116 protein-coding genes, 1 other RNA gene and 1 riboswitch (1 of these 118 only partly in view) are annotated in these 114,273 nt (G+C 53.1%); of the genes, 60 read left to right on the top strand and 57 right to left on the bottom strand.

The window, feature by feature from the left end:
• The 4 genes in view from coaBC to argB are tightly spaced (at most 15 nt apart) and all read left to right on the top strand, a layout consistent with a single transcriptional unit that may run on beyond the window.
• On the top strand, nt 1–351 hold the 3' end of the coding sequence (gene coaBC / locus CWO84_RS17660) for a bifunctional phosphopantothenoylcysteine decarboxylase/phosphopantothenate--cysteine ligase CoaBC (protein ID WP_101054235.1). The gene continues 861 nt to the left of window position 1, outside the view; the window shows 351 of its 1,212 coding nt (coding positions 862–1,212); the start codon falls outside the window, past its left edge; it ends in the stop codon at nt 349–351.
• Nucleotides 323–778 (top strand): dUTP diphosphatase, encoded by a 456-nt coding sequence (gene dut, locus CWO84_RS17655; protein WP_101054232.1) that lies wholly within the window; start codon nt 323–325, stop codon nt 776–778. The genes coaBC and dut overlap by 29 nt, the downstream gene beginning before the upstream one ends.
• 15 nt (nt 779–793) lie before the next feature.
• Entirely contained in the window at nt 794–3,331 is a 2,538-nt protein-coding gene (locus CWO84_RS25025) for a phosphomannomutase/phosphoglucomutase (RefSeq protein ID WP_101054229.1), read from the top strand.
• A gap of 12 nt (nt 3,332–3,343) precedes the next feature.
• Complete coding sequence (gene argB, locus CWO84_RS17645) at nt 3,344–4,237, top strand: acetylglutamate kinase (protein WP_033159176.1); 894 nt, start codon at nt 3,344–3,346, stop codon at nt 4,235–4,237.
• On the opposite strand, the gene CWO84_RS17640 is transcribed toward argB, so the two are convergent.
• From CWO84_RS17640 to murJ, 4 genes are all read right to left on the bottom strand, one after another.
• Complete coding sequence (locus CWO84_RS17640) at nt 4,220–5,224, bottom strand: DUF4124 domain-containing protein (protein ID WP_225892918.1); 1,005 nt, start codon at nt 5,222–5,224, stop codon at nt 4,220–4,222. The two genes, argB and CWO84_RS17640, sit on opposite strands and share 18 nt — an antisense overlap.
• A gap of 19 nt (nt 5,225–5,243) precedes the next feature.
• Nucleotides 5,244–5,819 carry a YggT family protein gene (locus CWO84_RS17635; protein WP_033159143.1) on the bottom strand — a complete coding sequence of 192 codons (576 nt, stop codon included), beginning with the start codon at nt 5,817–5,819 and terminating at the stop codon, nt 5,244–5,246.
• Nucleotides 5,819–6,646 carry a pyrroline-5-carboxylate reductase gene (proC, locus tag CWO84_RS17630; protein WP_033159144.1) on the bottom strand — a complete coding sequence of 276 codons (828 nt, stop codon included), beginning with the start codon at nt 6,644–6,646 and terminating at the stop codon, nt 5,819–5,821. Before proC ends, CWO84_RS17635 begins: the two co-directional genes overlap by 1 nt.
• A gap of 85 nt (nt 6,647–6,731) precedes the next feature.
• On the bottom strand, nt 6,732–8,279 hold the full coding sequence (murJ, locus tag CWO84_RS17625; protein ID WP_101054226.1) for a murein biosynthesis integral membrane protein MurJ: 1,548 nt from the start codon (nt 8,277–8,279) through the stop codon (nt 6,732–6,734).
• Nucleotides 8,280–8,381: 102 nt separating this feature from the next.
• Between murJ and rpsT the strand changes: the two genes are divergently transcribed.
• The 3 genes from rpsT (at nt 8,382) to CWO84_RS17610 (ending at nt 10,401) form a co-directional block, all read left to right on the top strand.
• On the top strand, nt 8,382–8,645 hold the full coding sequence (rpsT, locus tag CWO84_RS17620; RefSeq protein WP_020483383.1) for a 30S ribosomal protein S20: 264 nt from the start codon (nt 8,382–8,384) through the stop codon (nt 8,643–8,645).
• Between the two features lie 229 nt (nt 8,646–8,874).
• Nucleotides 8,875–9,891: a Gfo/Idh/MocA family oxidoreductase gene (locus CWO84_RS17615; RefSeq protein WP_101054224.1), complete on the top strand. Its 1,017-nt coding sequence runs from the start codon at nt 8,875–8,877 to the stop codon at nt 9,889–9,891.
• A 114-nt stretch (nt 9,892–10,005) separates the two neighbouring features.
• On the top strand, nt 10,006–10,401 hold the full coding sequence (locus CWO84_RS17610; RefSeq protein WP_117433623.1) for an ankyrin repeat domain-containing protein: 396 nt from the start codon (nt 10,006–10,008) through the stop codon (nt 10,399–10,401).
• A 107-nt stretch (nt 10,402–10,508) separates the two neighbouring features.
• On the opposite strand, the gene CWO84_RS17605 is transcribed toward CWO84_RS17610, so the two are convergent.
• Entirely contained in the window at nt 10,509–11,405 is an 897-nt protein-coding gene (locus CWO84_RS17605; protein ID WP_165786370.1) for a choice-of-anchor A family protein, read from the bottom strand.
• Between the two features lie 355 nt (nt 11,406–11,760).
• A complete protein-coding gene (clpB, locus tag CWO84_RS17600) occupies nt 11,761–14,334 on the bottom strand; it encodes an ATP-dependent chaperone ClpB (RefSeq protein WP_033159148.1) in 2,574 nt (857 codons plus the stop codon).
• 292 nt (nt 14,335–14,626) lie between these two features.
• Here clpB and CWO84_RS17595 point away from each other — a divergent pair, with 292 nt between their 5' ends.
• From CWO84_RS17595 to CWO84_RS17585, 3 genes are all read left to right on the top strand, one after another.
• Nucleotides 14,627–14,830 carry a cold-shock protein gene (locus tag CWO84_RS17595; protein WP_020483379.1) on the top strand — a complete coding sequence of 68 codons (204 nt, stop codon included), beginning with the start codon at nt 14,627–14,629 and terminating at the stop codon, nt 14,828–14,830.
• Nucleotides 14,831–14,966: 136 nt separating this feature from the next.
• Nucleotides 14,967–15,890 (top strand): hypothetical protein, encoded by a 924-nt coding sequence (locus CWO84_RS17590; protein ID WP_101054218.1) that lies wholly within the window; start codon nt 14,967–14,969, stop codon nt 15,888–15,890.
• 112 nt (nt 15,891–16,002) lie between these two features.
• Complete coding sequence (locus CWO84_RS17585; protein WP_101054215.1) at nt 16,003–16,257, top strand: hypothetical protein; 255 nt, start codon at nt 16,003–16,005, stop codon at nt 16,255–16,257.
• Here the strand turns inward: CWO84_RS17585 and CWO84_RS17580 are convergent.
• From CWO84_RS17580 to CWO84_RS17530, 11 genes are all read right to left on the bottom strand, one after another.
• The gene (locus tag CWO84_RS17580) at nt 16,254–17,147 is read right to left on the bottom strand and encodes a radical SAM protein (protein ID WP_346426971.1); all 894 of its coding nucleotides are present in this window, start codon (nt 17,145–17,147) and stop codon (nt 16,254–16,256) included. The genes CWO84_RS17585 and CWO84_RS17580 overlap by 4 nt on opposite strands.
• 3 nt (nt 17,148–17,150) lie before the next feature.
• Nucleotides 17,151–17,963 carry a formylmethanofuran dehydrogenase subunit C gene (locus CWO84_RS17575; RefSeq protein ID WP_101054212.1) on the bottom strand — a complete coding sequence of 271 codons (813 nt, stop codon included), beginning with the start codon at nt 17,961–17,963 and terminating at the stop codon, nt 17,151–17,153.
• A complete protein-coding gene (gene fhcD, locus CWO84_RS17570; protein WP_033159152.1) occupies nt 17,960–18,856 on the bottom strand; it encodes a formylmethanofuran--tetrahydromethanopterin N-formyltransferase in 897 nt (298 codons plus the stop codon). The genes CWO84_RS17575 and fhcD overlap by 4 nt, the downstream gene beginning before the upstream one ends.
• Nucleotides 18,853–20,517: a formylmethanofuran dehydrogenase subunit A gene (locus CWO84_RS17565; RefSeq protein ID WP_101054209.1), complete on the bottom strand. Its 1,665-nt coding sequence runs from the start codon at nt 20,515–20,517 to the stop codon at nt 18,853–18,855. The genes fhcD and CWO84_RS17565 overlap by 4 nt, the downstream gene beginning before the upstream one ends.
• Nucleotides 20,518–20,527: 10 nt before the next feature.
• Nucleotides 20,528–21,787: a formylmethanofuran dehydrogenase subunit B gene (locus CWO84_RS17560; RefSeq protein ID WP_101054206.1), complete on the bottom strand. Its 1,260-nt coding sequence runs from the start codon at nt 21,785–21,787 to the stop codon at nt 20,528–20,530.
• Nucleotides 21,788–21,796: 9 nt separating this feature from the next.
• The gene (locus CWO84_RS17555) at nt 21,797–22,174 is read right to left on the bottom strand and encodes a 4a-hydroxytetrahydrobiopterin dehydratase (protein ID WP_033159155.1); all 378 of its coding nucleotides are present in this window, start codon (nt 22,172–22,174) and stop codon (nt 21,797–21,799) included.
• Nucleotides 22,175–22,366: 192 nt separating this feature from the next.
• A complete protein-coding gene (locus CWO84_RS17550) occupies nt 22,367–22,750 on the bottom strand; it encodes a ClpXP protease specificity-enhancing factor (protein WP_033159156.1) in 384 nt (127 codons plus the stop codon).
• Nucleotides 22,747–23,355 (bottom strand): glutathione S-transferase N-terminal domain-containing protein, encoded by a 609-nt coding sequence (locus CWO84_RS17545; RefSeq protein ID WP_211555157.1) that lies wholly within the window; start codon nt 23,353–23,355, stop codon nt 22,747–22,749. The genes CWO84_RS17550 and CWO84_RS17545 overlap by 4 nt, the downstream gene beginning before the upstream one ends.
• A gap of 174 nt (nt 23,356–23,529) precedes the next feature.
• The gene (locus CWO84_RS17540) at nt 23,530–24,171 is read right to left on the bottom strand and encodes a DUF47 family protein (RefSeq protein ID WP_033159158.1); all 642 of its coding nucleotides are present in this window, start codon (nt 24,169–24,171) and stop codon (nt 23,530–23,532) included.
• 14 nt (nt 24,172–24,185) lie between these two features.
• Nucleotides 24,186–25,220, bottom strand: a complete 1,035-nt coding sequence (locus tag CWO84_RS17535) for an inorganic phosphate transporter (RefSeq protein ID WP_101054204.1) — start codon at nt 25,218–25,220, stop codon at nt 24,186–24,188.
• Between the two features lie 22 nt (nt 25,221–25,242).
• Nucleotides 25,243–25,635 (bottom strand): glycine zipper family protein, encoded by a 393-nt coding sequence (locus tag CWO84_RS17530; RefSeq protein WP_033159160.1) that lies wholly within the window; start codon nt 25,633–25,635, stop codon nt 25,243–25,245.
• Nucleotides 25,636–25,796: 161 nt separating this feature from the next.
• Between CWO84_RS17530 and rpmH the strand changes: the two genes are divergently transcribed.
• From rpmH to mnmE, 5 genes are read left to right on the top strand one after another with little or no spacing between them, the layout of a single operon-like run.
• Nucleotides 25,797–25,931, top strand: coding sequence for a 50S ribosomal protein L34 (rpmH, locus tag CWO84_RS17525; RefSeq protein ID WP_020483365.1), 135 nt, complete (start codon nt 25,797–25,799; stop codon nt 25,929–25,931).
• Complete coding sequence (gene rnpA, locus CWO84_RS17520) at nt 25,932–26,300, top strand: ribonuclease P protein component (RefSeq protein WP_101054201.1); 369 nt, start codon at nt 25,932–25,934, stop codon at nt 26,298–26,300.
• Nucleotides 26,282–26,506, top strand: coding sequence for a membrane protein insertion efficiency factor YidD (yidD, locus tag CWO84_RS17515; RefSeq protein ID WP_082769240.1), 225 nt, complete (start codon nt 26,282–26,284; stop codon nt 26,504–26,506). Before rnpA ends, yidD begins: the two co-directional genes overlap by 19 nt.
• Before the next feature lie 2 nt (nt 26,507–26,508).
• Nucleotides 26,509–28,239: a membrane protein insertase YidC gene (gene yidC / locus CWO84_RS17510; RefSeq protein WP_033159162.1), complete on the top strand. Its 1,731-nt coding sequence runs from the start codon at nt 26,509–26,511 to the stop codon at nt 28,237–28,239.
• Nucleotides 28,239–29,579 carry a tRNA uridine-5-carboxymethylaminomethyl(34) synthesis GTPase MnmE gene (gene mnmE, locus CWO84_RS17505; RefSeq protein WP_033159163.1) on the top strand — a complete coding sequence of 447 codons (1,341 nt, stop codon included), beginning with the start codon at nt 28,239–28,241 and terminating at the stop codon, nt 29,577–29,579. Before yidC ends, mnmE begins: the two co-directional genes overlap by 1 nt.
• Before the next feature lie 18 nt (nt 29,580–29,597).
• On the opposite strand, the gene CWO84_RS17500 is transcribed toward mnmE, so the two are convergent.
• Nucleotides 29,598–29,993 carry a hypothetical protein gene (locus tag CWO84_RS17500; protein WP_033159164.1) on the bottom strand — a complete coding sequence of 132 codons (396 nt, stop codon included), beginning with the start codon at nt 29,991–29,993 and terminating at the stop codon, nt 29,598–29,600.
• 110 nt (nt 29,994–30,103) lie between these two features.
• A complete protein-coding gene (locus CWO84_RS17495; RefSeq protein WP_101054198.1) occupies nt 30,104–31,711 on the bottom strand; it encodes a SagB/ThcOx family dehydrogenase in 1,608 nt (535 codons plus the stop codon).
• Between the two features lie 313 nt (nt 31,712–32,024).
• Between CWO84_RS17495 and CWO84_RS17490 the strand changes: the two genes are divergently transcribed.
• On the top strand, nt 32,025–33,263 hold the full coding sequence (locus tag CWO84_RS17490) for a PepSY-associated TM helix domain-containing protein (RefSeq protein WP_101054195.1): 1,239 nt from the start codon (nt 32,025–32,027) through the stop codon (nt 33,261–33,263).
• A 115-nt stretch (nt 33,264–33,378) separates the two neighbouring features.
• Nucleotides 33,379–35,460 carry a TonB-dependent receptor gene (locus CWO84_RS17485; RefSeq protein ID WP_101054192.1) on the top strand — a complete coding sequence of 694 codons (2,082 nt, stop codon included), beginning with the start codon at nt 33,379–33,381 and terminating at the stop codon, nt 35,458–35,460.
• Between the two features lie 53 nt (nt 35,461–35,513).
• On the opposite strand, the gene CWO84_RS17480 is transcribed toward CWO84_RS17485, so the two are convergent.
• Complete coding sequence (locus CWO84_RS17480; RefSeq protein WP_033159168.1) at nt 35,514–35,783, bottom strand: nitrogen fixation protein NifZ; 270 nt, start codon at nt 35,781–35,783, stop codon at nt 35,514–35,516.
• A gap of 195 nt (nt 35,784–35,978) precedes the next feature.
• Between CWO84_RS17480 and CWO84_RS17475 the strand changes: the two genes are divergently transcribed.
• The 4 genes from CWO84_RS17475 to CWO84_RS17460 all read left to right on the top strand — a co-directional run bounded on the left by CWO84_RS17475 (nt 35,979) and on the right by CWO84_RS17460 (nt 38,860).
• Nucleotides 35,979–36,335, top strand: coding sequence for an iron-sulfur cluster assembly accessory protein (locus tag CWO84_RS17475; RefSeq protein WP_033159169.1), 357 nt, complete (start codon nt 35,979–35,981; stop codon nt 36,333–36,335).
• 18 nt (nt 36,336–36,353) lie between these two features.
• Nucleotides 36,354–37,265 carry a Fe-S cluster assembly protein NifU gene (gene nifU, locus CWO84_RS17470; RefSeq protein ID WP_020483356.1) on the top strand — a complete coding sequence of 304 codons (912 nt, stop codon included), beginning with the start codon at nt 36,354–36,356 and terminating at the stop codon, nt 37,263–37,265.
• Nucleotides 37,258–38,472, top strand: a complete 1,215-nt coding sequence (gene nifS, locus CWO84_RS17465; protein WP_033159170.1) for a cysteine desulfurase NifS — start codon at nt 37,258–37,260, stop codon at nt 38,470–38,472. The genes nifU and nifS overlap by 8 nt, the downstream gene beginning before the upstream one ends.
• Before the next feature lie 127 nt (nt 38,473–38,599).
• Nucleotides 38,600–38,860, top strand: coding sequence for a hypothetical protein (locus tag CWO84_RS17460; RefSeq protein WP_033159171.1), 261 nt, complete (start codon nt 38,600–38,602; stop codon nt 38,858–38,860).
• A 183-nt stretch (nt 38,861–39,043) separates the two neighbouring features.
• Here CWO84_RS17460 and CWO84_RS17455 read toward each other — a convergent pair whose 3' ends face one another.
• The 3 genes from CWO84_RS17455 to CWO84_RS17445 form a co-directional block, all read right to left on the bottom strand.
• Nucleotides 39,044–39,670, bottom strand: coding sequence for a PEP-CTERM sorting domain-containing protein (locus tag CWO84_RS17455; protein WP_101054189.1), 627 nt, complete (start codon nt 39,668–39,670; stop codon nt 39,044–39,046).
• Nucleotides 39,671–39,934: 264 nt separating this feature from the next.
• Entirely contained in the window at nt 39,935–40,231 is a 297-nt protein-coding gene (locus CWO84_RS17450; RefSeq protein ID WP_133120716.1) for a hypothetical protein, read from the bottom strand.
• A gap of 24 nt (nt 40,232–40,255) precedes the next feature.
• Nucleotides 40,256–41,233, bottom strand: coding sequence for an SGNH/GDSL hydrolase family protein (locus CWO84_RS17445; RefSeq protein WP_101054184.1), 978 nt, complete (start codon nt 41,231–41,233; stop codon nt 40,256–40,258).
• On the opposite strand from CWO84_RS17445, the gene CWO84_RS17440 reads away from it, so the two are divergent.
• The 13 genes from CWO84_RS17440 (at nt 41,232) to CWO84_RS17390 (ending at nt 49,549) form a co-directional block, all read left to right on the top strand.
• The gene (locus CWO84_RS17440; protein WP_101054180.1) at nt 41,232–41,489 is read left to right on the top strand and encodes a hypothetical protein; all 258 of its coding nucleotides are present in this window, start codon (nt 41,232–41,234) and stop codon (nt 41,487–41,489) included. The genes CWO84_RS17445 and CWO84_RS17440 overlap by 2 nt on opposite strands.
• A gap of 206 nt (nt 41,490–41,695) precedes the next feature.
• Nucleotides 41,696–42,817 (top strand): homocitrate synthase, encoded by a 1,122-nt coding sequence (gene nifV, locus CWO84_RS17435; RefSeq protein WP_101054177.1) that lies wholly within the window; start codon nt 41,696–41,698, stop codon nt 42,815–42,817.
• Between the two features lie 11 nt (nt 42,818–42,828).
• On the top strand, nt 42,829–42,996 hold the full coding sequence (locus CWO84_RS24495) for a hypothetical protein (RefSeq protein WP_165385990.1): 168 nt from the start codon (nt 42,829–42,831) through the stop codon (nt 42,994–42,996).
• Nucleotides 42,993–43,769 (top strand): serine O-acetyltransferase, encoded by a 777-nt coding sequence (cysE, locus tag CWO84_RS17430; protein WP_033159093.1) that lies wholly within the window; start codon nt 42,993–42,995, stop codon nt 43,767–43,769. Before CWO84_RS24495 ends, cysE begins: the two co-directional genes overlap by 4 nt.
• Complete coding sequence (locus CWO84_RS17425; RefSeq protein ID WP_084153507.1) at nt 43,769–44,308, top strand: hypothetical protein; 540 nt, start codon at nt 43,769–43,771, stop codon at nt 44,306–44,308. Before cysE ends, CWO84_RS17425 begins: the two co-directional genes overlap by 1 nt.
• 74 nt (nt 44,309–44,382) lie before the next feature.
• Entirely contained in the window at nt 44,383–44,505 is a 123-nt protein-coding gene (locus tag CWO84_RS25190) for a hypothetical protein (RefSeq protein WP_256438917.1), read from the top strand.
• A 5-nt stretch (nt 44,506–44,510) separates the two neighbouring features.
• Complete coding sequence (locus CWO84_RS17420) at nt 44,511–44,825, top strand: nitrogenase-stabilizing/protective protein NifW (protein WP_033159105.1); 315 nt, start codon at nt 44,511–44,513, stop codon at nt 44,823–44,825.
• Nucleotides 44,822–45,298, top strand: coding sequence for a nitrogen fixation protein NifZ (locus tag CWO84_RS17415; protein ID WP_033159092.1), 477 nt, complete (start codon nt 44,822–44,824; stop codon nt 45,296–45,298). Before CWO84_RS17420 ends, CWO84_RS17415 begins: the two co-directional genes overlap by 4 nt.
• A gap of 2 nt (nt 45,299–45,300) precedes the next feature.
• Entirely contained in the window at nt 45,301–46,152 is an 852-nt protein-coding gene (nifM, locus tag CWO84_RS17410; RefSeq protein WP_346426970.1) for a nitrogen fixation protein NifM, read from the top strand.
• Nucleotide 46,153: 1 nt separating this feature from the next.
• The gene (clpX, locus tag CWO84_RS17405; RefSeq protein ID WP_101054171.1) at nt 46,154–47,455 is read left to right on the top strand and encodes an ATP-dependent Clp protease ATP-binding subunit ClpX; all 1,302 of its coding nucleotides are present in this window, start codon (nt 46,154–46,156) and stop codon (nt 47,453–47,455) included.
• Between the two features lie 470 nt (nt 47,456–47,925).
• Nucleotides 47,926–48,543, top strand: coding sequence for a Grx4 family monothiol glutaredoxin (gene grxD / locus CWO84_RS17400; RefSeq protein ID WP_033159089.1), 618 nt, complete (start codon nt 47,926–47,928; stop codon nt 48,541–48,543).
• 24 nt (nt 48,544–48,567) lie between these two features.
• Nucleotides 48,568–49,098 (top strand): flavodoxin, encoded by a 531-nt coding sequence (locus tag CWO84_RS17395; RefSeq protein ID WP_020483339.1) that lies wholly within the window; start codon nt 48,568–48,570, stop codon nt 49,096–49,098.
• Between the two features lie 10 nt (nt 49,099–49,108).
• Nucleotides 49,109–49,549, top strand: a complete 441-nt coding sequence (locus tag CWO84_RS17390) for a SoxR reducing system RseC family protein (protein WP_101054168.1) — start codon at nt 49,109–49,111, stop codon at nt 49,547–49,549.
• 57 nt (nt 49,550–49,606) lie between these two features.
• Here the strand turns inward: CWO84_RS17390 and CWO84_RS17385 are convergent, their stop codons facing one another.
• From CWO84_RS17385 to CWO84_RS17370, 4 genes are all read right to left on the bottom strand, one after another.
• Nucleotides 49,607–50,536 (bottom strand): 2OG-Fe(II) oxygenase, encoded by a 930-nt coding sequence (locus CWO84_RS17385; RefSeq protein ID WP_240618090.1) that lies wholly within the window; start codon nt 50,534–50,536, stop codon nt 49,607–49,609.
• A 126-nt stretch (nt 50,537–50,662) separates the two neighbouring features.
• A complete protein-coding gene (locus tag CWO84_RS17380; RefSeq protein WP_101054165.1) occupies nt 50,663–51,973 on the bottom strand; it encodes a hemolysin family protein in 1,311 nt (436 codons plus the stop codon).
• A gap of 89 nt (nt 51,974–52,062) precedes the next feature.
• A complete protein-coding gene (locus tag CWO84_RS17375; protein ID WP_101054162.1) occupies nt 52,063–52,860 on the bottom strand; it encodes a transglutaminase family protein in 798 nt (265 codons plus the stop codon).
• Nucleotides 52,861–52,959: 99 nt separating this feature from the next.
• A complete protein-coding gene (locus CWO84_RS17370) occupies nt 52,960–54,660 on the bottom strand; it encodes an exo-beta-1,3-glucanase (RefSeq protein ID WP_101054159.1) in 1,701 nt (566 codons plus the stop codon).
• Between the two features lie 332 nt (nt 54,661–54,992).
• On the opposite strand from CWO84_RS17370, the gene CWO84_RS17360 reads away from it, so the two are divergent.
• The 11 genes from CWO84_RS17360 (at nt 54,993) to CWO84_RS17310 (ending at nt 66,046) form a co-directional block, all read left to right on the top strand.
• Nucleotides 54,993–55,511, top strand: a complete 519-nt coding sequence (locus CWO84_RS17360) for a sigma-70 family RNA polymerase sigma factor (protein ID WP_033159083.1) — start codon at nt 54,993–54,995, stop codon at nt 55,509–55,511.
• Nucleotides 55,512–55,648: 137 nt separating this feature from the next.
• Nucleotides 55,649–56,809, top strand: coding sequence for a FecR domain-containing protein (locus CWO84_RS17355; protein WP_165786369.1), 1,161 nt, complete (start codon nt 55,649–55,651; stop codon nt 56,807–56,809).
• A 302-nt stretch (nt 56,810–57,111) separates the two neighbouring features.
• Nucleotides 57,112–59,646 carry a TonB-dependent receptor gene (locus CWO84_RS17350; protein ID WP_240618089.1) on the top strand — a complete coding sequence of 845 codons (2,535 nt, stop codon included), beginning with the start codon at nt 57,112–57,114 and terminating at the stop codon, nt 59,644–59,646.
• Nucleotides 59,647–59,724: 78 nt separating this feature from the next.
• Nucleotides 59,725–59,803, top strand: a riboswitch (cyclic di-GMP riboswitch).
• 72 nt (nt 59,804–59,875) lie between these two features.
• Entirely contained in the window at nt 59,876–60,664 is a 789-nt protein-coding gene (locus CWO84_RS17345) for a hypothetical protein (protein ID WP_101054151.1), read from the top strand.
• Between the two features lie 155 nt (nt 60,665–60,819).
• On the top strand, nt 60,820–61,653 hold the full coding sequence (locus tag CWO84_RS17340) for a hypothetical protein (RefSeq protein WP_101054148.1): 834 nt from the start codon (nt 60,820–60,822) through the stop codon (nt 61,651–61,653).
• Nucleotides 61,650–62,510 carry a hypothetical protein gene (locus tag CWO84_RS17335; protein WP_101054145.1) on the top strand — a complete coding sequence of 287 codons (861 nt, stop codon included), beginning with the start codon at nt 61,650–61,652 and terminating at the stop codon, nt 62,508–62,510. The genes CWO84_RS17340 and CWO84_RS17335 overlap by 4 nt, the downstream gene beginning before the upstream one ends.
• Entirely contained in the window at nt 62,510–64,300 is a 1,791-nt protein-coding gene (locus CWO84_RS17330; protein ID WP_101054142.1) for a hypothetical protein, read from the top strand. The genes CWO84_RS17335 and CWO84_RS17330 overlap by 1 nt, the downstream gene beginning before the upstream one ends.
• Nucleotides 64,301–64,418: 118 nt before the next feature.
• Nucleotides 64,419–65,009 (top strand): cohesin domain-containing protein, encoded by a 591-nt coding sequence (locus CWO84_RS17325; RefSeq protein ID WP_133120714.1) that lies wholly within the window; start codon nt 64,419–64,421, stop codon nt 65,007–65,009.
• Nucleotides 65,010–65,274: 265 nt separating this feature from the next.
• Entirely contained in the window at nt 65,275–65,511 is a 237-nt protein-coding gene (locus CWO84_RS17320) for a hypothetical protein (RefSeq protein ID WP_101054136.1), read from the top strand.
• Nucleotides 65,508–65,714 carry a DUF2283 domain-containing protein gene (locus CWO84_RS17315; protein ID WP_101054134.1) on the top strand — a complete coding sequence of 69 codons (207 nt, stop codon included), beginning with the start codon at nt 65,508–65,510 and terminating at the stop codon, nt 65,712–65,714. The genes CWO84_RS17320 and CWO84_RS17315 overlap by 4 nt, the downstream gene beginning before the upstream one ends.
• A gap of 11 nt (nt 65,715–65,725) precedes the next feature.
• Nucleotides 65,726–66,046, top strand: coding sequence for a hypothetical protein (locus CWO84_RS17310; RefSeq protein WP_165786368.1), 321 nt, complete (start codon nt 65,726–65,728; stop codon nt 66,044–66,046).
• 395 nt (nt 66,047–66,441) lie between these two features.
• Here CWO84_RS17310 and ubiH read toward each other — a convergent pair whose 3' ends face one another.
• Genes ubiH through CWO84_RS17285 form a run of 5 tightly spaced genes read right to left on the bottom strand, consistent with a single transcriptional unit; the run spans nt 66,442 to nt 70,054 of the window.
• Nucleotides 66,442–67,656: a 2-octaprenyl-6-methoxyphenyl hydroxylase gene (gene ubiH / locus CWO84_RS17305; RefSeq protein WP_101054128.1), complete on the bottom strand. Its 1,215-nt coding sequence runs from the start codon at nt 67,654–67,656 to the stop codon at nt 66,442–66,444.
• A gap of 5 nt (nt 67,657–67,661) precedes the next feature.
• Nucleotides 67,662–67,898 (bottom strand): DUF2442 domain-containing protein, encoded by a 237-nt coding sequence (locus CWO84_RS17300; RefSeq protein WP_101054125.1) that lies wholly within the window; start codon nt 67,896–67,898, stop codon nt 67,662–67,664.
• A gap of 12 nt (nt 67,899–67,910) precedes the next feature.
• Complete coding sequence (locus CWO84_RS17295) at nt 67,911–68,180, bottom strand: DUF4160 domain-containing protein (protein ID WP_101054520.1); 270 nt, start codon at nt 68,178–68,180, stop codon at nt 67,911–67,913.
• A gap of 19 nt (nt 68,181–68,199) precedes the next feature.
• Nucleotides 68,200–69,510: a Xaa-Pro aminopeptidase gene (gene pepP / locus CWO84_RS17290; RefSeq protein ID WP_101054122.1), complete on the bottom strand. Its 1,311-nt coding sequence runs from the start codon at nt 69,508–69,510 to the stop codon at nt 68,200–68,202.
• A 16-nt stretch (nt 69,511–69,526) separates the two neighbouring features.
• On the bottom strand, nt 69,527–70,054 hold the full coding sequence (locus CWO84_RS17285; protein ID WP_101054119.1) for a UPF0149 family protein: 528 nt from the start codon (nt 70,052–70,054) through the stop codon (nt 69,527–69,529).
• Nucleotides 70,055–70,157: 103 nt separating this feature from the next.
• Between CWO84_RS17285 and CWO84_RS17280 the strand changes: the two genes are divergently transcribed.
• The 7 genes from CWO84_RS17280 to CWO84_RS17250 all read left to right on the top strand — a co-directional run bounded on the left by CWO84_RS17280 (nt 70,158) and on the right by CWO84_RS17250 (nt 76,978).
• Complete coding sequence (locus tag CWO84_RS17280; protein ID WP_033159102.1) at nt 70,158–70,385, top strand: TIGR02449 family protein; 228 nt, start codon at nt 70,158–70,160, stop codon at nt 70,383–70,385.
• The gene (locus CWO84_RS17275; protein WP_101054117.1) at nt 70,382–70,681 is read left to right on the top strand and encodes a cell division protein ZapA; all 300 of its coding nucleotides are present in this window, start codon (nt 70,382–70,384) and stop codon (nt 70,679–70,681) included. The genes CWO84_RS17280 and CWO84_RS17275 overlap by 4 nt, the downstream gene beginning before the upstream one ends.
• A 23-nt stretch (nt 70,682–70,704) precedes the next feature.
• A non-coding RNA gene (gene ssrS / locus CWO84_RS17270) (6S RNA) lies at nt 70,705–70,884 on the top strand.
• Nucleotides 70,885–71,110: 226 nt separating this feature from the next.
• Nucleotides 71,111–73,009 carry a GspE/PulE family protein gene (locus CWO84_RS17265; RefSeq protein WP_101054114.1) on the top strand — a complete coding sequence of 633 codons (1,899 nt, stop codon included), beginning with the start codon at nt 71,111–71,113 and terminating at the stop codon, nt 73,007–73,009.
• 22 nt (nt 73,010–73,031) lie between these two features.
• The gene (locus tag CWO84_RS17260; protein ID WP_101054111.1) at nt 73,032–73,868 is read left to right on the top strand and encodes an HDOD domain-containing protein; all 837 of its coding nucleotides are present in this window, start codon (nt 73,032–73,034) and stop codon (nt 73,866–73,868) included.
• Between the two features lie 162 nt (nt 73,869–74,030).
• Nucleotides 74,031–75,560, top strand: coding sequence for a hypothetical protein (locus CWO84_RS17255; protein ID WP_101054108.1), 1,530 nt, complete (start codon nt 74,031–74,033; stop codon nt 75,558–75,560).
• Nucleotides 75,561–76,036: 476 nt separating this feature from the next.
• Entirely contained in the window at nt 76,037–76,978 is a 942-nt protein-coding gene (locus CWO84_RS17250) for a DUF1152 domain-containing protein (protein WP_101054105.1), read from the top strand.
• 385 nt (nt 76,979–77,363) lie between these two features.
• Here the strand turns inward: CWO84_RS17250 and CWO84_RS17240 are convergent, their stop codons facing one another.
• The 9 genes from CWO84_RS17240 to nifH all read right to left on the bottom strand — a co-directional run bounded on the left by CWO84_RS17240 (nt 77,364) and on the right by nifH (nt 84,780).
• Nucleotides 77,364–78,326: a hypothetical protein gene (locus CWO84_RS17240; protein ID WP_033159066.1), complete on the bottom strand. Its 963-nt coding sequence runs from the start codon at nt 78,324–78,326 to the stop codon at nt 77,364–77,366.
• Complete coding sequence (locus CWO84_RS17235) at nt 78,319–79,083, bottom strand: 4Fe4S-binding leucine-rich repeat protein (protein ID WP_033159065.1); 765 nt, start codon at nt 79,081–79,083, stop codon at nt 78,319–78,321. The genes CWO84_RS17240 and CWO84_RS17235 overlap by 8 nt, the downstream gene beginning before the upstream one ends.
• Nucleotides 79,084–79,092: 9 nt before the next feature.
• Nucleotides 79,093–79,359 carry a DUF6129 family protein gene (locus CWO84_RS17230; protein WP_026603355.1) on the bottom strand — a complete coding sequence of 89 codons (267 nt, stop codon included), beginning with the start codon at nt 79,357–79,359 and terminating at the stop codon, nt 79,093–79,095.
• A gap of 2 nt (nt 79,360–79,361) precedes the next feature.
• Nucleotides 79,362–80,054, bottom strand: a complete 693-nt coding sequence (nifX, locus tag CWO84_RS17225) for a nitrogen fixation protein NifX (protein ID WP_101054102.1) — start codon at nt 80,052–80,054, stop codon at nt 79,362–79,364.
• Nucleotides 80,055–80,058: 4 nt separating this feature from the next.
• Nucleotides 80,059–80,259, bottom strand: coding sequence for a 4Fe-4S binding protein (locus CWO84_RS17220; RefSeq protein WP_020483289.1), 201 nt, complete (start codon nt 80,257–80,259; stop codon nt 80,059–80,061).
• A 4-nt stretch (nt 80,260–80,263) separates the two neighbouring features.
• Nucleotides 80,264–80,485 (bottom strand): putative nitrogen fixation protein NifT, encoded by a 222-nt coding sequence (gene nifT / locus CWO84_RS17215; RefSeq protein WP_033159063.1) that lies wholly within the window; start codon nt 80,483–80,485, stop codon nt 80,264–80,266.
• Between the two features lie 98 nt (nt 80,486–80,583).
• On the bottom strand, nt 80,584–82,167 hold the full coding sequence (gene nifK / locus CWO84_RS17210) for a nitrogenase molybdenum-iron protein subunit beta (protein ID WP_033159062.1): 1,584 nt from the start codon (nt 82,165–82,167) through the stop codon (nt 80,584–80,586).
• Nucleotides 82,168–82,316: 149 nt separating this feature from the next.
• Nucleotides 82,317–83,798 (bottom strand): nitrogenase molybdenum-iron protein alpha chain, encoded by a 1,482-nt coding sequence (gene nifD / locus CWO84_RS17205; protein ID WP_033159061.1) that lies wholly within the window; start codon nt 83,796–83,798, stop codon nt 82,317–82,319.
• A gap of 103 nt (nt 83,799–83,901) precedes the next feature.
• On the bottom strand, nt 83,902–84,780 hold the full coding sequence (gene nifH / locus CWO84_RS17200) for a nitrogenase iron protein (protein WP_033159060.1): 879 nt from the start codon (nt 84,778–84,780) through the stop codon (nt 83,902–83,904).
• Nucleotides 84,781–85,258: 478 nt separating this feature from the next.
• On the opposite strand from nifH, the gene CWO84_RS17195 reads away from it, so the two are divergent.
• The 3 genes from CWO84_RS17195 to CWO84_RS17185 all read left to right on the top strand — a co-directional run bounded on the left by CWO84_RS17195 (nt 85,259) and on the right by CWO84_RS17185 (nt 90,112).
• Complete coding sequence (locus tag CWO84_RS17195; protein WP_101054099.1) at nt 85,259–86,584, top strand: HD-GYP domain-containing protein; 1,326 nt, start codon at nt 85,259–85,261, stop codon at nt 86,582–86,584.
• Between the two features lie 156 nt (nt 86,585–86,740).
• Nucleotides 86,741–87,217 carry a prepilin-type N-terminal cleavage/methylation domain-containing protein gene (locus CWO84_RS17190; protein ID WP_033159058.1) on the top strand — a complete coding sequence of 159 codons (477 nt, stop codon included), beginning with the start codon at nt 86,741–86,743 and terminating at the stop codon, nt 87,215–87,217.
• Between the two features lie 15 nt (nt 87,218–87,232).
• Entirely contained in the window at nt 87,233–90,112 is a 2,880-nt protein-coding gene (locus CWO84_RS17185) for an EAL domain-containing protein (RefSeq protein WP_101054097.1), read from the top strand.
• On the opposite strand, the gene CWO84_RS17180 is transcribed toward CWO84_RS17185, so the two are convergent.
• The 5 genes from CWO84_RS17180 to CWO84_RS17160 all read right to left on the bottom strand — a co-directional run bounded on the left by CWO84_RS17180 (nt 90,099) and on the right by CWO84_RS17160 (nt 99,422).
• Entirely contained in the window at nt 90,099–93,173 is a 3,075-nt protein-coding gene (locus CWO84_RS17180) for a multidrug efflux RND transporter permease subunit (protein ID WP_101054094.1), read from the bottom strand. The genes CWO84_RS17185 and CWO84_RS17180 overlap by 14 nt on opposite strands.
• Entirely contained in the window at nt 93,170–96,292 is a 3,123-nt protein-coding gene (locus CWO84_RS17175; protein WP_101054092.1) for an MdtB/MuxB family multidrug efflux RND transporter permease subunit, read from the bottom strand. The genes CWO84_RS17180 and CWO84_RS17175 overlap by 4 nt, the downstream gene beginning before the upstream one ends.
• A gap of 2 nt (nt 96,293–96,294) precedes the next feature.
• On the bottom strand, nt 96,295–97,497 hold the full coding sequence (locus CWO84_RS17170; RefSeq protein WP_033159055.1) for an MdtA/MuxA family multidrug efflux RND transporter periplasmic adaptor subunit: 1,203 nt from the start codon (nt 97,495–97,497) through the stop codon (nt 96,295–96,297).
• A gap of 120 nt (nt 97,498–97,617) precedes the next feature.
• Nucleotides 97,618–97,893 (bottom strand): cupin domain-containing protein, encoded by a 276-nt coding sequence (locus tag CWO84_RS17165; protein WP_033159054.1) that lies wholly within the window; start codon nt 97,891–97,893, stop codon nt 97,618–97,620.
• A gap of 62 nt (nt 97,894–97,955) precedes the next feature.
• Entirely contained in the window at nt 97,956–99,422 is a 1,467-nt protein-coding gene (locus CWO84_RS17160) for a hypothetical protein (protein WP_133120712.1), read from the bottom strand.
• A 636-nt stretch (nt 99,423–100,058) separates the two neighbouring features.
• Between CWO84_RS17160 and CWO84_RS17155 the strand changes: the two genes are divergently transcribed.
• The 3 genes from CWO84_RS17155 to CWO84_RS17145 are packed head-to-tail and all read left to right on the top strand — an operon-like array spanning nt 100,059 to nt 101,900.
• The gene (locus CWO84_RS17155; RefSeq protein ID WP_101054086.1) at nt 100,059–100,619 is read left to right on the top strand and encodes a DUF3391 domain-containing protein; all 561 of its coding nucleotides are present in this window, start codon (nt 100,059–100,061) and stop codon (nt 100,617–100,619) included.
• Nucleotides 100,620–100,628: 9 nt separating this feature from the next.
• Nucleotides 100,629–101,336 (top strand): HD domain-containing phosphohydrolase, encoded by a 708-nt coding sequence (locus tag CWO84_RS17150; protein ID WP_101054083.1) that lies wholly within the window; start codon nt 100,629–100,631, stop codon nt 101,334–101,336.
• A 45-nt stretch (nt 101,337–101,381) separates the two neighbouring features.
• Nucleotides 101,382–101,900: a DUF3391 domain-containing protein gene (locus CWO84_RS17145; protein ID WP_133120711.1), complete on the top strand. Its 519-nt coding sequence runs from the start codon at nt 101,382–101,384 to the stop codon at nt 101,898–101,900.
• A gap of 12 nt (nt 101,901–101,912) precedes the next feature.
• Here the strand turns inward: CWO84_RS17145 and waaC are convergent, their stop codons facing one another.
• Genes waaC through CWO84_RS17130 form a run of 3 tightly spaced genes read right to left on the bottom strand, consistent with a single transcriptional unit; the run spans nt 101,913 to nt 104,933 of the window.
• Nucleotides 101,913–102,923, bottom strand: coding sequence for a lipopolysaccharide heptosyltransferase I (gene waaC, locus CWO84_RS17140; RefSeq protein WP_101054078.1), 1,011 nt, complete (start codon nt 102,921–102,923; stop codon nt 101,913–101,915).
• Between the two features lie 3 nt (nt 102,924–102,926).
• Nucleotides 102,927–104,006 carry a lipopolysaccharide heptosyltransferase II gene (gene waaF, locus CWO84_RS17135; protein ID WP_101054075.1) on the bottom strand — a complete coding sequence of 360 codons (1,080 nt, stop codon included), beginning with the start codon at nt 104,004–104,006 and terminating at the stop codon, nt 102,927–102,929.
• Complete coding sequence (locus tag CWO84_RS17130) at nt 104,007–104,933, bottom strand: branched-chain amino acid transaminase (RefSeq protein WP_020483273.1); 927 nt, start codon at nt 104,931–104,933, stop codon at nt 104,007–104,009.
• Nucleotides 104,934–105,293: 360 nt separating this feature from the next.
• Here CWO84_RS17130 and CWO84_RS17125 point away from each other — a divergent pair, with 360 nt between their 5' ends.
• Nucleotides 105,294–105,503, top strand: coding sequence for a hypothetical protein (locus CWO84_RS17125; protein WP_033159049.1), 210 nt, complete (start codon nt 105,294–105,296; stop codon nt 105,501–105,503).
• Between the two features lie 62 nt (nt 105,504–105,565).
• Here the strand turns inward: CWO84_RS17125 and CWO84_RS17120 are convergent, their stop codons facing one another.
• From CWO84_RS17120 to CWO84_RS17105, 4 genes are all read right to left on the bottom strand, one after another.
• The gene (locus tag CWO84_RS17120) at nt 105,566–106,951 is read right to left on the bottom strand and encodes a DUF3526 domain-containing protein (protein WP_033159048.1); all 1,386 of its coding nucleotides are present in this window, start codon (nt 106,949–106,951) and stop codon (nt 105,566–105,568) included.
• Nucleotides 106,948–108,360: a DUF3526 domain-containing protein gene (locus CWO84_RS17115; RefSeq protein WP_033159047.1), complete on the bottom strand. Its 1,413-nt coding sequence runs from the start codon at nt 108,358–108,360 to the stop codon at nt 106,948–106,950. Before CWO84_RS17115 ends, CWO84_RS17120 begins: the two co-directional genes overlap by 4 nt.
• On the bottom strand, nt 108,357–109,082 hold the full coding sequence (locus tag CWO84_RS17110) for an ABC transporter ATP-binding protein (RefSeq protein ID WP_033159098.1): 726 nt from the start codon (nt 109,080–109,082) through the stop codon (nt 108,357–108,359). The genes CWO84_RS17115 and CWO84_RS17110 overlap by 4 nt, the downstream gene beginning before the upstream one ends.
• Before the next feature lie 71 nt (nt 109,083–109,153).
• Nucleotides 109,154–109,357: a hypothetical protein gene (locus CWO84_RS17105; RefSeq protein WP_033159046.1), complete on the bottom strand. Its 204-nt coding sequence runs from the start codon at nt 109,355–109,357 to the stop codon at nt 109,154–109,156.
• Nucleotides 109,358–109,525: 168 nt separating this feature from the next.
• Between CWO84_RS17105 and CWO84_RS17100 the strand changes: the two genes are divergently transcribed.
• A complete protein-coding gene (locus CWO84_RS17100) occupies nt 109,526–110,218 on the top strand; it encodes a hypothetical protein (RefSeq protein WP_033159045.1) in 693 nt (230 codons plus the stop codon).
• Nucleotides 110,219–110,296: 78 nt separating this feature from the next.
• Here the strand turns inward: CWO84_RS17100 and CWO84_RS17095 are convergent, their stop codons facing one another.
• The 4 genes from CWO84_RS17095 to CWO84_RS17075 all read right to left on the bottom strand — a co-directional run.
• Nucleotides 110,297–111,265 carry a peptidoglycan-binding protein gene (locus CWO84_RS17095; protein WP_051670449.1) on the bottom strand — a complete coding sequence of 323 codons (969 nt, stop codon included), beginning with the start codon at nt 111,263–111,265 and terminating at the stop codon, nt 110,297–110,299.
• Nucleotides 111,266–111,267: 2 nt separating this feature from the next.
• Nucleotides 111,268–111,951, bottom strand: coding sequence for a hypothetical protein (locus CWO84_RS17090; RefSeq protein WP_033159044.1), 684 nt, complete (start codon nt 111,949–111,951; stop codon nt 111,268–111,270).
• Entirely contained in the window at nt 111,951–113,525 is a 1,575-nt protein-coding gene (locus CWO84_RS17085; RefSeq protein WP_033159043.1) for a hypothetical protein, read from the bottom strand. The genes CWO84_RS17090 and CWO84_RS17085 overlap by 1 nt, the downstream gene beginning before the upstream one ends.
• A 369-nt stretch (nt 113,526–113,894) precedes the next feature.
• A partial coding sequence (locus CWO84_RS17075; RefSeq protein ID WP_205800413.1) for a DDE-type integrase/transposase/recombinase occupies nt 113,895–114,273 on the bottom strand: 379 nt, incomplete at its 5' end.

The following is a 114,273-nucleotide window of genomic DNA, read 5'->3' as shown; positions in this document are numbered from 1 at the left end:
ATAAAAAAGGCTGGCGACACCAGCAATATAGCCTTGGTAAAAAATCCGGACATCATTGCCGCGGTGGCTGAATTACAACCAAAACCTTTGGTTGTGGGATTTGCCGCGGAAACCGACGATCTGGAAAATTACGCCAAACACAAGCTGCAAAGCAAACACCTGGACCTGATCGCCGCGAATTGGGTCGGACAAACCGAAGGTGGTTTCGAGAGTGATCGCAACGCCTTGCATGTATTTTGGTCGGGTGGTCAACAAATCCTGCCGATGACCGATAAACATACCTTAGCCGCACAGCTGCTTAAACTGATAGCCGAGAAATTGCATGAAAAAAATCCAGTTAAAAATTCTTGATCCGCGTCTGGGCCGGGAGATTGCTTTGCCCGCCTACGCTACCCAAGGCTCTGCGGGGCTGGATTTGCGCGCCTGTCTGGATCAGGCCTTGACCTTGCAGCCGGGCGAAACGGCCCTGATACCTACCGGCCTAGCCATTCATATCGACGATCCGCATTTTGCGGCGGTATTGCTGCCGCGCTCGGGCCTGGGGCACAAGCACGGCATCGTGCTGGGTAATTTGGTGGGTTTGATCGATTCTGATTACCAGGGGCAGGTGTTTATCTCCTGCTGGAATCGTGGCAATAGCGCATTTACCGTCGAGATAGGTGAACGCATCGCGCAAATGGTGTTTGTGCCGGTGGTGCAGGCCGAGTTTGAGTGCGTCGCCGATTTCGACGAAAGCCATCGCGGCAGCGGCGGTTTTGGACACAGCGGCCGGCACTAAGCGGAGTCGCGACGGATGGGACGCATATTTAGCATAGTAGCGGGCATCGCGGCGCTGATGGTGTTATTGGCCGGTGGCGGCGCCTATTGGTTTTCCGCGGCCCAGGTCAGGGAAACCCAGCAAACCAGTACCACTGCAATCGCCAGCGGCATGACAGTCAGCATTGTCAGCCAGATTGAGACCTTGCAGCGGGTCATCGACGGTCTGGCGCAGGCGCCGGATGTGGTGGCGGCACTTGCCAGCGATAGCCATAATCCAGCGACCTTGGATAATGTCGCTGCCAGGCTACAGAATACGATTCCACAAGCGCTGCGTGTGCGCTTGTTGCCGGCGACGGTCAGCGAGCCGGATCTTAGCCAAGTGCCGAATATGGGCTTTGCCGATTTGGAAATGGTGCGCGCCACGCTGACCGCCAAGCAAAAGCCCTTCGTGCAAGGCGAGGGCGAGCATCGGCATTTGGCAATGACGGCTGCGGTCAGTCAAAACCAGCAGGTAATCGGCGTGATTTTGGTTAGTTTAAAGCCGGATTTATTGCAACAGCTGATTAGCAAGACTACTGTCGGCAACGGTTATGTGGAGATCAAGCAAGAGCAGGCGGTATTGGCTAGTGTCGGCATGCAGGAATTGAAGGCGGAGGAGCCGCAAGTGATGCCGCTGACTAACAGCCGCTGGTCGTTGGAGCTTTCCATAGGTGGCGGCACCAGTACCGACGACATCATTTTATTTTCCTGCATTATCTTGATCCCCGCTTTGTTGGGTTGTTTGGCGTTTTTTATCGGTTATCGTAAATTGGCCGATTATCTGCATCATGACCAAAGCAGTATTTTAAAGGCCGCCAAGGACATGATGACCGGCAAGCAAGTTGGCCACTATCCGGTGCAACTCGATGAAATGCGGCCGATTATTTCGACTTTGGCGCAGTTTAAACGCATCCTGGAGCAAGAAAAAAGCCCGAGTAAAGTCCCTGACGAATTGGGCGAGTACGATTTTTTCGACGAGTCGTTCGATATTGATTTTATCGAAGAGTCGCCTAAAACCGCCGAACACTATGCCAGTGTGCCGGTCAGCTTGGGCACGGCGCCTATCAGCGTGGCCGAGCAGGCGCCGCTGAGTGCGGTTGCTCCCGCCGAGAAATCGGCACCCGTGGCGATGCCAAACGTTGCGCCGACGGCAGGCGAGTCTTTTGCCGATATTTTCCGTACTTATGATATTCGCGGCATTGTCGGGCGCGGCTTGACGCCGGAAACGGTGCACAAGATCGGCCGGGCTTTGGGCAGCGAAGCCAGGCAGCTAAATATCAAGACTATTGTGATGGGCAGGGACGGCCGGCTATCCAGCCCCGGCTTGGCGGATGCGTTGGCAAAAGGCATTACCGAAGCAGGTTGCGATGTATTAAACATTGGCTTGGTACCGACGCCGCTGCTGTATTTTGTCACCCAGCACAGCGAAGGCCGTAGCGGTGTGATGATCACCGGTAGCCACAATCCGGCTGACTATAACGGCCTGAAACTGGTTTTGAACGGTGAAACTTTATCCGGCGACAAGATTCAACAATTAAAAAAACGCATTGAGGCCGGTGATTTCAGCGAAGGCACGCCGGGTTCCATCGAGCTGAATAGTCTATTCAGCAACGAATATATCGGCATGATTTCTGACGATGTGCATTTGGTTAGACCGATGAAAGTGGCTGTCGATTGCGGCAACGGTGCGGCCGGACAACTGGCACCGATTCTGTTGCGCACGATGGGTTGCGAAGTGATCGAGTTGTATTGCGAGATTGACGGCAATTTTCCCAATCATCATCCCGATCCCAGCAAGCCGGAAAATCTGGGCGATCTGATTAAGGCTGTGAAGCATTACGAGGCCGATATAGGCGTAGCGTTCGACGGCGACGGCGACCGAATTGGCGTGGTCGATTCCGGCGGCAAAATTATTTGGCCGGATCGGCAAATGATGCTGTATGCCCGCGATGTCTTGGCCAATAAACCGGGTGCGGAAATTATTTACGACGTGAAATGCTCCCGGCATTTGCACGATCAAATCGTCAAACGCGGCGGTCGGCCGTTGATGTGGAAAAGTGGCCATTCGCTGATGAAAGCCAAACTCAAGGAAACCACGGCGGCGCTGGCCGGTGAGATGAGTGGACATATTTTCTTTAACGACCGTTGGTTTGGTTTCGACGACGCCTTATATGCGGCGGCGCGGCTGATTGAAATTCTGTCTGCTGATATGCGTAGCAGTAGCGACGTATTTGCCGAACTGCCGGATAGTATCAATACACCGGAGCTGCATGTGCCTCTGGCTGAAGGCGAAGGCGTCCGCTTCGTGGAACAGCTATTCAGCCAGGCCAAGTTTAAAGACGGCAAGATCATCAATATCGACGGCATGCGCGTCGAATTTGCTGACGGCTGGGGCCTGGTCAGAGCCTCTAATACCACACCGGTTCTAACTCTGCGTTTTGAAGCGGATAGCCAGGATGCGATGCAACGTATTCAAGCTCAATTCAGGCAGCTGATGCTGCAAATCAAACCCGATATCAAACTACCTTTTTAATTGTTAGTGATTATGAAAGAAAAAACCGCGCACCAGATTGCCCACGTTCTTATCGAAGCCTTGCCGTATATTCAAAAATTCAAGGGCAAAACCGTTGTCATTAAATTCGGCGGCAACGCGATGGTCGATGATGCGTTGAAACACAGCTTCGCCCGCGACATCGTGTTGATGAAGCTGGTAGGTATTAATCCTATCGTCGTGCATGGCGGCGGGCCGCAAATCGGCGACTTGTTAAAACGCCTGGGTAAAACCTCCGAGTTTATCGACGGTATGCGCGTGACCGACAGCGAAACCATGGATGTGGTGGAAATGGTGCTGGGCGGCTTGGTGAATAAAGAGATCGTGAATATGATCAATATGCAGGGCGGCAAGGCGGTAGGTCTGACCGGTAAGGACGGCAATTTCATCCACGCCCGCAAAATCAACATGACCAAGGCCGGCGCGACGCTGGACGACGCACCGGAGATCATTGATCTGGGCCATGTCGGCGAAGTCAGCAGTATCGATCCGGCGGTGGTGGAAATGTTGGGTAACAGTGATTTTATTCCGGTGATCGCGCCGATTGGCGTGGGTAAGGACGGACATTCCTATAATATCAATGCGGATTTGGTGGCTGGCAAAGTAGCCGAAGTGTTAAAAGCCGAAAAGCTGATGCTATTGACCAACATCCCCGGCATTATGGACAGACAGGGCAATTTGCTGACCGGCCTGACCTTGACTGATATTGATAATCTGATTGCCGATGGCACGATTTCCGGGGGGATGATTCCGAAAACCCGCTGCGGCACTGATGCGTTGAAGGGCGGTGTGACCAGTGTGCATATCATCGACGGGCGGGTCGAGCACGCGGTGTTGCTGGAGCTGTTCACCGATCAGGGTGTCGGTACCTTATTGTTGCGCCGCTAAGCTGGATTGAATAAAAGGCGCAAAGGCTTGGCGAATGCTCTGAGCCTTGGCGCCTGAGCATAATTCGTTGCCGATACTGGATTGGCGGCAGCGGATGTCCAGAAATATCTGCAAAGTATTGTTGCGCTCCAGCAGTGATACCGACAAGCTTAAATCGTCGTCTTTCTGCGGGGCTGCGCGCATGATCAGTTTCTCGCTTTCCACGTCTTGGCCGGTGGTGGAGTGAGTCGCGACAAACTCGCCGGCGACTTTCCAGGCTTTTTCGCATTGCCCGGCGTCCTGGCAAACAAACAGGCCTAACTCGTTGCTAGCGTTACTGGCCGCTAAACTATCGCCGTTGACCGGTTTTCCGTCGTTGTTGTTGGCTTGGGTGAGGAATTGAAAGCGGGCTATGTCGGCTTTGAATTCTTTTTCGCTGTTTTGTCTGTCTTGTTGGTGACGCAAAAGCTCTTGTTTGCCCGCTTCTATCTGTTGTTTGCTGGCGGCAATATCCGCCAGTAATTTCGGCGGTATCTTGCTGCCGCCGCGCTCAAGATTGGCGGCTTGTTGCTGTTGCTGCTGCAATTGCAGTTGAATGCGTTCGATATTGCCTTCAATCACTTTTTGCCCGGCATCGAAGGATGCCATTTTATTGCTCAAGGCTTTATTCATATCATCAATGTTACGAAAAGTGCTCAGCAGGACTTTGTCGTTGGCGTTTTGCCTGGCAATGATCTTTTCCTGTTCCTTGCGTAGCGCATCCAGCCGCTTTTGCTGGGCTATTTGTTCGGCGGTTTTGGCTTTTTCAAGCACATCGAGCACGCGGGCTTTCTCGCTTAATGTTTCCCGTTTGTGCTTTACCTGATCCGGCGGTACTTGGTCGGAGAAATAGACGTTACCGTTTTCATCCACCCAACGATACATTTTTTTGGCATATGCCGGCTGACCCAATGCACATAGCAAAGCTAGAGCGACAAATGAGGTTCGTTTGAAGGGGGCATGTCGCATGGCAATACTGGCTAGAGGCCTAGCCCAGTAGGCTGACCAATTGATGCAAGGGCGGCAAAATCATCATTTTTGCCAGTTGCAACAATACCAGCGCCACCAGCGGCGATAAATCTATCCCGCCCAGGTCGGGTAAAACCTTGCGACACACGTTCAGCAGCGGATCAGTCAAACTGTACAAAATCGATGAGGCTGAGCCGTAGCTGCCGGGGGCGAACCAACTGAGGATGGCGCCGGCAAAAATGGCGTAAACGAAAATATCGATCAGCATTTTCAGCAAGTCGGTAAACGACAATAACGTCAATGCCACAAAACTCACGGACAAGCCTTTAATAGCCAGTATCGAGAAGTTGGCTACTATTTGCAGCAACAAGGCCAATACCAGAGAAGAGCTATCGATGCGGCCGATAGACGGGATGAAACGGCGCATGATCCTTAGCGGCGGATGGGTGATTTTCACCAGAAATTGCGATACCGGGTTGTAAAAATCGGCCTGGGTCCACTGCAATAAGAAGCGCAATGCCACCGCTAAAATGTATAAAGAAAACAGGGTGTCTATCAGGAACACTATCGGGTCGGTCATGTAATTGCTGCCCATTAGTCGGCTCCTAGTTGTTTTGACATTTCAATGGAACGGTCATTGGCGGCATGCAAGGCTTTGGCAACCAGTTCGACAAAACCGTTTTGCATAAATGTCTCTATGGCTTGCTGAGTGGTGCCGCCCGGCGAGGTAACTCTGGCGCGCAATTGTGCGGGCGATTCGGCCGATTCCAAAGCAATTTTGGCGGCGCCCAGCGCGGTTTGTTGTATCAGCAGTCTGGCGGAACGTTCGTCCAGGCCCAATTCCAGGGCGGCTTTTTCCATCGCTTCCATCAGCAGGAAGAAATAGGCTGGTCCGCTGCCGGAGACGGCGGTTACCGCGTCAAGTTGGTTTTCGTCGTTGACCCACAGGGCCAAACCGACAGCGCGTAAAATATTTTCGGCCAGATCTTTTTGTTCGTCATCAACATTGGCGTTGGCGTGCAATGCGGTTGCACCGGTTTGCACCAGTGCCGGTGTGTTTGGCATGCAGCGCACGATAGCGGCCTCGCTACCTAGCCACTTAGACAGGCTTTGTTGGGAAATGCCGGCGGCAATCGATACGACCAGCACATTCTTTTGTTTCAGGCTGGGAGCGATTTGCAAAGCAACATCGCGCAATATTTGCGGTTTAACTGCCAGCACCACGACTTCGACTTCGTTAATGACTGTCTCGTTGTTGGCGGTAGTATTGACATGAAGTTGATCGGTGTGAGCCTGCAACGTGGCGGGCGCGGTATCCGACACCCAGATCTGCTGCGGTGAATGGCCGCTGGCAATCAAGCCGCTGATTAGACTGGTCGCCATATTACCGCCACCAATAAAACCGATTGTTTTTGTTTTCATAGCTTACTGATTAGTCTGTTGAATTGTTACGGAAACCGCTTTTCGCGATGCATTCTACATGACAATGGTGGCGTCGCAGAGAATCTCAAGTCGTTACGGATTTTTGCAAGCCGATATGCCGGGGGCGGATACCTAACAGTATCAGCGCCGAACTATAAATCAAGATTGCCGAGCCGATTGTTATCCCCAGGTGCAGGCCTCGTTGCGACGCGCTCCAATCGAGCCAAAGCGTCACGTCGACAAAATAATATAAAAACGCCGACATCACTGCGTTGGCCACCACAACCCGCATTATGAATATTAGCCATTGCTCGCAAGGCTGGTAAATTCGGGTTTTTAACAACGTCAACAAAAGAAGGAGCGCGTTTAGGTATGCAGACAAGGTAGTTGCCAGGGCGATGCCAAGATGAGCGAAGGGAAATGCCAGCAGCACACTCAATATGATATTCGCGACGATGGAATGCATACCAAAACGCATTGGCGTTTGTGTATCCTGGCGGGAAGTGAAGCCTGGAACCAATATCTTGATCAACATAAAGGCCAGTAAGCCTAGCGCATAAGCCATCAGGCTCTTGCCTGCCATCCGCACATCGTCGCTGCCGAATTCATTATATTGAAACAGCGTTGATAACAAGGGCTCAGCCAGCAGTGTTAAACCCAGGGTAGCAGGCAGGCCGATCAGTAACACCAGTTTCAAGCCCCAGTCCAACGCTTTGGAAAAGGCCAGGGCATCTTCAGCGGCATGGTTCTCGGACAATCTCGGCAAAATGACTGTCGCCAGCGCCACACCCAAAATTCCGAGCGGAAACTCCACCAGTCTATCGGAGTAGTAAAGCCAAGAAACGCTGCCCGAAGTTAAAAATGAGGCTACCAGAGTGCCGAACAGCAAATTGACTTGCACCACGGAGACCCCAAAAATGGCGGGGAGCATCTGCTTGAGCATACGTTGCACCGCTGGGTCTTGGTAGCCCCAGCGCGGCCTGGGCAGCAAGCCGAGCCTTATCAGTGCAGGGATTTGAAATAACAGTTGCACTACGCCGGCGCCAAATACGCCCCACGCTAAAGCCATAATCGGTTCGGCCATTAACGGCGAAATCCAGATTGCAGCGCCTATCATGCAAATATTCAGAAATACTGGAGTCAGTGCCGGAATGGCGAATTTGCCGCGTGCGTTCAAAATCGCACCGGCGAAGGCAACCAACGTAACGAAGAACAGATACGGGAAGGTGATGCGCAGCATCTGCACAGCCAGTTCGTACTGGCCGCCTTCCCACAGAAAGCCGGGTGCAAAAAGCAGGATCAGCAACGGCGCTGCAATGACGCCTGCCACTGTGAATAACATCAACAAGACAGCCAAGGTGCCGGCGGTGCGGTCGATAAACAGCTGGAATGCCTCGCGGCTACCTTTTTCGTTATAATCGGTCAGTGCCGGCACAAATGCCTGCGCGAACGCGCCTTCCGTGAATAAGCGGCGTAGAAAGTTCGGAATCCTGAAGGCCACGAAAAACGCATCGGTTGCCGCGTTAACGCCAAAAATGTTGGCAAATAGCATGTCTCTTACAAAACCCATGATCCGCGAAATCATGGTCATACTGCTAACGATTGCGGTGGATTTAAACAGCTGCTTGCTCACTGCAGGCCTCAGATTGAGTTTGGGAACACTAAAAATTTGACAATCATAGCATCCAAAATGATAATACGCGGTTCCAGATTAACTCAAAAGAACTGATAGACTATGGCTAATTCACCACAAGCTAGAAAAAGAGCGCGTCAGGCTGAGAAAAGCCGTATTCGCAATGCCGGACAGCGCAGCAACTTACGCACTTTCGTTAAAAAAGTGATCGCCGCTGTTAGAGCAGGCGATAAAGAGCAAGCTCAAGCCGCGTTTAAAACCGCTGTTCCTGTAATTGATTCGGCTGTTAACAAAGGCCTGATCCACAAAAATAAAGCCGCTCGCAGCAAAAGCAGACTTAACGACAGATTGCGCGCAATGGCTTGATCTCGACGCAAAGTCGATAGATCAGCAAGGCCTATGCAACAGATGTTGCTTGGGCCTTTTTTATGCGCGGCGGTTTTATCTCGCGCAGATACCAGATGCTCTGGTTCCTAATCTTTCCGATAATCAAAGGTTGTTAGCTTTCAAGCAACTTATTTGGAATAAGTTGCTTGCGGCGCGTGGACATGCTGCTAATCTGATAGCTTTCAGCTCATCAGCCTAAGGTACTGTCATGAATAACCAAGACCAAGCCAAACTGCGTTGGGGCATTCTCGGCGCGGCCCGCATCAACGAACGCTTATTGCCGGCAATAGTCGAAGCATCCAATGCCGAACTGATTGGTATCGCCAGCCGCCGTCCCGGGGCTGCGGCGCAAACGTTGGCTAAGTATGCCCCCTGCCACCCTGAGATACAGAGTTACGACAATTTAGATTCTCTGCTCAACGACGATGACGTACAAGCCATTTATTTGCCAATGGCCAATCATGAACACGCTGAATGGACTTTACGTGCCATCGAGCATCGCAAGCATGTGCTGTGCGAAAAACCGATGGCGCTGACAGTTGCCGATATCGATGCAATTGAAACCGCTGCTCGCCGTTACGGGGTGACCGTGATGGAAGGCTTTATGTATCGATTCCATCCGCAACATGCCCGAGTATTGGAGTTGATCGGTTCCGGACTGATAGGTGAAATTCGATCAGTACGTGCCAGCTATTCGTTCATGATGCGCCCGGCCCGGATGTATCGTTTAGCCGACGATGTTTCGCACGGCGGTGGCGCGATGTGGGATATCGGCTGCTATGCAATTCATTCGCTACGCATGTTTTTTCAGCAATCCCCTTGCCGGGTAACGGCGTTGTCTAAATACGTGGAAAGCGGCGCCGACATCGCCACTAGCGGCGTGCTGGATTTTGGCGAAGGCAAATTTGCGCATTTCGATTTCAGCTTTGAACGGGCTCGGCGCTGCGAATACGAAATCATCGGTACCCAAGGGGGTATCAAATGTCATGTGGTTTGGCAATTGCCCGGTGATGTGCCAGTGATTTCTTGGTGGACCGAGGACGGTCGCCAGTCCGAAGAGCGTTTGCCGGCTTCCAATCACTTCCGCCTGGAGATTGAGCATTTCAGCAATTGCGTGCTGAGCGGTAAGGGGCCGCAGTTGTCCCTAGCCGATGCCCGCGACAATTGCAGAACGATAGTGGCCGCATTGCAATCGGCGGCGGAAGGTCGGGTCGTCGAAATTTAATGGCAACAAGGCGAGGACGTCTGAGCGAGTGCTGTCAAACTCTGCAAAAAGGCCATGTCTTTGAGCCTCGTTCGCGTTTAATTCATATGAGTTTGCGGCCTCAGGAGCTTGTCGATGAACGAAATATTATCCAAAATTGTTCGGTGTGATGCCTTACGTATCGTCGTGATGCTGAGTGTTCTTCAAGTGGGTTCTGCATGCGCCGTTGACGTGGTACAAGCCCGGAAAGATTTGCAGCAAATGGGTGTTGAATACACGGCACAGCAATTCGCGACCTCGGCTGGAGCCGGCGATATGGCGGCGGTGCGATTATTTCTGGATGCGGGAATGGATATCAACGCTGGCGATAGTGCCGCTTTGGGGTTGGCGGCCGGTAGAGGGCGGACGGAAATGGTGGAACTGCTATTGGCGAACGGCGCTAAGCCGACAGCAAATGCGCTGCAGTTTGCTAGAACACGAGGCCATTGGGAAATTGCAGATATGCTGGTGCGGGCGGGGGCCAAGGAATAGCCATCGCGTGCGCACAGATTGAGCGATTAGCGGGGATGCCAAGATTTTTCGACGAGAAAAGATGGGCGTGACTCCCTCGAGTTAGCTTAAGGGAGTCACGCGGAGACTTAACGCGCGAGTTTTTTCCGGCCGTTGATTCCCAAAATACCTAAGGCAGAGCCGAACAACCAAATCGCCGCTGGTACGGGCACTGCGGCAATATTGCTGGCGAACAGCTGGTTGTGGAATTCGATATTGCCGGCAAACGACTGAGCAACCAATTGGCCGTTCAATTGTCCGTAACCGCCGAATACGTTGGCCCAGGGCGCTAGAATCGAGCCCTGAGGGTTCTTGCTGCCCGCTAACGTTAACGACGTTGCGTCATAGAAATTGTAGATGACGTGTGTGGCGTCGATGCCGTTAAGATTGACTTGGCCGTTTTGAAATATCTGGCCGGTGCCGCTGACATTGATCAATACCGTGGAATTGCTTGGAGCGCTGATGTTGATCGTATTGCTCGCGGTCAGTTCGGCGCCGTCTATGTCAAACACGTTGAGTTCGCTATTGTTGCCGGTCAGATTCAGCGTACCGTAATTGTTGCCGACACTGCCGTTGGCGGTCAAAGCGTTCCAGGCGTTGGAGATATTTTGATATTGGGTTTGCGCACCGGAAAAATCCACCAATGTTTGCGCGAAGACGCCGCCATTGGCGGTAAAGCTGCTTAGCAGGGTGCCGCCTGCATAGATGCTGCCGTTCTGACCGTTGCCTACACCGCCGTTGTTGGCGGTAAGCGTGCCGTTGACGACCAAACGGGCTGCGTTGCCACTGATTTGCGAGGCCACCGAATAGTTGGCCAATGTAATATTGCCGCCGGCAGCCAAGTTGCCCTCTGTATCGGAATTTGAGCTGATGAAGTTGCCGAATACGAAAACATTGTAGTCGCTGGCCGGCCCTACCAAGGCTGCATGGGCTGGAGAGATGGCGGCAGCCAATAATAAACTAGTAGTTGCTATAGTGTGTGACAAACGCATTTTCCTTTAACCTTGAATAAGTATGATGGCGGGATGCCTTAAATTGATAATGTCTCGACAATATCCTTTCCCATGCGGAAATGTCTTAAGCAAAACCGACGGTTCAAATAAGAGCGTGATGACAAATACTTGACCACGCCGTTGGTCGACCGGAGAAGTTGGCTTTTACCGATTCGAGACCTATATTAAGTGACGAGCCGTTAATAGTCGGTTATCCCGGATTGCGGCGATAAACCATGCACTTCCGGCGTCCATTCTATCTGATTTGAATTTCGGGCGATACGGCCGTTGGTACAGGTGACTACCGGGTTAGCAAACTGCTAACCCGGCAGCTTATTCGAAGCCGTTTTTATTGGCTAAATGTCAATCCGTCATTTGCGACATCGATTTTGATCGAGTCCCCAGGGATGAAGCGTCCTGACAAAATCTCATTAGCCAGCGGATTTTCCAATTGCCGTTGTATCGCCCGTTTCAAAGGCCGTGCGCCGTAAACCGGATCGAAACCGGCTTCGCCGAGTAGATCCAGTGCGGTTTCGCTGACTTCCAGACCAATGTCTTTTTCCTGGAGACGACGGCGCAACAATTCGATCTGAATTTTACAGATGGCGCGGATTTGGCCCTGGCCGAGCGGATGGAAGACCACTGCTTCATCGACCCGATTGATGAATTCCGGTCGGAAATGCTGAGCTACAATCTCCATCACCGCATCTTTCATTTCGACATAGTTGTCTTCGCCCGCCAGTTCCTGGATCACGCTGGAGCCCAGGTTCGACGTCATTACCACCACCGTGTTTTTAAAGTCGACGGTGCGACCCTGTCCATCCGTCAAACGGCCGTCGTCAAGCACTTGCAGCAATACGTTAAACACATCGTTATGGGCTTTCTCGATTTCGTCAAGCAGGATGACCGAGTAGGGTTTCCGGCGCACGGCCTCAGTTAGATAGCCGCCTTCTTCATAACCGACATAGCCGGGAGGTGCGCCGATCAAACGGGCCACGGAATGTTTCTCCATGAACTCCGACATGTCGATGCGCACCATTGCTTCCTCGGTATCGAACATGAATTCGGCCAAAGCCTTGCAAAGCTCGGTCTTACCGACTCCTGTCGGCCCCAAGAATAGGAACGAGCCGTTGGGCCGGTTCGGGTCCGACAGGCCGGCGCGGGAGCGGCGGATCGCGTTGCTGACGGCTTTCAAGGCCTCGGTTTGGCCGATCACCCGTTTGCCCAGCTCTTCTTCCATGCGCAGCAATTTTTCGCGCTCACCTTCCATCATTTTCGAGACCGGAATGCCGGTCCATTTCGAAACCACTTCGGCGATTTCTTCTTCCGTGACCTTGCTGCGCAGCAGGGTGGTTTCCTGCATTTCTGCTTGCGAAGCCAAGTCCAGTTCTTTCTCCAGTTTGGGTATGTCGCCGTATTGCAGCTCGGACATCCGCGCGTAATCCTGGCTGCGGCGGGCCGCTTCCAGTTCCAGGCGGGCATGTTCCAGGCGTTCCTTGATCGTTGCAGTGCCTTGCAATGCCGCTTTCTCGGCTTTCCAGATTTCTTCCAAATCGGAATATTCTTTTTCCAAGTCGGCGATTTCCACTTGCAGGATTTCCAGGCGTTTTTTTGAGGCCGCGTCGCTTTCGTTTTTCATGGCCTCGCGTTCGATTTTCAATTGAATCAAACGCCTGTCAAGTTTATCCATCGATTCCGGTTTGGAGTCCATTTCCATCCGGATCCGGCTGGCGGCTTCGTCGATCAAGTCGATGGCTTTGTCCGGCAATTGCCGATCGGAAATGTAGCGGTGCGACAGCATGGCGGCGGCAACGATGGCCGGGTCGGTGATGTCGACGCTGTGGTGGATTTCGTAACGTTCTTTCAAGCCACGCAAGATGGCGATGGTGTCTTCGACGCTCGGTTCGTCGACCAGTACTTTTTGAAAACGGCGTTCCAATGCGGCGTCTTTTTCTATGTATTGCCGATATTCGTCCAGCGTTGTGGCGCCGACGCAATGCAGTTCGCCGCGAGCTAGAGCGGGTTTCAGCATATTGCCGGCGTCCATCGCGCCTTCGGCCTTGCCGGCGCCGACCATGGTGTGCAGCTCGTCGATGAACAGGATGATCTGGCCTTCCTGTTTGGCAACGTCATTAAGTACGGCTTTCAGACGCTCCTCAAACTCGCCGCGAAACTTGGCGCCGGCGATTAATGCCGCCATGTCTAGCGACAATAGTTGCTTACCTTTGATACCTTCCGGCACTTCGCCGTTAACGATACGTTGCGCCAGACCCTCGACAATGGCAGTTTTGCCGACGCCCGGCTCGCCGATCAGCACCGGGTTGTTTTTGGTGCGGCGTTGCAAGACCTGGATGGTGCGGCGGATTTCGTCGTCACGACCGATCACCGGGTCCAGCTTGCCTTGTTCGGCACGTTCGGTCAGGTTGATGGTGTATTTTTTCAAGGCCTGGCGTTGATCTTCGGCGTTGGCATCGTTGACGTTCTGGCCGCCGCGCATGTTTTCGATGGCTTTTTCCACGGCCGAAGCGGTGACGCCTGCTTGCTTGAGGATTTTTTGTAAGGAGCCGCTGGCTTCCAGGGCTGCCAGCAAAAATAATTCGCTGGAGATGAACGCATCTTTACGTTTCTGCGCCAGTTTGTCGGTCAGATTCAACATCCGCGACAATTCGTTGGAAATCTGCACATCGCCGCCGGCGCCGGAGACGCTGGCCAGACGATCAATTTCCTTGCTTAGCTCATTGCGCAAGGCGTTGACCTGGATGCCAACCTGCATCAGTAAAGGTTTGATACTGCCGCCTTCCTGATCGATCAACGCCAACATTACGTGCACCGGCTCGATGAACTGGTGGTCCTTGCCTAGGGCCATGCTTTGCGCGTCGCTGAGCGCCTGTTGAAATTTACTGGTTAATTTATCCATTCGCATGCTGCGTACCTCATTTGGGATATAAATTGTGTTGCCGCAGAGATGGGGCGCTACGTAACGCTTTTCAAGCGAGGGCTGGTGGATAATTCCACTATTTTTCGGGTGAAATTATTGCTACTGATTGGTGGCTTGAGATGGACATCGTTGGTAGCCTTGATAAATGATTCAAAGTACAATGCTCGCGCTCAGATAACAGATGTTGAGGGATTATGGCCTTTGCTAGTCAGCAGGTCCGGTTGTCAATATTGTCGGTCTGCGTAACCATTAGTTTTATTTTGTAGGAGTTTTAGAAATGGCAACAGGCACTGTAAAGTGGTTCAACAACACCAAAGGGTTTGGATTTATCGAGCCTTCCGAAGGCAAGGAAGATGTGTTTGTGCATCATTCCGTAATTAAGGGCGAAGGTTTTAAAACCTTGTCTCCAGGCCAGTCGGTTCAGTTCGATATCGAATCCGGTCCTAAAGGTTTGACTGCCGCGAACGTCCTGCCCAGATAAGCGTTAACGGTTACGGGTAAAAAGGCTCTTGCTTGCAAGGGCCTTTTTTATGCCTGTTACAAAATGGATTTTTCGGTCGAGGACAATATAACCAAGCTATAATGCAGCCATCCCTTCCAAACCGGCGTAACTGACTATGGCACGCGAATTTTCTTCTTTAAAACAAATGGATACCCCGGTCAAAGTGCTGTTTACCGGCTATTTGACTACCGTGGCGGTTGGCTATCTGATGGCTTTGATCCAAATTCTGTTTACTCATGGTATGGCTGACGGCAAGTTTGGTCTGTCGATAGACGACATTGTTTACAGTTATTACGGCAATCGTTCGGGAACCGTGCTGGAAACCAAGCTGAACGGGTCCATGAAGGAGAATGCATCCGAACAGGAACGGTTCGCCATTATCCAATGGGTACGCGATGGTGCCGACAAGGACGATTTTATCGACGATGGTATCGAAAAAATCATTCAGGAACGGTGTGTGATGTGTCACAACAAAGACGCACCGGTCCCGGATTTGAGCGATTTTAAAGTGTTGAAGGAATTGACCAAGGAAGACGAAGGCGCGACCTTCAGTTCGCTGACGCGGGTGTCACATATTCACTTGTTCGGCATCAGTTTTATTTTCATGTTTGTCGGCTTGATTTTCAGTTTTTCGGAAACCAGTACCATCAAGTACAAATGTATTGCGATCGGTATGCCCTATATGTTTTTGCTGGTGGATATTTTGTCGTGGTGGTTGACGAAGCTGAACCCGATGTTCGCCTGGCTGGTGATTGTGGCGGGCGGCGGTATGGCGGTGTCGTTTGCGTTTATGTGGACGGTGTCCGTCGCGGAAATGTGGTTGTTTGATAGGGTGTTTCTGGATGCTGACGGTCAGCCCAGAGTGCAGTGGAGCACAATAGTAGAAGCCAAGTTTAAGCAGGTTGGCGGAGAAGCCGCAGCCAAAAAATTAGGTGAAGTACTGAAACAAGCGGGTGTTTATGTCTGGTCGAAATTTCAGAATCAGGGGCTGCCGTTTTTGAAGGATTTGTACGTAAAAATAGCCAAGAAAGACAAGTAGTTAAGTAAATGTGATTGGGTAGGCAAAACACTGTCGAGAAGTTAAAGTTCCGCGCTTGGCAAGCCGATAACCGGAGCGGTATGATGCAAGCTCGATTTGCAGGAGGTGTACCATGATTAGCAATGTACTGAATAGCGCAACCAGTCTGATCAGTAATGCTCAGCAAAAAGCCAGTACCGCCGCGCAAACCATCGCGAATTTGCCGGTGCAAGCTCAAGAAGTCGGCGGCTCAAAAGATGTCGGTTCAGCTGATTTGTTCAAGCCGGTGTTGAGCTTGAAAGAAGCTGAGTTGGAAACCTCGGCTGGTGCCAAAATGATCAAGGTTCATGAAAAAACGCTCGGATCTCTTCTCGACGTGACGGCCTAATGGCTGACGCTGACATCATAGCCCAGCGCTTTGATGTCAGCGGCAAACGCATTCATTTCTTCAACGCTCATTCTTTCCAGTTCGTCCGCTTCCATTTGGAACGATTGCCTGGCCACGCTGTAAAGCATAATTTCTTGCAGTTTAATCTGGTCAAACTGTAATTCCTGCAAAAGCGCTAAATAGGCCTGCTTTTCCCCATCAGACCACGCTTGCCGATAATGCAACATGCAGGTTTGTAGTTTGGTTGGACAAAGTCTGGTGGCAATTTCTAGACGTTCCAATAACTTTTGCTGACTTTGACCTGTGCTGTTGATCAACTTGCGGCCCTGTTCGGTCGCGCTATCCAGCTTGAACCATAATTCGCCGTTGTGTCTGCTCAATTCCGCCAAGCCCGCTTGTACTGTCGATTGGTGTATCAAACTGCCATTGCTGATCAATACAAATTTGCTGGCTGGAAATACGCCGGATTCCGTGGCGATCTTGCCGATCAGATGCACGGCTTTATCAAAATCTATTAAGCTGGTCGGTTCGCCGTTGCCGGAAATGGCGATATCCTTGATAACGCGGTGATCGATTTCGACGTTAAATTGCTCAAAAAAATCGCCGTGTTGCACGTAATTTAAAAAGAAGCGCAGTTCCTGCTCCAGTAAGGCAAAATCCATTTCCGGCGCATTACCGCGCTGTAACTGCGGTACTTGGCAGTAAATACAGCGCCAGTTGCAGGCATTGTTCGGATTGAAATTGACACCTATCGATAAACCACCCGCACGGCGGGAGATGACCGGGTAGACATATTTCAGGCCAGCGACATTACGGTTGTGATTGGTGGTGGTGAGTATCGGTTTCACTTGAGATGCGCCGCGCAAACCGTAACGGGTTTGCGCGGCCATGAGTTAGATTCGGACTAGCACTTCGCCGCGTCCGGTTTCCGCCATATCGCCGCCGTAACGCTGCACGCGGTTAAACGCCGCACCACTGTCGGCAAAACGGGAATTGAAGGATTTGAACGATGCGAACAGTATGGGCAGGAAGGCCAGTGTGTGGGAGCCGCAGTCGTTAAAGGTCGCTGATAATTGCGGCTGATTCCATAGCAACAAAGTGCCGCGCCGCATCGCATAGCCCAGATAACGGCCCGTACTGCCCATTACCGCGATAGTCCCTGCCAGCATGCGCGAGCCGCAATAATCGCCGGCATTGCCTTCGATCAAAATCTGACCGCGACGCATGTGGTCGCCGGCGCGCTGGCCGACATTGCCTTTCACCAGCACCGTGCCGCCTTTCATACCTTGTTTGTTACCTGGTAGGGCTCCACCCAGAAAATCGCCGGCATCGCCTTCGATTTGAATCAAGCCGTTTTTCATTTCACATGCAGCATACAAACCCGCGTCACCGCTGACGTTGATAGTGCCTGATTTCATTTGCATGCCCAGATATGCACCGGCATCACCTTGTACGCTGATGCTGCCGCCGTCCAACTCCTTGCCAATGAAGTCCAGCTTGTTATTGCTATAGGCGATAATGATTTCTTGGGTGTTCATGCCGGTGATGTAGAACAGCTCGTCGACCCGGCGGCGGCTTTTGCCATTCTGTAGTTCGATGGCGGCAATCGCATCGACGTCCAAACCTTGCAGCTTTTGACAAACCAGCGGCGACATGTCGATACGCTGGTCGGTTGGCTGTTTCAGGGTAAAGGTTAACGCGCTCATGCCATGATCTCCTGCAAATGAAAGTGGAACGGTCCCAATTTACCGCCGTAGTTGCCGGCGCTGATGCGCTTGATACCGTTAGCCGCGCCTAGATCGCAAACTGCTTGGATGCCGACGCGCATGGCTTTGTCGATGTCTTCCTTGCACAAGCCGTCGATGACGATTTCCATCACCGATTCGATTTCCGGCGACAGATCTGTTTTGGTGACGCCTTTTAACGTCGGGCAGAAGGCATCGTTAGTCGATGCGCCTAATGACGCATACTTGGAGCCAACCTTGGAGCCGGAACGCACCACGCCGCCAGGGAAGGGCATAATCACATTCGGAATTTTGCGCATTTCCTCAATCGCCGCCTCGCAGGCTGCCAAAGCTTGTGGTTGCGATTCTGCCAGCACCAGGAAGTTGCCGCCGCCGACCGCGTCCACCATGCCGGTCGTCGCTTCGGTCAGAAACTCGCCGTCCATTACCGGCACTCGCCAGTAGCGCTTGCCGCCGATCTTTTTTGCAATTTGAAAGCCATCGCCGAAGTAACGCAGGTTTTTGCCCAACGGAATTGGCTTGCCGCCTTCGATGCCGGCAAATAGTGCCGAGGTTGGCGAGGTCAATACGCATTGCCCGGCACGGGTTTCCAATTGCTTGGCCAAACCTTTGCCGCCCATCGCGTAAATCATGATGGCGACACCGGGCCGTCCGTCGGGCGTTTCGTTCGGGCTCAACACTCGTTCGATGCCCGCCTCGCAGCCGCAAGCAATTACAGAGGTCGCGAAGCCGGTCATCGCTTGCGCGGAAATCATCGCCCATTTTTCGTTTTGCGCGGTGATGATGGCGCGCGTCGCCTTCATCGGAAAGGCTTCGGCGAAGGTTTTGTCTATGGTTACGCCATTTATGATCATGCTGCACCTCGCAACGGATGCGCCGTCAAGCTGCCACGTCCGTCTTCGCTAATTTCGTCGTCGCTGATTTTAAAGTTGCCGAGTTTCATGGTCAGGTATTTGTCGAAATAAGGTTTGAGGTCTTTTTCGATGGATAGATCGTAGTCCGGTTTGACGATATGGGTCGTGCCCCAGGTAACTTTCACCACTTCGCCGTCTTTGACGACCAGTTCGCCGTCCTTAAAAACATAATCCGGTTTGGTAAACATGGTCTGGCGGTCCGCGTTTTCGGTGTAAACAGTGATGTCTGCGAAGTTGCCTGCACTCAAAGCACCACGGTCTTTCAGGCCGATGATGCGGGCTGCGCCGGCGCGGGTCATGATGGCGATTTCGTTTAGTGTGTATTCGCGCTCGATCGAGGCTAGCGTGGTCATTTTTTGCGCTTCCGGATGGATGGTCGCCAGCATGTCGTTGCGGAAGCTGCGGTCCATCAGCAGGCGGATCAGATGTGGATAGCTGGTGAACGGCGCGCCGTTGGGGTGGTCTGTGGTCAGGAAGATCCGCCAAGGATCTTCGACCAACAGGAATATTTCTAAACCGATGGCCCACTGTAAGGCATTGACGAAGTTTTGGTCCTTGTATTTAAACGGCACCACGCCGCAGCCGGCATCGCATTCGATGTCCATGCACACCCATTTATTGGGGCTGGCGAAACGGTGGTTGGCGTGTTGGCGCATGTTATCGCCGGAGGCGGTGACGGTCTGGCCGAACAGGATTTGGCCGACGTCGGCGGTTATGTTCGGATTGCTATTGATTGCCTCGGCGATCTGCGCGGCACCGGAGGAGAATTTGAAATCGCCTTCTTTACCGTAGCTATGGAACTGAATATGGGTCAAGTGCATCGGCAAGCCGTCGATGCCTTCGATGGTATTTAAGGTGGTTTCCAGATTGCCCGGTACGCCTAAATTGCAGCCATGCACATGTAAAGGATGAGTGATGCCGAGTTCTTGCACCGCTTTAGCTAAGGTTTGCAAGATTTGTCGGGGCGTGACGTCGTAATGGCTGTTCTTCTCGTCCAAATCCAGTTTGCGCTGGTTGAATTTAAACGCATTGATGCCGCCGGCGTTGACCACCTTAATGCCGATGCCTTTGGCGGCGTTCAGCGTCCAGGCGACATAATCATTGATGGCTTTTTGATCTTTGTTGGCGGTCAGCATGCGTAATAGGAAGTCGTCGCTACCCAACATGACATAGCCGCCTTTATCCACAATCGGCGTATCGCCCATTTCCATATGCGCCTGGCGGGCGTTGATTGGTAATACCGCAGGTTCGAAACAGGCGGTGTAACCCATTTCCGCGTAGCGGTAGCCGGCCACGTAAGTGCTGGGCATCGCGTGACCGTTACCGGAGCGGGTAATCGGCGTGCGGTGCACCGGGTCCTGGCGATGGTCTTCCGGCACTAGAGTGCGGGCGATGTTGCCTTTGCCGCCGCCGATGTGGGTGTGCATGTCGATGGCGCCCGACATCACTACTTTGCCGCGCAAATCGTATTCTTTGTCAACCGGTCTGCCGTCTTTAGGCGCATCGATAATGCGGCCGTCCTGCACGTAAATGTCTTGCTGTTGTCCGTCGATGCCGCTGGCCGGATCGTAAACGGTTCCACCTGTAAGTTTTATCAACATGTGTTTGGTCCTAAAGGGCTTGTTCGATAGCGGACAGGACTTCGGCGGTACTGGGCAGGCCGGAGTCGCGCAATTTTTTCAGGCGGATCGCCACCACATTGTCTAGGCGGTAAGCGTGGCCGGCATGGTCGATGCCGGGCGTGCCGACCGGGATGAACACATCCGGCTCTTTCTCGAACTTCATGCCGGAGCGAGCGATAACGATAGTCGGTAAGTGGGTTTTTGGGGGCAGTGCGCTGCTGTTAAAGGCCTGAACCCACAGCAAGGCATCGGCTTCGCCGTTATTTAGCAGTGTTTGACAGTCGTACAGATAAGGATCGTACTCGGGGTAACCTCTGGCAAAGTTGACGCGCGCCGGGTAGCCGGTGGTCCAGCCGCAGACTTGGTTGGCGGTTTGGTCGCCTTCCTTGCCGCCCAACGGAAAGCCGGAGCAACGGGTGCCCAGTCGGTTGAGGTCTTTGACAATATTGCATAGCGTTTGCACGGTTAGCTCAGCTTGATCAAATGCCAATGCCGCCGCGCCCCACAGAATGACGCCATACTGCGCGGCCTTCAGTTTGTCGGCGATAAGCTGTAGCTCGCTAATGGCGATGCCGGCGACACTTTGTGCGTGTAACAAGTGGCCTTTAACCAGGGCCGACAATGTGGCAGCCACATCCGGTAAGTCGGCGTCGGCACAAGGTAGTACGCGGGCATTTTGGCCGGTAGGAGAGGTTGAGGCGTTTCCCGACGGTGCTTTGCCCAGATAAATAATTTCCCGGTTTGCCGTGTTGTCGAGGAACATGGCTTCCTCATTCCACAAATACTTCTCGAAAAAGCGCGGGGCAAAAGCTTCCAGATCGGTGCCGACTATCAGCAATAAATCGCAACGGTTTTTAAGTTCGGCTAATGTGGTATTCATCCAGCCGGAGTCTTGCAAAGCCAGTAAATTGCGGCGTGCGTTATTAAAATTGAGGTTATCGACCACCGCGCCGCTTTTGTCGGCTAAAGCCAGCAATGCGCGCATGCCGTTGACGTCGGTGGCGCAGCCGCCGATCACAGGTTGATGGGTGTTTCGTAGCAATTCCGCAGCTTTAGTGGTCGCCGCTTCCAAACTCGCTGCCTGTCCGGCAATGCGCGGCACGGTGTCCGCTATGGCTTGTTCGAATGCCGGTGTATTAACCGAGCAACCGTTTGCGGTCACTTTCAAGGTTGTGCCGTCCACCTGTATGCTCAGGTCGTCGGTACCCATGCCGCAAAAAGGGCTGGGTACCTCGGTTATTTCAGTCATGGAAAGTCCTCAATCTTTTTTAATATATTTGAATCGTGGATCGTCGGGCGTGCCTTCAAAGATGCCGGCGGAGGTTTCCGCTGCATCCCACAACAACACTTCTTCAATTTTTTTGGCCAGCAGAAAATCTTTATCGGTGATGCCTTTTGCCGAATGCGTGACCAACTTGACGATCACGAATGCGTAGGAAACAGTTAAATCCGGGTGGTGCCAGGCTTTTTCCGCCAAGTGGCCGACGGTGTTGACCACCATTAAAGTCGCTTTCCAGCCGCTGGTCTTGATTTTGCGGCGGATCCAGCCGTTTTCGTAATACCAGTGCGGCAGTTCCTGTGCTAAACGTTCGGCGATTTCGGTCTCGCTATAGACCTTGGCAGTATCGTGCGACATCGATTATCCCCACGGATTGAAGTGACTCGGCATTCTATCGCACAGTTTAGTCGGTGTCTTTACGGTGTACAGGTGTTTGGCTGGATTTCAGTGCCAATTGTCGGCAACTGGAGGGGGCTTTTTTTAACTGGCTTGTTTAGGCGGGTTGAGGGAATGCCTCGGCGCAGAGGCATTCTTTTCGGCATGCGTTTGTTATTTGACCACTCTTAGTTGTGGTTTTTGCGGAGGTTTGGGCTCTGTCGGTGTCGGCGGGGTTTCGTCCTCATTCTCTTCCGGGTCGAAAATCATACCTTTGCCATTTTCCTTGGCATAGATGGCCAACACCGCTTTGCACGGCGCGATAATGCGCATGGGTTTGCCGGCAAACCGCGCGTTGAATTGGATTTCTTCATTGCCGAGCACCAAACCTTGAATGGCTTCCGGGCGCATATTCAGTACGATTCGGCCATCTTCCACGAAGTCGCCCGGCAGCGTTACGCCGGGGTAGTCGGCGTTGACTAACAGATGGGGGGTCAGGCTGTTGTCGACGATCCATTCGTAGATGGAGCGAATCAGATAGGGTTTAAGTGGGGTCATTTGCTTGGGGCTTGCATCATGTCTTTTTCTTCGCGGCTCAGGCTTTCTTGAAAAGCCCGTCTGGAGAAAAGTCGGTTGGCGTAGGCGGTGATGCCTTTGCCTAGGCCGGCAATGTCAATGCCGATGCTGGGAAGTCGCCACAAGAATGGCGCCATCGCACAATCAATCAGAGAGTACTCGTCGCTCATAAAATACGGTGTCGCTTCAAATACCGGCGCGGCAGCCAGTAAGCTTTCCCGGAGTTGTTTTTTAGCCTTCGCGGCTTTTTTGTCACCGTTGACCAGAACGTCATCCAGCAGCGGATACCACTCCTGATCGATGCGTTTGATCAGCATCCGGGCGTTGGCGCGGGAAACCGGGTCCATTTGGTGCAAGGCGGGGTGGGGGAAGCGTTCATCCAGATATTCCATGATGATGCGGGCGTCGTACAGCACTAAGTCGCGTTCCACGAAAGTCGGGGCATTACCGTTGGGGTTCAGTTCCAGCAGATCTTCCGGCGGGTCATTCGGGTCGAAAAACTCAACTTCCGCTGGCACGCCTTTTTCGTATACAACTAGCCTGGCGCAGTGGCTCATTATGCAGGCTGGTGATGAAAAAAGAGTCATTGCGGATTTTCGGCTGGTGATGTTTGCCACGAAGTGAACCTCTTTGAGTAACAGGATTTAAACCGGGGCAGATTGTAGCATGGATGTTGGGGCTTTTGGGGGCGATGCCGGACGCATTCTGCCCTTGAAAATAACGGGCTGCACCCGGCTATTTTAAACGGCTTGCCGCACTATTCAGCCCAGTTTGACGATGATGTCTTCCAGTACATTCGCGGTGGCATGAACCTTGTCGGCGGCATTGGACAAATGCCGATAAAGTTCGCGTTGTTTAAACATATTCAAGTAGTCATCGCCTTGGAATAAATCGGCGATGGCCTTGCGGTACATCTTCTCGATGCGGCGCTCCGAGTGGCGGGCGGCAAAGGCCTGTTGCTCGGCCTCGGCGGGGGCTTTGCCTAATACGGCGAAGCCGCGCTCCAGTGCTTTGATGCCCACTTGCAACTCAATGACCATCGCTTGCGAATGGCTGTCGGGGTTCAGTTCCAGGGCTTCCATCTCGTTATACGTGCTTTTGCAATAGGTAACGATGCTGTCCATAGAGGCGATGGCGCGATAAATGTCTTCGCGATCAATCGGTGTGGCAAACGAGCTGTTTAGTTCGTGTAGGTTGTGCATGCGGATCCGGTCGGCTTCGTGTTCGTCTTCTTTCAACATCTTGCCGGCTTCGACTGATTCGCTGGCCATGAAACGGACGAGATTATCGACGGTGACGCAGACCTGCTGGCACTGTTGGTGCAGCAATAGATAGAAGTCGGCGGTTTTCGGGAATATTCGCTGAAACAGCCGGGAGGCCAGTGAAAGCTTGGGAGATGACATGAAGATTACAGCGGCTATTTGAGAGAGTAGTCGAATATCAGAAAACTGATGCAGGCGATCATGGCCGCGCCGGGGATGGTGATCAGCCAGGTTCGCAAAATTTCCAAGGCTTTTCCCCAGCGTACCGCTCTGGGGCGATCAGATGCACCAATACCCATGATGGCCGATGCTACAACGTGCGTCGTGGACACCGGGGCGCCGAGTAGTGAGCTGCCGAAAATAGTCAGGCATGCGCTCAGCTGTGCGTTTAGCGCGTGGATTGGGCGGATTTTATAAATGGCAAAACCTAAGGTCCGCACGATACGCCAGCCGCCGGTCAATACGCCTGCTGTCATTGCGCTGGCGCAAAACAACATCACCCAGCCTGGCACTTTAAAGCTGTCGATTTCCCCGCTAAGTAACAAAATCAAGGTCAACACGCCCATGCTTTTTTGCGCGTCGTTGGCGCCGTGTGAAAAGGCCAGCGCGGCGGCGGTCAGCCATTGGGCGTTACGCAGCTGCCGATTAACGCTTGGCGATGCGGACCGCAATAAGAACATCGTCAGTCGCTGAATGATAAAGCCCACCAGAAAGCCCAGGACGGGCGAGAGCAATAAAGCCAGTAGAATTTTACTGAAGCCATGTATGCGGCCTTCACTTAAAGCGTTGAATCCCCAATCTATGGGTTTGCTGCCTATGCCGATTAGCGTGGCGCCGATCAAGCCGCCCATCAGCGCGTGTGATGACGACGATGGTAAGCCGCGCCACCAAGTAACCAAATTCCAGAATACTGCGGCGAAAAGTCCGGAGGCTACGATTAACAGCGCATCCGCTTTGGGAATGGAGGATAGATCCAGCAGGGTGCCGACTGTGTTGGCGACGGCGGTTCCGCCTAGCAGCGGCCCCAGGAATTCGAAGATTGCCACCACTAAAACCGCCTGCACCGGCGTCATAGCGCGGGATGCGATGACGCTGGCAATGATATTGGAGGCATCATGAAAACCGTTGGTGTAATCGAATACCAGCACAATGATGATCGCAACACCGATAAACGAAACCAATGCCTCCAAAATAGTGACGGCTTAATGCAGATTAATTGACGACGTTATGGCCGCGCTGTCTCAGGCAGTTGCGATAGGCATTTTTGTAGCGGTCGTTGGCTTGTATGCCTTGCTGAGCGCCGCCGCCAATGCCGCCGGCCGCTGCGCCAATGGCTGCACCGGTGCCGGGGTTGCCGACTACCGCGCCAATGGCCGCGCCGCCCGCAGCGCCTATCAAGCCGCCAACTGCTGCGCCGGTGGCAGTGTCTTTAACGGTGCTGGACGATTGCGAAGCCAGTTGCTCGCATTCCTGCATATCCTGATTCAAGCGGAACGCATTGGGATCGTTATAGGTGTCCACCGTGGGAGTCCAGCCGGTGGTGGTGGCGCAACCGGCGACTAACAGGCTGGTTGCTAAAATCGATTTAAACGGTAATTTATGCATGACAAGTCTCCTTCATTAATGCTGAATGCATTGTTAGTGTTCCAGAGAGTAGTCCATTTTGCACTGTTTTGGAAATTTACAAGTCAAATTGACACTGGCAAGCCTGTCACGTATGATTCGCAGCCTTTTTTATCCGTTTTTATCACCAAAGGCAGTAGCACATGAAAAGAACTTATCAACCCAGCAAAATCAAACGCGCTAGAACTCACGGCTTTCGTGCCAGAATGGCTACTGTGGGCGGTCGCAAAGTGATCAATGCGCGCAGAGCGAAAGGCCGCGCATCGCTGACGGTTTAATTGTCGGCGGAAGATTTCGGCTTTCCCGATCAGTATCGGCTAGGGACGCCCGCTGAGTATAAAAAAGTATTTACCAATCCCGTAAAGTCCACAGATAAATATTTTACGGTGTTGGCGACGAGCAATATCCTGCCGCATCCGCGGTTGGGTTTGGCCATCGCAAAAAAAACTATAAAAAAAGCAGTCGCAAGGAACCGCATTAAAAGGGCTGTCAGGGAAAGTTTTAGATTACAGCGTCAACATATCGTCGGCATTGATATTGTTGTTTTGGCACGAGGCGATGCAGCAAATGCGGCCTCGCCGATATTGAGGAAGTCATTGGAAAGGCATTGGCTTAAACTGGTAGATCGATGCGATTCCTGCTCATAACCCTGATCAAGCTTTACAAATACTTCATAAGTCCTTTGCTGGGACCCAGATGTCGTTTTTATCCCAGCTGTTCAAGTTATGGCTTAGAGGCAATCCAGATTCATGGTGCTTTCAAAGGCTCTTACCTCACGCTTCGACGCTTATTAAAATGCCACCCGTTTCATGAGGGTGGCATTGATCCTGTTCCGGAAAAATTGAGTAAATAACAATGGATAACATAAGATTTGTACTGGTCATGGCGATGTTGATGATCTCCTACATGCTGTGGGAATCGTGGCAGATCGATTACGGCCCCAAGCCGCAGGCCCTGGTTTCTGATAAACCCGTATTGGCTGGTGATGCAGCAACAGTGTCCCCCGGACAAACGGCGGGAGATGCCCGGGCTGCTGCGGTGCCGACTGTCGCCCAAGTAGCTGCTGAAAATGTTATCAAAGTCAAAACCGATGTTTTCGAGCTGGAAATTGATCCTCAGGGCGGCACACTACGCAATCTGGATTTGTTGAAATATCCGCACGAGAAAATCAACACCGTAGTCGACAAAGCTTATGCACTGATCGGCATGACGCCTCCGGAGAAAAACCTAAATCCGATTCGGTTGTTCGACAGCAATCCCGACAGCCTGTACCTTGCCCAAAGCGGCCTGATTGCCAATGCCAATTCCTTGGCTGCCCCCGATCATAAAAGCCTGTTCACCGCCGAAAAAACCGAATATCAGTTGCTTGATGGGCAGGACGAGCTGAGAATCCCCCTGACCTGGACTAATCCACAGGGATTGACGGTTACCAAAACATACACCTTCAAACGCGGCAATTATGCCGTTGGTCTGGAGCAAAAGGTCAGCAACCATTCCGCACAGGACTGGTCCGGCAAGCAGTACAACCAACTGGTGAGAACCCAGTACAGCGACAAAAGCAACAACAGCTTTATTCGGACATTCTCCGGCGGCGTGGTTTACACCGAAAAAGACAAATTCCAAAAAATCAAATTTGAAGATATGGCGGATGACAAGTACGACGTCAAAGCCAAGGAAAATGTGCACAGCAAAGGCGGTTGGAGTGGCATGATCCAACATTATTTTGCAGCGGCGTGGATTCCACCTGCCGATCAGGACGCCCAGTTTTACACCAACGATCTTAAGGATGCCCGTTTCCAGGTCGGTTCCTTATCCCCCGATTTGACGGTTCCAGCCAATGGCGAAGCCGTGTTTAGCAGTCAGTTGTTTGCAGGTCCGAAAATTCAGCCAATCATGGAAGCTTTGGCGCCAGGTCTGGAACTCACCGTCGATTACAGCTGGTTGACGCCGATTGCCAAAGGTATTTATTGGCTACTTAACCAAATCTACGGTTATGTCGAAAATTGGGGCGTGGCGATTCTGGGCGTCACCTTTGTCATCAAGGCCTTGTTCTTTAAACTGTCGAAAGCCAGCTTTCAGTCGATGGCCAAAATGCGCAAGATTCAGCCGCGCTTGAAAGAACTGCAAGAGCGTTATGGTGAAGACCGCCAGAAATTCAACACCGAAATGATGGCGATGTACAAAAAAGAAAAGGTCAACCCTTTGGGCGGTTGCTTGCCGATTATGGTGCAGATTCCGGTATTCATCTCCTTGTACTGGGTATTGATTGAGACCGTCGAAGTGCGTCAGGCCGATTTCGCCTTGTGGATTCAGGACTTGTCGGCGCAAGACCCGTTCTATCTGCTGCCGATTTTGTACGGCATCACCATGAAGATTCAACAAAGCTTGAATCCGGCGCCTATCGACCCGTTGCAAGCCCAGGTGATGAAAATGTTCCCTATCGTGTTCACCGTGTTCTTCCTGTTCTTTCCGTCCGGTTTGGTACTGTACTGGATTTGCAACAACAGCTTGTCGATCATCCAGCAGTGGTATATCACTAAACACGTGCTTGAAGAGGATGCGCACAAGCATAGCGTAGTACCTTAATGCTAGGCGGCGACACCATAGCCGCTATTGCCACGCCGCCCGGTAACGGCGGCGTCGGCGTCATTCGCATCTCCGGGCCATCCGCGTCCGGCATCGCCCAAAGCCTCACCGGCAAAACTCTTCCCAAACCCCGCTACGCCCAGTTTGTTCACTTCCTTGATGCCGATGGCCGGGTAATCGACAGCGGCTTGCTGCTGTATTTTGCCGCGCCGGCTTCGTTTACCGGTGAACAGGTTATCGAACTGCAAGGCCATGGCGGCAGTGTGGTGCTGGATATGCTGTTGCGGCGGGTGCTGGAATTGGGAGCGCGCTTGGCTAACCCCGGTGAATTTAGTCAAAGAGCTTTTCTAAACAACAAAATCGATCTGGCGCAAGCCGAAGCAATTGCCGACCTGATCAGTAGCGGCACCGAACAGGCCGTTCGTTCCGCCCAGCAGTCGATGCAGGGCGTGTTTTCCGAACAGATCAACGAACTGATCGACGAGTTGATCGAACTGCGGGTATTTATCGAAGCGGCCATCGATTTTGTCGATGAAGAAATCGACTTCCTGGGCGACGGCGTGGTGGCGGGGCGCATAGCACGCTTGCAAAGCAAACTTGCCGGCATCGGCAAAACCGCCCAGCAAGGCCGGCTGTTACACGACGGTATGACCGTGGTATTGGCCGGCAAACCCAACGCCGGCAAATCCAGTTTGCTAAACGCCTTAGCCGGTCACGACGCGGCGATTGTCACAGACATCGCCGGCACCACCCGCGACGTATTACGCGAACGCATTCAGCTGGATGGCATGCCCTTGCACGTCATCGACACCGCAGGCTTGCACGACAGCGATAACCCGGTCGAGCAGGAAGGCATCCGCCGTGCCCGCCAGGAAATCGCCAAGGCCGACCGGATTTTATTGTTGATAGACAGCACCGACCCGGACAGCGCCAGTCTCGATGCCAGCCTGCCGGCCAATATCGCCGTCACCAGAGTGTTTAATAAAATCGATTTGGTCGGCGGCCAAGCCCAAGTCTTGGAAACCCCGCAAGGCACGGAAATCCACCTCTCCATCAAACACCGGCTGGGCTTGGATTTGCTGCGCCAACACCTGAAACAAAGCATGGGTTTTACGGAAAGTGCGGATAACGTATTTGTCGCCAGAACCCGCCACATCCAGGCCTTGCAACTTGCCGCGCAAGCCGTGGACCGCGCCGCCGAGCAATTGCTGCATCAAGCGCACGAACTGGTCGCGGAAGAATTGCGCCAGGCGCAAACCAGCTTATCCGCCATCACCGGCGAATTTACCTCCGACGATCTATTAGGTGAGATTTTCTCCAGTTTTTGCATTGGTAAGTAAGCGACTAACGCGGACTTATCAATCGATTTGCTCCAATACCACCGGCTTGGCGCTAAAGACTTCGGCAACCAATTCCAATTGCGCGGCAAACAGCGGCAGGGTCGGAATTTTCCAGGCTTTGCCGGTGAATTTGGCCAGGATGTTGTTCAGCCAAGGCCGGTCGGAGCTGGCGTGGTGAATGATGAAACGGTAGGACTCGCCGTCGTTGAATACCGCAAAATCTTCCAGGGTCACTTCGATGGTGTGTTCCTCGCCATATAGCCGGGTCTGCACATACACTTTGCGGGCATCGAGATCGAAGTTGAACTGGGTCAACTCGGCGATGCCTTTCATGATGATGTTCGCCCCCCAAATGATCAGCGCGTTGGGGGTTAATTTGATGACGAAACGGATTAAGCTGGATTTAAAACTCATGGCGGGCCTTTAGTGGTTGGCTGGGTAAAACCATGATTCTAAACATTGTCGGCGGGATTGTTGCGTAAATATTTCAACGATTGTCACTCAGGTGCCAAACCTCAAGCGAATCAGGTGCTGGCGGCCGACTCGCTCAAATGCGCATAGGCCGGAAAGGTTTGCAGCCGGCTGTCGTCCAGCGGTTCGCCGATGGTAAAGTGATATAGGCTTTGCCAGTCGTTATCTTTTAAACCCAACACACCGTGTACCGCATCGTCAAAAAAACAGCCGATGCCGGTGCCGCGCACGCCGGCGGCTTCCGCTTCCAGGTATAAAATCTGCCCCAGTAGGCCGCTTTCCCAGAACAGCCGCCGATAGCGCCAGGCTTTGGTGTCCACATTGTCGGCAAAACGCGCCAACATCCCTAAGCTGAACGCGCTGTCGCTGGCGATGGGTTGGTGGCAGGACAGGGTTTTCGCTGCTTGCCTGACGCTGCCGGCCGTCAGCCGATAAAATTCGAACGGTGCCTCGACGGCCTGCCATTCGTAATCGGCAGAACAAAGCGGTTTTAATTCCGCCGCCGCATCCGCTGTGCGCGGCAGCACATATAAGCCCGGTTCCAGGCCGGCCACCCGATGCACAAATAAGACGATATTGACTTGCGCCGGCCAATTCCAGGCAGTAAAAGGCGGTTTGGCGTTGGGCAGCAGCGCGGCCAGTATTCTGTGAAAATCGGCCAAGGGCAGCTCCGGGGATTTGCCGTTAAAGTGCTGCGCGCTACGGCGTTGGCGAATCAACACGCTGGCAGGCAGGTTGTGGCTGGGCGCAGGTAAATCCAGGTTCGGCAGGGTTAAACGTTCGGCAACTGTCGTCGGCTTGACGGCTTGGGCGGAGACTTCATCGATAATCGGCCAACGGTAAAAATGCCTGCCGCTCAAGCGCTCGGCCTTCCCGAACCATTCGGCGCTTTGGCTAAGGGCTGCTAAATGTGCGGTGGAAAACTCAACGTCCGCCGTTTGGCTGGCAAGCAGCCGGCAGATTAAATCCGGCGCTTCGTGCTCGGTGGCGACAAAATCCTCGCTGCGATCCAGCCCCAGCCAGGCGGCGATGTCGGCATCGGCAGTCTCGCTCAGCAATTCTATCGACCAACCCAAGCAGGCGGCGGCATAACTCAGCGCGGCCAGTGCATGACCGATGTCGTGTTGGCAGTAGCGAAAGGCTCGTTCGCCGTATTTCCAGGCTTCTCGCCAATGAATTGAGGACAGGCCAATATAGACTTCTTTACCCGCCGTTTCCGCAGTAAACCGGCTGCGCCGCTCCAGATGATGATCGTGACTGACGTAGTGATAGACACCGGCTTGTAATAACTCCTCATCGGTACAAAGCACATAAGCTTCGGTGGGATGCAAATTGCCGCTGGACGGATTGCAGCGCAAAGCCCAGCGGTCCGGACCAAACTGCTTCCAGGCCGACAAGCCGAACGATAATTCCAATAACAGGCCAAGATTGGTCCGGTTTAACGGCTGCGGCGCTATCCGGTCCGGTTTATCCAAGTCCGCGAACAAACAACTTAGCTCGGCACCAGGTGGCGGCAGTTTTACCGCTTCACAACCGCTAAAACGCCGAAACGGATTGGGCTGATCGTCCCAATCCAAAGACTCCGGGCCTTTGGCGTAGGCATTTAATTGGTGTTTGGTGCGGTTGTGGTAGCTAATGACAGCGTCTGCAAGGTTGTTCATTGGGTTCTCTCTATACATTCAATGCTGTGTGGATGGAGCGGAGTATTTTCTGAAGATTAACAAGGTTCAGCATGTTTCGTGCCTGATCTCCCGCGATTAACTAGGCTGCCTTCCGGAGGTTTAAAGTCTTAGTCACGCAACAGAAATATTCGCATTCTTCAAGGTAAGCAAGTGTTGGTGGATAACCACTGTATGGCTGTCTGACGCTCGGCTAATTAACATAGTTTCGATAGAAAGGGATGGCTGTTGTCGCTGGAAAATTTTATAAATCACTGCTTTATTCAGCGTAGTTAAAAGGTTCGGGAGCGTCGTAATGTCCACAAGTTATCCTTTTGTGTCGGAACAAAAATTGTCCGACAAATTAGTTTCGGGGTCCTTTTTAGACAATTTCAAAACCGCTTTCAAGAAAATCACTCTGCGCAAGTGTCTGTTGAAATTGCATCTGTATATTTCCTTGTGGTTGGGTACGCTACTGGTGATTGCCGGGGTTACCGGCAGCCTCTTGGTTTACGAGCATACTTTGGATAAGTGGCTCAATCCCGACATGATGAGCGTGGCCGTTGGCGAACGCTGGTTACCCATTGCGGATTTAGTGGCAATCGCGAACCGCGTCTCGCCCATTTCAGAGCCACCCTCCCATCTACAGATGCCTGAGGACCCGAGTGAAGCGCTCATCGTGCGTTATCAAGCGGCGGCGATGCCGGGCCACAAGGGCCACAATCATCACTTTCACGAAGTTATGGTGAATCCGTACACCGGTCAGGTGCTTGGCGACCGAGATAGAAACGACGCCTTGATGACATTTATTTTGCGCCTGCATTTCAGCCTTTTGGCGGGTGATTTCGGTAAGCTGATCATGGGGATTACCTCCTTGCTGACCTTGGTATTGACGGTTACCGGCATTTATTTGTGGTGGCCGAAACTCGGCAAAATCAAGCAGGCTTTTCTGATTAAACGTAACGTCAGCGCCACGCGCTTTAATTTCGATCTGCACAAAACCACCGGTATCTATACCGCTATAGTCATGTTGGCAGTGGCCTTCTCCGGGGTGTATTTCAATCTGCCGCAGTTGTTTAAACCGGCGGTTAATTTTTTCTCACCTCTCGAAGACATGCCGCGCGGCATCAAATCAACAGCAAATGGCGGCGCGGTAATTCAACCGGAGATAGTCAAGGCCAATATTCAAGCCGCGTATCCAGGGATTCAGATTCAACGGATTTTCCTGCCGGTCGGTGAAAACGGCAGTTACATGATCTCTGCTCGCCAGTCCGACGAACTGCGCAGCAAAGGCTCTACCAGCTTTTGGGTCGATCAATACGACGGCGCGATTTTGGCGGTGCGCGACCCGAAAAAATTCAACGCCGGTAACGCTTTTATCAATTTGCAACTGCCTTTGCATAACGGCGAGATTCTCGGTACTCCAGGGCGCATCGCGGTACTAGTGGCGGGGTTTGCGCCGTTAGTGATGATGGTCACCGGCCTGATCCATTGGTTGAAAAAGCGTAAAGCTAATCGTGCCCGTCGAACCGGATTGAAAGCCGCCGCTAGCTAACGTTTTTCCCACGATGACGAACTAACAAACTCCGGCGGGTGCCTGCGCGCCGTTGAGGAGCTTTTGTGCTCAATCCCGACCCTTCCGTAAACTTTAAAGGACTTTGAGGTTATCGATGTTACCTACTTGTGCCACCACCAAAAACATTGCTGTGGTATTACCTTTGATCATGCCGTTGAATTTGGCCGCTGTGGAAAAAGCGCCTGATGAGCTGGATGAAATGGTGATTACCGCAACCAAAACCGAACGCAGTATTCGCGATGTATCGGCTACGGTGACAGTGATCGATAGGGAGCGTATCGAAAAATCCAACGCGACAACCGTCGATCAACTACTCAAGGGTGTGCCGGGTGTGTATGCCAGCCGCATGGATGCCTCGTCTCCCAATCGGATTGCCCAGACCTATACCCGAGGCCTGCCGGGCAATGGCCGCACCCTGGTATTGATCGACGATGTGCCTATGAATGTGTCCTACGACAGTCAGGTGGATTGGTCGCAACTTGGCACTATTGACGTAGATCGAGTGGAAATTGTCAGAGGCGCCGGTTCGGCCCTTTACGGCAACCATGCGATGGGCGGCGTCATAAACGTTATTTCTAAAGCGATTACGCCCGGCGTGAAAGGCAAAGTGGATAGCGAATACGGCAGCATGGAAACGATCCGTGAAGCAGGTATCGTCTCTTACGGCGGCGAGCACAGCGGTGGTTCGGTATCAACCAGTTATTTGGAAAGCGACGGCTATAACATGTGGCGTCCGGATACGAGTGTGGCTTCCATTCCCTTATCGCAACGCGATAAAACCGGCACACGTAAAACCAATGTAGGCGCCAAATTTACGCACGAATTTGACGCCTCTAATCTGCTGGATCTGAGTTTTTCCTATTTGAGCGACGTTGCAACAGGCTTATATCGAATTCCTGATTATATAGCCCAAGATAGAGAGCAATACCTGGGTTCGGCACGTTATCGCTATTTGGGGGAGCGTTCTGAAGCCACGTTAGTCTTGTACAGCCGTATTGGCCGAATGGATGCCGATAGTGCAAATGCTGCCAATGCAACCAGTCCGGATGTGGCCCGCCCCGGCACGATGGCCGCCAGTCTGATTTCCTATCGCGGCGATTTTGACGATATGGAAGCCGGTATTCGCGCGCAATATAGCCATTACATAGGCAGCCATCACAAATTGACGGTGGGCGGACAACATGCAGACAGTCAAATGACCATGATTAACCAGTTTCCCGCGGAACGCGGCAGAGAGCAGCTTGTCGAGGGCGGTATTCAACTGAGCGGCATATTTTTGCAAGACGAAATCAATTATGGACCGTTGAACGTAAGCTTGGCCGGGCGTTGGGATCTGTGGCAGACAGACGGCCAATTCAGAGATACCAAAACCAGTTTCCCTGGGCAAGGCCAATGGGGTAATCATGCGGAAGACTCGTTTTCGCCTAAGGGTGGGTTTTCGTACAAGCTCACCGATGATTTAGTGCTGCGCGGCTCGATAGGTCAGTCGTTTAATACCCCGGATGTCTCTCAGCTCTACGGCAATAGCAGGCGGGGTGGGACGACCGTGGCTTACGGTAACCCGTATTTGACTCCCGAAAAAGCCGTTTCCGGCGATATTGGCTTGGATTACTACTTTGGCCGGCAGGGATATATCAAAACCACGATCTATAACACGACTGCGGAGGATTTTATCGCCACAGTGCAACGAAGCGGCGCGACGGTCGGCACCACCGACAAAATTAATATCGGCGCCATTCGGGCCGAGGGGGTTGAGGTCGAAGGGATGTGGAAGCTAGGCGATTTCCTGACTTTGTACGCGAGTTACACCAAAAACGATTCGATTGTCACCAAGCACGATAGGAATCCTAATTTGATCGGCAAGCAACTTACCAATGTGCCGCAAGATCAAGGTAGTTTGCGGGCTGATGTTAGCCTGCCTTACGGCTTTTCGGTTTTCGGTGCTTTTAATTACGTTGGCGACCGATACTCTACCGAGACCAATTTACCTACCGCACCGGGCGGCTCTGCCGTGTATAAAAGCTACGCAACCTACGATTTAGGGGTGGCCAAGACCTTAGTCAAGGATGTTACCGCCCGGATGACCTTCATGAATATCGGTAACGATAAGTATGAAGGTATCGGGTATATCGCGCCGGGCGCCACCATTACCGGCGGTATCAGCGCCAAGTTTTAAAATTGAACCGGCGCGAATAGGTTGTCGGGCGATTTTATAAGGGCGAAATGCGGTTAATGGATAAGCAACTCTTTTTCCGGAACGACCAAGTCCTCGGTCCAGCATCCAATTGGCCGGCCCAAATTTAGATCCTGGTCTTCGAAGCGGACTAAAAAGACCGTAAGCCCAGGATCCTCCTCGACATGGCCTTTCATCACGATCACACCGCGGGCGCCTTCTTGTGCCAGCACTTCGCCTTCTTCGCTGTCCGGCATACTGCCATCGTCAATAATCGTATGCGCGGCATATACCACGTCGCCCAAATCCAAATCTTCTACGTTCATGCTGTGCTCCTGTGAGAGTTTTGTAGTAAAGCCGACAAAAGCTCTCGGTTTGTTGTGAAACGGCGTGCCGATTAAGGTTGGCCTGCTGCCTTTCGGTTAGGAATTTCAGCGGCTTAGCCGAAATTTTCGCGTATGGCATGCAGGTTGCTTTAACTGTTTACAAGATCAATGCCAAACCGTTCAGGAGACTTAAAGATGATTACATTAACCGAAAGCGCCATCCAAGCCGTGGGTCGTTTTATCAGCAGTTCCGACAAGCCGACCGGTGGGCTGCGCATCGAAGTGACCGATGGCGGTTGTTCCGGTTTGTCTTATGGCATGAAACTGGAAGCAAAAGAAAATGCGGACGATACCGTCATCGACTGCGGCGCAGTCAAAGTATTTGTGGACCCGCTAAGCTTGCCCAGCCTGAATGGCATGTCCATCGATTTCGTCGACAGCCTGGAAGGTTCCGGCTTCAAATTTACCAATCCCAACGCGGTGAAAAGCTGTGCCTGCGGATCATCATTTACCACCGGCGAAAGCGGCGGCACACCAAAAACCTGTTCTTAAGCATTCGAGGAAATAGCTATGTGGGATTATTCAGATAAAGTAAAAGATCACTTCTTTAACCCTAAAAATGCCGGCGCGGTGGCGGGTGCCAACGCGATTGGCGAAGTGGGTTCCATCAGCTGCGGCGACGCTTTGCGGCTGACTTTAAAAGTCAACGACGACACCGAAGTGATCGAAGATGCAGGCTTTCAAACTTTTGGTTGCGGCTCGGCGATTGCGTCTTCTTCAGTGCTGACCGAAATCATTAAAGGCCTGACTTTAGACGAAGCGTTGAAAGTCACTAACCAGGACATCGCCGCCGAATTGGACGGCCTGCCGCCGGAAAAAATGCACTGCTCTGTGATGGGCCGGGAAGCCTTGCAAGCGGCAGTGGCTAATTATCGCGGCGAAGAATGGAAAGACGACCACGAAGAAGGTGCGTTGGTCTGCAAATGCTTTGCGATTGATGCGGTGATGATCGAAGAAATGGTCTGGGCTAACAAGCTGCGCACCGTTGAAGACGTGACCAACTACACCAAAGCCGGTGGCGGTTGCGCGGCTTGCCACGAAGACATCGAAGCCATCTTGGAAAAAGTTTTGAAAGAGCGCGGCGAAACCTTCGATCCAAATGCGGCGCCGGTCGCCAAGCCCGAGCCTGTGGTTGCCAAAGGCCCGCTGACCAATCTGCAACGCATCAAGAAAATCGAAGAAGTGATCATGTCCTTCCGGCCGCAATTGATGGCCGATGGCGGCGATGTGGAATTGGTGGAAGTGGTGGATAAAACCGCTTACGTCAATATGACCGGCGCTTGTAACGGCTGCCAAATGTCCGCCATGACCATTGCCGGTATTCAGCAACGGTTGATGGAAGTGATGGGCGAGTTCATTAAAGTCGTGCCGGCCTCGCAAATGCCGAAACTGGTCACGATAGAGGAGGCCAGTCATGCCTGATATTTATCTGGATAACAACGCGACCACCAAGGTGGACAGCGCGGTGGTCGATGTGATGATCCCGTATTTTACCGAGTACTTTGGTAATCCATCGTCCATCCATCGTTTCGCCGACGGCGTGGCCAAGGCTATCAAGAAAGCGCGCTCGCAGGTGCAAGAGTTGATCGGTGCCGAGCACGACTCCGAGATTATTTTCACCTCCTGCGGCACGGAATCCGATTCCACGGCGATCTTGTCGGCGATCAAGGCTCAACCCAATCGTAAGGAAATCATCACCACCTCGGTGGAACATCCGGCGATTTTGGCTTTGTGCGAGAACCTGGAGAAAGAAGGCTACACCATCCATCGTATGCCGGTGGACAAATGCGGCCGTTTGAATTTGGAAGCGTACAAAAATCTGTTATCCGATGAAGTAGCAATTGTCTCGGTGATGTGGGCGAACAACGAAACCGGCACCATCTTTCCGGTGGTGGAAATGGCCGAAATGGCCAATGCGGCCGGCGTGATGTTTCATACCGATGCCGTGCAGGCAGTCGGCAAGATTCCGATGATGCTGCAAGACACCAAGATCGATATGTTGTCGATTTCCGGTCACAAATTGCACGCCCCCAAAGGTATTGGGGTGTTGTATTTAAAGCGTGGCACACGCTTTCGTCCGTTGCTGCGCGGTGGACATCAAGAGCGCGGGCGTCGGGCCGGTACTGAAAACACCGCGTCGATTGTCGGCTTGGGTAAAGCCTGTGAACTGGCGATGGAGCACATGGAATACGAAAACGTGCAGGTCAAAGCGATGCGTGATCGCCTGGAGCAAGGCATCGTTGCCGCCGTGCCGCATTGCTTTATCACCGGTGATTTAAACAACCGCTTGCCCAATACCACAGACATTGCGTTCGAGTATATCGAGGGCGAAGCGATTTTGATGCTGTTGAATAAAGCCGGTATCGCGGCTTCCAGTGGTTCGGCGTGTACATCGGGTTCATTGGAGCCTTCGCACGTGATGCGGGCCATGGATATTCCGTACACCGCCGCGCACGGCACCATCCGCTTTTCGTTCTCGCGCTACAACACTATGAGTGAAGTGGACGAAGTGTTGAAGGTGATGCCCAGCATCGTCGCTACCTTGCGGAAACTATCGCCGTATTGGGACAGCATCAACAACGAACCGGTTGCCGATCCGGAACAGGCTTTCCAACCCACTTATGCTTGATTGAGTGTATTGATTGGTCGGGTTTGCTCTGGTGATCAATCACGCCAGGCGCAATCCGGCCAGTTTGGTTTTGAGTCAACGCCGCATAAACCGGTGTTGACACCAAAAATTTTCACTGAGGATTGTTATGGCTGAAACGCTTGCTGATTTACGCGCGGTATTGTCCAAGATGGAAGCCGCATTGAGTTCCATCACCGAATTTAACGCCGAGGTGCTAGAGTTCGTTGATGTCCACTATTCGAGTTTGCTGAACGATCAAAAAGTCGTCCAGGTTTTCAAGAATGTTGGCGATGCTGAGGATGAACTGCAAAGACAACTGAATTTTCTGCGCTCGCGTTTGACTGCCGGCATAGCAGAGTTTAAAGCAGTTTGTGAGGCGGAAGGCTGAACGCTTTAAGCCAGCAACATGGATTAAATCGGTAGCGAAGACCTGTTTAACCTCCAGCAAATTGAGATAGTTCTGAGCCGTTTATTGCATTGGAGGGCACCAATGTCGGCTTAAGTCTCTATCACAGAACCAAAAAAGGCGGTTGTTCAACCGCCTTTTCTGTATTTTGGCAGAGCAGTTCGCTCAAACCTTTCTGGTTTTTCGGTTAAGGCCCAAACCAACCAACGCACTGCCGAAAAGCCATACCGCACCGGGTACAGGCACAGCGGCGACATTGAAGTTGATATTGTTAATACCGTTGTCCCAATCGGTGCCCAGGATGATTCTGATCGAATGAGCAGTAACGCCAGGGGTGAAAGTATGAGGTGCGTCGCCGGGTACTGCATAAGGTGCATAATCGACAAAAATGTTGGTAGGGTTGGTACCATCAACCACTCTCAAGTCGCTCGCATTGCGAGTGAAATTTCCCGGCCCTGGATACGCAGCAACGTCGAAGCTTTCCAAGGTGACGCCCTGATTTGGATTGATTGCCGTCAGCGTAATGCTCAAAAGCAGACCCGATGTATGAGCAAACGCCGCTGAGTTTAAAGTGGCATAACCGGCATTCCACAATAGAACATCGTTATAAGCCGTTGTGCCATTAAGGTTTAGACTGGAATACGATACCGCCACGTCGGCGGTAGAACCGTAACCTGCCGGAACCGGGTCGTAATTATTAAACGGCTGTAGCGCATCGAAGTTAATCGTCGCGGCTTGTGCGTTGAATGCGGCGGTAATGAGTATTAACGGATAAAGCTTTTTGGATAACATCGGCGACCCCTCCAAACGGCGTAAAAATACGCCTATCAATTGACAGAAACTCAAGAACAGTAGGCGCTGTTCCTGATTTCGAGATTAAAAGCAAAATACGTTCCATTTTATATGTTGTTTGTTTTTGCCAATAACTTCAATAGGTTGAGTTAGCAGGTATTGAGCGGTATTAGGATAATGCCATTTAAAACGTTGAGTGATGTAAAAAATGCCGACATCGGTAGTGCGCAAGCGCAGACATCAAATTCGATATACCTTAGTCTGTTAGAGGATGTTTCGCGCAACCGCAGCAGCCAGGCCAGCCTTTTTACTGCTGCCAACCCAGCCGGCAAATCCGGAAACAAACAACCAAATACCTGCCGGAATCGGTACGGCCGCCGGTGCGGCTACGTCAAAGGCGATCTCGCCAATTTCCGAAACCAGATAGGCTTCGTAATAAGAGTTGATTTGTAAGCGCGCATAGCGCGCTGCGCTGTCAATCAAGTCGAACACCGCACAAGCAACCGGGTGATACCGGCCCGAATCCAACAGCGGCAAAGCAGGTGAAAACAGCCGAGGCACTCGCCGCTTTCACCGAGCAATGACTTAAGCCGGACGGCGTTTGGCGAAAAGCAACCCCATCAGCCCACTAACCAAGAATACGATGGAACCAGGCAGCGGCACTTGGCTGACTACGGCGCCGGCAAAAAGCGCATGCACTTGCGTAGTGGGATGGAAATCGTCCCAAAATACCCGGCTGGCCGGGTCGGAACAAACGTCCGGTAAGCTGACGCAGGCTTCCGTGCTATTGGTAAAGCCGTAAGCCGTTGGATTTTGGACTACAGCGGTAAAAAAGTTATACGCATCGAATTCCACTATTTGAGTATTGGGCGACAACAAGGACAGTGCGTCGAGTCGGTTGGTTAGTTCCTGGTTGAATGTCAATGAATAATCCTGTGCCGCCACTATCACGTTTGCCGGCAGAGATTGCGCGAATGGGGTGATGCTCAAGTCTGGCAAGTTCGGCACCACGATATGTTGTGCGCCAAAGCCGATTAGCGCGCCGACATAGTTGGCAATATTTGTTGCTGCTGACGTCGCGGAGTTACCCGTCAAAAAGTCGTTGGCCCCACCCCAGACAAAAAACAGTGAATCCGGGGTTACCGCCGCAGTGAATTGCGCTGAAAACAAACCGAATTGTTGCGCCATACCTGGGGCAAGTAATGCGCCTTGGCTGGTTTGGCTGCCGCCATCGCCTTCATTGCCTATTCCCGTCGTCGAACCGGCTACCGCGAAATTAAAAAAATTGCCGGCATTAGCTCCCCCGGAAAGCACGGAGTTGGCTATATATTCCGCGGCTGTCGGGCCGTTGCTGATGCGGCCTTGGTAGTAAGGTGGGCAGGGATGGTCGGAATCGCATTGTCCGCCCAGGTTATAGGCGCTTAGTACCGAGGAGGTGCTGGCTCCGCTATCGGAGAGGCTGTCGCCAAATACGAATAAATTTGAAAAAGGTGTCGCACCCACTTGGCTGCTTGCTAGGAGCGACGCGAAAAATAGTGCAATTGAATAAGGCTTTTTTGTCATGTTTGTCTCCAGTAGTGATCTGTCAATTGGTGAGATGAAAGCGTTCTATATAAACAACAGTATTGCCGAAGCGCCTATTGTCAGCATGCGGCGGCAAGATCCGGATGCCGGCGGAATAGTGCGGATCGAGACATCGGGAGCGGTCTCAATCGACGCAACCGAGTTGAGACCCTATCAGCCTAACTCAGGCGGGACATTCTCGGCAACTGCTAACAGTTTGCCGGCGGTGCCGATTTTTTTGACGCTCACAGCCTAGTTTGCAGTCACGATGATAAATTGTCGTGTTTGCGACAATTCGTCTTGCACTCCCGAGCTTGTCTTGTCGCCATCCTGCCAATACCTTCGCTCAATCCATGATTCTTCAAGCTTTTTCAGTTGGCAAGTCTTTTGCATTAGTCCTATCGAAGGCGTTATTCACGCTCTGGTTTTCAAATCTTTAACTTTGCGACTCAAGGTTTAGCCATGAACAGCAACTCCGACATCATTATCGACGACACCACGCTCCGCGACGGCGAGCAGTCGGCCGGCGTGGTGTTCTCGTTGGAGGAAAAGTTGGCGATTGCCAAGCAGTTGTCCGCGCTGGGTGTGCCGGAGTTGGAGATTGGTATCCCGGCCATGGGTGTACAGGAACGCGACGAAATCAAAGCCATTGCTCAATTGAAATTGCCTAGCAATTTATTGGTATGGTCCAGGATGCGTGAAGAAGATTTGCAACACTGCCTGGGCTTGGGCGTCGGTACCGTGGATTTATCGATTTCCGCCTCCGATCAACATATCCAACATAAACTGAAACAAAGCCGGGCTTGGGTGTTGGCTACCATTGAGCGCTGTGTGAAAACCGCGGTCGATGCCGGCATGCGGGTTTGCGTGGGGGCCGAAGATGCGTCTCGCGCCGACAGCGACTTTCTGGCGCAAATGGCCGAGGCTGCGCAAAGCGCCGGCGCGATAAGAGTTCGCTTTGCCGATACGGTCGGCATCATGGAACCGTTCGGCGTATTTGAAGCAATTCGCAAGCTGCGCGCCGTCACCGACATGGACATCGAAATGCACGCCCACGACGATCTGGGCTTGGCCACCGCCAATACTCTGGCCGCCGCATATGCCGGCGCGACTCACGTCAATACCACCGTCAACGGTTTGGGCGAACGGGCCGGCAATGCCGCTTTGGAAGAAGTGGTGGTGGGGTTGAAGCAGTTGTACGGATTCGAAACCGGAGTGGACTTGCGCAACTTCCCCGCTTTGTCCCGTCAAGTGGCGACCGCTTCTGGCGACACGATAGGCAGCCGCAAAAGCTTGATAGGCCGCGATGTGTTTAGCCACGAAGCCGGTATCCACGTCGACGGTTTGCTGAAAGATCCCAACAATTATCAAGGCGTCGACCCTGCCTTGGTCGGGCGCAGCCACCAACTGGTATTGGGCAAACATTCCGGCAGTCAAGGCGTGATGCATGCCTACAAGCAATTGGGTATCCAAATTAACCGCTGGCAGGCCGGCCGCCTGCTGCCGCTGATTCGCGAGTTTGTCAGTTTGCATAAACGCGCACCGCAATCGACCGATTTGAATCAATTTTTACACAGCCTATAGCGAGGTGTCAGATGAGTAGCAATCGTCAAAAACCAGCCGTGCCCAGCACCGCCAAAGTCGACGTACCACAGCAAACTGCGGCGCAGCACGAACTGCCTGATGACCGTTACCCCGGTTCGTTCTTCCGGGTGCCTGGCGTGCCGATGCCCGGCAAAACCACCTGGAGCTTGGCAAAATGATGTTTTTGTCGCCGTCGCGTCCCAGCGTTGCATCAGGACTCTGGCAAGACTGGCGCGACGATGTGGCTTGCGTGTTTGCCCGGGATCCGGCAGCACGCGGCTTACCGGAAGTATTGTTGGCTTACCCCGGCGTGCATGCGGTGTTGCTGCACCGAGTCACCCATCGCTTGTGGCACGCCGATTGGAAATTGACGGCGCGCTTGTTGGCGGCTTTTGCCCGCTGGCTGACCAACGTCGATATTCACCCCGGTGCCACCATTGGCAAACGCTTTTTTATCGATCACGGCGCCGGCGTAGTGATCGGCGAAACCGCTGAGATCGGCAACGACGTGACGATGTATCACGGTGTGACGTTGGGTGGCACTACCTGGAACAAGGAAAAACGCCATCCGACGCTAGGCAATAACGTGTTGATCGGTGCGGGTGCCAAGATCCTCGGCGCGATCAATCTGGGCGATAACGTGCGCGTCGGTGCCAACTCGGTGGTGATCAAAGACGTGCCACCTTGCTGCACCGTCATCGGTATTCCCGGCCGGATTATCCAGCAGAAAGGCATAAAAATTCAGGATCCACGCGGTATCGATCTGGACCACCATTTGGTTCCGGACCCGGTGGGCAAAGCCTTGAGTTGTTTGGTGGAACGTCTGGACGAGTTAGAAAGCAATCAAAAACGCTTTGTAGTCGCGGAAGAAACTTGCGGCAGCTGCGAAGCGGAAGGTGTCTGCCACGGCGAAGACGTGGTGGTACTGAAGCAAGCAGCAGGTGGCAAGTGATGGAAATGGATCTGTTGCAATTCGACGCCAAGGACTTGTACTACGAGAAAGCCGACAGCCAGGAAGTGGAGGACTTGATCCAATACGCTTCCGAACTGTACGCCACCGGTGAAGCGGAGCTGCCGTTATTACAGGCGTATTTGCGGGCACCGGAATCCTTGAATGTGCTGGTGTCTTTGAATCGGTTTTATTACTACCAGCATCGTTTACCGGAGGCCTTATTGATCTCCGAGCGGGCCTTGAACTTGATCCGGCCCGGCATCGATTTTCCGGAAGATTGGCGGCAGCTGGAAAGAACGCATATCAGCGAGGCGCCAAAGGACTTGCTGACTCGGATCAGGCTATATCTGTTTACGTTGAAATCCATCGGCTTCTTGAATATGCGCTTGGAAAACCTGGAACTAAGCAAGGCGATTTTCGAAAAGTTGGTGTCCTTGGATGACAAAGACAGGATAGGCGCGCAGGGGCTTTTGGAGCTGGTTGTGCGTCGGCAAGAGGCGGCGGAAGGGATTTTTCGCATGCCGCAAGCTTTCGGGTAGGCATCGCCCAACAATTGAATGCCCACGATAAGTGATGTTTGTTGTTCCGCGCTATTAACCTAAAGGTGATCGCCATGATGAAAAAACAAAAATCCGATCCATTTTTGGCCCAAACAGCTGTGATGCTGGTGGTTTTATTAGTGGTGTACGCATTGGGAGAACAACCTGCCAATCTCGATCACCTGATGATGAGGTAATGACGATGAGTTTAGAAGAAGATATGGAAGAGCTGGAAGCTGCGGAAGACTTTCTGCGCTATTTCGAGCTGGAATACGATACCACCGTCGTCCACGTCAACCGGCTGCATATCCTGCAGCGCTTCCACAATTATCTGAGTCAGGCCGGCGATAACATGCCGGAAGACGAAGATGCGCAACGTGAAGTTTACAAAAAGCTGCTGCAGCGCGCCTACAGCGATTTTGTGGACTCCGACGCACAGACCGAAAAAGTATTTAAGGTCTTTAAGATGATGGAACCGCAAACCGTGTTTGTTTCCCTAGCGGATATTAAAACATGATAGACGAACGTTACGACGAAGAGCGCTTCGAATTCGGCGAACGGGTTAGGCTGACGCGCAACGTTCGCAACGATGGCACCTATCCGGGTATGGATGTCGGCGACTTTTTGCTGCGCCGGGGCAGTGTCGGCAATGTCATCGAAGTCGGCACCTTTCTGCAAGACCAAGTGATTTACACCGTGCATTTTTTGGATGCCGGGCGGATGGTCGGCTGCCGCGCCGAAGAATTGATCCCGGCCGATGCACCCTGGAATCCAAGCCGTTTCGAATTTCGCGACCAGGTGGTGTGTACGATAGACATCCCCACCCAAGACGGTAATTACCCGGCCGGCACCCAAGGCGAAATCCTGAAAGTGTTGCGCGACAGCGATCCTTTGCTCTACCACGTGCGTTTTCCGGGTAAAACCATGCAGGTGCCGGAAAGTGTATTGGAGCCGGCGGATCCGGCCACCTTCAAAGAACCGGAGGCATAATGATGAGCCAGACGTCGATAGAGCCTTACACCCTGTTGCGCGCCGCCTTGAGCCTGTTCCAGAAAGCGCCGGCCGAATTGGAGCAACTGCAATTGCGCCAGGTGGAAGTGCAAGCCAAAAACGAATACGAAATCGAAGGCCGAGTCCTGAACTCGGCGGAAGCCACCGGTGTGGTGATTTCCGACACCGAATTGGATAGAGCCTTTAAGGAAGTGCGCGGCCGCTTTGAAGATGAAGACGCCTTTTTAGCGGCATTGAACGCCAACAGCCTGGATGTCGATATGCTGAAAGCGGCTTTGTATCGGCAGTGCAAAGTCGATGCGGTGATGGATAGAGTGGCCGCCCGCGCACCCAAGGTTAACGAGGTGGAAATCGGCATTTTCTACCACTCGCACCCGGAAAAATTTCATAAACCCGAGACGCGCCAGGCCAGACATATCTTGATCAGTATCAATCCGGATTACCCAGACAATACCCGCGAGGCGGCGTGGCGGCGGATTAACGAGATTCTCGGCACCTTGAAACGTAAGCCGCATAAATTTGCCGATTTGGCGCTGAAGCATTCGGAATGTCCCACGGCAGTGCAGGGCGGCGAAGTGGGGACAGTGGCCAAAGGCACCTTGTTTCCGGAACTGGATGCGGTATTGTTTAATTTGAAAGAAGACGCCATCAGTGATGTGGTGGAAACCGAGATGGGTTTTCATGTGATTCAATGCCTGAAAATAATCCCGGCCGAAACCATGTCGCTGAAAAAAGCGACACCGAAGATTCAGCAGATCATGCAGGATCGTTACCGCAGAAATTGCCAGCGCACGTGGCTGGCCAGTCTGCCCGCAGTCAACAGGAGTGCCTAACATGTTAAAAGAACCCAAACATTGTTCGTTTTGCGGTATCGAAGCGTCGGCGGCCGTGCCGATGATTGCCGGCACGGAAGGCTACATCTGCGAAGCCTGCGTGATGTTGGCCAGCCAGGTGGTATCCAGCTGGGGCAAGAAGAAAGAATTAGCCGATATGCAAGGCCCTTTGCCCAAGCCCGCCGAGATGAAAGCCATGCTCGATCAGTATGTGATCGGCCAGGATTTGGCTAAGGAAATTCTGTCGGTCGCGGTATACAACCACTACAAGCGCTTGAAAAACGTCAGCCGTAAAGTCGGTGGTTTGGGCGAGTCCGATGACAGCGTGGAAATCGGTAAATCCAATATTCTGATGATAGGCCCTTCCGGTACCGGCAAAACCTTGTTGGCCAGCACGCTGGCAAAAATCGTCGGCGTGCCGTTCGCGGTCGCTGATGCCACCACGTTGACCCAGGCCGGTTACGTCGGCGACGACGTGGAAAATATCCTGGTGCGCTTGCTGGATGTGGCCGACGGTCAGATCAGCAAAGCCGAATGGGGTATGGTGTATATCGACGAAGTGGACAAGATTGCCCGCAGCCCGGAACAGGCGTTCGGTACCCGCGATGTGTCCGGCGAAGGCGTGCAGCAAGCCTTGTTGCGGCTGGTCGAGGGTTCGCATGTCAAGGTTCCTTCCAAGGGCCGGCGCAAGGATCACAGCGGTAATGATTCGGTCATGGTGGATACCAGCAATATTCTGTTCATAGCCGGCGGCGCGTTTCCGGGCCTGGAAAAACACGTGGAAAAACGCTTGCTGCCGCCGAAAACCGCTATCGGTTTTCATGCCGAAGTCAGCAACCCGGACGACAAACCGACGCTGGAAGCGATGCTGAATGCCACACAGCCGGACGATTTGAAACGCTTCGGCTTGATCCCGGAATTTATCGGCCGCTTCCCCGTGTTGGCGCCGTTAGAGCCCTTGGATGTGGATGCCTTGATCCAAGTCTTGACCGAACCGAAGAACGCTTTGGTTAAACAATACCAACATCTGTTTGCCTTCGATGATGTGGAGCTGGAATTCACCCAGGATGCCTTGGTGGAAATCGCCGAAAAAGCCATCGCCCGCAACACCGGCGCCCGCGGTTTGCGCGGCATCATGGAGCACGTTTTGCGCCGCACCATGTTCGATTTACCTTCCAGACCGGACGTCGAGCGCTGCATTGTAAATGCCGAGGTGATACGCGGCGAAGCGGAAATTGAAGTGGTGCCGCGCGACAAACCCACTGACGGTGACGATTTGAAGCGGTTATCGGGCGGGGAATAATTTTCAAATGAGCGTAGGTTGGGTTAGCCGGTAGATGTAACCCAACTGTGTTGAGTCGCTATCGCGACAGATTGTTTGTGAGTCGGTTCGCGGACCGACAGCCGCGATACTTTTCTTTGCTTGTCCAAAGAAAAGTATCCAAAAGAAAAGACACCCGGATGCCGCTTTGACCCTGCGCTCCGTAGCGTTTATCGAGGGTCGGCAGAAGGGGCTTCCCAGCCCCTCCGCCGACGCGCCGCTTCCTTGCGGCGCCCCTTCGGGCTACTCACTCGGAACATCCGTGTGCCTCGCCCTTCGGGTGCTACGCATGCAAATCGGCTATCCTGCCGATTTGTCTCGATAAACGCTACGGTGCTCGGCGCGGCATACGGGAGAGAGTCTGTGTAGGATGGGCTGAACAGTGTGAAGCCCATCGGTCGTGCGGTGGGCATTTTATATTTCAGAATTTAATTTACTTGAGAAAACCTACTATGAGCGTTAAAGAAAAAATCTTGCAACAACTTGCCGAAAATCCGGTGATTATTTACATGAAAGGCGTGCCTAGCGCTCCGGAATGCGGGTTTTCCGCGAAGACTGTCGGCATCTTGAACGAAACCAAGATCCCTTACGCTTATGTCAACGTCTTGCAATCGCCGTTCATCCGCGAAAAGCTGCCGTCCATTTCCAAATGGCCCACTTTCCCGCAAGTGTTCATCAAAGGTGAACTGATCGGTGGCGCCGACATTGTCGAGGCCATGTACAAGGAGGGGACTTTGTTGCCGCTGTTGCAAGCGACCGTTCAGCCCGCCGAGAGTGCGGACGCCAGTCAAACCATTACCCATTCCGAAGTGGAAGCCTTGATTCTGGCGGCCTATCCGGGGGCGACCATCGGCATCGAAGGCGCCGGTTGCGATTTGAACATCACCGTGGTCAGCGAATTGTTCGCCGATCAACCCATGATCAAACAACATCAAGGCGTCATGGCCACATTGAGTGCGCCGCTGGCTTCCGGCCGTTTGCATGCCGTCACGCTAAAGACACATACGCCTGAAGCTTGGGCCGCTCAGCAACCGGCGGCAAATCCGGGCTTACTGCAAATTCAAATCTGATCTAGTTAACAAGGAGACAACACTATGGCAAAAGTAGGCATTTTTTTCGGTACCGATACCGGCAACACACGCAAAGTAGCCAAGACCATTGCGACGAAATTGGGCGATGCGGCCGACAAGCCGGTCAATATCAATAAAGCCTCCGTGGACGATTTGTTGGCCTACGATGTCTTGATCGTCGGTTCGCCGACTTACGGCGAGGGCGAACTGCCGGGCATGAGTGCCGGACACGATAACGAGAGCTGGGAAGAATTTCTGCCCACGTTGGCGGGCGCCGATTTCTCCGGCAAAACCGTGGCGATCTACGGTTTGGGCGACCAGGAAGGTTATCCCGGCAATTTCGTCGATGCCTTGGGCTTTTTATATGACGCCTTTGCCGACGCCGGTGCCACTATCGTCGGCATGACCAGCAGCGAAGGTTACACTTTTAAAAAATCCAAAGCCTTGCTGGGCGACCAATTTGTCGGTTTGGCCTTGGACGAAGACAACCAGAAAGAACTGAGCGAAGGCCGGCTCAGCGCTTGGCTGGATTCTATTTCCTCCGCCTGGGCTTGATAGGCTAGCTATGATCGAAGAAGCGGCCGTCGTTACCCGCGTTAGCGATGGCCGTACCTGGATCAAAAGTCTGCAAAGCAATGCCTGTAGCGGCTGTTTGCAACAACAATCCTGCGGCACGGCGACACTGGCGAAAGTGCTCCCCAAGCGCGAATTTCCAGTCGATTGCGACATAAACCTGCAAGCTGGCGACCATGTGATGGTGGCGATAGACGATGGTCAACTGCTGCTCACGTCGCTGTTACTCTATCTGGTGCCGTTGATTTTTATGCTGATCGGGGTGGGCTTGGCCGAAGCCTGGCTACCCGCTCCGTATAACACGGGTTACTTGCCCGAAGTGGCGTTAAGCACATTGCTGACCGGCTTTTGGTTGATAAACCGCTGTCAAAATCTGCTACTGCTCCATCTTTGTTTTAAGCCGCAAATCGTCAAGAAGCTGGGTAGCGATTGAGTTTTCGCTGGTTGACGCACTGGTTGTGTAAAGTCAGTCCGCTTCCGTTTGCTTGCGCTACGCCGGCAGACAAAGCTGCCATGTCGGTTTCAGGCGTGTAAATATTTCGATGCCTGCAAGTTGGCAGCGCAACATATTCCAACGGGCCAAATCAAATGAGTCCCGATACAAACACGCCACCCAATCCGCTAGCAACACGGCGGCATAGGTTTCTCGATTGTTGCTGTCGCAGGCGGTAAGGCCGGCGCTGTGTTGGTAGCCGGTGATAATGCTAGCCGCATCGTAGCCCCAGCGATGCAACGCCAGCGCCGCCAGGCCGGCATGAAAGGTCGTCTCCTCGGGCAGATGCGATTCCGCCGCCGAGGCCACCGCATTGAGTGTCGCCGGCAGTTCGGAAAAATGCATGTCGGCAAACAAGGTTTGAATATGTACGGCAAGTTCGGGGGTATTTGCCGCATGCCAGAAATTGAAAACCACGCTTTGTCGTGGCTGAATAGCCTCCGTGACGCCATGGTACGAATCGGCATGCAGTAAAAAACCGAAGGCTTTGTTATATTCCGGATTAACCCGAAAAACCGCGTCACTCTCCGGCGAGGCGAATAGTTCCAGCACCCCGCCATGTTCGGGTTGCCATTGCTTATTGAGTTGCACAACCAGTCGGGCAATCTCATACCCCACCAGCGGTCGGTCGCTGTGTATGCCAATCACTTGTCCGGGCAGCATGCGTTGGGCCGTGACTAACAAACGACTGGTCAGCGGCAATCCGGTAATCTCGCGCATTCTCGCCAGCACTTCGGTTTGAAACGCCGCTGGAATGTGCTCGGTAACGTCTCTAAGCGAACACCGATAAAACGCTCCATCCCGATGTTGCCACTCGGCATCCAGCAAAAATAAGCGCTCAAGCACCGTGCACTGTTCTTCGGAAAACGCCGAATTGTCGTAAAAAAAAGGGAACGGGCTATCGTACTGGATGGGCTGCGCGAGCAACGGTTAATTTCCTATTTGAATGACATGGCAACAGTGCTTAGCGGGCAGCAATCGAATTGACGCACAGCAGGTTTGTGTTGCCAAAATGACAAGCGGAGGCATTACGCTGATGCGGTTTGGGAATCTTTACTGTTTCGGATAAACCTGCACCCATTCGATGCGCGGTCCGTTCATTTCCTTCACAACGATTTCAAAATCGTTGAAGGCAATGCGCTCGCCGGCGTCGGGAATGTCGCGCAATTGCGCCAGAATCATGCCGCCCACCGAGTCGACATCGTCCAGATCCAGTTCTTCGTTTTCCACATCAATACCCAGAATCCGTTCCAGGGAGAAAATCGGCAAGCTGCCTTTACCCAGCAAGCTGCCGTCGTCTTGACGGGTCCAGTCGCTTTCGGTTTTTCGAAATTCGTCGCGGATTTCGCCGACCATGGCCGACAACAAATTGTCCAGCGTGATAAAGCCGTGCGGCTTGTGGCCTTTCTGGCCGATGACGGCAAAGTGCGGTGAGCCTTGGGTAAAGCGGCGGAATAATTCCAGAGCGGGCATATGCGCGGAGATATGTTGAATCGGCCGTAAATAGGGTTCCAAATCGTCGATTTGCTGGCCGTTTTGTTGCGCCAGGAATAAGTCTTTCAAGTGGATGACACCCAACACGTCGATGCCGTTGCCATCGAAATACGGGTAGCGGCTGAAGCAGCTTTTATACACCGTATCCAGCATTTGTTGTTGAGATTGCCCTTGGTACAGCGCGGTGATTTCGTGGATAGGCCGCATTAAATCGGATACTTCCAACTTGCCGAAATCCAGGGCCTTGGCCAGTACATTGCATTCGTCGCTGGTCAGGTTTTCACCAGCCCGGCTGGAGCGCAAAATCAGTTTCAATTCCTCGTTGGAATAATGGCTGTCTTGATTATGGCTGTTGCTCAAGCCCGCTATGCGCAACACCAGATTGGCGCTGCCGTTTAACAACCAAATCGCCGGATACATCAACCAATACATCGCATACAGCGGTCCGGCGCTCCATAAACCTATGCCTTCCGGATTACGGATCGCCAGCGATTTGGGCGCTTGTTCGCCCACCACGATATGCAGAAAGGAGATGGTGCAAAACGCAAAGCCAAACGAGATGTTGTGGATGATTTCGGGAGAGGTGATTTCGGCTTTGGCAAACAGCGGAACTAACAGGTCGGCAAAAGCCGGTTCGCCGATCCAGCCCAAACCCAGGGAGGCGAGGGTAATGCCGAGCTGGCAAGCGGATAAGTAGGCATCGAGTTGCCTGTGTACTTTGGCGAGTATCCTGCCTCGCCAACCTTCGGTTTGTTCAATGGCTTTAATCCGGGTTTGTCGCAATTTAACCAAACTGAACTCGACTGCGACAAAGAAGCCGTTGAGACATACCAGCAGCAAGGCGCAGGCGACCAGGACAAGATTACTCATAGATAAAGCATTGATTACAGCGGAAACAGCATTATACCGGTAATCCGGGTCTTTGCTTGTTACGTGATGCTGCTCAGCTCAGATCGCGCTTAATCGGGCGGGCCGGGTAGGCGTTCGACATTGGCGGCCATATGGCTCGGATACAGCGCCGGGCCGAATTGGGTAAAAATGGCCACATCCGCCGCATCGTGGCCGTAAGCGACGATGACCCGGCCGCCGCAAGGCTCGGCTTGAGTGGGATCGAAGGTGTACCAGCGCCCATCCACATAAGCCTCGAACCAGGCGTGAAAATCCATGGGCTGCAAACCGTATAAATAACCGACCACCATTCGCGCCGGAATGCATAAAGCCCGGCACAGGGCGATGCCCAAATGCGCCAGTTCGCGGCAGACGCCTTCGCCGGCCAGATTGGTTTCAACCGCCGAGAGCTGGAAATGCGGCGAATCCGGATTGAAGCGGATATTCTCGCGCAGCCAGCGGTGCACGGTGGCGACTTGGTCGTAGCCCGGGATGGCGTCGGCGACGATGTCCTGGGCCAGGTCGATAAACCGGTCGGATTCGCAATAGCGGGTGGGTGTCAAATAGGTCAGCACACTATCCGGCAAATGTTGCACTTCGGTGAACGGTGCGCCGGGGCAGACGTCGATATGCTCATGGGTGTGAATATCGGCGCTGGTGCGCACGGCAAACTCGCCGGGTGGGGCAATCAGGCGCTGGCAAAGATTACCGTAGTAGTCGGTAAACTCGAAGACCGGCACCGTCGGTGTCAAGGTATACGACTCCCGCGCCACCCATTGATTTGCGCCGCTACGCGGCCGCAGCATCAAAATAAAAGGGGTGTCGATGCTGACATCGAAGGTTATTTCGCAACTCGTGCGCAGCCACATATGAGGGTCCTGGTGTTGATTATCGAAAAATCAGCGTTGATGGCAAGCGCAGCCCGTTAGATGCCGATACCAACCGCTTAAGCCACTTGGTCTTGCGGGTTAAATCTTGGCTTTGCCTGAGCGGAGAGGCCAGAACGGGATCGACAGCACCAGTATACACAGCAACCACGCGACGAGCTGCTGATTGTAAAACGTATACCCCAGCGCCACCGGCAAACCGTCACTAAAGCCGGGATGCGCTTGGATGAAATCGTAGGCCGCCATAAACTCGTGGGTCTCGCCGATCACTACCGCCAAGGTGCCGGCGCTTAAAAAATAGGCCAGCAAGCGGTCGCGTGGCGTTTGCGAATCCCCGCCGGACAGGCTGTCAAAGCGCAGCATCTGCCGGTCAAAGCGCCGCTGGGCCAGGCATAGGCACACGATCAAACCGCAGACGCCGATGGCCGGAATCGCGAATTGTTCGACGGGAAAGCTTAGATACCGGCCGTTGAGCGCCAAGCTGTAAGTTTTGTACAGCGCCAAAATCCCGAAAAATAAATAGGCGCTTCTCAAGCGATGGGCCAGGGTCGGCGCTGCGGATTGCTCGGCTAAAATCACATAACTGCGTTGCAGCAGCAAAGCGCTCAACACGCCGTTGGCGGCGATAGTCAAGAGGGTGTAAGCCTGTTGCCATATGCTATAGCTGGTAAACCACGCAAAACTTGCCAGCGTGACCAGACAAACGCTAAATACTTGGGCCAGCGTCAAAAACACAATCTGGCGCGGCCAAGGCAACTGGGCCAATTTTTTAAAATAGACCGCAACCATTACCAGCCACAAACCCGTCGCCCAGGCAAAATGCCCTAGCCAGTCCGGGTTTTCGTAAACCGGGCCGGTCAGCGGAAACACCGGTTCGCGGTCGATAGTCAGCAAGCCCCAGTTGGCGCCGACCACGCCTTCGTTATGGCTTTTCCAGGGCTGGTTGAAGGCTTCGACGATGTTGTAATCCAAACCGTGCCGGTTTACTACGTCAATCAGGCTGCGTATGAAGCGGGTTTCGTTGACCACGCTGGGCACCGCTCGGCCGCGCTGGCGGCCAGCGGCCGGCCAGCCGGATTCGCCGATTAGAATCGGCTTGCTCAGGCCCATGCTGTGGGCTTTGGCTTCGATTTGTTGGACGATCTTCTCCACATGTCCGGCCGCCTCCTCAATCGCCACCGGCTCGTCTTCCCAATAGGGCAGAATGTGTACGGTAATAAAGTCGACTTCCTGCATCAGTTGCGGATATTTCAAGTAGATAGACCAGACATCGGCATACGACACCGGCTGTTTCACCGCCTGTTTAACCTGGCGGATATAGCCGATCAGCGTGTCTACATCCATGTCTTTACGCAGCAGCACTTCGTTACCGACCAGCACCCGTTTGATCACGTCCGGATGGGCGTTGACCGCTTCGATCAGCGCGGCGATTTCCTTTTTATTGCTGGCATGCCCATCGCCCAGCCAGCCGCCTTGGATCATTTCCACCCCGTGTTTGCGCGCAAATTCGGGCGTCGGCTGCATGCCGCCGAGGATGGAGTAAGTGCGGATGGTATGGGTTTTATCGGCAATCAAACCCAGGTCGGCGTCGATATGTTCGGGCAATGGAAACTTTTCTTCGATCGGACTGAATCCCTCGCGATAAGGGGCGAACGACAAACTGCGCAATTTACCAGAAGGCACATCGACACCGGCGTCCTGGGGGCGATTCAGGCTCCAGGCGATAGCGCCGTGAACGGCAAGGATGAAAATGAGGCAGAAAAACAGATGGGTGGTGCGCATGACTGGGGGATGGTTAAGCTGAGTGAATAAATATGTGGGATTGCCGGGATTATACAGTCTTGGCGCGCGCTAAAAATCAAAGTCGCTGAGTCTGGCGGCGATTCTCGATAAAACTATGTTATCTGCCGGTTATGCCGCAGGTTATTTGCCGCATTCGCGGGCGGCCCGCCACTAAGGAGCAAAGCAGGGCAGGACGCCGGGCGGGGCTTGCCGGCAATATTCGCCTTTGGTTCGATAATTGCACACGCTCTGACGCAGCTATGCGGTAAGGCTTTGGCGGGGTGCCGGCCGGCTGCTGTTTTTGATTGAAGCTTTGGATATTTCCGATACGCATGAGTGCACAGCCAATGACCGATATTTCCGCGTTCTGGACCGAGTCCTTGGCCGATGAGTTATTGCGCTTTTTAACCGGGCGCTTGAAATGCCCGGACATTGCCGCCGAATTAACCCATGACACCTACCTGGGACTGCGGCAAATAGCCGAGAAAACGCCGCCGGATAATGCGCGGGCCATGGCGTTTCGGATTGCGATTAATCTGACCATCGATCATCAGCGCAAAACCATGGTCAGGGACCGTTACGGTGCCGACGAAGATATTGATGCGCTGGTTGACACTCTTCCCGGTAACGCCGCGCCGCCGGAACAGGTGTTGATAGGTCAACAACGTCTGGCCGCGTTGCAGCATGCGCTGGGCGAGTTGCCGCAAGCCTGCCGCACTGTGTTTTTACTGCATGGGGTCGATGGCCTGACCTATACCCAAATCGCCGAACGTTTAGGGGTTTCTAAGTCCCAAGTCAATAAGCTGCTGGCCCAAGCCATGGCGCATTGCGCCCGGCAACTGGCCGATTAAGCAAAAAGCCCGCATTATTTTTCCACAACCCACTTCATCCCGATGCCGTTGACTGCCACCGCTTGCCCTGCTTGGTATGATCGCTTTCGCGCCTCGCACGTCTTTATCAATAACAGCCTTGCATAATGGGAGATTGCATGCCAGCGCCGTCCGACAAATCCGCTCACACCAGTCTGCAAGATCAGGCCATCGCCTGGTTGGTTTGTCTGCGCGACGACAGATTGAGCGATGCGGAACTAGAAGCCTTCGCCGATTGGTTGAGCCGCGACCCCTTGCATGCTCAGGCATTTACCGAGGCTGAGGCTTTGTTCAGCGATATGGTGCTGGCAGGCAGTTTGTCCAGTGCGAGCGAATCGCTGCAACCCGCGTCTCGACATGCGGTGGCGGAACAAAATCGTGCCGCTGGCCAGATTATTGACCCGGCCCTATCTATCAGAAGGATTACGTGTCAGCCGAGCTCGTCGAAGCCCAGGCTGGTGACCCCTCCGACAGGCTCAGGGCGAACGTTATTCAAGAGCCAGGCCGATAAACCAGTCAGCCGCCGGCCGTTGGCCAGGCCGCGCCGGCCCTGGTTTGCGGTCGGGCTGGCCGTCGCGGCGATGTGGCTGTTGGCGATTAGTCTGATCATGCCGCAACAAGCGCGCTTATTTAGCGATTATTTTAGCGACTACCGCACGCAAACCGGTGAAATTCGCGAGATTCAACTCAGCGACGGCAGCCGTTTGCTGCTGAACACCAATAGCGCGGTTTCGGTAGCGTTCACCGCCGCGGCCAGACGTATCGTCTTGCACCACGGCCAGGTGCAATTTACGGTGGCAAAGGATAGCCGGCGGCCTTTCGACGTAGTGGCCGACGATTTGACGGTCCGCGCCTTGGGCACGGTGTTTGAGGTGTATAAAACCGCGACCGGGCCTACCGAGGTGAGCGTCCAGGAGCATGCCGTAGCGGTCAGTATGGCGCGTCAGGACAGTGACGTTACCGTCGCCCAGGGGCAGGGCTTGGTCTATCAACCCGGCCTGCCGCTGCCGCTGCCGCATCCGCGGGCCGTGGGCGCGGAACAGTCCGCTTGGCGGCAGCATCGCCTGGTGATCAACGATAGACCTTTAGCTGACTTGATCAGCGAGTTGGAGCGCTATCGATTGGGACGGATATTTCTGGCGGATGCCGCACTTAAAAATCTGCGGGTAACCGGGGTGTTTTCTCTGGATGCGCCCGATGAGGCACTGTCCTCGGTGCGTAAAGCGCTGGCGTTGCAAGAAACCCGTATCGGTCCCTGGTGGGTGCTGCTGCATCGCTGATTTTTTGGGTGCTGTAAGCCACTCCGGGCAGCGCGCGCATGTCCAAAACGGTTTGGCGCATATTAGTCGAAAATTCCAGCCCACCGACTCAAGCCTTCAACGGCTGTTCCCTATTTACCCGCATTCAAGCAAAAGTCGTCCTTCCGCCGAAAACTTCCTCAGTCGCACAGCGCTGCGATTTTTTCAACGCGGTTTTGCCGGAATAGCGACGATTTTTTGCCAATCAGGAAATTTTTGTGATCGATTTTTGTGCTGAAACGACTTCTATGTTGAGAAACATTATTTTTCGGACAGGACGGATTTTGAAAGCACGGATTAACGATTTTCGCTACCCGCTGGCAGTCGGCGTATGGCATCGGCCAGCCGTATATCTGTGCTATGCGCTGAAAGGCAACCGCGTCGGTGTCGATACCTGGGTGTTGATCGGGCTGGTGGCGGCCGGCGGACAATTGAGCAGTAGCCAGGCGGTCGCTACGGAAGTGGTTCGCCACTTCAATATCGGCCGCCAGTCCTTAAACAACGCGCTGATTCAATTTGCCGCGCAAGCCGAGTTGGAATTGATTTTTTCAGCGGACATGTTGCGTGAGCTCGCCAGTCCGGAGCTGCGCGGGGACATGTCGGCAGAGCAGGCGTTGACACACTTGCTGCATGGCAGCGGTTTTACCTACCGTTTTATCGATACCGACACGGTGACTTTGGAACGCAGTCCGGCGGCAAAAGAGGTGTCTAGCCTGCCGCCCCCTGTTACCTTGGATGCCATGACTGTCGTGGGCTCGAAAACAGCGGAGGCCGGTGCGGAAATCGTCACCGAGCCGATGCTTGACGAGGCGCGGACCTATGCCGTCAGGCATATTGCCAGCGCTACCGGAACCGACACGCCAATCAAGCAAACCCCGCAGTCCGTGCACGCGCTTAACCGCCCCTTGTTAGACGACCAGCAAACGATCAACCTCAGCGAATCCTTAGTCAATGTCAGCGGCATAGTGGCGCGCAATACGCTCTATAGTCCGGTTATCGAAGGCACCTTAATTCGCGGTTTTCGTTCCGAACAACTGCTGGACGGCTTTACCCAGTACTACAACCCCGGTGACCGGGAAAGCACTATTAATATCGACAGAATCGAAGTGCTGAAGGGTTCCAACGCCTTGCTCTACAGCGGTGGCTCGGGCTCCCCGGTGGGCGGGGTGGTGAATCTGCTTGCCAAATTGCCGCAGGCCAAAGCCTTCGGCGAAGCGGGTTTTAGAATCGGCAGCCACAGCTTTTATCAGCCGTATTTCGATATCAATCAACCGCTAAACGCCAATATTTTGTTGCGCATGACCGGCGAATATACCAACGCCAGACATAACATCGACATAATCGAAACGCAGCGTTTTAACCTTAACCCGGCCCTGACGCTGACCGATAACGACCAAACCCGTTTGACGATCCAAGCCAAACTGTCGCGTTGGCAGCAACCGGAGTACCAGGGCTTGCCCGCCACCGGCAGCATCGCTGGTGATTTTGCTACCCGGCCCGATCTGTTCCCGGGGCCGGCCAATCTGTCCGATAGCCATTCAGATGCCGATGCGGTATGGGCTACTCTGGACCGGCAGCTCACCGGGAGCTGGCGCTTAAACCTGAAGGCGCGCTATGCGCAGGCTGAATTCGACGAGAAAATTCAGACCCTGTTCGGCAGCGATGGCCTGGTCGCGGACCGACCCTTGTTGCCGGCATCGCACTGGGCATTAGTGAACGCCGAATTGTTTCAACAACAGCATGAACGCAGCGTATTGGGCAATTTGCAGGGCAAATTTAAGCTGGGTCCCAGCGAAAATAATTTGTTACTGGGCGCGGATTACAGCCGTTTGCAAGATGCCGGCTTTATCGAGGGCGATTTCGGCGCCTTGGGTTTGGGAGTCGGTACGGTCGATCTGCGCGCACCGCTATTTGACTACCCTTATGCTGTACCCGGTCCGGGCCGGGAAAATCAGTTCATCGAAAACCTCACTTACGGCGCTTACCTGCAGTGGCAAAGCACGCTGTACCGGCGATTGCATTGGCTGTCCGGCCTTAGGTTGGGCAAGGTGGGTATCGATTTTAATAACGCGCAAACCGGGGTAAATGTCACAACGGATACGCTGAAATGGTTGCCGCGCCTCGGCGGCGTGATCGACCTAAACGACGAGGTTTCCTGGTTTATTTCCTATAGCGAAGGCATGCGCGGCCAACCGTTTGTCAATTTCGTCGATACGCCGGCGTCGGAATTGTCGAATCATCTGGAAACCGGTCTGAAATTCAATTTTGCGAATCAATTCAGCGGCCAACTGGCGTTGTACCAAATCGAGCGTAGCCAGGTCGCGGTCACCGACAGCAGCGATTTCCTGCGGCGTTCGGTCGCTGCAGGGCAGCAACGCTCGCGCGGTATCGAAATGGATTTGCTCTGGCAACCGGTCGAGGGCTTCAGCGTGCTGGCAAACTATGCGCATACCGACGCCCGCTTCATGGACGACAAAGCCGGGGTGGCTGCCGGCAATCGCTTGGCTCAAGTCCCGGAAGATGCCGGGCGGCTCTGGGCGCATTACCGTTTTCAGCAGACTGAGTTGCAAGGTTTTAGCTTGGGCTTCGGCGTGTACGCCCGCGCCGGCGCTTATTTATCCAATAACAATCGCTTTAAAACCGCCGGCTACCACAGCTTCGACGCGGCGTTGGCTTACGAAACCGGGCGTTTCCAATGGGCGGCCACGGTCAAAAATCTCAGCGATGAGGATTATTTTCAGCCCTACGGCTATTTCGAAGGCCGGGTAGCGCCGGCAGCCGGCCGCGCCGGGTTTCTAAGTTTTTCAATCAAGTACTGATGCCGTCGTTAACTATTTGCCACAGGAGTTTTTCAGGAGCACCTCACTCAGGGATTTAGAGTGATGTCGTAAGGACCGCGACAAACATGCCACATCCGCCGCGAGACGGAGCCGGAAAGCCACGGGTCTTGGAGATTAAGACAGCCGGGTTACCTGCCAGTTAAAGACCCTTAATTCGGGTTGGCGATTTGCAGATTAACTTTAACCGTAATTTATTAAGGAATAAAAAATGACAATCTTGCACTACAACCGCACTCAATGGGTAAGCGCCGGCCTGCTCGCCTTCAGCGCATTGACCGCCGTTTTGGCGCCTGCTACAGCCAGCGCCGCGCAAGTCAGCGGCGATGCCACCATTACCATCAACAATGCTGCTTTTGCGGCGGCATCGGTCAATGTTGGCAGTGGCTATCCGAATGGCTGGATTGTCGCGAAACATTGGGGTGCCAGCGATAATTTACTGGGTATCACCGGCGCAACCACCGGCGGAACGACGCTATCGGCAACCGCCAGCACAGCGATGTCGTTTGCGGTTAACGCCAACACCACGACCAACAGCTATCCGGCTGCCGGTCCCTATGGCCGTACCGAACAAGCCACGACGATGGACGCCGGCAATACCTCGGTCGGTCAAATCGGTTTGAGCGGCGCCTGGTTATTGACCAGCCAAGGCGGCAGCGGCATTTTGACGCCCTACGACTTTAGCCTGGTAAAAACCGGAAGCACCTGGAATATCAAAACCTACGATACCGGTTTTGGCTACCAAAATTTCTTGAAGCTGACCAACGTCTCCGAGTCGCTAAGCAGCAATGGCGAATTACTGCTGAGCGGCGATTTGCAATGGACCGGATTGTGGGCCGGTTTGGTTGGCGCCAATACCAATGCCGTGGTGGGTACGTTTAGTCTGGCGCCCAGTACGGCGCCATCGGCGGTACCGGTACCGGCGGCGGTCTGGATGTTCGGCAGCGGTCTGCTGGGCTTGCTGGGTGCAAGTCGCAGAAAAGCCTTGGTCGTAGCTTAACTTGCAAATTGGGCTTGGGGCGGTCGCCAAGATTCGCTTCGGGCCCGGACTTTCGGCAATAAATCCCTCTTCGTGCCTGCATGCTGCCGACTGCGGTCGCTTGTCTATTCCGGTTGGGAGAGGGTTTATGCTAACCATCCGCTGACAGGGACTTTATGAAGATCAATAGAAACCGCAGCTATCGCGTTTTGGCCATACTGGCTATCGGCATGGGGATGGCCTCAGCAAGCGCCGACGCCGCGACATTGAATGCGCCATCCGGCGGTACGTTTACGATGAACCTGGACCGGAATGCGCTGGCACCTTATGCCGGGGGCTATTACTTGTCGACGTTTTGGAGTACGGCAACGTCCAATGCTTATAATCCGGCCAATACCGGCGACCATTTGCTTAGCCAACTCAATACCACCGAGATTTCCGGACTCAATCAGGTGTTCGAGTTGACGGCTATCGGTAACGATCCTAGTCCGCAAGCCAGCCAGCGTTACGTCAAAGCCACGTCAGCCGAGTTTGCCATCGATACCGGCACACTGGCCGGCGTGGCCGGGGCACAAGTGGGCATGACAGGCGTGCAGGGTTTTTATGCGCCGAACTGGCCGCCGACTGGAGCCGGCTTGGTCAACGGCGATTTTTCGCTGCTTTACGATGCCAACCGGCAAACTTTGGGCCGCACCGGTTGGTACCTAGCTAATAACATTTATTTCACGATGGCGGTGTATGACTTAAACAACCTGAGCCTGAGCTTTAGCAACGCCGAAAACTGGCAGTTGAGTGGCGATTTACTCATGTCGCCGGAAAACGCCGGCATGTTGCAAGGCGCGCAACTGGTTGATGTCGGCAGTTTCTGTTTGGGCACGGGTGCCTATGCCGGTTGCGGACAGGTATCGGCGGTGCCGCTACCCGCTGCGGTCTGGTTATTCGCTAGCGGCTTTTTGGGCTTTATCGGCATAGGCCGTAGGCCATATCTTTCAAGGAGTGTGACATTATGAAAATCAATAATCATCGATCATCCGCCTGGCTATTAGCCGTTTTCAGTGTATTGTCGATCAGCCAAGCCCACGCCGCGACAGTAAACGGCGGTGCGCTGGTCCTTAACCTAAACCGCGATGTGCTAATCGCCAGCGTCGATGTGAATGACTATCCGGACACACCCACCGCCGACTTTCCGATTTGCTGCCGGCCTTCTATTTATCTGGAAGAGTTTTACGATGCTTCGGCCGCATCAAAAACCTTTGTACAGTTGCGGGACGGCAATGCTCCGGATTTATACGATCTGGTATCCGATGAAATTCCGGCGACCGGGCTGCAATTTAGTGTCAACGGGTTGAGTCCGATAGTTAATCCGGGCGGGCGGCAGAACAGAAATACCACTTTCCAGTTCGACCCCGGCAATTTGTTCGGCACTGCCAGCGGTAGTATCGGTCTGGGCGGCGTCATGCGTTTTAGAGTGGACGTCGAGCCACCAACTAATAGAGTGTTGTTGGGCGACATGACCTTGGAATACGATCCTGCTCTGGAAGCGGCTACGCCCGGGCGTTCCGGTTGGGTGATTACTAATCATATCGGTTTCGATGCAGGCGGTTTTGAGCTGTTTGATGTCACCACCGCAATAGTCGGGGATACTTTAACTCTCAACGGCAATCTGGGTTTAGGGTGGGGCTTCGATCATCTGGGCGCTCGCGACGCCCGCTTGCGCGATACCCGTATCGGTACCTTCAGCTTTCAAACCACTGTGGTGTCGGGAGAACTGCCGGCGGCAGTACCGGTGCCGATGACGGTATGGCTGTTTGCCAGCGGCTTGGCTGGGCTGTTTCTGAATGGCCGATCTAAAAGAGAGATCGTCTGATGAAACCGGATGAAGTTACAGGATTGACTCGGCCGCTAACTGCCGTTTACCCCAAGCCTGGCGAATGGCATACCCCCGTTTTTCGTAACGTCAGGCTGGTAAAAATTGCGGCGGGCTTAGGTGTCGGTTTGACATTGACGACAGCCGCGCAGGCAGGGCCTTCCCCGGTAATAAGCTTTGGACAGTATCGCAGTCATCAGGTCAATGTCGATGCCGACGGCCAAAACATCATCGGCGACAAAGGCAACGAACCGACGCTGGCCTTGAATCCGCTTAACCCCGCGAATATCGTTGTGGGCTGGCGTAGGTTCGACTCTCCGCCCACTGCTGTCAAACACGGCGGCTATGCCTATAGTTTCGACGGCGGCGTCAGTTGGGGCACCGGCATGCTGCCGGCCTTACCGCTGCAAACCCGCACCGATCCGGTGTTGGAGGTTGATGGTCAGGGGAATTTTTATTACCAGTCCCTGGCGATATCGGATAGCACGTCGGTGTTTAAATCCAGCGATGGCGGCGTGACCTGGTCGGAGCCGGTGTATCAGTTTAAAGGCGACAAGAACTGGCTGGCCATCGATAAAACCGGCGGTCCCAGCGACGGGCATATTTACAGCACCTGGCGGCGGCCGGCCGACACCAACCCCGATCCACATTATGTGCCCAAATATTTCAGCCGTTCCACGGATGGTGGTTTGAGTTACCAGGAGCCGGATGCGGCGTTGCCGGTGGCAAACTTCGGTTTCGGCCGGCTGGCCATCGGTCCGGAAGGCGAGGTTTATTTATTTGGCGTCGATGAAACGATTTTGTCCGTCAGTGCCTTAGGCATAGTGCGTAGTGGGCACTATTTCCTGAAATCGGTTGATGCCAAAGATCCTAATACCTCGCCCAGCTTTAGCGCGCAAAAAGTCGATATGGGCGGCCACAGCATGATGTTCCTGTCGCCGAGTTTGCAGTTACCCAATCCGTTGGGCGGCGACGGTGATGTGCAAATCGCTGCCGATCAATCGGCCGGGCCGTTGCGCGGCAATATTTACTTGCTGGCGCATGTCTCCCCCTATACCTGGCAAACCGGCGGCGATCCGCAGGATATTCATTTCGTGCGCAGCAGTGACGGCGGCGCTACCTGGTCGGCGCCGGTGCGGGTGAATGACGAACCACCCGCCGCCAACGCTTACCAATGGTTCCCGATGCTGGGCGTGGCGGCCAACTCCCGCCTCGACGCGGTGTGGTACGACACCCGCAACGGCAGCGGCAGCGCGCCGTACCGCTATTCGCAGCTTTACTACGCCTACTCCTGGGACGGCGGCGTAACCTGGAGCAAAAATCAGGCGGTCACGCCGGTGTTCAATACGCATCTGCCGTATAACATCGTGAACGGCGAAGAACGGCAAGGCGACAAAATGGGCGATTACACCCAGATAGTCTCCGACGCCAACGGCGCGCACATTGCTTACACCGCCACCTACCACGGCGAGCAAGATGTGTATTACCTGAACGTGTTTCCGGATTGCAATAACAATGGCAAATCGGACGTGCTGGATATTCAAAACCGGGTCAGCGGCGATACCAACTTCAATCATTTACCCGATAGCTGTGAAAGCATCAGCGTAAGAGGCGATCTGGACGGCGACCGCGATGTCGATCAACTGGATTTGAACCTGGTCATTGCGGCGCGCAACCAACCGGCTACCGGCGTGGACGATCCCCGTGATCTGGATAAAAACGGTGTGATCAATGTGTTGGATGTGCGCAAGCTGACTTTGCTGTGTACGCGCTCACGCTGTGCGATTTAAACGAGCTTGATTCAAGCGGCTGGTAGTCAGATTTCTCCAATCTGACGCACGCACCGAAATTACTCCGTCATTCCCGCGCACGCGGGAATCCAGGGTGCCGAATATAGGACTAACAACGATGATGAAACAACTAAAAGCCGGCCTGGTCGGTACAGCATTATTCGCCGCCAGCGGTGTGGCCGATGCGGCTATTGATTTACATTTCACGCCCCGTAGCCAAACCGTCGAAGCCATTGAAATCGGTTTGAACATTTCCGGTTTGGGCGGCGCTGCGTTAGCAACGTATGACTTTAATATTCAGTTTGACCCAACACGTTTGGCCTTTGCCGGTGTAGTTTTCGGCGATCCGGTGTTGGGTGACGAATTGGATGTGTTTGACTTGGGTGGCAACAGTACCGCCGCCGATGTGCTGGGGCCGGGAGTGCTGAACTTATTCGAGTCGTCCTTGGACGACGCGGCGGATTTACAAGTCCTGCAAGCTGATAGCTTTACTTTGGCGATCATCCGTTTCAATGTGCTGAGTAGCGGTAGCAGTCAGCTTGATTTACTGATTAACGGTCTGGCGGATGCCGGGGGTAACGCCTTATCGGCAAACGCAGCGCCGCTTAATATCAACACAGTGGCCGCCGTGCCGTTACCGGGGATGGTTTGGCCGATGGTTGGTGGGGCGTGGTTCGTATTGACGAGGCGGAGCAGGCAAGCAATTTAGCTTCGTCAGGGGGCGCGGTAGCATTACCTGATATATTTTAAGGCTGGTTTCAAATGTTGCATAGCGACTCAGTGGTATGTGGCCTACGGCTATCTTCCCTGCGTGTAAACTCTATGCCTCGGGTGCTCCACGGTATGGGTGAAGAGTGCAGGGGCAATGAATAGTCGCAGATTAATCCACCTCCCGATGATTGATAATGGAACTGCTTAGTTAAAAAGCCTCCTGGCAATTTTACATCTGACATAATTCAATCTAATTTTTAAGCATGAAATTCACCAAGTATTTTGAAAGCATGCGTCAACGGCCTGATCGAGGAGGAATCGACTTGAGGTGGATTGAAAGGGTCATCAATCAACCCATCAAGCAAGCGGTTCAACCGGACGGTAGAATAAGGCTGTGGGCGGCAATTGATGAAGCTGACGGGCGATATTTGCGCGTAGTACTTTTGGAAGACGGTGAAACGATTCATAACGCGTTTTTTGATAGGTCATTTACCCCATGAAAATCAAATATTTTGAAGAGACTGATACCTTATATATCGAGTTTCGTAATGCCGAGATTATGGAAACCCGAGATTATGACGATGACACCCTGATTGATATAGATGCCGCCGGGCAGGTTTGCGGCATCACCGTGGAACACGCCAGGCAGCGCGTCGATCTTCCGACGTTTTCTTTCGAGCAGATCGGAAGACAAGCCGCATAAGGACAATTCTGTTGTTTGGATATGCAGCCCTGTTGATGGTTAAAATTTATGGGAAATATTCGATGCAAGAACTTGATGTTACATTTAGCCGCACCGTACAAATATTTTGGTCATGGGCTTGGAGATCTACAATATATGGCTTACTTGTGGGTGCGGCCATCGGCTTTATCGCCTCATTAATCACAATGGTTTTTGGCTTCGACGCTCAAGTGACAAAGCCGGTTGCACACTATTTGAGCATTACCGCTGGTCTGTTTGTTTCCCTGTTGGTGCTATCAAAAGTGCTTAAAATGAAATTTTCATCTTTTCGTATCGCGCTTGTGCAGCAATAAGCCTTGTAAGTTAGGTTGAGCGGTAGCGCCCCCTGACATACGTATTGAAAGCCACGATCCAAGTTGGTTTCATGCGTGAAATGTTGTCGTTGGGAGGCTCAAATCAGTTTTAGACGGCTGTTGCACCTAGCAGGTGCCATTCTTGCAATTGCCTTGGGCGTTGGCTTGTGGAAGCAGTGGACATTAATCTGCAACGAAGCGTGTGCGCCCGGACGGGCGTTAACGATGATTTTGCTGAGTTTCATACTGCCGGCTTCTGCATATTGCACGCTGTTGCTATGGACAGCTGTGCGTCCCAGGCCCGTTGCCCGAGTTATATCCGCTGCTTTGACTTTAGCCAGTCTGATGGCGGCGATTTGGCTAAGTTTTTTTGCGTGAGGTAGCGCGGTTTGGGTTTATTTGCGTTCGCCGATTTTTGGCAGTCTATCCGCCAAGCCCATTGCATGCCGCGTCAGTAGTTTTTTCGCAAACGGCAGGTGGTCCAGCATGGTCAATCCGGCGTTGCGGACGGCGGCCAGCGGTAAATTGTCGTTGGAGAACAGCTTCACCACGTTATTGGTAAAACCGATGGTTTTGCCGTGATCTTGTTGGCGTTGCCGGCTGTAGTTTTTCAGCAGGCGGGCATCGCCCAAATCGCCATCGCGTTCGTGTTGATCGATCAGCATTTCCGCCAGTAAGGCCACATCGCGTATCCCTAAATTAAAACCTTGGCCGGCGACCGGATGCAGTTGATGCACCGCATTTCCGATGATGACGGTGCGGCCGGAGACCATGCTTTCGGCACGGATCAGGCTTAATGGAAACGCCCGGCGCGGTGCGGCCAATTTTAATTCGCCCAAGCGGTAGCCGAAGCAGTTTTGTAGCTCGGCAAGAAATTCGCGGTCGCTGACGTTAATCAGGGTTTCCGCTTGTTCGTGAGTGCGCGTCCATACCACCGCCGATTGTTTACCGGCGACCGGCAGCAAGGCTAGCGGACCGAATTCGGTAAAGCGTTCGAAGGCAATATTGCGATGTGGTAGCGCCGATTGCACGGTGGTGACTAAAGCGGTTTGGCCGTATTCGGTGACTTGCTGCGGAATTTCCAGCAGCTTGCGTACCGTGGAATTGCCGCCGTCGGCACCGATCAGCAATTGGGCGCTGACGTTTAAGGAGCTGCCGTCGTGCTGCTTCAAGCTGACGTTGACCGCATCCCGGCCGGACATTAAGCCGGCGACCCGGGTTTGATACAGGCAAACCGTGTCGGTTTTTTCCACCAGATCGGCCATGTGTTGTTCGATGTCGCGGGCGACGATCACATAACCCAACGCTTCCACGCCCTGATCCTCAGCAGTCAGTCGGGTTTTCCCGAAATGGCCGCGGTCCGAGACATGGATGTGTTTGATGGCGGTGGCTTTGTCCGCAACGCCGCGCCAAGCGCCCAAGTCGTTGAGCAATTCCACGGTGCCGGCAGCTAAGGCCAGCGCGCGGTCGCCGGCCGGCGAGTGGCGCAATTGTTCGCGGCTATTGGCTTCGACCAAGGCTATCTTCAAGCCGCTATTTTTCAGCGCCAGGGCCAGACAATTACCGGCCAGGCCGGCGCCGACGATGATCAGGTCGAAATCGTGTTGCATCTGCTTTAGCCCAGTGCTATGGATCGATCATAAAGCGTTTCCGGCGCGACATCTAGCTCACCCGGCCAACACACGGTGCCCAGTCCGACATAGGCTTGATCGAATAGTGAGCGGTCCTTAAGTTTAATGAAAACGCCTTTATTCAGATAAGGGGACATGTCGAACAAGCGGTGCTCGCCGTTATCGAACCAAAGTTCCAGTTTATAGTTGTCTTTAGGTTGCACTTGAATCACGGATTCCATAATGACCTTCCTTTAGCGTAAAGGATCGATAGGGAAGAGTTTTTCGCCATTGATCGCCAAGTTCCAATCGGCTAACAAAGATTCCCGATGAATTTCAATCCAAGCCTGCACCAGCCTGGATTTGGCAACCGGCAGGTCGCCGCTAAGTAATGCGCCGTCGGCTATGGAGAACGAGGCATTGTAGACTTGATATTTGGCTTGGATATGCGGAAGTTTATGGCGCTCATCGTCGAAGAAATACATACAAATGACGATGCCATAAAACATGCTGATGGTTGGCATATCGAATTTTTCCGTCACGCTAGCTCGATTGCATTAACGCTTCGATGGCTGCTATCGACTTTGGCACGCCGCCAGTCAGTATCTCATGACCGTCTTTCGTCACCAACACATCGTCTTCGATGCGAATGCCGATGCCGCGCCATTGTTTGTCTACGGTTTCGCAATCGGCCGGCACATACAGGCCGGGTTCCACGGTTAACACCATCCCCGGTTCCAACAGTCGCCATTCATCTTTGATTTTGTAATCACCTACGTCGTGCACGTCCATGCCCAGCCAATGGCCGATGCGATGCATGTAAAACTGTTTGTATTTTTCGTCTTTGATCAGTTTTTTGGGTTTGCCTTTTAACAAGCCCAGTTCGATCAGGCCTTTGGTCAGGGTTTCTACCGAGGCGTCGTGGGCTTTGTTCCAAGGATTGCCGGGTTTGATTTCGGCCAGCGCCGCGGCTTGGGCATCCAGCACCAATTGGTACAACAATCTTTGCGGTTCGCTGAATTTGCCTGACACCGGAAAGGTGCGGGTAATGTCGGCGGCGTAATGGTCGCATTCGACGCCGGCGTCGATCAGCAGCAAATCGCCTTTGTTGAGCTTGTCCTTGTTTTCCACGTAATGCAGCGTGCAGGCGTTTTTGCCGCCGGCGACGATGGACGGATAAGCCACCGCGCGCAGGCCGTCCTGAATAAATTCGTGGATCAATCCAGCTTCGATTTGATACTCGTACAAACCGGGTTTGCAGGCTTGCATGGCGCGAATATGGGCTTTGGCGGATACTTCACCGGCGCGGCGCATCAGTTTTAGTTCTTCCGCACTTTTGAATAAGCGCATTTCGTGGACGATGTGTTCCAACGACACCAGTTCGCCGGGTGCGGTGACGCCGGTACGCGACTGCTTGCGGATGTGATTAATCCATTCCAGCAGTTTGTGGTCCAGGTCGCTGTCCTTACCCATCGGGTAAAACACTTTGCTTTTGTTTTCCAGCATGCCTGGCAGGATGTCGTCCAGATCGTCTATCGGGAACGAATCGTCGGCTTCGTAATGTTTGGTGGCGCCTTCCAGGCCGGCGTGGGCGCCTTCCCATTGCGCTTTTTTCTCGTCGAATTCGCGGCAGAACAGAATATATTCGCCTTGCTCACGGCCGGGGATGAACACGGCCATCGATTCGGCTTCGTTAAAGCCGGTCAGATAATAAAAGTCGCTGTCCTGGCGGAAGGGGTAGTGGACGTCGCGGTTGCGGGTGCGCTGCGGGGCACTGGCAATGATGGCAATATTGCCGGTGCCGATTTGCTTCATCAGGCTGGCGCGGCGTTTTTTGAATTCGCTTTGTTTCATGGTCGATCTACTTAGATTAATGCGTTTGCGATGGGCCGAGTTCGGCAAATTGATCGCGCACGGTAAACACGGCGGCGCGCACATATTCGCGCAATTCGACCAAGGCATTTTCGTCGTCTTCATCGCCGACGTCGGTGTCGATTTTGGTGAGCTCTATCATGTCGCGCATCACTTCGGCGGTATCGCCCGGCCAGTCGGCGCCGGTTTGCGCATAACCCACGCCGAACAAAAAGCCCTGGCACCAACAGCGCAAGGCTTCCACTTGTTCGTCCAGCGGATCGTCGTCGTCCGGCATCAGTAAATCGAAGGCGAAGTCGTCGTTTTGATTTTCCAGCAATACTCGGGTTCTTTCGAACACACCATGCAGCAGCGCTTTGTCTTCGTCGATCAACTGTTGCTCGTCGTCAATGAGTTCCCTTAGCCAGTTTTCCGCATCGGCGCGGATTTCGACGCAGAGCATGCCGGTGGCGATACCGTGCGCCTCGGCAGCGCCGATGTCGGCGTCATGTTGCTCTAAAATTTCTTCAACCGAACGGTAGGTCATCTGGGCTGCGTTTCCTATATAAAGCTGTTTAATAACATGGCTTATGCTAACATTCTTAACCATCTACGATGATTATAACGTCATATCGGCCCATACTCTTGCTATGTCTCAAACAGAAAAAGATCCGTCAACCGAGCTGGAAGCATTGGAAGCGAAACTGGATACGCTCATTGCCCAGTTCAATCAAGTCAAAAGCGAGAATAAGTCCTTGAAAGTTAAACAGGATGCCTTGGTTAAGGAAAAAGCCAAGCTGCTGGAAAAAACTACGTTGGCCAAAACCCGGGTGGAAGCGATGATTGCCCGCTTGAAAGCCATGGAGCATGATTCGTGAGTAAAGCCGTCCAGCCCGTTTCACTGAATATCCTGGATAAGGAATATAAAATCGCCTGTGCCGCCGATGAAAAAGAGGGATTGATCAACTCTGCCCGGGAACTTGACCGGCAGATGCGCAAAATCCGTGACACCGGCAAAGTCAGCAGCACCGACCGCATCGCCGTGCTGGCCGCCTTGAACTTGGCTCACGACTTGACGGCATCCAACAAGAACGAAGCCAACGGCAGTTTGGATATTGGTCAACGCTTAGCCGATTTGCGCAGCAAAATAGAAAACGTTTTGGAAAATTCGTAAATCATCCGGTAGACTATCAGTCCAATCTCCTGCGGCGTTCGAGCAGTACTGGGTGTTTCCTGAACCTGTTTTTACCCCGGAAACTTTTTGCCATTCATGGTGCGCATGCCTGTTTATTCAGGAAGCCTGATTGACTGGATTTGGTTTCCACTTGAACCTTCGGTTCAAGGACGAAAGTATCAGACGGCGCAGGCGGGAGATCTCTTGATTTTGCTTGTCTCGGTTTCTCGTCTTCGTTCGAAGCCCCCCTCGTGTTTGTTGTTAGTCTGCTGGTAGGTGGCGCGCAGGGTGGCGTAAGGCCTGGCGACTGTAGTCGCGGCTTAAAATTCGTTTAGCTAGCGCTGTATAGACTATGATCCGTCCTCCAACACCTGTTGATAGCATGCCCCCTTTCTTTTCGCTCCGCTGGACAACGACGATTACGCGGCAATGAACATAAGCAACAGCAATGCTGGTGATTCCGGCAAAAGCTTCACAGAAAACTTCTTGGGCCTATTGGTTGATCAGGGCCTGATCGATGCGGAAAAACTGAAATACGCCTTGCGGGTGCAAGGCAAACTGGAGTCGCCAAAGCCGATTTTGTTGGTGCTTTGCGATCTGGGTTATGTCACCCACAACCAATTGGTCGAGTTGTTTCGTAACCACCCGGTCAAAGTCAAGTTAGGCCTGTTCCTGGTGGAGTTCGGGTACATCACCAACACCGACCTGGATTTGGCGCTGGCCGAGCAACGGCAAAAAGCAGGACGCAAACGCCTGGGCGAAATTCTGGTGGAACGTAATCTGATATCAGAAATGAAAATGCTCGAGGTTTTGGCGGACCTGATGGGCATTTCGGTTATCGATTTAAGTACTGCCGTGATCGATCAGACGCTGATGACCAAGCCGATGTTGAAGTCCGCCAACAAGCATTGTTTTTTGCCTATCGAAAAACAAATGGACGGCGTATTGGTGGCTTTCGGCGACCCGCTGGATCAAAACGCCATCGAGATGGCCCGGCACGTCTTGGGCGCCGAGATCATTCCGGCGGTGGGGCGGTATTCGCAGATCATGCGTTTTCTGCTCAATTACGAGCGTAATACCGGCGCCGAAAAGGTAGCCGTCGGTGAGCAGTCGGCCGTCGCGGTTGCCAACCGGATCTTTGAAGACGCGATACGCCAGGGAGCCAGCGATATACATATCGAACCGCTGGAGCATAAGGTCCGGGTGCGGCAACGGATCGACGGCGTAATGGTGCACTACCGGGACTTTCCGGTCGAAATTGCCCAGGCCTTGATTAGTAGGATTAAAGTGATGGCCGGCGCCGATATTGCCGAAAAGCGCCGGCATCAAGACGGTCGGGTCATGTTCGAACAGGCCAGCAGCAATCGCGTGATCGACATGCGCGCTTCGTTTTTCAGTACCATCAACGGCGAAAAAATCGTCTTGCGGCTATTGAACCGCAAGACAGAATTGCTGGATATTCACGAAGTAGGCATGGCGCCCTTGATGCTGGAACGCTTTGTTCAAGATTCGCTGGACGTGCCGACCGGCGTTGTCATTATCACCGGACCGACCGGTTCGGGTAAAACCACGACGCTGTATAGCGCAGTGGATTACCTGAACGCTCCGGAAGTCAGCATCGTTACCGCAGAAGACCCGGTCGAATACGTGATTGACGGCGTCGCGCAATGTTCGATCAATCCGAAGATCAATCTGACTTACGAAGAAACCCTGCGCCACATCGTGCGCCAGGACCCGGACATCATCGTACTCGGTGAAATCCGCGACAAATTTTCCGCGGATACCGCGATCCAGGCGGCCCTGACCGGCCACAAAGTGTTGACCACATTTCACACCGAGGACAGCATCGGCGGCCTGTTGCGGCTGCTGAACATGGAGATCGAGGCCTTTCTGATTTCTTCGACCGTGGTTTCGGTAGTCGCCCAGCGCCTGTTGCGCCGGGTGTGCCGGCATTGCGCCGAACCGTTCAAGCCCGATCCGGCCTTGCTGCGTCGGCTGAATGTGACGCCGGATGATATTGCCGGTGCTCAGTTTATGCTGGGCAAAGGCTGCGAAAAGTGCCGGTTTACCGGTTATTCCGGCCGGGTGTGTGTGTTCGAACTATTGTCGATGAACGAATTGGTCAAAGATGCGATATTGCAGCGCAAAACCTCCTATGAAATCCGGCGGGTGAGCCTGGAGACGGCGGGTTTGGTTACGCTGCTAGAGGATGGTTTGGTGAAAGCCGCCGCCGGTGCTACCTCGCTACAGGAAGTGATCCGCAATCTGCCGCGTTTTGGAAAACCCCGCCCTTTATACGAACTGCGCCGCTTGTTGGGCAGTCGATGAGCCAATAATACAACCCAATCTTATGAGTGAAAAATCGCTTTCCGAATTGATAGACGAGGCCATTACCTCGGGAGCCAGTGCCTTGCCGGTATTTCCGCGGGCGGTAACCGAGCTGCGTTTGGCCTTGCAAGACGAAAATCGCTCGCTGGACGCGATTGCCAAGCAATTGGCGATGGACGCCAGTTTAGCCAGCCAGATTTTGCGCGTTGCCAACTCGTCATTCTATGCCGGCTTGGGATCAATCAACACCGTCAAGGATGCTCTGGTCCGCTTGGGTTTGCCGCGCATCGTCCAGATTGCCACTTTGGTTACGCAGAAAGGCTTGTTTGCGGCAAAAGATGCCGCCACTCAGCAATACATGGTCAAACTTTGGCAGCATAGCGTTGCGGTGGCCTTTGGCGCCGAATGGCTGGCCAAGCGTTTGTCGTTCCAGACGATAGCGGAAGAAGCCTTCATGGCCGGCCTGTTTCACGACATTGGCGAACTATTGCTGCTGCGCTGCTTGGAAGATCTGGCGGCCAAGGACCTCAATCTAAATTTACCTGCCGATTTGCAGCGAGAACTGATCATCCGCCAGCACGAGAGCAAAGGCGCATGGTTGCTGCAAGAATGGAATTTACCGGAAACCTATCGTAAGGTTGCCGCCAATCATCATCAGCCGGCCACCGAACATACCGGCACAGTGGAACTGTTGGTGCGCGTAGCCGACATGGTCGCCTACAAACTGGGTATTGCGCCGCGGCCGCAGCCCGATCTGGTGATCTCCAGCAGCGAGGAAGCCGGCCGTCTTGGCCTGTCGGAGATTATGCTGGCCGAGCTGGAAATCGCGCTGGAAGATTCGCTGGCCTTGTCTGCCTGACACGCCAACCCTGTTCATACACCTGCGATGCAGGGCAACCCTGTTGCTACTGATTCCAACCGGCTCGACCAATTGCCTTCGCTAAAACGCGAGGCTTTGCTTTAGAATGGCCGTCAGCCGGCATGGCCGCTTTCCCAAACTTTGCATAATCACGTTGGAACAATGACCATCGAATTTTTGATCAATTTTCTGATTCTGTTGCTCGGCACTCTGGCCGCCGGGTTTTTGGCTTACCGCTCGTTTCAAAAGCGCCGAGTCCAGCTCGGAGCGGAACCGACCTTGCCGCAGTACTTTATCCGGCGCAGTACATACTGGAGCGGGATTGTCCTTTACTGCTCGTTGATGGCAGGATTGTTTTTATTGCTGACTTGGCAATGGCTGCCGCTGGAGCCGTTGGTAACGCTGATCGTTAGTCATTTACGCGCCGGTGAGCTGGTGAATCTGCTCTACGGTCTGGATGGTAACAAACTGTTCCCGCTAATTGCTGCCGGCATCATGCTGTTTTTCGTCGCTTGGGAAAGCCCATTTAATCCGTTGTTGATTTTACGGGATAGTATTCACGACGCTTTTGCGATTCCGACCAAAGCCGTCGAAGTGTATAACGCGCTGATCAAATCCCGGCTGTCGGCGGCGGACGACAAGATAAAAGCCCAAATCGCTGATCGGCTGTTGGTGCAAAGCATCGGCGCCGGCGATTTCGATAAATCCGGTGCCACGGTCGAATACAAATGGGCGCATAACAGCCTGCTGTTCGACCAAATCCAGCACTATGCCGATCAATCTTCGTACCGACGCTTGTTCAGCGAGCCTTCGCTGAAATGGGGCGAGATTTGCATCTCCTATAATGCAATGTCGGAAAAAGTGAATATTTGGAAAGAAGCCGAGCCGCATTACACCAAGACGGTCAACTTGCTGAAGGATTTGGACCGACTGACCGGACTGCTGTGCCGATTGCTGGCGGCGGCGGTGGTATTCGGCAGTCCCAGCGAAAACGACATGTGGGAGACGGTCAGAAAACTCGGCGGCAATGTGCACGAAGCGCGCTTGAAGCACACTTATAAATACCTGCTGATATTCGCCGCAGCGACGGCGTTTGGCGTGATTTTGGGGCGGGAAGTGTCGGTGGCGTTGCACAACGTGTTTCTGTTTCCGGACAAACCGTTACCGCACTTTAGCTATACCACCCTGCGCTGGATAGCCTATTCAATCGCCATTTACGTGGTGCCCATTACACTGGTTTTTGCTTTGCGGAGCATCGCATTCCGCCATCAACAGGAACCCGCCGAGCACAATTACGGCTTTTACATGGCGATCATGTTCGTCTGCTTCCTGGTCAGTACCACCATCTCGACCTTTATCCTGGAGTTAACCTTTTATCGCCGGGATGATTTCAATTTCCTGGATAGTTTCCTCGATCACGCCCGCTGGGGGATTATGCCGGCGCTGATTTGCGGTTTCGTCGCCTACCGGATGGACGCGCCGGCCAGCGAAGCCGAAGCCCTGAGTAAAACCATCCTCTCCGCCGTATTGGGCTTTCTGGCCTGGGGCGGGATTGCGGTGATTTTCATGCTGTACGCGACGGACGATTTGGCGATTGAGAAGCTGAATTTGCGTTTTACCTTGGTGGGGACGGCGTTTTTTGTTACCGGATTGCTGGGGGCGGCGGCGCGGTTTAAGACAGCTGGTGATTGAGGTTTGTTTTTTGTGTCGCTGGCGCGACGGCTGGTTTTAACGTCGGGTCTCGGCCCGACAGCCGAGGTACTTTTCTTTGCTTGTCCAAAGAAAAGTACCCAAAAGAAACGACACCCGGATGCCGCTTATTCCCTGCGCGCCGAAGCTTTTATCGAGGGTCGGCAGAAGGGGCTTCCCAGCCCCTCCGCCGACGTGCGGCATGCCCGAAAAAGCGGGGCAGGCTCTCCCTGCCGCACCCCTTCGGGCTGATCTCGATAAAAGCTCCGGTGCTCGGCGCGGCATACGGGAGAAACCCCGCGCCGAACTCGACAGATTATTTTGTATGAAATTTTGTAGGGCGCATTAGCGACAGCGTAATGCGCCGAATGATTTAAAGCCAACATACGGCGCAATACGGCTACGCCTATTGACGCCCTACCCATTGCAACTTACGGCCTTAATCGGACGGTCCTACATCACTAAGCTAAAGGTTTTACGTGAACATTCCATTTTTCGATGCGTTGGCAAATGGACAACGCTTTTTAATTGCTGGGGTTGGCGGCGGATTCGACATTGTCAGTGGCGTCCCCATTTACCTACATTTGCGCCGCCTTGGTAAACAAGTCACGATGGCTAATCTCTCTTTTACAGAGCTTGGCTTAACGAATTGCGAAGAAATTTGCCCTGGCGCTTTTCTTGTCAATAAACAATCTGCCGACTTGCCGTATTTTCCAGAGAGGTGCATTTTGGAGTGGTTGTCGTCTCGGGGAGAAGAGCCGGCAATGTATGCGTTTTCGAATGAAATTGGCGTCTTACCGTTGAGAAGTGCTTACGCCGAAATGGTCGAGCGTCATCAAATCGATACGCTGGTATTGGTTGATGGTGGCACCGATAGTCTGATTTTTGGGGATGAGCCGGGGATAGGCACGGTTGTTGAAGATGCATGTTCTATGATTGCTGCCAGCGGCGTAGCCGTAAAACAAAGCTTAATGGCGATGGTAGGTTTTGGAATAGATCATTTCCACGATGTTAATCACCACGCTTGTCTTGAAAACATTGCGACTCTTATCAAGGACGATGGCTATTTGGGCGCTTTTTCCTTAACCAAGGATATGTATGAGGGCAGAGGGTACCTGGAATTGGTTGATTACCTTAATAAAAATATGCGCGTTAGGCATTCTATTGTTACAAATTCGGTTGCTAGCGCGATAAAAGGTGAATTTGGGGATCATCAAGTGACATCTCGAACCAGCGGTAGCGAATTATTTATAAATCCGCTGATGAGTTTGTATTGGACTTTTTCCTTGCCTGCTGTAGTAGGGCGAATGGGGTTTGCTGCAAAAATTGAGAGCACTACCGAAATGGACGAAGTTGCTAAATTGATCCGTTCTTTCCGGATTGGAAGTAGGCTAAGGGATCGCAAACGTATTCCATTGTAAAAACTTATGGCTCTCACGCAAATCATGCATTGATATTCTGATCCCGAGAGGGCTTTACTCCCGTATGCCGCGCCGAGCACCGGAGCTTTTGGACGGAATAGCCCGAAGGGGTGCGGCAGGGATGCCGCACGTTGCCGAAGGGGCAGGAAGCCCCTTTCGGCGACCCCGTTCAAAAGCTTCGGAGCGCAGGGAACAAGCGGCGTTCGGGTGGCTTTTCTTTTGGTGACTTTTCTTTGGCCAAACAAAGAAAAGTTACTCGGCTGTCGGGCCGAGACCCGACATTAAAACAACCGTCGCGTTAGCGACACATAATCCCCTTCACCGCGTGGGCACAAAAAGCCGTGCCCACCCTACGCCCAGCAAGGACGACGGCCAATTCAACACCTCAAACGTTATACGGCGTAGAAATCCAATCCCTCAACACCGCCTCATCCCGCTCCGGCAAATAAGCAAAATCCCCGGAAATATCCTTGTAGACTGCATCGGCACTGTGAGTAGACACCAACTTGCCTTTGACCATATAAAAAAACCAGGCAAACGGATAGCCGGCTTGCCGGTCAAAGCGATTCAATACATTACTTAACGCACTGCCTTTCTTGCCGGCGAAGTCTTCCAGATGCGGCAGGTTGTTTTTGTGGGTGTTGACGATTTCCACGTTGACGATTTGTTCGCCAAAGCGGCCGGTATGGCGGTAAGGACGGATGATCCAATCTTCGGACATGCTGTGTTTTTGGCCGGCGCTGCTGCGGTTCCAGTCTTCCATGAAGCGTTGTACCGGGTGTTCGCCGGGATGGCGTTCGTTGATGACTTCCATGAACAGCTTGACATCGGTTTTGCGCCGATAGGTATATCGTGAATGCCCGAAGCCGAAGCTCTCGATGCAAAAGGGTTGCAGCGGGTCGATGAATTCTTCCAAATCGTCGGGCGGATTGTTTTCGTCCACCAGCATCCGGTCCGAAACCTCGTGGGTTTTATCGATTTCGATCAGCGTGAAATCTTCGGCTTTAGTGCCGGTCTGAACCACAAAGTACAGGGTCTTACCGGTCTGTTTGGTGGCGATCAGTTTTTGTTCCAGCGTGTAATCGATCAGGGTTTGCAGGTTTTGTCCGCATTCCAGATAGGTGCGTTCCACCCACTCGATTAAATCGTTGGCGATGCGTTTGCCGTCCATATCCACCACGCCGCCCAGCCGGTACCACTCGTCGCCGGTTAAGGCCAGGCGGATAGGGTGGTCGGGAATTAGTGCCTGGAGTTTGCTGAGCAGCAAATCGTCGGTTTGGCCGGGGATGATTTTTTTACAGCAATCGGTAATGTCTTGTCCGGCAAGATTGAGTCTTGATTCAGTCATGATCGGCTTCAGGTGTGGAGTTTGAATGTAAGCGTTGCCTTACCAGTTCGCGGACATCCGGTTCCGGATCCTCGGCGAGAGCGGCGAGTTGCGCGGGATCGACCTTTAGTGCCGCTGTGTAGCGCACAACCCAATCTTCGTCGTTTAACAGCATGGTTGCGTCTTCCGGCGCCATGCGTTCCGCGACGATGCGCCGCACATCCGGCGAACGGTCGTTAGCCATCAGCCCCAGGCTGACTTCCGGCAGCCGTTCGGCAACGCGCTTGCGTACTTGTAAGTCTTCGTCTTTGATGAAACGAAACAAGCGGCCCGGTGGTAGGCGTTTGGCGACCATCAAGCGCACGATATAGTCGGGGTCGTCGGCCAGCAACTCCAGGTGTTCCGGATCGATACGGTCCGCGACCGTCATGCGTACTTCGCGGTCCGGGTCGTCGATCAGGGCTTGTAACTGCTGGGCCGGCAGGCGAAACGCGACAGCGCGGCGCACCACTTCGTCTTCGTCGGTGATGAGCGCCGACAAGGCTTTTAGCGGTGCGTAGCGCACGGCGATGGCCCGGCGTTCCCAGAACGGGTCTTGCAAATAAAGCGTGGCGTAGGCCGGATTGACCCGAAAGAAACGGTCGATTTGCCGGCCGCTATTGATGAACACGCAGGTATCGCCGGGCATGCAACGGCCCATCAGCAGGGTTTTCCCCCGGAACGGGCAGAGGCTGCAATCGGCGACGGGCAGAGTAACAGGGCTGTCTTGTTCCGCCATATTATCGTCTTATTCGGGAATAACTTCGGCGATCACAATGCCCGAGGCATTTTCGTAATTATCGGTAATGCGTAAGCAATGTTCGCGGCCATCGACCAAGTAAAGATTGAAGCCTGCACCTTCCAATAACGGTTCATTGTTGGGCAGGTCGTCGTCCATGCAATAGGTGAAATGGACGCCGGGGTATTCGCCGCGCAGTCCACTGACGACGGTTTCGTTCAAGGCTTGGCCGTTAATTTTCTCGGCTATGGTTTGCAGTTGCTCTGGACTAATCATCGCTAGGATTCCTGTTCGAAACAAACGCGCTGCACGGGCTGGATGCCCATCGATTTAGCCAGCCACGGCGGCGGGGCATGCGCTAAAACGATTTGCAGTTGTTTGATAATTTGAGTGATGGCTTCGCCCTGGTCGGCTTTAACCGGATGAATGCCGTATTTGATAAGTTTTGCCGCCGCCGGGCCGCCGATAGAAGCAATATACAACACTCGGCAATCGGCGATCAGTTCTGCGCGATACACATTCTTATCGTCATGCTGCCGTTGCGCGTCGCTATCGATGCTGCGCACATCGACGAGCCGGGCGTCGTCCGCGGCAATCTGATAAATCAAAAACTGCCGGCACGAGCCAAAATGCCCGCTGATTAACTGCGGATCGTCGCTGCCGATGGCAATTCGGATCGAGCTGGCGGATGCAATTGTCTGGCAGGAATCGGCTATCGGCGCGGGCTCCTCGCTGTTTTGCAGAATGCGCAACGATTCTCGGATACTGTCGGCGTTGGCGACAATGCCGAAATTGTTCAAGGCTTGCTGGAACTGGGCTTTGCCGAGTTCGGCCAGGTTTTTGTCGTTTAATGCAGTGCCTATACAGGCACGCAGCACGGAGATAAACAGCTTGGGAGGGGTATCGGGCAGGGCGCGAGCCGCCAGCCCGATGCGCAGTGCCAGTTCCCGGGTTAAGGTAGACTGGCTCATGGCGTTAAGCCACTAAAGGCAGAATGCAGTTGTCGATTGGGCAAACCTTGACGCATTGCGGTTCGTCGTAATCGCCATTGCATTCCGTGCAGGTTTTTTTGTTGATTTCAAAAACAATCGCCCCTTCCTTGATGGAGTCGGTAGGGCACACCGGCAGGCAATCGCCGCAGGAAATGCATTCTTCGGCAACAATATACAGAGACATGGCTTTATTCCTCCGATAACCGTTTAGCTTGCAAAGTTGTAGGAATTTTAGGCGGAGGGGACAGCGGATCAAAGTAATATTTGGATCCGTCACCCAGAGTGACTTCACCGCCCCATTTATCGGCGCTGTCGAATTCCAAGGATTCGATGGTTTCTTCAAGATCTTTTTTAGCGATGTAGAACAGCAATTTGCCGTCTTCGCGTTTCCTGAGCATGACGCTAGGCATTGGGATTCTCCAGACAAGTGTAGGTCGGGTTAAGCCTGCGCTTTAACCCGACACGATATGATTGACTGGTGGGCACCGTGGCGGTGCCCACCCTACGCTTAACGAATCAAGTCGTAGTTGTAGTCAGTGGTTCCCATACCTTTGGTTTCTTTGTCCAACTGCTCCAACAAGGCGTTAACGATGGTGGTCAACATGTACATGCCGCCTTCGTAGCCCAATGTGGTCATACGGTGCAAGTGGTGACGATCGAAGATGGGGAAGCCGATACGGATCAACGGTACTTCGAACTCTTCGCCTTTGTAGAAGGTGTCACGTTGGATAAATTTGCCGTAGGAGTTACCGATCATGAAGTCCGGTTTGTTGGTGAACATCAATGAACGGAAGTGCCACAAATCTTTGCCGATATGTACCGTCGCTTCCTGGCCGTAAGGCGAGGCTTTCAACACTTCTTCAACCGCTTTTTTGTAGCGTTTGTTGGCGTGGTTAACCAACACATCGGTCACTTCAGCACCCATTTCCAGCAGGAATTTGGTCATGCCCAAAGCAAAGTCGGCGTCGCCGTACAGGGCAAACTTTTTGCCGTGTAACCAAGCGTGGGAGTCAGTCATCATGTCAACGTAGCGGCCGCGTTCCACTTCCAGTGATTTTGGAATCGGTTTGCCGGTCAGTTCGGAGATTTTCATCAGGAACTGGTCGGTCCATTCCAAGCCCATCGGGATGTTCAGTTTGGGCGCGTCGTGTTTCCAACTGGTTTCAACGAATTTTTTGGTTTTTTCCAATTGCCAAGGTTGCAGCAACACGGTAGTGATCGCGTTAGGCGCATCTGCAACTTCGGCGATCGTGGTGCCGCCGGCATACATGTTGAAGTGGCCATCAGCAGGCGTATCCAGTACTTCGGTAGGATCGCTCAACAAAGTGTGGTCAACGCCCATTTCGTTCAACATCCGGTGAATGACGCGGAAGTTGCCCAAATAGGTTTCAAAGCCGGGGACTAAGTTGATTTTGTTGTTACTGCCAACTTCGTATTTACCTTCAGGCAACATACCTTTTTCAAGGGTGAAGTAGCGAGCAATACCTTCGAACATATTGTCCCAACCGGTGGTATGGCTACCGACGAAGCTAGGCGTATGCGCAAATGGTACAGGGTAGTCTTGATCGACGTGACCTTCTTTTTTGGCATTGTTGATGAATGCGTTCAAGTCGTCACCGATCACTTCCGCCATACAGGTGGTTGATACTGCGATCATGGTGGGTTTGTAAAGGGCTTTGGCGTTTTCCAAACCGGCAAACATGTTTTTCTGACCGCCGAATACCGCCGCGTCTTCAGTCATCGAGTCAGATACGCAAGAGATAGGCTCTTTGAAATGACGGTTGAAGTAAGTCCGGAAGTAAGCCACGCAGCCTTGTGAGCCGTGTACGTAAGGCATGGTTTTTTCAAAACCCAGTGCGCAAAGTACCGCGCCCAGAGGTTGGCAAGCTTTGGCAGGGTTAACCGTGATCGCTTCACGTTGGAAGTTCAGTTCTTGATATTCCTTGGTAGTCGTCCATTGGAACACTTCATCAATGGTGTCTTGTGGATGACGTTCTTCGTACTGTTCGCGTTTGTTGGCCAAGCTTTCCTTGTACTCGTCATTTCTGAATAAAGGATAACTGGGTTCTATTTTATCGACATTTTGGCTCATGATAATCTCCTAACGCGCCACTAATCTGTGGTCCGGCGTTGATTGGATTTTGCCGGGAATGAAATCCCGACCGACATTTTGGCTCCTAGTAGGGTGGGCAGTTTGCCCACCTTTCCGGGAGTTAAGATGGGCAATGCCCACCCTACGGATTACGCAACCGCTTTGACAGGTTCGCTCTCGGTCGCTTCGGTTTTCCAAGGCGCTTTGAAGCTTTTCCAGCAAGGGTTGTTGATGGTCATGTCCATATCGCGGGCGAAGATGGCGAAACCGTCGTAGCCGTGATAAGGGCCTGAGTAATCCCAGGAGTGCATTTGGCGGAAAGGCACACCCATTTTTTGGAAAATGTATTTTTCCTTGATACCGGAGCCGACCAAGTCAGGTTGGACTTTTTTCACGAACTCTTCGAATTCGTAACCGGTGACGTCGTCATACAACAAGGTGGCGTTGCCCATTTCCTTGATGGTACGGTCGTAGTCGTCGTTGTGACCGAACTCGTAACCGGTACCCACCACTTCCATGCCCAAGTCTTCGTAGGCACCGATCACGTGGCGAGGACGCAGGCCGCCGATGTACAACATCACCCGTTTGCCTTCCAGGCGTGGTTTGTATTTAGCGATGACGGCGTCGTATTCGGCTTTGTAGCGTTCGATGACGCGCTCAGCACCTTCTTTGATAGTGTCATCGAAGTGAGCGGCGATTCTGCGCAAAGACTCGGCGATTTTAGTCGGGCCAAAGAAGTTGTACTCGATCCAAGGGATGTTGTACTTTTCTTCCATGTGCCGGGCGATGTAGTTCATCGAACGGTAGCAGTGAATCAGGTTCAGCTTCACTTTTGGGGTTTTTTCGATCTCGGCAATGGTACCGTCGCCAGACCATTGAGCCACAACGCGCAGACCCATTTCTTCCAACAAGGTACGTGAAGCCCAAGCATCACCACCAATGTTGTAGTCGCCGATCACGGCTACGTCGTAAGGGGTAGTTGGGAAGCTTTCATCGCCGTCGCGGTTTTCCAATACCCAGTCGCGAATCGCGTCGTTAGCGATATGGTGACCCAAAGATTGAGAGACGCCACGGAAACCTTCGCAGCGCACCGGCACGATGGTTTTGTTGTACTCTTTGTTTTTAACTTTAGAAACCGCTTCGATGTCGTCGCCGATCAAACCGATTGGGCACTCGGATTGAATGGAGATGCCTTTGTTGAGCGGGAACAAGGTTTCGATTTCGTCGATACATTTGGCCAGTTTTTTATCGCCGCCGAATACGATGTCTTTCTCGGTAAAATCCGAAGTAAAGTTCATGGTACCGAAGGTGTTGACGCCTGTAGTACCTACATAGTAGTTACGGCGACCGGCACGGGAATATTGACCACAGCCAACCGGGCCGTGTGAAATATGGATCATGTCCTTAATAGGACCCCAAACTACCCCTTTGGAACCCGCGTAGGCGCAACCACGAATGGTCATCACGCCGGGCAGGGATTTACGGTTGGAAGTGATACATTTGTTTGATTTTTCCAAGCTTTGATCGTTGATGGCCAAATGTTTGGCGCGATCAGCTTTAGCTTTTTCGGGATAGACTTCCAGCACTTCTTGAATAAGCGCTTCGGTCTCTTCTCTTGTCATGGCTGCCATGATGAAATCCTCCTGGTAGTCCTGGGTAATCCCCCACAGACTTGTTAGGAACTATGCGAAAGCAGGTTGGACAGGCTAACAGCCGGCCCAACCTACATACTGATTAAGCTTCGGCTGCTGCGGTTACACCGACAACGCTTTCGTCAACTTCTTCCATGACGCCGAATTCCATCAACAAGTCTTCCAACTCGTCCATAGTGATTGGCGTTGGGATCACCAAGTTGGTGTTGTTGATGATTTTTTGCGCCAAGTCGCGATACTCTTGTGCTTGTTTCGCGGTTGGTTCGTACTCGATTACTGTCATACGACGGATTTCGGCACGTTGGACAACGTTGTCACGTGGTACGAAGTGAATCATGTGTGTGCCCATTCTGGCAGCCAATTGCATGATCAGTTCGTCTTCGCGAGCGGTGTTACGGCTGTTGCAGATCAAACCGGCCAAACGCACGCCGCCTGAGTTAGCATATTTCACGATACCTTTAGCGATGTTGTTGGCAGCATACATAGCCATCATCTCGCCTGAGCATACGATGTAAATTTCTTGGGCTTTGTTTTCACGAATTGGCATCGCGAAACCACCGCAAACAACGTCACCCAATACATCGTAGAATACGAAGTCGAGGTCGTCGGTATAAGCACCTTCTTCTTCCAAGAAGTTGATCGCGGTGATAACACCACGGCCGGCGCAACCTACACCTGGCTCTGGACCGCCTGATTCAACGCATTTAACGTCGCGGTAACCCACTTTCAATACGTCTTCCAGTTCCAAATCTTCTACGCTACCGGCATCAGCTGCCATTTGCATGATAGAGTTTTGCGCTTTCGCATGCAGGATCAAACGAGTAGAATCGGCTTTAGGGTCGCAACCGACGATCATTACTTTTTTGCCCAGCTCTGCCAAGCCAGCAACCAGGTTTTGCGTGGTGGTAGATTTACCGATACCACCTTTACCGTAAATAGCACATTGACGTAATTTCGCCATGATCTTCTCCTCTTGAGTAGGTGTTGTTAATAACAACCTGATAATTGCAATGGCCGTGCCAAAGTTTTGATGTGTTTTAAGTAATTGAAAATAAAGGATTAAAAATAATGTTTCTAGCTTTTTCGATGGTCGGATTAGCAACATTCTTTGTAAGGCCTGTTATCTAACCAACATAAATCGCGGGGTTTTTATTTGAAGCGGGGGCTAGGTGCGTATTCGCCGCGGATTTTGGCCCCGGTCCTTTAGCGATCACGCTGTGTCTTGATTTGGCTTGCTGATAACGGGAGTTTGCTGCTTTGCCCGGACGACTTCGGTGAATAATCGCCTACACACTCTATAATTGATGCCAATCTTGGGCGCCGGGCATAAGCAGGCGTATATCCGGTTTTATCACGGTACCTGTAGGTGGCGGTTTGCAGCCACATTTTTTAGTTACTCATGCGGTATTTCTCGAATTTAATAATGATATTGTCTTTGTATGTTCTTTAAGAATTGGTGGCCTTTCCGCCGCAAGCTGAAAAGTCAGGCGAAGAAGGATGATTCCTTCGATGTCAATCAGCGCATCTACACGCCGGTTAGCCAGTTGACCGTCGGCATGTATGTCATCGAATTGGACCGGCCTTGGTTGGAGAGCCCGTTCTTATTTCAAGGGTTTGAACTGGAAACGGAAGCCGATATTCGCGCGGTAAAAGATGTTTGCCAGTACGTCTATATCGACGCCACCCGCAAAAGAAAACGCCCAGTCCAAGCTAAAACCACTCAAGACAGTTTGCTCAGCGAGAGCAATATTGATTTTGGTGCGCCGCCGCCGCCAAAGCTAAGTGTTTTCGAGAAAGAGTTTGCACGTGCCGAACATGTTCATAAAGAAGTGGGTCAGTTGGTATCCAACTTTATGGAGCGCATCGCCAATGGCGAAGGGATAGACACTCAAGCCGCCAAAGAAGCGGTCGCGCAATGCGTGAACAGTATTTTGCATTCGCCGGATGCTTTTTTGTGGCTGAACCAGCTCAAGAACAAAGACAAATACACCGCACAACATAGCTTGAACGTTTGCGCCTTAGCCATTGTGTTGGGCCGCTACCTGAATTTTTCCGTAGCCAACCTCAACAATGTCGGCTTGTGCGGGATGATGCACGACATGGGCAAAATGTTGGTGCCTTTGGATATTCTGAATAAGCCCGGCAAGTTGGAACCTGAGGAGCTGGCGATTATGCGCTCGCATGCCGCTCTGGGCTACGAACTGCTCAAATCCAGCGATCAAATGTATCCAGGGGCGATAGACACGGCCTATTCTCACCACGAAACCTTGGACGGCAAAGGTTATCCCCGGCGTATCGGCGAAAGAGGGATTTCGCTCTTCACCAGAATCGTTACCATCGTGGATATGTACGATGCCATCACCAGCGACCGGGTGTATCAGAAAGGCCGGACGCATCTGGAAGCGACCAATATCCTGGCCAATATGGCCGGCTCTCAGCTGGATGAGCGTTTGGTGATCAAATTTATAGAATGTCTGGGGGTTTATCCGCCCGGCAGCATCGTCATGATGACCAACGGTTACATCGCCATTGTGGTGGAGGTGAATGAATTGCAGAAGCTGCGGCCGAAAGTCATCCTGTTGCTCGATGCCAAGAAACAGCGGATTCAGGAAAGAATTGTCAATCTAGCGGATATGCTGCTGGACGATCGCGGCAAGGTGTTGACTATCAAAGGCATTGTCAAAGCCCAGGATTACAACATAGACATCAAAAAATATTACCAACAAGGTGTTTTGCAAAAGGGCTTTGCGAACGAAAAACGCTAGGGTACCCTACGAAACCGGACGTTTAGAGCAACTCTGCTAGAATAAGCAACCTGGCGATGGTCACGAAAGGGTTTGTGCGTGGGATTATCGTCCGTATGCTTTTGCTCAGCTTTGCCAAGCCAGGGCTGCAAATTTCTCGAGGCGTTTTGGAATCAAATGTACAGAAAAAACAGGGGAGGGCAAGGCTTTACGCTGATGGAGATGCTGTTGGCGGTCGCCATCATGGCGGTGTTGACGGCCATTGCGATACCTGCCTACAACGGTTATATCGATAAAAGTAAGAACGACCTTGCGATTAGCTATCTGCTAGCCATACAGACGGAAATCGAACGGTATTACACCCGCGAATTTCACTACCCGAATGCGCTTAGCGACATTACCTCTGCTCTGCCCAACAACGGCAAGGACCCCTGGGGTAGAGACTATGTCTATCTCAATATCATAGAGGGGGGGCCAGGCACCATGGGCTCAGTCCGAAAAGATCATGCGCTTAACCCCATCAACACCAAATACGATTTGTACAGCCTGGGTAAGAATGGCGTCACTAAAAAGCAGATCAGCCAGAAGGACAGTCTGGACGATATTATCCTGGCCCGAGATGGCGGTTTCGTCGGTTTGGCGGCGGATTTCTGAGAGAACCCCTTAGCAATGGAGCGCAAGCTGTCTTTTAGCCATAGCAAGGTTGCCCGCCGCATTCTGTTTTCTTTCGTGTTGGCCGCGTTGATCCCAATCGCTATATTGGGCGTCCTGTCATTCCAGCAAGTGAAGCAGCAGTTGCAAGCACAGACTGCCAAGGCATTGCAGAGAGGCTGTAAGGATTACGCCTACGGACTGGTCAGCCGTTTGTTGTTTGCCGAAAATTCTCTGCGGCTGGCGGCCTTGAAAATTCATAAATCCAACAAGGAGGATAAACCTGTGGCGCTGGCCGGCGAACAATGGCTGCAAGGCCAGTTCACCGGGTTGGCAGTGCTCCGCGCCGATGGTCAACCATCCGCATTGTCCCGAGACAATGCAGCGATTCCGACCCTGACGGCAGAAGAGCTTGCGCAGATTCTGGTCGGGAAAACGCTGATTAAACCGGTGAGTGGCCAGCGGCTTGAAGACAATCGCTTGTGGATGGCTATCAATCTGGTCGAAAACTCACCGAAAGCCGGTATCCTGATGGCCGAATTGAAACCCGACTTGTTATGGAATTCCGAAACTATCGATCCCAACAATCTGCTGTGGGTGATGGCTGCAGACTCGCTACAGATATTGTTCGCGCTGGAGCAAGATTTCGATCCGTCTCCGGAGCTCAGGGCGCAAGTCGCGCAAGCCAATAGCGGCCGCTTCTCGTGGCAAAGGGACGGCGAAGCCTACCTCGGCGCGTATTGGAAGCTGCCGGTCGCCACGCTATTTTTCGGTCCGGACCTGATCGTCGTGCAAAGCCTGCCTGAATCGTTGGCGTTTGCGGCAATTCGGCAATTTAGCGCGATTTACCCACCGGTGATTCTGCTGGCCGCGCTGATTGTCGTGTATTTGAGCAGCAGGTTGATTGCTAAATATTTAACGCCGCTCGAACGCTTAAAAATAGGCACTCAACGTGTTGCCGACGGCAATCTGGAATGTCGAGTAGATATTGATAGCCATGACGAATTTGAAGAGTTGGCGGATTCGTTCAACGAAATGACCCGCCGCCTGCGCAGCCAGTTCGATATTCTCGCCACCATGGCGGAAATCGACCGTCATATTCTCTCCGCCTTAAATGCCGAAGACATTATCGACACGGCGTTGAATCGCTTGCCCAGCATATTGTTTTGCGATTTGATTTCCATCGCCGCCGTCAATCCCGATACCGGTATCGCCGACGAGATTCGGGTTCGGCGTAGCGGGCGCGATGCCGAAATATTAGCCGAACCGGTGATTCTGAGCCAACAGGATGTAGCGGATTTGCGCACCATGCACAATGGCGCCCTGGAGATTGCTAACAATGACGAGCGGATGTCCGAGTATTTGCAGGTGCTCGGCGTGTCCGGTGCTTGGCGTTATTTGGTTGTTCCCGTTCATGTCAACGGTACACTGGCTTCGCTTATTTGCTTGGGTTATCAAGCGCCGAAACGGATTCCACCGGAATCGTGCAATGCGGCCATCAACTTTGGCGACCGCATCGCGGTCGCGCTGTCCAATGCCGCCTGGGAAGAGAAGCTATACCAGCACGCCCATTACGATTCCCTGACCGGCTTGCCCAATCGCTTGGTACTGCATGACAGGCTGGGGCAGGAAATCGCGCGGGCCCGGCGCGATGACGCGCAACTTGCCGTGTTTTTTATGGACTTGGATCGCTTCAAAAATGTCAACGACTCGCTGGGACACGCGGCCGGCGACGAATTGCTGCGGCAAGCGGCGCGGATTTTTCTCAATTGCGTCAGAGCGACCGATCTGGTTGTCAGACTGGGCGGCGACGAGTTCGTCATCGTGATCGGTGAATTGCATACTCAGCATAACCCGGCGGCCTTCGTCAGCGCGGTTGCCGAGAAAGTTCTGGCCGCGCTGAAGCAACCCGTGACGGTGGCCGGACTGCCCATGACCGTGACAACCAGTATCGGGATTGCACTGTTTCCCGACGATGCCGACAACGTGCCGGATTTACTGAAGAATGCCGATGCCGCCATGTACCACGCCAAGAGCGAGGGGCGCGCCAATTTCCGGTTTTATTCGCCGGAATTGAATGCAGCGGCATTGGAAAATATCAAGCTGGAACAAGAACTACGCGGCGCGATCGGCAGAAACGAATTGCTGGTGTTCTACCAGCCCAAGGTGGATTGGGATGGCCGCATTGTCGGCGCCGAAGCCTTGATCCGCTGGCGGCACACCGAGCTGGGCATGATTTCGCCGGCTAAATTCATTCCCTTGGCCGAACAGACCAGTTTAATCGTGGAGATCAGCGATTGGGTCTTGGAGCAAACCTGTTTGTGGGTAAACGCTTGCCATGCCCAAGGCCTGGGGCCCTTGCGGATTTCTGTGAATCTTTCAGCGGTTGATTTTAAGCATCCGGAATTAGTCGAGAAAATCGCGGCGGTGTTGAGCAAAACCGGCACGGACCCGAAGTTCATCGAATTGGAACTCACCGAATCGGTGGCTATCGGCAACATCAAAGCCTGCATCGAACGCATGCATCATTTAAAAGCGTTGGGACTAACCCTGTCCATGGACGACTTTGGTACCGGTTTCTCCTCGTTGTCCTACCTAAAAGAATTGCCGCTGGATGTGTTGAAGATCGATCAATCGTTTGTCCGGCAGCTGGAAAGCGACGACAGTAGCGCGGCTATCGTCCGCGCCATTCTGGCACTTGCCGACGGCTTGGGTATGGAAACCATCGCCGAGGGCGTCGAAACCGCAGCGCAGCTTGAGATATTGAAACAACATCACTGTGGCTTATTTCAAGGCTATTTATTCAGCCGGCCGGTGCCTAGCGACGAATTTTTAAGTTTGTTGCAGGCCGATGCTGCCAAGCGTGGCACAAATCTGCCGGCGATTAGTTCCAGTTAAACCAGCGGCGACCCCAGGCACTGACACCATCCAGATACAGATACACCACCGGCGTGGTGTACAAGGTCAGCAATTGACTGAAAATTAAGCCGCCGACGATGGAAATCCCCAAGGGCTGGCGCAGTTCCGCGCCATAACCCGATCCCAAAGCTAATGGCAATGCGCCCAGCATCGCCGCCAGCGTGGTCATCATGATCGGCCGAAAGCGCAATAAACAGGCTTGAAAGATGGCGTCCTCGGCGCTCAGCCCTTTGTGGCGTTCGGCGTCCAAGGCAAAATCGATCATCATGATCGCGTTTTTCTTGACGATGCCGATCAGCAAAATCACCCCGATCAAGGCGATGATGCTGAACTCGGTATCGCAAGCCAGCAAGGCCAGCAAGGCGCCGACCCCGGCCGAGGGCAGGGTGGACAAGATCGTCAGCGGATGGATATAGCTTTCATAGAGCATGCCCAGCACGATGTAAATACTCAGCAGTGCCGCCGCGATCAACCAGGGTTGGTTGCGTAGCGACTCCTGAAAAGCCTTGGCCGAGCCCTGGAAACTGCCGCGTACCGCAGCCGGCGTGCCGAGGTCTCGCAGGGTTTGTTCGATGAATTGGGTGGCTGTCGATAGCGAGGTGCCGGGCATCAGGTTAAAGGACACGGTGGCGGCGGCGAACTGGCCTTGATGGTTGACGGTCAGCGGCGCGTTGCTGGTCTGGAAGCTAGCCAGCGTCGCCAGCGGAATTTGGGTGCCGGTGTTGTTGCTGACGTAAAGCTGTTGCAGCGTGCGCGGGTTTTGCCAGTATTCCGGTGCCAGTTCCAGCACCACCCGGTATTGGTTCAACGGTTTATAGATCACCGACACTTGGCGTTGGCCAAAAGCGTTGTTCAAGGCGGTATCGATGGCGGCCTGACTGACGCTCAAGCTGGCGGCTTTGTCTCTATCGACTATCAGCGATATTTGTCGGCCCTTGTCTTGTTGATTGGTGTTGACATCGGTCAGTTCCGGCCGCTTGCGCAGCGCCGCGACGATTTTGGGTGTCCATTCGCGCAGCAGGCTCAAGTCTTCGGATTGCAAGGCAAACTCGTACATGGCCGCCGAGCCGCGGCCGCCGATGCGCAAATCCTGCACCGGCTGTAAAAACAGGCTGGCGCCGGGCTCGTCGGCCAGCTTTTCCCGCAACCGGCGGCTGATTTCGGCTATTGGCGCATCGCGCTGCTCGGGCGGCTTGAGTACCGCAAACATCAGGCCGGAGTTGGTGTTTTGCATGCCGCCGGCGAAGCCCACCACATTGGTCACTGCCGAATCTTGCCGCAAAATATCGACAAAATCATGCAGTTTGCTTTGCATGGCCTGGAAGGAAATGCTTTGATCGGCCTGGATGGTACCGCTGAGCCGGCCGTTGTCCTGCACCGGGAAAAAACCTTTCGGCACGATGATGTACAAATACACGTTCAAACCAATGCAAGCCAGCAACACCGCCAGCATCAGTTTGGGATGGTGCAGCGCCCAACTCAAACTGCGGCGGTAGCCGTTTTGCAGGCGCTGGAATTGGGCTTCCAGCCAAGCCGACCCCTTGCCGGGGGTATGATTTTCCGCCGGTTCCAGCCAACGCGCGCACAACATCGGCGTCACGGTCAAGGACACCACCAACGACACCAGTACCGCAGCCGATAAAGTCACGGCAAATTCGCGAAACAGCCGGCCGACGATGCCGCCCATCAATAATATCGGCGTGAAGACGGCGATCAGCGACAAACTCATTGCCAACACGGTAAATCCTACTTCGCCGGTACCACGTAAAGCGGCTTGGAACGGTGGCACGCCGTTTTCGATATGCCGGCTGGTGTTTTCCAAGACCACGATGGCGTCATCCACGACAAAGCCGGTGGCGATGGTCAAAGCCATCAACGACAGATTGTCCAGGCTGTAATCGCACAAATACATCACCGCGCAGGCGCCGATCAGCGATACCGGCACCGCGACGACCGGAATCAGCGTGGAGCGTAGCCGGCGCAGAAACAGCAACACCACCAGGATTACCAGCACCACCGCGATCAACAGGCTGCGCTCGACTTCATCAACCGAGGCGCGGATGGTTTGCGAACGGTCCGAGACTATCGATAATTCCATCGTCGCCGGCGTCAGCGCGCGCAATTGCGGCAGCATGGCTTTGACGTGTTCGACTGTGTCGATGATATTGGCGCCGGGTTGTTTATTGATGATCAATAACACCGCCGGTTGGCCGTTCTTCAGGCCGGTACTGCGCAAATCTTCCACCGAATCCACCGCAGTCCCCAGATCGGCGATGCGCACCGGCGCGCCGTTGCGGTAAGCGACGATCAGCGGCAGGTAGTCGGCGGCGTGTTCGGCCTGATCGTTGGCGTGAATTTGCCAATGCCGCTCGCCAGTTTCCAGCGCGCCTTTGGGGCGATTGGCGTTACTGGCGTTGATGGCTTGGGCGACCTGATCCAGGCCGATGCCGTATTGTGCTAACGCGCCGGGATTCAGTTCCACCCGGACAGCCGGCAGCGAGCTGCCGCCGACATTGACCTGACCGATGCCGGGCAACTGGCTGATTTTCTGCGCTAATATCGTTGACGCGGCGTCGTACATTTGGCCGCGGCTGAGGGTGGTGGAGGTGAGCGCCAGAATCAGAATAGGCGAATCAGCCGGATTGACTTTGCGGTAATTGGGCCGATTGGGCAGATTACTGGGCAGCAAACTGCTGGCGGCGTTGATCGCGGCTTGCACGTCGCGGGCCGCGCCGTCGATGTCGCGATTTAAATCAAACTGCAAGGTGATCCGAGTCGAACCCAGCGAACTGGCCGAAGTCATTTCACTGATGCCGGCGATGCGGCCCAGCGCCCGTTCCAGCGGCGTGGCGACCGTGGCGGCCATGGTCTCCGGACTGGCGCCGGGCAGGTTGGCGGACACCGAAATAGTCGGGAAGTCCACTTGCGGCAAGGGTGCGACCGGCAGTTGCAGGAAGGCTATGATGCCGGCCAATGCCACACCGAGCGTCAGCAGCGTGGTAGCAACCGGGCGGTAGATGAACAGCGCCGATATGTTCACGGCTGGCGGTCGCCGCTGTCGGCTAAAGGCGATTCGGCCGCGCCGCGCAAGCTTCGGGCCAGCCGGTCCAGGCTCAAGTAAATCACCGGTGTGGTGTACAAGGTCAGCAATTGGCTGAGCAATAAACCGCCGACCATACTGATGCCCAAGGGATGACGTAATTCCGAGCCAACGCCGCTGCCCAGCATCAAGGGCAGGGCGCCCAGCAAAGCCGCCAGCGTGGTCATCAGAATCGGCCTAAAGCGCAGCAGGCAGGCCTGGAAAATCGCTTCGCGCGGCGGCAGGCCTTGCTTGCGCTCGGCTTCCAGTGCAAAGTCTATCATCATGATCGCGTTCTTTTTGACGATGCCGATCAGCAGCACGATGCCGATTACCGCGATGATGCCCAAATCGTTGCCGGACAACTGCAAGGCCAGCAGCGCGCCGACCCCGGCCGAGGGCAACGTGGACAGAATGGTGATGGGATGAATATAGCTCTCGTACAGCACGCCGAGCACGATATACACCGTAACGATGGCGGCCAGGATCAACCACAGCGTGCCGCTGAGCGAGGCGTTAAACGCCAAGGCCGCGCCCTGATAATCGCTTTGCACCGCTAAAGGTAAACCGATGTCCTGCTTGGCCTGCTCGATGGCTTCAATGGCGTCGCCCAAGGCGGCGCCGGCGGGCAGGTTGAAGGAAATGGTCGCGGAGGGAAACTGATCCAGATGGTTGATAGCCAGCGCGGTCTGCCGTTCGGAAATGCTGGCCAGGGCCGACAGCGGCACCTGGCTGCCATTGCTGGAAGGAATCCGCAGTTCTTGCAAGCCTTCCGGGCCGCTCTGCTGCTTGGGGTCTACTTCCAACACCACCCGGTACTGATTGGACTGGGTGAAAATGGTCGACACCAAGCGCTGGCCGTAGGCGTTGTATAAGGCGTTATCGATGTCGGCGGTGCTGACGCCTAGCCGGCTGGCGCTGGCGCGGTCGATTTCGATATAGGCTTGCAGGCCTTGGTCCTGCACGTCGCTGGCGGCATCGGCGATAGCGGGCAGGGCGCGCATCCGCTCGACCAGACGTTGGGTCCAGCGGTTTAATGCCGTTAAATCCACGGTCTGCAAGGTAAATTGAAATTGAGTGCGGCTGACCCGGTTTTCCAAGGTCATGTCCTGCACCGGTTGCAGATAGACCGAGATACCCGGCACCTCGGCCAGGCGTGGCCGTAAGCGTTCGATCACTTTACTGGCGTTGTCGCGTTGGGCTTGCGGTTTCAGGTTGATTAAAAAGCGGCCGCTGTTCAGGGTCGGGTTACTGCCGTCCACGCCTATAAACGACGACAGGCTGGCCACGGCCGGATCGGCCAGGATCTGTTGAGCCATGGCTTGCTGGCGTTCGGCCATTGCCGCGAAGGAAATGCTGGGCGGTGCCTCGGTAATGCCTTGAATCAAGCCGGTGTCCTGGATTGGGAACAGGCCTTTGGGCATGGCTGCGTATAACAACACGGTCAACGCCAGCGTGGCGATAGCCACCAGTAGCGTCAGGCCTTGGCGCTTAAGCACCCATTCCAGGCTGCGGCCGTAAGCGGCGATGACTTTGTCGAGCAAGCCGGCGTGTGAGTCATGGCCGGCTGTGCTGGCCCTTAGCAGCCTAGCGCACATCATAGGTGTCAAGGTCAGCGACACCACCGCCGAGATCAGAATCGCCACCGCCAAGGTGATGGCAAATTCGCGAAACAGTCGGCCCACCACGTCGCCCATGAACAGCAGCGGAATCAGCACTGCCACCAGCGAGATGGTCAAGGAGATGATGGTAAAGCCGATTTGTTCCGAGCCTTTCAAGGCTGCTTGCAAGGGCGACTCGCCGCGTTCGCGGTAGCGGGAGATGTTTTCGATGACGACGATGGCGTCGTCCACCACAAAGCCGCTGGCGATGGTCAGCGCCATCAAGGTCAGATTATTGATACTAAAGCCGGCCAGGTGCATCACCCCAAAGGTGCCGACCAAGGACAGCGGCACCGCGACCGCCGGGATCAAGGTGGCCGGTAGATTGCGCAGAAACAGAAAAATCACCATCACCACCAGTGCCACGGCCAGCAGCAACTCGAATTGCACATCGTGTACCGAGGCGCGGATAGTGACGGTGCGGTCGGTCAAGGGCAGCACTTCGACCGCGGCCGGCAAGGTCGCCCGCAGTTGCGGCAGCAACTTATTGATGCGATCCACCACTTCAATGACATTGGCGCCGGGTTGGCGTTGGATATTGACGATGACGGCGGCTTTGTCGTTGGCCCAGGCCGCCAGTTTGACGTTTTCGGCGGCGTCGACCGCGTCGGCGACCGCGGATAGCCGCACCGGCGCGCCGTTGCGATAGGCCACCACCAAGTCGCGGTACTCAGCCGCCGAGCGCAGTTGGTCGTTGTTGTCGATGATGGCCGAGCGCTGCGGGCCGTCGAACATGCCTTTGGGTTGGTTGACATTGGCGGCTGCGATGGCGTTGCGCAGGTCTTCCAGGCTCAGGCCATAGGCGGCCAGCGCTTGGTGGTTGGCCTGGATTCTGACTGCCGGCCGTTGGCCGCCGCTGATGCTGACCAAGCCGACGCCGGGCAATTGGGCGATTTTCTGCGCCAAGCGGGTGTCGACCAAATCCTGGACTTTAGGCAAGGCCAGGCTGGATGAGGTGATCGCTAAGGTCAAAATCGGTGTGTCAGCCGGGTTGACCTTGTTGTAAATCGGCGGCAGCGGCAGGTCTTTGGGCAGGAAATTGTTGGCGGCGTTGATGGCGGCTTGCACGGTTTGTTCGGCAATGTCCAGATCCAATGCCAGATCGAATTGCAGCGTCACCACGGACGCGCCGCCGGAACTGGTCGAGGACATCTGCCGCAGGCCGGGCATCTGCCCGAACTGGCGTTCCAGCGGCGCGGTAATCGCCGAGGTTGTGACTTCCGGGCTGGCGCCGGGATAGAGCGTGGTGACCAGAATCGTCGGGTAATCGACTTGCGGCAATGCCGAGATCGGCAATAAGCGGTAAGTCAAAACCCCGGCCAGCAGCAGGGCCAGCATCAGCAAGGAGGTGGCGACCGGACGCAGGATAAAGTGTCGCGATGGGTTGAAACCGGGAAGCGGGTTTTGCGCGGCGGCCATGTTTAGTTGGCGGTCTTGCCGGAGGCGGCTGGTTGGGTTTTATCGATTACCTTGACTTGGCTGCCTTCGCGCAGTTTGTCGGCGCCATCGATCACCAGTTTTTCGTTCACGCCCAGACCTTCCGGAATCGCGACCGTTTCGCCGTCAGCCGGTCCGGCTTTTATCCGCTTTACGCTGATGGTGTTGTCGTCCTTCACCACGTACACGAATGCGCCATTGGCCCCGTGCTGAATGGCGGAGCTAGGGACTAAGGTGGCGGCACGCAAGGTGTCCAGACGCATTTTGATATTGACGAACTGGTTGGCGAACAGGGTGCGGTCTTCGTTATCGAATTGGGCTTTTAATTTCAGTGTGCCGGTGCTGGCGTCGATCTGATTGTCCACCGCCAGCAGCTTGCCGCTGGCCAGTTTTTGCCGGCCGGCCCGGTCGTAGGCGTCAATGACCAGCGTCTCGCCGGAACGCCAGCGCCGCATCACCTCGGGTATTACATCTTCCGGCAGCGTGAACACCACCGAGATCGGCTGAATTTGGGTGATGACCGCCAGGCCACTGACGTCGCTGGCGCGGACCATGTTGCCTTGATCCACCAGCCGCAAACCGATTCGGCCGGATACCGGCGCGGTGATGCGGGAATAACTCAGTTGCAGTTTGGCATTGTCGAGTTGGGCGCGGTCGATTTCGACGCTGCCGCGATATTGCTTGACCAGCGCGGCTTGGGTGGCGGTTTGCTGGGCGGCGATGGAGTCTTGCTCCAGCAAGGTTTGATAGCGGGCTTGGTCGATTTCGGCGTTTTTTAGCAGCGCTTCGTCGCGCAGCAATTGGCCTTCGGCTTGTTGCACGGCCACTTGATAAGGTCGGGGATCGATTTCGGCGAGCAGTTCGCCTTGTTTAACCGCTTGGCCCTCGGTAAACGCCACCCGGATCAGTTCGCCATCGACGCGCGAGCGCACTGTCACGGTGTGCAGTGGGGTGACGGTGCCCAAGCCGTTTAGGTAAATCGGCAAATCGCCTTGCCAGCTTGAGGCGACTGCGACGCTGATGGGAATGTTTTCGTTGGGATTGGCGTGCGCATCCTGGTTTTCCCGCGGATGCTGGCCGGCATGGTGCAAATAATAGCCGCCCGCCGCGACCGTTAATAGGAGAATAGTCGCCCAGCGCCAGCGCGACCTCGGCTTTAATGCGGAAAAATCCTGATCCTGGTTCATAGCCATGCGAATAACAATAAGTGGGAGCCGGCGTCATGCCGGCCAGTCGAGTCTAGCGGCACAACTAAAAAAGGCATCTTGAAGATGCCTTTTTCGGATTGTCTGCCGCTGTCGTGACGATCAATCGTAATGGTAGTGTTTGCGCAAAGGCTTGACCACTTCCCAATGGCTGTCCAGGCCTTCATGAAACATCACCAGGTCGCCAGGTAAAATCCGCACCGGCTCTCCGCCCACTGGAGTGACGATGATTTCGCCTTCCAACACATAAGCGGTTTCGGTTTCGTCGAAATCGATGGTGAATTTGGAAATTTCTTTTTCCCAGATCGGCCAGCTCGATACGCCCAGCTCTTTTAAACGTTCTTCGCTGGGGTTATGTTCAACGGTAATTTGGCTCATGGGTTTCCTGTTTGAATGAAGTTGATCGAGCGGCGGATTTTAGCATTGTTGCCGAGCCGCAGCTATGAATCGGTGGTTTCGTCCGGTAATTGCTTCAGATCGTCCGCGCGGCGCAGCCTGTTACGCCGTTCCGTCCCGACCGTGAGGTTGTCGGCATTGTTCTCCAACTTGGGCTCGCTTTGCTGGTAGATTTGAAATTCGGTGACGGAATTTATCGTGGTCAGCGTCGGCTCCTTGTTCAAATAATCGTTAAGCCAGACCACCAGTAACGCGATTGCCAGGCTGGCCGCGCCGGCGATGCCGGCGTCCCGGCCGTAATCGGGTTTCACCGGCTTATCGGGCAGCGAGGCCCAATCCACGACGTCCAGTTGCGGATTGCTTTGCCGTTGTTTGACGTCGATTTCCACTAGACGTTGTTTGGTTTGTTGCAATAATTCCTCCAACTTAAGCAGTTCTTCCTGCATGGCTTTGTGTTTGGCGAATTGATTGGTGTATTCGGCGGCTTTTTGTTTATGCTCGGCCATTTGCTTTTGAATGGTCAATACGGTGCGGTGCGCCGCACCGTAGGCGTTTTCGGCCTCTTGCGTGGCATAGCTCGAGCCGGCTTGTTCTTTGCTTGCAATTTTTTCATCCAGCTCGGCCAATTGGGTTTTTAAATTGCGCAGGCTGGGGTGAAATTCGATGTATTCGTCGGTGTATTGGCTCCTTTGCGCTTCCAGGCGTTCGCGTAGGCGTTCGGCTTGCTGGGTTAACGCCGCCAGACTTTGCGAATCGGCTTCCGGCACCACGGCTTTGCCTTCCGCGACGGCGGCATGAATGGCGTCCAGTTTGGCCTTGGCTTTCGCTTCTTCTTCCATGGCGGCATTCAAGGAAGTATTTAAACCTTGTAAGCGGGCGTGGGCCTCGTTATCGGTGCTCTCCAGGGAGAGGATGTCATGCTGCAAGCGGAACGATTCAATGTCCTGGCGTTTGTCGCGGACTTGTTGTTCCAGGCGAGTCAATTCCGATTTGATCGAGGTACTGGCTTTATCGGTGATTTCGGCAATGTACTCCGCGCGAATTTGCTGGTAGGTTTTGATCCAGGTATTTAAGGCCATTTGCAGGAATTGCGGATGACTGCCTTCAGCCGCCAATTGCACTAGATTGGTGTCCGCAACCGGTTTTACCTGGAACAGCTCTTTTAGCTGGTTGATATTGGGATGCTCGATACCAGCCTGCTGTTTTAGCGTCTCGGTGGTTTTTGCCAATACCGGTTGTCCCAGCAAGACCTGCTTTTGAATGTTGACATGCTCCAGATCCGCCTCTGCATGAGTTTGATCAATATCGGTTGCCGCAGTCGTCAATACCAAGGCTTGGCTTTCAAAAACCGCCGGCTGGAGAAAGACATAGGTTTCGGTAATCAGTAGCAAGGGCAGAAGTACCAGCAAAAATAAGGTCCGGCGCCGTAAACGGCGTGGCCAAGGCGTTGGATGGGAACGGTAAAAGTCGTCTCCGACGATCTGGAAATCATGGCGATAAGGAAACATCACGATTCTCTCCCTGGCGCTAAGTCCGCAGGTTATAGTTTTTGTTGTAATCCGCTTTGCGGAAAATTTTCTCAGCGATCCCTGTCGAGAAAATTTTTAACGCCCGGACCGAGTCTGTGCAAGTCGGCTTCGGTCAAGGGCGATTAAACGACTGTCTGGTTTTGTTGTTGTCGCTACTGACTGCTAACTTCAGTGGGAATTTTGATTGCTCAAGACTTAATTGATAGCCCATTTTCAGGCTTTAGAGCTCAAGATCCGCGCTGGCTGGTCTGCTCTGGTGCCTAAACAGTCAATATCGGCGAGCTGCCAGTTTAAACCAATACAAAAATCAAGCAATTCTTAATTTGCCAACGGCTATAAAGGCTGGGCTTCAGTTTGAGGTTATGTCGGGTCAATAATCGAAGGCGCCAAAGGCGGTGACTTGAACCGAAAGCGATTAGCAAATCGGTTGTAGGCGTGTCACTCAAATCCAAGATATTAGGCCACGATAAAATCTGCTTCGCCTATACTAAAAAGCCTATTGGATTTGTGATCCGCCGCCGGTTTGCGGGCTTTTTGTTCGGACAAGATCGGGTGAACTAGGTATGCTGGCTAACTGGCGTCCGAGGCCTGTCGGACACAATTTTCCTTGATGCCGTTTTGGCGGCTATTTTTCAAATTTTTGGATTTCTACAAATCCCCGATTGGATTGGTATGGCAGATAAAGAGGATGGAATACTCAGAATTCATGTATATGAGCTGAGAGTGGGTATGTGCGTAAGCCGTCTGGAAGCGCCAACGGCGGATTCACCTTTTTTATTGGATAGAATTGTGATTGAAAGTCATGCGGATATTCAAGCCATCCAGGCGATTTGTGATTATGTCTATATCGATGTCAAATACCAAAAATCCTTCTCCGGGGCGATTCCCACCAGAAATACCGAAGCGCGTAAACATCTGAGCTTTGCGCGATCTTTTAACCAAACCGCCAATACCTTTCAACGCACCGGTAATTTAATTAAAACGGTGATGGACGATATTCGTTTTGGGAATCAATTTAGTGTCAGTGAGGTTAAACAAGCTGTTTCCGAGTGCGTCGATAAGGTATTGGAAAACCCCGATACGATGCTGTTGCTGACCCAAATTAAAGATCAGGATCAATATACTGCGCAACATAGTATGAATGTTTGCATATTGTCTATTCTGTTGGGTCGGGAGTAGAATTTCTCGATGGAAGATCTGAATAAAGTGGGTTTTTGCGGCTTGATGCACGATGTCGGTAAAATGAAAGTGCCGCTGGAAATCCTTAATAAACCGGGCTCTTTAGAAGACTATGAAATGGACATCATGCGTAAGCACACGCTCTACGGACGCAACGTGTTAATGTCGGCTCGTAATGTCTATCCCGGCGCTGTTGACGTTGCCTACGATCATCACGAGCATTTGGCCGGCACCGGTTATCCGAGAGGTTTGAACAAAACCACACTATCGATATTTACCAAGCTGGTAGCGGTGGTCGATACCTACGATGCCATCACCAGTGACCGGGTGTATCAGCGTGGTAAGCCGCATCTTATGGCGTTGGGAATTTTGGTAAAAGGGATGGGACAGCAATTTGAAGCTAATTATGTGACGCAATTTATCAATTGCATCGGATTTTATCCGCAAGGTAATTTAGTGGAATTGAGCAGCGGTGAAGTCGGCTTAATAGTCGAGCAAAATAAGGCCGATAGGCTTAAGCCAAAAATATTGCTGATTCAAGATGGCAATAAAAATCCTATTGAAGAGAAGATACTCGATTTGTCCTTGAATATTGCCGATGCAAGCGGTAAGCGCTATGGTGTCAAACAGGTGATAAGGCCGCAGGATTGTGGTGTCGATTTAGCCAAGTATTATCAAGACGGCAAGTTTACGAAAGAATATGTGGTAGTTGGCTAAGGGTTTAGTTCTGTAAATTATCTTCCTTGGATATTGTTTTTCAACATGGTTAAAAAAATTAATATTAACCAGCTCAGAAAAGGTATGTTTGTTTGCGGCACCGATCGGAAGTGGCTAGATACCCCTTTTTTCAGAACTAAATTTCTGATTTCATCTGATAAACAAATTAATACCTTAAAAGAGTATTGCCAAACCGTTTCTATCGATACCGGCAAAGGTATCGACGTGGATAAGCCCGCTGAAACCGACATAATCGATTTCGGCAGCCCTGCGGCTGCGGAGATGCGCAGCTGCGCCGAGGAAAGCGATTCTGCTTACCCAGTGAATTGCATCGTCGAATTGCAGACCGATGAATTGGCGGTGGTGGTCCAGGAAAACTCACAATCGCCCTTGCAACCGTTAGTGAAGGTGATCACCAATCCGCAGAAACAACTGCTGTTTCATGAGCGCCTGCTTGATCTGGCGGATGAGCGGCAAAATCAGACCAAGATAATCAGGGTGTTGGCTAGTGACGAACCGATTGTCGAGTTACTGAAAATGTTTGTCGAACTGGAAAGGACTTAGGCAGCCAATCACTCAGGCGAGTTGTTGGGTCTTGCTTAACAGCTCATTACTCAGGGCAATGACAGCACGCGGGTCGATTTCGGCAATGGAAAAATCGTTTTTATCCAGCTTGAACGGATTGACCGGTGAAGGCGACTTCAAGGCTTTATTGATGGCGGTTTGATAAATTCGACTGATCGGCGTTGGCCCGAACAAGGTAATCGACGGCCGGTTTAAACCCCAGGCCATATGCGTCGGTCCGGTATCGTTACCGATCACTAAATCGGCCTTGGCCAGCGCCGCTTTCAAATCATTGAGGCTTAATTGCGGTAATACCCGCGCCAGGCTGCGTTCTGCCAGCCATTGCGCCATCCAGTGCTCCTTCTCGTTGCCCCAACTGATCAGAAAATTAGCTTCCAGGCCGAAGATGACCTGTAGAAATTTTTCTAATGGGTAGTTACGGCTGGGCCAAGTTGAGCCGATGACCAGAATGATGTTGGGTTGATCGGTTAGAAAATATTCATCCAAGGCCGTTTGCGGCGGCTGAAAAAACAAAAACGGCTGCTTTGCCTGGATTTGCTCAGTTGTTACATGCAGACCCAGCGGCTGGGTCAGCACGGCGACATTGCGATCGATGGTGTTGGCGTCGTAAGGGTAGGCGACATGCCGGCTATAGAACAACGCCGCCCATTTTTCCCGGATTGAGGCTTGATCGAAACCCACACAATTGGCCGACAGCAAGCGCGAGACTACTGCGGACTTAATCAAACCTTGGGCATCCAGCACTAAGTCGTAACCCTGCTCGGCATAAGTACGTATTTTGTTTATCTCGGCAAAGACACGCCATTTGTCGGTTTTCAGGGCTTTTAAATTCACACCCAAAATATTATCCAGGTGTGGATTGTCGGCCAGTACGCCGACGAAGCGTTCTTCAACTATCCAGTCGATTTGCGCCAGCGGTAAGGCGGCTTTGATGAATTGCAAGGCTGCCATCGCATGAACGATGTCGCCCAAAGCCGACAATTTGACGATGGCAATTTTCATCGCTCAGGCTTCCAACGCCGCCATTACCTGCTCCGGCCGAATTTCCGTTAAGCAGCGAGTATGGCCCAACGGACACTCTCGCTTAAAGCACGGCGAACAATCCAGGTTTAAATCCAGAATCTTCGCCTCGGGATGTAGCGGCGGGGTAAAGCCGGGGTCGGAAGAGCCATAAACTGCGATCAGTTTTTTATCCAGTGCCGCAGCGACGTGCATCAGGCCGGAATCGTTGCTGACGACCGCGTCAGCCAAGGACAACAAGTCCACCGCATCCGCCAACGAGGTAATGCCGGCGAAGTTACGGCAAATGCCGCCCGATAGGTCATTGATTTGTTCCGCAACGGCTTTGTCTTTGTCGGAACCGAATAACCAGACTTGCCAGCCTTGTTCTTCCATTTGCCTAGCTATAGCAGCGTAATGCTCGCTCGGCCAGCGCTTGGCCGGACCGTATTCCGCGCCGGGACACAGAGCCAGGATTTTACTGACAATAGGGCGCAACTCTTCCGAGCCCTCAAGCAGAGCGCTGGGGTGGGGGATTTCGATTAAATCCGCGCCGGTGATCTCGAATTTTTTGCAGACGCCTAATTGTTGCTCGATTGTGATCGCCAGCTTCGGAACCGGGTAAGTTGGTGGCTGCGGCGCCTCTTTCGGTAAACCCAGCGCCACGAAACGTTGCACGGTCATGGTCAGTACAGTCTTATCCAACGTGCGCACATCGTTCAATAGGCCGCGGCGCAGTTCGCCGAGAAAACCGGTGCGTTTGGGGATATGCGCAAAGAACGGAATAACGGCTGACTTCCAGGAATTGGGCAGTACAATCGCCTGATCGTAATGCTGGTTTTGTAGTTCCCGGCCTATGCGGATTCGCCCCCGCAAATCAAACTGCCCGTGGCCCAACGGCATCGTCAGGCCTTTATGCACTTCCGGCATGCGCTCCAATAGAGGCAAGGACCACGCCGGGGCCAGCACATCGATCAGGCAGTCGGGATGTTGTTGCTTTAGGGTGATGAACAGGCTTTGCGCCATCACCATGTCGCCGACCCAGGACGGGCCGACGACCAGGATTTTATAAGCTTGCTCCGCCACTTAGGAAACGAGCGTCAGCCATTCCTTGTGGTCCGCGCGGCGACCTTGCACGTAGTCGAAATACAGGGCTTGCAGTTTTTCGGTGATAGGTCCGCGGCTGCCGGAACCGATGTCGCGGTTGTCGTATTGGCGGATTGGCGTGACTTCGGCGGCGGAACCGGTGAAGAAGGCTTCGTCTGCCACATACACTTCGTCGCGGGTGATGCGTTTTTCGATCACTTCGTAGCCTTGTTCGCGGGCGATGGTGATCAAGGTGTCGCGGGTGATGCCTTCCAAAGCCGACGTCGTTTCCGGCGTATAGATTTTGCCGTTACGGACGATGAACAAGTTTTCTCCGCTGCCTTCCGCGCAGAAACCTTCGTGGTCCAACAGTAAGGCTTCGTCGTAACCGGTGGACAAGGCTTCCTGAAGGGCCAGGATGGAGTTGATGTAGTTGCCGTTGGCCTTGGCTTTGCACATCGTACTGTTGACGTGGTTGCGGGTGTACGACGAGGTACGGATGCGGATGCCTTTTTCCATGTTTTCCGCGCCCAAATAAGCGCCCCAAGTCCAGGCCGCGACCATGACGTGGACTTTCAGGTTATCGGCGCGCAAGCCCATGCCTTCGGAACCAAAGAACACCATGCTGCGGATATAAGCGCTGTCCAGATTGTTTTTGGCGACGGCGTCGCGATGCGCCTGATTGATCTCTTCCTTGGAAAACGGCATTTTCATGTTCATGATATGCGCGGAACGGAACAGACGGTCGGTGTGTTCGGCCAGTTTGAAAATCGCGGTGCCGGCATCGGTTTTATAAGCGCGCAAACCTTCGAAGACGCCACAGCCGTAATGCAGGGTATGAGTCAAGACGTGGACTTTTGCATCGCGCCAATCAACCCATTTTCCGTCTAGCCAAATCAACCCGTCTCTATCATCCATCGTTGCCATTATCTGAACCTGTTTTGTTTAGTGATTATTGCTGCGCCGCGTCGGCTTAAAAGTGACGGAAATTGTACTATAAAGCGCTCTCCGGCAATACCGGCTGCGCAGAAGTCCTGATTTTGGCGTGAGACTGCGTTTGGCAGGCCCAAGATGGATTGTGGGCACCGGTGAATTAATTCACTGATTCCACGTGGCATAGGTTACCGACGGCAAGCGCTGTTTGCGATAACTTAAACTCAGCGTCAATTTTTAGAAGTTGCCTAAATTTGGAAAAATCTTACAGCTATGATTTTTAAAGGCTTTTGTTAGTTGGCGTCACTTATGCTGGTCATTTAGTAGTCAAATCGGCAGATTCGGGAGAGCGTCATGGAAACAAGCAATGAAGTCAACGAAATTAGCACCCTGCGTATCGTGTTTATCGAAACGTTAAGCAGGCAGTTTATCGCCATTACCGGTTGCGGCATTTATGTATACCTCAATCCGCTGACGATTAACGAATTGTTCAACCGCTATTTAAGCAGCAGCGTGCCTATCAATGTGTTTGCCAGGCAATGCGTCAGAAATATAGTGGCTTAATGTTGCGTAGCCGACCCGGACGACTAGCGTCGTCCAGGACGTCTTTTAGCCAAATAGCGTCGTTAGGCTTTGGCAAAGCGCCGGCGTGAGAAGAAGAGCACCGCCAACAACAGCAAGGCCAGCGCCGCTTGTCCGGCAATCAAGCTTAGACAGGCTGCCGGATTTGCCGGATACGCAAAGGCAAAGCGCGGTTGGTCGTGGCTCAGTTCATCGCTCCAAGCGCTATCGCTCATGATCTTGGGGACGAAATAGTCGCGCCATTGATCTTCAAAGTGATTGACTGCCTGAATATATTCGGCATAGCGCGGCGCGTCGATGCCGGCCAGCCTATCCGCCATTTGCACGGCCGCCAGCGCCGGCGACAGCCAGGACCACGCTTCCAAAAACTCGAATTGCCCCTGGCGGGTGCTGTCGAAGCGGTACATCACCGGTCTGATCTGTTGATCCAGAACCAAACCGGCCGGCAAACCGGCGATTTCGCGCGGTAACTCTTTGCCGGTTTGCGGCAGCTGCAGATCGGGATGATTGCTATACCACTGCGTCAGCAGCGCTTGGCGTTGTTGATTGTTTTGCTCCTGGAACTGGCGGATGGCGATGATGCTATCCAGCCGGGAAGGCATCGGCGCATGTTGGTCGGCTGCCCAGGTCAGCAAGGCCGGGCCGGCAAAGGTCAAAACCAACCAGACGCCCAGCATGCCGATGGCCGCCGCCCCAGAGGAGAAGGGCAGCAGCAGGAACAAGCCGGCGATGCCAAACCACACCAGTGTGTACAGGCCGGCGAACGCCAGCCAATAAACCAGCGTTTCCAGGCTAAATGCCGGATCGAGCCATAGCGCCAACAGCGAACTGCTGAAAACCGCCAATACCACCACGCTATACCGCACGCTCAGCGCCGCACACACCAAGCGCCAGGGTGCCGACATTTGCGTGCAGACCAAACGCCAGACGCCGCTCTCCCGGTCTTCCTGCACCAGGCCGTAGCTCAAGGCAATCACCATCAGCGGGGTCAGTAACGCGAACACGGTGGCAAAGTCCAGCATGCCCAACTCATGCAGCATCGGGTTGAACAACTGATCGCTGTTACGGCCGTCGGTGTGGCGGCTGCGAGTGGAGATTTTGATGCCGGTACTTAAAAAATCCAGTTGCCGCACGCTCAAGGCCAAACCGCTCAGGGCCGGCAGCCGCAAAGGCGGCGCGGCGGCGCTGGCGGCAAATGCATTGGCTTTGGGGGTGTGGTCCGCCGCTTTCGGGGCGTCATGCATCTCCGCTTGATTGGACATCGCGTTGACGGTCTGCGGGGCTGCGGTGCCGTGTTGACGGAATTCGCGCGCAGCCAAACCCGACCAAACGGCGCTAGCCAGCATCACCAGCAGAAACAAACCTGTCACCCACAGATTTAAGCTGTTGCGTTTAAAACGCAGCCATTCGATGGCGATTAACTGCATCATGGCACCAGCCTCCGAGCGGAAAGACTCAATAAGCCCACCGATAAACCCAACCACAGCAATAGCACTAGTAGATCTAGCTCGGCGGTGCGCAAGGCAAAGCCGATGTCCGGGGCTTGATAGCTAAAGTCCGCCACGCTACGCCAATCGGCCTCAGCGCCGGTGGCCTTGCGCTCCGTGCCGCGGCTACGCTCGCGATCCCAGTCTTCGGTCAGGTTGATAAAATAGTGCCGATATTGTTCGGCGGCGTCCTCAAAATGCCGTTGATGTGCTAAATCCATGCCGGCTAAGGTCATAGACAATGAACGCAGCGCCAGGCTGGGGCCTAGCCAGGAAGCCAGATGGCTCAAGTGTTGTTGTTTAATAAAATTGTCGCGCAAGGCGTCGAAATGCAGCGCGTGCACCTTAACGGAATAGGCATCGTTGTGCTGGCGATTTAAGGACACGAAACCGACCGGCAAATCTTCCTTGCGGGAAACCCCGTACTGCGCCAACACTTGTGCTTCGAAGGCTTTGGCGCGTTGTTCATGGTCGCCGTCGTGGTCTAGACCGTGGTCGATGTCATCCTTGATCTCACGCCAGAATTCGCTGGCGCTGGGATTGGGCGCCAGCATTTCCGCAGTGACGGCGCCCAGGCGCGGGGCGATAAACACGCTGGCCAACCAAAAGCCCAGCAGGCAAAACAAAGTCGTGCGGCTGGTGTTGAAAGACGCGGAAGCGGCGATGGCGACTGCGGCGAAGACGCCGTAGTACAGATTCAACAGCAGCATCAAAACCAGCAGGCGCAGTACGTCGTCCAGCGTAAATGCGAAGTGGCCCAGCAGTATCACGGCGGCTACCAACAGCGCCGGTGCCAAGACCAGGGCAAACGCGCTCAGCAAGCCCAGCAATTTGCCGAACAACAACTGGCCGGCGTTAACCCCCAAACTGTGTAACATCCGCAACGTGCCGGATTCGCGTTCCTGGCTGACCGAGTTAAAAGTCAAGGCCACAATCAATAGCGGCAATAGCGCGGTCAACACAAAGCTGGTGGCGGCTTGGCCGAAGCGGCCGGCCAACACTTGGTCCGCTGCCGGGCTGAACCGGGTCAGATTGCGCTTATGCGGCTCCAGCCATAAAGACTGGCCGATATACGGCCGCAAACCCGGATCCAGAGCCGCCGCCGGCGTGTCCGGCTTAAACACGTAGATGCCGTAATGCGCGGCAGAGTGTGGGTTTTTCACGCTCTGAGTATTCCACTGTTCCTTGGCGGTGGTGCCGACGCGGTGTTTTTCCGCGCGCAATTGCTGCAATTCATAGGCTGACGCCAGGAAAAAGCCGACAAACAATAGCAATAGGGCAATGCCCAAAGTCAGCAAGCGGCCGTCGCGCAGTGTGGCGAGAAACTCCTTGCGAATGATGGTTTTGATCATGCCAGCCCCCGGGCATGCGCCAGATATTTTTGCTCCAGTTCGTCGTGTTGCACGGTGTGGGCGTCGAATTCTTCCACCAGTCGGCCGCTTTTCATGATGCCGATGCGGTCGGCGACTTGCTTGGCGTTGAACAAATCATGGGTGGCCATCAACACCGCCATGCCTTGATCGGCGGCGGCGCGGATGCGTTGGGCAAAGTCGTTGGCCGCGCTGGGATCCAGGCCGGAGGTCGGCTCGTCCAGCAACATGGCTTTGGCCTGTTTCGCCGAGGCAATCGCCAAGCCCACTTTTTGCCGCATGCCTTTGGAATACGCCGCCACCCGTTTACCGTGAGCATCCGCTTGCAGGCCGCTGTCCAGTAACAAACGACGGGCTTGCTCGTCATGCAAACGAATATTCGCCAGCGCGCAGAAATAAGTCAGATTTTCCAAGCCGCTCATTACCTCGTACAGCGCGACGTTTTCCGGTAAATAGGCCAGTTTCGTCCGCACCAGATCGGGATTGGCGTGCGGCGATTCGCCTTCGATCAGCACCTGTCCGCTACTGGGCTGGTTGAAGGTCAAAAACGTGCTGATGGTTGTCGACTTGCCGGCGCCATTGCCACCCAGCAGCGCGTAAACGCAGCCCTTGGGGATGTGTAAATTTAAATTATCGACCGCACGGTGTTGTCGGTACTCGACAACCAGGTTGCGGGCGGCCAATACGGGGGGCTCTGCGTTCATATAAGGTATTTGGGTTAAGGTGAATGATCTGCGACTGTCAGCTGGATTGGCTGCCGCCGCGCCCGGCATGTTTAGTATTTTAACGATAGACTGACGTAATAGGTGCGTTGTGCCAATGGGATATTTTCCTGGATATACTGAGCCAGGGTATTGGTGATAGCCAATTGTGCGCTATTTGATTTGTTTATGAATCGATAGTAAATGATCATTATCGACCCGTTGCGGACTATCGTTTGATCTGATTTAATGGCAGCAGCCTGGCTGTTAGCGGACATTATTTTCTCTGCCGAATGATATACAGAAAAGAAGATCATACCCAGGTCAAAAAATTATCGTGCCACAGATCATTTTTTGGCTGACATACCTAAACTATCTAATGGACCGCAAATGAAAATCCTGTTGAATGACGGATTGTATTTTAAATACGGAATAAGGCTATTTTAGTGAAGACCAAAAAAATCAAATCGAATGCCACATGGATGGTTGCTCTAATACTGATTAGCACCATATTTCTTTCAACGATGTTGATAACATATGGAGAAGATAAGGCAAAGGAATTGGGTTTTGAGATTGCTAAGCTTGTTGCCCAACTTACGCTTATCGGTATAACCGGTGGTATTGCAGTTCAAAATTATATATCTCAACAACGACAACACGAAGCTATGCGCGAACTACGCGCAAAATGTCAACAAAGCCTTGTTAGAGCATATGTAGGAGTAAAAAAAGCGAGACGTGAGCTTAGAGCGGGATTGAGCCGTAACGCAGCGTTTTCTGCTCCGGTCATAGACGCCTATGTGCCAAGGGAAGACTATATCGAACAAATGGGTGTAATTAATGACTTACAACTAGAGCTTGAGGTTTTGATTCTAGAAGGCAATGCTCTACCTGATTTGTTTAAAGCTTGGAGTGAAATACGTAAAGAGATTTCCAAAATGCGAGATTTTTTAAGCTCTATGATTACTGAGTACGAAGAAGTGTCTCGGAAGGAGGGGCATATTGATCATCTCTATTTAAAAAATCTTCCAAAACTAGCAGATATGTTACATGGGCCAAAAGACGAGAAATATAGAGAACGCTTTACAGAACCATTCCATAAAGCATTGCACAATATTCAAATTGAAAGAATTGATGGTTAAGTACAGTGATATTGATAAGTCTATTCGGCAACCGACCTGCGTAGGCTAGATCAATCTTTTTCGCTGCTTTCAGATAATCTATGCAGCAGCTAAGGTAACACGACACCATTCAGTCATTTGCAATACATGGACTGCATATTCTTCAGCCTTTTGACCGGAACCATTATAACGACGAATCGCTTCAGCTAAATTGCCTTTAGCATCATGAAGTTTACTGTCCATTTCTGTGATCAATCGTTTCAAACATTCAGAAAAGTTGTACCATTTCTTATCTCGAAAGAATTCTAAATCATCGACAATGTGCTGTAAGTCGTATTGAAAAATTCCATATCCTTTGTAAACCCATTCTTTATCCTGAAATTTTTTCAGCCTACGTGTAAGGTTTGCCTCGAAGATTAGTTGATCAGTAAGAACTTTGTTATAACGAGCACAAAAGGCTGCAGTGTTGATCGGAAATGCTTTACGGGTGGTATTGGGATAATCGCCACTGGCGTCAAATACGCAACGGGCAAGTATTTGTTCAGGCGGCATTTTATCGATCCAAGCTAGCCATTCTATTGCTGTTTCTTTGCACGCAATAGCGCATACGATGTCTACATCATACGCTTTTCCTGATATTGCTTTGGTAATCTCAGGGCCGAAGTTATTCATCAGCCAGGTTTTCACACGAAGGCATTGGTTTTGATTCAATGGAGGTGGCGTCTTTGCTGTATAGCTAAAGTTTTTAGGTATTTCTGGTAGTGCTTTTCTCGCAGCCAGGATATTTGCCGCAATCACATTTGTATTGCCAGTACTCCGAAAAAGTGCGGCCCAGGTTTTGGGACCAACGATGCCGTCTTCAGTTAGATTGTCCTCATCGGATATGATTTGACTATTAAAATATTTTTGAAAGCCTAGTACCGTCGCTTCTGTAGCGCTGCCAAAAATACCATCAGCAACGCCACAAGGTGGTTTAATTTGCAGCGTAATCAATGCTTGTTGCACCGCACGAACATCCTCGCCGCGAATTAACGGAAAGCGATACGATAAATAGCGAGTGAACTCCATGTTTAATCTCTCCGGCAGCTGTTGATTTGGTCAATAATTCGATTAGCGGCTGCCTGAGCACCACGTAAGCCGTCGGTAACCGCAACCGATGCGGATCCATCTGCTAGGCCTCGGCTGGTAAACTGCAGCGCCTTCTTTGCTGACTGACAACGGTCTGCAGCGCTTAATTGATCAGTCCCAGCTAGGAAAAGCTCGGCGGAGGCTGCTAGGTGATCCCTGCGAGGATTGGGCGGGAGCCCTGACAATTCAACAACTGCCTTTCGAGCCAATGGTACTCCTTCTGGTCGTGTACGGAAATTGGCACCACAATAAAGTGCACGAGCTTGGTGTTCGGAAAACTCGATAAGTTGGTCATTTGAAAAGTTTCCAGACCGTGCCTTGGCGTAGTCCGCAGCGGCACAATCCATTCGTTTCCGCGCTGATTCCGTGTATGGTGGACAAGCAGCTGTCTCAGACGTTTCTGCCCGAGCTAGTATCAAACACGCGCGGGCGTGGATGGCAAACAATTTCGGGCAAGCCTCGTTCATTTTGCCGTCTTGAGCAATGCATTCGGAATCGATAGCCTCGACTTCTATTTCATCGTATTGCTTAGCGTTTTCGAGGTCTTGCCAATCGCTGAGCTGCCAGACTGGGCCACAGCACCCGGACATAACCATTGTAATCACAGCAAATAGTAATAGTTTCATTACTTCAACTCCGAAAGAACCACAGGTAAGTCGATACCGTCTTGGCGAGCGTGGTGGACCAACGTAACTAAAGCGTCGAATGCGGCCTGTGCATCTTCATCTTCGGGCAGGGATTCTTTAGCAGAAGCCCGCGTGGCAGTCGAAATTAGCTGGTTGACCACCGTTGGAGTAATTGGACCAGGAATTCGCAATTCTGCGATTGAGGATTGATTGAGAGCATTCGCAATTTGACTTGGTACGTTCTCCGGTACATCGTTTAATGAGCGACTAGCTAATAATATTTGGCGGAACTGGTTCAAGCCGTCCACTAATTGCTGACGGCTTTCAAATAAGCCAAGCTTGGCGGGTGTGTCGTTACCGTATCGATCCCACAAGCGATCCAACGCATTGTCGCGCAAAACCGCGTCTGCCAAATCAACATCAAACCCCGGTTGGTCTTTTTGACTTGCTAAAACCTTATTAAATATTGATGCTTCCATAAGAACAGATCGCACTTCCTCTGGAGTCACGGTACCAAACTCAATTAGACCGGTTGCGATTGGCGCTGAAAGAACCCTGGCGCGCCACCTTTGGTACTGAGCAACGCCCAATTTAACGCCCAGCGACAACAATATACCCAGGCCAGCGAGCGGACCAAGTCCGACTCCCGCGATTTCCAACCCCGATAACATAGGAGTCGCTTTTTGAAGCAATCCACCCAGCCAGGAAGAGTCATCCTGCTTGTTGCCTATCAAAGCATTAGTAGCTTCTTCCAATAATTTGACATGATCGTCTGTCGCGGTATCGCCTGAAATTCCTTCAACGGCTGATAATGCATTTTTCGCTTTCTTGACTGTGTCGCGAAATCCTTTTGGTAATAAGTTTGGCGGTAGATGGGGCTCAATGACATCCAATACAGTGGATGCAAGCGCGAGATGGCGATTCAATTTTTCGAGTATGGTACTGAATTGACCTTTTCGCGTGGCACCGGCTGCGGCTACTTGACTGGCTGCGGCATCTGCTTGTGCAGCGTCACGTTGTTTTTCTGCTTCTTTCGTACGCGTTTGTGCATCTACCACCTGGTTTAATGCTTGACTGGGAGCTCCCCCCGTACGTGTACCAAAATAGAAGCCAAATACACCGGTGATGATTCCATTTAGGTACCCGGCAATTTCCGGTTTGAGACTTGTGGATCCAGAAAACATCAAAATGGGTATTCCTAACACTGCGACAATTAGTGCGAGAATAGCCCTTACAGATCCCTCGGGTAAACCCATCGGCAAGTCTTTCAACGAAGACGCTTGTTCTGGAGTGAGTTTGCCAGAGCTAATCAGAGTGAAAAAACGTTCTGACAACCACCATAACAGTGCGGCGAAGCAAATTCCAACCAGCAAAGCAATTAGTCCAAGTATCAGCGTGAGTAGACTCGATTTGTCCGCCAAACCGTTTAGGGCGCCACTTAAACCTAAACCAGAAAATATTTTAGTGGTCAGGAGAACCAATAACAAAATGGATCCGCCGAGGAAAAGTATCTGAAGCGGTAGCTTCACTACTGACCACAGAGCTAGTTGATAATTTAGATTTCTGTTAGACATTGATACGGCAGCCACTTTTTATCGAAGAAAGAACAAATACAACTAATCAAATTCGAGGGAAACTCTAGCAGACTAACTAAGTTTCGTAAATTGTTTGCCAAGTCTGACCTTTGCGTCATCATAAATCCATTTTACTTTGTAATGGTCAACAACAACCGGACACCTGTTCAGGCAGCGTTTCAATAAAATTCCTGCTCGAATTCGATCGGAGATTGATAGTCCAATGTCGATTGCGATCGAAAAAGCCAAATAGTCGATCACGCTCAGTTTTGCCGCCTCTTGGGTTTTGAATTTTTCGTAGTTGAGCTGTTCATGCTTCAAGCTACGGAAAAAGCGTTCCGTTTCGGCTCATGCTTTGCTCCATGCGCATCACGGCCAGATGTTGGCGATATTCCCGACTTGCAACTGACTACCACGATCCGAGTGATGCAGCAGACCAAGTAGCGGTTTACGACGCCAGAAGGCCATTTGTAAGGCCTTGACGTAGAGCGAAGTTTGCATGTGCTCATCAATCGCCCAGCCCACGACTTGCCGGGAGAACAGATCAATCACGACCGCGACATAAAGCCAGCCCTGTAGCGTCCAGACATAGGTAATATCCGTCGTCCACACTTGATTCGGCTGAGCGACTTTGAATTGGCGGTCCAGCCTATTGGGTGATATGGCCTCATTGTGGTTACTGTCCGTGGTCACTTTAACAGGCTGTTGAAATTTACCGATATACCTTCGGTTTCGGCGCCATTTCTCG

It is taken from the genome of Methylomonas sp. Kb3 (assembly GCF_002834115.1).
Taxonomy (GTDB): domain Bacteria; phylum Pseudomonadota; class Gammaproteobacteria; order Methylococcales; family Methylomonadaceae; genus Methylomonas; species Methylomonas defluvii.
Note: the sequence above shows the minus strand (reverse complement) of the source record. Positions and strands in the feature narration are given on the sequence as shown.

Coding starts and splice junctions, on each gene's coding strand:
- dut (WP_101054232.1), top strand. CDS start 323: ATGAAAAAAATCCAGTTAAAAATTCTTGATCCGCGTCTGGGCCGGGAG.
- CWO84_RS25025 (WP_101054229.1), top strand. CDS start 794: ATGGGACGCATATTTAGCATAGTAGCGGGCATCGCGGCGCTGATGGTG.
- argB (WP_033159176.1), top strand. CDS start 3,344: ATGAAAGAAAAAACCGCGCACCAGATTGCCCACGTTCTTATCGAAGCC.
- CWO84_RS17640 (WP_225892918.1), bottom strand. CDS start 5,224: ATGCGACATGCCCCCTTCAAACGAACCTCATTTGTCGCTCTAGCTTTG.
- CWO84_RS17635 (WP_033159143.1), bottom strand. CDS start 5,819: ATGGGCAGCAATTACATGACCGACCCGATAGTGTTCCTGATAGACACC.
- proC (WP_033159144.1), bottom strand. CDS start 6,646: ATGAAAACAAAAACAATCGGTTTTATTGGTGGCGGTAATATGGCGACC.
- rpsT (WP_020483383.1), top strand. CDS start 8,382: ATGGCTAATTCACCACAAGCTAGAAAAAGAGCGCGTCAGGCTGAGAAA.
- CWO84_RS17615 (WP_101054224.1), top strand. CDS start 8,875: ATGAATAACCAAGACCAAGCCAAACTGCGTTGGGGCATTCTCGGCGCG.
- CWO84_RS17610 (WP_117433623.1), top strand. CDS start 10,006: ATGAACGAAATATTATCCAAAATTGTTCGGTGTGATGCCTTACGTATC.
- clpB (WP_033159148.1), bottom strand. CDS start 14,334: ATGCGAATGGATAAATTAACCAGTAAATTTCAACAGGCGCTCAGCGAC.
- CWO84_RS17595 (WP_020483379.1), top strand. CDS start 14,627: ATGGCAACAGGCACTGTAAAGTGGTTCAACAACACCAAAGGGTTTGGA.
- CWO84_RS17590 (WP_101054218.1), top strand. CDS start 14,967: ATGGCACGCGAATTTTCTTCTTTAAAACAAATGGATACCCCGGTCAAA.
- CWO84_RS17585 (WP_101054215.1), top strand. CDS start 16,003: ATGATTAGCAATGTACTGAATAGCGCAACCAGTCTGATCAGTAATGCT.
- CWO84_RS17580 (WP_346426971.1), bottom strand. CDS start 17,147: ATGGCCGCGCAAACCCGTTACGGTTTGCGCGGCGCATCTCAAGTGAAA.
- CWO84_RS17575 (WP_101054212.1), bottom strand. CDS start 17,963: ATGAGCGCGTTAACCTTTACCCTGAAACAGCCAACCGACCAGCGTATC.
- fhcD (WP_033159152.1), bottom strand. CDS start 18,856: ATGATCATAAATGGCGTAACCATAGACAAAACCTTCGCCGAAGCCTTT.
- CWO84_RS17565 (WP_101054209.1), bottom strand. CDS start 20,517: ATGTTGATAAAACTTACAGGTGGAACCGTTTACGATCCGGCCAGCGGC.
- CWO84_RS17560 (WP_101054206.1), bottom strand. CDS start 21,787: ATGACTGAAATAACCGAGGTACCCAGCCCTTTTTGCGGCATGGGTACC.
- CWO84_RS17555 (WP_033159155.1), bottom strand. CDS start 22,174: ATGTCGCACGATACTGCCAAGGTCTATAGCGAGACCGAAATCGCCGAA.
- CWO84_RS17550 (WP_033159156.1), bottom strand. CDS start 22,750: ATGACCCCACTTAAACCCTATCTGATTCGCTCCATCTACGAATGGATC.
- CWO84_RS17545 (WP_211555157.1), bottom strand. CDS start 23,355: ATGACTCTTTTTTCATCACCAGCCTGCATAATGAGCCACTGCGCCAGG.
- CWO84_RS17540 (WP_033159158.1), bottom strand. CDS start 24,171: ATGTCATCTCCCAAGCTTTCACTGGCCTCCCGGCTGTTTCAGCGAATA.
- CWO84_RS17530 (WP_033159160.1), bottom strand. CDS start 25,635: ATGCATAAATTACCGTTTAAATCGATTTTAGCAACCAGCCTGTTAGTC.
- rpmH (WP_020483365.1), top strand. CDS start 25,797: ATGAAAAGAACTTATCAACCCAGCAAAATCAAACGCGCTAGAACTCAC.
- yidD (WP_082769240.1), top strand. CDS start 26,282: ATGCGATTCCTGCTCATAACCCTGATCAAGCTTTACAAATACTTCATA.
- yidC (WP_033159162.1), top strand. CDS start 26,509: ATGGATAACATAAGATTTGTACTGGTCATGGCGATGTTGATGATCTCC.
- mnmE (WP_033159163.1), top strand. CDS start 28,239: ATGCTAGGCGGCGACACCATAGCCGCTATTGCCACGCCGCCCGGTAAC.
- CWO84_RS17500 (WP_033159164.1), bottom strand. CDS start 29,993: ATGAGTTTTAAATCCAGCTTAATCCGTTTCGTCATCAAATTAACCCCC.
- CWO84_RS17495 (WP_101054198.1), bottom strand. CDS start 31,711: ATGAACAACCTTGCAGACGCTGTCATTAGCTACCACAACCGCACCAAA.
- CWO84_RS17490 (WP_101054195.1), top strand. CDS start 32,025: ATGTCCACAAGTTATCCTTTTGTGTCGGAACAAAAATTGTCCGACAAA.
- CWO84_RS17485 (WP_101054192.1), top strand. CDS start 33,379: ATGTTACCTACTTGTGCCACCACCAAAAACATTGCTGTGGTATTACCT.
- CWO84_RS17480 (WP_033159168.1), bottom strand. CDS start 35,783: ATGAACGTAGAAGATTTGGATTTGGGCGACGTGGTATATGCCGCGCAT.
- CWO84_RS17475 (WP_033159169.1), top strand. CDS start 35,979: ATGATTACATTAACCGAAAGCGCCATCCAAGCCGTGGGTCGTTTTATC.
- nifU (WP_020483356.1), top strand. CDS start 36,354: ATGTGGGATTATTCAGATAAAGTAAAAGATCACTTCTTTAACCCTAAA.
- nifS (WP_033159170.1), top strand. CDS start 37,258: ATGCCTGATATTTATCTGGATAACAACGCGACCACCAAGGTGGACAGC.
- CWO84_RS17460 (WP_033159171.1), top strand. CDS start 38,600: ATGGCTGAAACGCTTGCTGATTTACGCGCGGTATTGTCCAAGATGGAA.
- CWO84_RS17455 (WP_101054189.1), bottom strand. CDS start 39,670: ATGTTATCCAAAAAGCTTTATCCGTTAATACTCATTACCGCCGCATTC.
- CWO84_RS17440 (WP_101054180.1), top strand. CDS start 41,232: ATGTTTGTCTCCAGTAGTGATCTGTCAATTGGTGAGATGAAAGCGTTC.
- CWO84_RS17445 (WP_101054184.1), bottom strand. CDS start 41,233: ATGACAAAAAAGCCTTATTCAATTGCACTATTTTTCGCGTCGCTCCTA.
- nifV (WP_101054177.1), top strand. CDS start 41,696: ATGAACAGCAACTCCGACATCATTATCGACGACACCACGCTCCGCGAC.
- CWO84_RS24495 (WP_165385990.1), top strand. CDS start 42,829: ATGAGTAGCAATCGTCAAAAACCAGCCGTGCCCAGCACCGCCAAAGTC.
- cysE (WP_033159093.1), top strand. CDS start 42,993: ATGATGTTTTTGTCGCCGTCGCGTCCCAGCGTTGCATCAGGACTCTGG.
- CWO84_RS17425 (WP_084153507.1), top strand. CDS start 43,769: ATGGAAATGGATCTGTTGCAATTCGACGCCAAGGACTTGTACTACGAG.
- CWO84_RS25190 (WP_256438917.1), top strand. CDS start 44,383: ATGATGAAAAAACAAAAATCCGATCCATTTTTGGCCCAAACAGCTGTG.
- CWO84_RS17420 (WP_033159105.1), top strand. CDS start 44,511: ATGAGTTTAGAAGAAGATATGGAAGAGCTGGAAGCTGCGGAAGACTTT.
- CWO84_RS17415 (WP_033159092.1), top strand. CDS start 44,822: ATGATAGACGAACGTTACGACGAAGAGCGCTTCGAATTCGGCGAACGG.
- nifM (WP_346426970.1), top strand. CDS start 45,301: ATGAGCCAGACGTCGATAGAGCCTTACACCCTGTTGCGCGCCGCCTTG.
- clpX (WP_101054171.1), top strand. CDS start 46,154: ATGTTAAAAGAACCCAAACATTGTTCGTTTTGCGGTATCGAAGCGTCG.
- grxD (WP_033159089.1), top strand. CDS start 47,926: ATGAGCGTTAAAGAAAAAATCTTGCAACAACTTGCCGAAAATCCGGTG.
- CWO84_RS17395 (WP_020483339.1), top strand. CDS start 48,568: ATGGCAAAAGTAGGCATTTTTTTCGGTACCGATACCGGCAACACACGC.
- CWO84_RS17390 (WP_101054168.1), top strand. CDS start 49,109: ATGATCGAAGAAGCGGCCGTCGTTACCCGCGTTAGCGATGGCCGTACC.
- CWO84_RS17380 (WP_101054165.1), bottom strand. CDS start 51,973: ATGAGTAATCTTGTCCTGGTCGCCTGCGCCTTGCTGCTGGTATGTCTC.
- CWO84_RS17375 (WP_101054162.1), bottom strand. CDS start 52,860: ATGTGGCTGCGCACGAGTTGCGAAATAACCTTCGATGTCAGCATCGAC.
- CWO84_RS17370 (WP_101054159.1), bottom strand. CDS start 54,660: ATGCGCACCACCCATCTGTTTTTCTGCCTCATTTTCATCCTTGCCGTT.
- CWO84_RS17360 (WP_033159083.1), top strand. CDS start 54,993: ATGAGTGCACAGCCAATGACCGATATTTCCGCGTTCTGGACCGAGTCC.
- CWO84_RS17355 (WP_165786369.1), top strand. CDS start 55,649: ATGCCAGCGCCGTCCGACAAATCCGCTCACACCAGTCTGCAAGATCAG.
- CWO84_RS17345 (WP_101054151.1), top strand. CDS start 59,876: ATGACAATCTTGCACTACAACCGCACTCAATGGGTAAGCGCCGGCCTG.
- CWO84_RS17340 (WP_101054148.1), top strand. CDS start 60,820: ATGAAGATCAATAGAAACCGCAGCTATCGCGTTTTGGCCATACTGGCT.
- CWO84_RS17335 (WP_101054145.1), top strand. CDS start 61,650: ATGAAAATCAATAATCATCGATCATCCGCCTGGCTATTAGCCGTTTTC.
- CWO84_RS17330 (WP_101054142.1), top strand. CDS start 62,510: ATGAAACCGGATGAAGTTACAGGATTGACTCGGCCGCTAACTGCCGTT.
- CWO84_RS17325 (WP_133120714.1), top strand. CDS start 64,419: ATGATGAAACAACTAAAAGCCGGCCTGGTCGGTACAGCATTATTCGCC.
- CWO84_RS17320 (WP_101054136.1), top strand. CDS start 65,275: ATGAAATTCACCAAGTATTTTGAAAGCATGCGTCAACGGCCTGATCGA.
- CWO84_RS17315 (WP_101054134.1), top strand. CDS start 65,508: ATGAAAATCAAATATTTTGAAGAGACTGATACCTTATATATCGAGTTT.
- ubiH (WP_101054128.1), bottom strand. CDS start 67,656: ATGCAACACGATTTCGACCTGATCATCGTCGGCGCCGGCCTGGCCGGT.
- CWO84_RS17300 (WP_101054125.1), bottom strand. CDS start 67,898: ATGGAATCCGTGATTCAAGTGCAACCTAAAGACAACTATAAACTGGAA.
- CWO84_RS17295 (WP_101054520.1), bottom strand. CDS start 68,180: ATGCCAACCATCAGCATGTTTTATGGCATCGTCATTTGTATGTATTTC.
- pepP (WP_101054122.1), bottom strand. CDS start 69,510: ATGAAACAAAGCGAATTCAAAAAACGCCGCGCCAGCCTGATGAAGCAA.
- CWO84_RS17285 (WP_101054119.1), bottom strand. CDS start 70,054: ATGACCTACCGTTCGGTTGAAGAAATTTTAGAGCAACATGACGCCGAC.
- CWO84_RS17280 (WP_033159102.1), top strand. CDS start 70,158: ATGTCTCAAACAGAAAAAGATCCGTCAACCGAGCTGGAAGCATTGGAA.
- CWO84_RS17265 (WP_101054114.1), top strand. CDS start 71,111: ATGAACATAAGCAACAGCAATGCTGGTGATTCCGGCAAAAGCTTCACA.
- CWO84_RS17260 (WP_101054111.1), top strand. CDS start 73,032: ATGAGTGAAAAATCGCTTTCCGAATTGATAGACGAGGCCATTACCTCG.
- CWO84_RS17255 (WP_101054108.1), top strand. CDS start 74,031: ATGACCATCGAATTTTTGATCAATTTTCTGATTCTGTTGCTCGGCACT.
- CWO84_RS17240 (WP_033159066.1), bottom strand. CDS start 78,326: ATGACTGAATCAAGACTCAATCTTGCCGGACAAGACATTACCGATTGC.
- CWO84_RS17235 (WP_033159065.1), bottom strand. CDS start 79,083: ATGGCGGAACAAGACAGCCCTGTTACTCTGCCCGTCGCCGATTGCAGC.
- CWO84_RS17230 (WP_026603355.1), bottom strand. CDS start 79,359: ATGATTAGTCCAGAGCAACTGCAAACCATAGCCGAGAAAATTAACGGC.
- nifX (WP_101054102.1), bottom strand. CDS start 80,054: ATGAGCCAGTCTACCTTAACCCGGGAACTGGCACTGCGCATCGGGCTG.
- CWO84_RS17220 (WP_020483289.1), bottom strand. CDS start 80,259: ATGTCTCTGTATATTGTTGCCGAAGAATGCATTTCCTGCGGCGATTGC.
- nifT (WP_033159063.1), bottom strand. CDS start 80,485: ATGCCTAGCGTCATGCTCAGGAAACGCGAAGACGGCAAATTGCTGTTC.
- nifK (WP_033159062.1), bottom strand. CDS start 82,167: ATGAGCCAAAATGTCGATAAAATAGAACCCAGTTATCCTTTATTCAGA.
- nifD (WP_033159061.1), bottom strand. CDS start 83,798: ATGGCAGCCATGACAAGAGAAGAGACCGAAGCGCTTATTCAAGAAGTG.
- nifH (WP_033159060.1), bottom strand. CDS start 84,780: ATGGCGAAATTACGTCAATGTGCTATTTACGGTAAAGGTGGTATCGGT.
- CWO84_RS17195 (WP_101054099.1), top strand. CDS start 85,259: ATGTTCTTTAAGAATTGGTGGCCTTTCCGCCGCAAGCTGAAAAGTCAG.
- CWO84_RS17190 (WP_033159058.1), top strand. CDS start 86,741: ATGTACAGAAAAAACAGGGGAGGGCAAGGCTTTACGCTGATGGAGATG.
- CWO84_RS17185 (WP_101054097.1), top strand. CDS start 87,233: ATGGAGCGCAAGCTGTCTTTTAGCCATAGCAAGGTTGCCCGCCGCATT.
- CWO84_RS17175 (WP_101054092.1), bottom strand. CDS start 96,292: ATGGCCGCCGCGCAAAACCCGCTTCCCGGTTTCAACCCATCGCGACAC.
- CWO84_RS17170 (WP_033159055.1), bottom strand. CDS start 97,497: ATGAACCAGGATCAGGATTTTTCCGCATTAAAGCCGAGGTCGCGCTGG.
- CWO84_RS17165 (WP_033159054.1), bottom strand. CDS start 97,893: ATGAGCCAAATTACCGTTGAACATAACCCCAGCGAAGAACGTTTAAAA.
- CWO84_RS17150 (WP_101054083.1), top strand. CDS start 100,629: ATGGAAGATCTGAATAAAGTGGGTTTTTGCGGCTTGATGCACGATGTC.
- CWO84_RS17145 (WP_133120711.1), top strand. CDS start 101,382: ATGGTTAAAAAAATTAATATTAACCAGCTCAGAAAAGGTATGTTTGTT.
- waaC (WP_101054078.1), bottom strand. CDS start 102,923: ATGAAAATTGCCATCGTCAAATTGTCGGCTTTGGGCGACATCGTTCAT.
- CWO84_RS17130 (WP_020483273.1), bottom strand. CDS start 104,933: ATGGCAACGATGGATGATAGAGACGGGTTGATTTGGCTAGACGGAAAA.
- CWO84_RS17125 (WP_033159049.1), top strand. CDS start 105,294: ATGGAAACAAGCAATGAAGTCAACGAAATTAGCACCCTGCGTATCGTG.
- CWO84_RS17120 (WP_033159048.1), bottom strand. CDS start 106,951: ATGATGCAGTTAATCGCCATCGAATGGCTGCGTTTTAAACGCAACAGC.
- CWO84_RS17115 (WP_033159047.1), bottom strand. CDS start 108,360: ATGATCAAAACCATCATTCGCAAGGAGTTTCTCGCCACACTGCGCGAC.
- CWO84_RS17110 (WP_033159098.1), bottom strand. CDS start 109,082: ATGAACGCAGAGCCCCCCGTATTGGCCGCCCGCAACCTGGTTGTCGAG.
- CWO84_RS17105 (WP_033159046.1), bottom strand. CDS start 109,357: ATGTCCGCTAACAGCCAGGCTGCTGCCATTAAATCAGATCAAACGATA.
- CWO84_RS17095 (WP_051670449.1), bottom strand. CDS start 111,265: ATGGAGTTCACTCGCTATTTATCGTATCGCTTTCCGTTAATTCGCGGC.
- CWO84_RS17090 (WP_033159044.1), bottom strand. CDS start 111,951: ATGAAACTATTACTATTTGCTGTGATTACAATGGTTATGTCCGGGTGC.
- CWO84_RS17085 (WP_033159043.1), bottom strand. CDS start 113,525: ATGTCTAACAGAAATCTAAATTATCAACTAGCTCTGTGGTCAGTAGTG.